At 59.0% G+C, this 115,343-nt stretch carries 88 protein-coding genes, 1 tRNA gene and 1 pseudogene (2 of these 90 only partly in view); 30 read left to right on the top strand and 60 right to left on the bottom strand.

Going from position 1 to position 115,343, the window contains the following annotated elements; translation table 11 throughout:
* From AXF13_RS05230 to AXF13_RS05185, 10 genes are all read left to right on the top strand, one after another.
* Positions 1 to 3,075, top strand: partial view of a non-ribosomal peptide synthetase gene (locus AXF13_RS05230; RefSeq protein ID WP_062251923.1) — the 3' portion only. The gene continues 2,637 nt to the left of window position 1, outside the view; only the last 3,075 of its 5,712 coding nucleotides appear in the window; its start codon lies beyond the left edge, outside the window; the stop codon is at positions 3,073 to 3,075.
* A gap of 165 nt (positions 3,076 to 3,240) precedes the next feature.
* Complete coding sequence (locus AXF13_RS05225; RefSeq protein ID WP_062251922.1) at positions 3,241 to 5,388, top strand: TonB-dependent receptor; 2,148 nt, start codon at positions 3,241 to 3,243, stop codon at positions 5,386 to 5,388.
* Between the two features lie 79 nt (positions 5,389 to 5,467).
* Positions 5,468 to 8,941: a non-ribosomal peptide synthetase gene (locus AXF13_RS05220; protein ID WP_062251921.1), complete on the top strand. Its 3,474-nt coding sequence runs from the start codon at positions 5,468 to 5,470 to the stop codon at positions 8,939 to 8,941.
* Positions 8,941 to 11,988: a type I polyketide synthase gene (locus AXF13_RS05215; RefSeq protein WP_062251920.1), complete on the top strand. Its 3,048-nt coding sequence runs from the start codon at positions 8,941 to 8,943 to the stop codon at positions 11,986 to 11,988. Before AXF13_RS05220 ends, AXF13_RS05215 begins: the two co-directional genes overlap by 1 nt.
* A 76-nt stretch (positions 11,989 to 12,064) precedes the next feature.
* A complete protein-coding gene (locus AXF13_RS05210; protein ID WP_062251919.1) occupies positions 12,065 to 13,408 on the top strand; it encodes a branched-chain amino acid transport system II carrier protein in 1,344 nt (447 codons plus the stop codon).
* Between the two features lie 11 nt (positions 13,409 to 13,419).
* Entirely contained in the window at positions 13,420 to 14,688 is a 1,269-nt protein-coding gene (locus AXF13_RS05205; RefSeq protein WP_223299980.1) for an aromatic amino acid transport family protein, read from the top strand.
* A gap of 135 nt (positions 14,689 to 14,823) precedes the next feature.
* Complete coding sequence (locus tag AXF13_RS05200; protein WP_062254729.1) at positions 14,824 to 16,197, top strand: MATE family efflux transporter; 1,374 nt, start codon at positions 14,824 to 14,826, stop codon at positions 16,195 to 16,197.
* Positions 16,198 to 16,369: 172 nt separating this feature from the next.
* A complete protein-coding gene (locus tag AXF13_RS05195) occupies positions 16,370 to 17,059 on the top strand; it encodes a MotA/TolQ/ExbB proton channel family protein (protein ID WP_062251918.1) in 690 nt (229 codons plus the stop codon).
* A 2-nt stretch (positions 17,060 to 17,061) separates the two neighbouring features.
* On the top strand, positions 17,062 to 17,523 hold the full coding sequence (gene tolR / locus AXF13_RS05190) for a protein TolR (RefSeq protein ID WP_062251917.1): 462 nt from the start codon (positions 17,062 to 17,064) through the stop codon (positions 17,521 to 17,523).
* Between the two features lie 2 nt (positions 17,524 to 17,525).
* Positions 17,526 to 18,224 (top strand): energy transducer TonB, encoded by a 699-nt coding sequence (locus tag AXF13_RS05185; RefSeq protein ID WP_062251916.1) that lies wholly within the window; start codon positions 17,526 to 17,528, stop codon positions 18,222 to 18,224.
* Positions 18,225 to 18,636: 412 nt separating this feature from the next.
* Here AXF13_RS05185 and AXF13_RS05180 read toward each other — a convergent pair.
* The 23 genes from AXF13_RS05180 to AXF13_RS05070 form a co-directional block, all read right to left on the bottom strand.
* Positions 18,637 to 18,712, bottom strand: a tRNA-Val gene (locus AXF13_RS05180).
* A 45-nt stretch (positions 18,713 to 18,757) separates the two neighbouring features.
* The gene (locus AXF13_RS05175) at positions 18,758 to 21,391 is read right to left on the bottom strand and encodes a PEP/pyruvate-binding domain-containing protein (RefSeq protein WP_062251915.1); all 2,634 of its coding nucleotides are present in this window, start codon (positions 21,389 to 21,391) and stop codon (positions 18,758 to 18,760) included.
* Position 21,392: 1 nt separating this feature from the next.
* The gene (locus tag AXF13_RS05170) at positions 21,393 to 21,773 is read right to left on the bottom strand and encodes a response regulator (RefSeq protein ID WP_062251914.1); all 381 of its coding nucleotides are present in this window, start codon (positions 21,771 to 21,773) and stop codon (positions 21,393 to 21,395) included.
* Positions 21,774 to 21,992: 219 nt separating this feature from the next.
* On the bottom strand, positions 21,993 to 23,708 hold the full coding sequence (locus AXF13_RS05165; protein ID WP_062251913.1) for a sensor histidine kinase: 1,716 nt from the start codon (positions 23,706 to 23,708) through the stop codon (positions 21,993 to 21,995).
* Positions 23,699 to 26,341, bottom strand: a complete 2,643-nt coding sequence (locus AXF13_RS05160) for a PEP/pyruvate-binding domain-containing protein (protein ID WP_062251912.1) — start codon at positions 26,339 to 26,341, stop codon at positions 23,699 to 23,701. The genes AXF13_RS05165 and AXF13_RS05160 overlap by 10 nt, the downstream gene beginning before the upstream one ends.
* Positions 26,342 to 26,714: 373 nt before the next feature.
* Positions 26,715 to 28,211, bottom strand: a complete 1,497-nt coding sequence (locus AXF13_RS05155) for a FliI/YscN family ATPase (protein ID WP_062251911.1) — start codon at positions 28,209 to 28,211, stop codon at positions 26,715 to 26,717.
* Positions 28,212 to 28,641: 430 nt separating this feature from the next.
* Positions 28,642 to 30,237: a FliH/SctL family protein gene (locus AXF13_RS05150; protein WP_062251910.1), complete on the bottom strand. Its 1,596-nt coding sequence runs from the start codon at positions 30,235 to 30,237 to the stop codon at positions 28,642 to 28,644.
* A 136-nt stretch (positions 30,238 to 30,373) separates the two neighbouring features.
* Positions 30,374 to 31,369, bottom strand: coding sequence for a flagellar motor switch protein FliG (gene fliG / locus AXF13_RS05145; RefSeq protein WP_008683673.1), 996 nt, complete (start codon positions 31,367 to 31,369; stop codon positions 30,374 to 30,376).
* Positions 31,370 to 31,554: 185 nt separating this feature from the next.
* Positions 31,555 to 31,773, bottom strand: a complete 219-nt coding sequence (locus AXF13_RS05140) for a flagellar M-ring protein FliF (protein WP_223299978.1) — start codon at positions 31,771 to 31,773, stop codon at positions 31,555 to 31,557.
* Positions 31,754 to 33,400 (bottom strand): flagellar basal-body MS-ring/collar protein FliF, encoded by a 1,647-nt coding sequence (fliF, locus tag AXF13_RS05135; protein WP_008683669.1) that lies wholly within the window; start codon positions 33,398 to 33,400, stop codon positions 31,754 to 31,756. The genes AXF13_RS05140 and fliF overlap by 20 nt, the downstream gene beginning before the upstream one ends.
* 400 nt (positions 33,401 to 33,800) lie before the next feature.
* Positions 33,801 to 34,247, bottom strand: a complete 447-nt coding sequence (fliE, locus tag AXF13_RS17405; RefSeq protein WP_008683665.1) for a flagellar hook-basal body complex protein FliE — start codon at positions 34,245 to 34,247, stop codon at positions 33,801 to 33,803.
* A 26-nt stretch (positions 34,248 to 34,273) separates the two neighbouring features.
* The gene (gene flgC / locus AXF13_RS05125; RefSeq protein ID WP_008683663.1) at positions 34,274 to 34,714 is read right to left on the bottom strand and encodes a flagellar basal body rod protein FlgC; all 441 of its coding nucleotides are present in this window, start codon (positions 34,712 to 34,714) and stop codon (positions 34,274 to 34,276) included.
* Positions 34,715 to 34,727: 13 nt separating this feature from the next.
* On the bottom strand, positions 34,728 to 35,141 hold the full coding sequence (flgB, locus tag AXF13_RS05120) for a flagellar basal body rod protein FlgB (RefSeq protein ID WP_008683661.1): 414 nt from the start codon (positions 35,139 to 35,141) through the stop codon (positions 34,728 to 34,730).
* Between the two features lie 214 nt (positions 35,142 to 35,355).
* Positions 35,356 to 35,883 carry a 3'-5' exonuclease gene (locus AXF13_RS05115; RefSeq protein ID WP_062251909.1) on the bottom strand — a complete coding sequence of 176 codons (528 nt, stop codon included), beginning with the start codon at positions 35,881 to 35,883 and terminating at the stop codon, positions 35,356 to 35,358.
* Positions 35,880 to 36,305 (bottom strand): hypothetical protein, encoded by a 426-nt coding sequence (locus tag AXF13_RS05110; protein WP_008683657.1) that lies wholly within the window; start codon positions 36,303 to 36,305, stop codon positions 35,880 to 35,882. The genes AXF13_RS05115 and AXF13_RS05110 overlap by 4 nt, the downstream gene beginning before the upstream one ends.
* 239 nt (positions 36,306 to 36,544) lie before the next feature.
* Entirely contained in the window at positions 36,545 to 37,033 is a 489-nt protein-coding gene (locus tag AXF13_RS05105; protein WP_062251908.1) for a thermonuclease family protein, read from the bottom strand.
* 209 nt (positions 37,034 to 37,242) lie between these two features.
* Positions 37,243 to 39,474, bottom strand: a complete 2,232-nt coding sequence (gene feoB / locus AXF13_RS05100; RefSeq protein WP_150116082.1) for a ferrous iron transport protein B — start codon at positions 39,472 to 39,474, stop codon at positions 37,243 to 37,245.
* 148 nt (positions 39,475 to 39,622) lie between these two features.
* Positions 39,623 to 39,898 carry a DUF2325 domain-containing protein gene (locus AXF13_RS05095; protein ID WP_008683651.1) on the bottom strand — a complete coding sequence of 92 codons (276 nt, stop codon included), beginning with the start codon at positions 39,896 to 39,898 and terminating at the stop codon, positions 39,623 to 39,625.
* Between the two features lie 167 nt (positions 39,899 to 40,065).
* Positions 40,066 to 41,355, bottom strand: a complete 1,290-nt coding sequence (locus AXF13_RS05090) for a sensor histidine kinase (RefSeq protein ID WP_062251906.1) — start codon at positions 41,353 to 41,355, stop codon at positions 40,066 to 40,068.
* Complete coding sequence (locus AXF13_RS05085; RefSeq protein ID WP_062251905.1) at positions 41,355 to 42,041, bottom strand: response regulator transcription factor; 687 nt, start codon at positions 42,039 to 42,041, stop codon at positions 41,355 to 41,357. Before AXF13_RS05085 ends, AXF13_RS05090 begins: the two co-directional genes overlap by 1 nt.
* A 150-nt stretch (positions 42,042 to 42,191) precedes the next feature.
* A complete protein-coding gene (locus tag AXF13_RS05080; protein ID WP_062254727.1) occupies positions 42,192 to 43,619 on the bottom strand; it encodes a TolC family protein in 1,428 nt (475 codons plus the stop codon).
* Positions 43,619 to 45,556, bottom strand: a complete 1,938-nt coding sequence (locus AXF13_RS05075) for a MacB family efflux pump subunit (protein WP_062251904.1) — start codon at positions 45,554 to 45,556, stop codon at positions 43,619 to 43,621. The genes AXF13_RS05080 and AXF13_RS05075 overlap by 1 nt, the downstream gene beginning before the upstream one ends.
* On the bottom strand, positions 45,556 to 46,788 hold the full coding sequence (locus tag AXF13_RS05070; RefSeq protein ID WP_062254725.1) for an efflux RND transporter periplasmic adaptor subunit: 1,233 nt from the start codon (positions 46,786 to 46,788) through the stop codon (positions 45,556 to 45,558). The genes AXF13_RS05075 and AXF13_RS05070 overlap by 1 nt, the downstream gene beginning before the upstream one ends.
* A gap of 600 nt (positions 46,789 to 47,388) precedes the next feature.
* Here AXF13_RS05070 and AXF13_RS05065 point away from each other — a divergent pair.
* The 5 genes from AXF13_RS05065 (at position 47,389) to AXF13_RS05050 (ending at position 55,210) form a co-directional block, all read left to right on the top strand.
* Entirely contained in the window at positions 47,389 to 53,043 is a 5,655-nt protein-coding gene (locus tag AXF13_RS05065) for a hemagglutinin repeat-containing protein (RefSeq protein ID WP_062251903.1), read from the top strand.
* A 2-nt stretch (positions 53,044 to 53,045) separates the two neighbouring features.
* Positions 53,046 to 53,438: a hypothetical protein gene (locus AXF13_RS16510; RefSeq protein WP_150116081.1), complete on the top strand. Its 393-nt coding sequence runs from the start codon at positions 53,046 to 53,048 to the stop codon at positions 53,436 to 53,438.
* A gap of 114 nt (positions 53,439 to 53,552) precedes the next feature.
* Positions 53,553 to 53,888 carry a hypothetical protein gene (locus tag AXF13_RS05060; RefSeq protein WP_190276381.1) on the top strand — a complete coding sequence of 112 codons (336 nt, stop codon included), beginning with the start codon at positions 53,553 to 53,555 and terminating at the stop codon, positions 53,886 to 53,888.
* 138 nt (positions 53,889 to 54,026) lie between these two features.
* Positions 54,027 to 54,365 carry a hypothetical protein gene (locus AXF13_RS05055; RefSeq protein ID WP_062251901.1) on the top strand — a complete coding sequence of 113 codons (339 nt, stop codon included), beginning with the start codon at positions 54,027 to 54,029 and terminating at the stop codon, positions 54,363 to 54,365.
* Between the two features lie 509 nt (positions 54,366 to 54,874).
* Positions 54,875 to 55,210 (top strand): hypothetical protein, encoded by a 336-nt coding sequence (locus AXF13_RS05050; RefSeq protein ID WP_190276381.1) that lies wholly within the window; start codon positions 54,875 to 54,877, stop codon positions 55,208 to 55,210.
* A 332-nt stretch (positions 55,211 to 55,542) separates the two neighbouring features.
* Here the strand turns inward: AXF13_RS05050 and trpA are convergent, their stop codons facing one another.
* The 6 genes from trpA to AXF13_RS05020 are packed head-to-tail and all read right to left on the bottom strand — an operon-like array spanning position 55,543 to position 62,019.
* Positions 55,543 to 56,310 carry a tryptophan synthase subunit alpha gene (gene trpA, locus AXF13_RS05045; protein WP_008684803.1) on the bottom strand — a complete coding sequence of 256 codons (768 nt, stop codon included), beginning with the start codon at positions 56,308 to 56,310 and terminating at the stop codon, positions 55,543 to 55,545.
* 2 nt (positions 56,311 to 56,312) lie between these two features.
* On the bottom strand, positions 56,313 to 57,491 hold the full coding sequence (gene trpB / locus AXF13_RS05040; RefSeq protein WP_008684804.1) for a tryptophan synthase subunit beta: 1,179 nt from the start codon (positions 57,489 to 57,491) through the stop codon (positions 56,313 to 56,315).
* A 1-nt stretch (position 57,492) separates the two neighbouring features.
* The gene (locus AXF13_RS05035; protein ID WP_008684805.1) at positions 57,493 to 58,122 is read right to left on the bottom strand and encodes a phosphoribosylanthranilate isomerase; all 630 of its coding nucleotides are present in this window, start codon (positions 58,120 to 58,122) and stop codon (positions 57,493 to 57,495) included.
* Positions 58,112 to 59,002, bottom strand: coding sequence for an indole-3-glycerol phosphate synthase TrpC (locus AXF13_RS05030; protein WP_062251899.1), 891 nt, complete (start codon positions 59,000 to 59,002; stop codon positions 58,112 to 58,114). Before AXF13_RS05030 ends, AXF13_RS05035 begins: the two co-directional genes overlap by 11 nt.
* The gene (gene trpD / locus AXF13_RS05025) at positions 58,992 to 60,584 is read right to left on the bottom strand and encodes an anthranilate phosphoribosyltransferase (RefSeq protein ID WP_062251898.1); all 1,593 of its coding nucleotides are present in this window, start codon (positions 60,582 to 60,584) and stop codon (positions 58,992 to 58,994) included. Before trpD ends, AXF13_RS05030 begins: the two co-directional genes overlap by 11 nt.
* Positions 60,565 to 62,019, bottom strand: a complete 1,455-nt coding sequence (locus AXF13_RS05020; protein WP_062251897.1) for an anthranilate synthase component I family protein — start codon at positions 62,017 to 62,019, stop codon at positions 60,565 to 60,567. Before AXF13_RS05020 ends, trpD begins: the two co-directional genes overlap by 20 nt.
* 511 nt (positions 62,020 to 62,530) lie before the next feature.
* Between AXF13_RS05020 and AXF13_RS05015 the strand changes: the two genes are divergently transcribed.
* The gene (locus AXF13_RS05015; RefSeq protein WP_223299977.1) at positions 62,531 to 62,893 is read left to right on the top strand and encodes a hypothetical protein; all 363 of its coding nucleotides are present in this window, start codon (positions 62,531 to 62,533) and stop codon (positions 62,891 to 62,893) included.
* 189 nt (positions 62,894 to 63,082) lie between these two features.
* On the opposite strand, the gene AXF13_RS05010 is transcribed toward AXF13_RS05015, so the two are convergent.
* Positions 63,083 to 65,275: a glutamine synthetase III family protein gene (locus tag AXF13_RS05010; protein WP_062251896.1), complete on the bottom strand. Its 2,193-nt coding sequence runs from the start codon at positions 65,273 to 65,275 to the stop codon at positions 63,083 to 63,085.
* A 32-nt stretch (positions 65,276 to 65,307) separates the two neighbouring features.
* Positions 65,308 to 65,730: an FKBP-type peptidyl-prolyl cis-trans isomerase gene (locus tag AXF13_RS05005; protein WP_062251895.1), complete on the bottom strand. Its 423-nt coding sequence runs from the start codon at positions 65,728 to 65,730 to the stop codon at positions 65,308 to 65,310.
* Positions 65,731 to 66,174: 444 nt separating this feature from the next.
* Between AXF13_RS05005 and lysA the strand changes: the two genes are divergently transcribed.
* The 3 genes from lysA to AXF13_RS04990 are packed head-to-tail and all read left to right on the top strand — an operon-like array spanning position 66,175 to position 69,832.
* Positions 66,175 to 67,455, top strand: a complete 1,281-nt coding sequence (gene lysA, locus AXF13_RS05000) for a diaminopimelate decarboxylase (protein ID WP_062251894.1) — start codon at positions 66,175 to 66,177, stop codon at positions 67,453 to 67,455.
* Positions 67,456 to 67,493: 38 nt separating this feature from the next.
* A complete protein-coding gene (locus AXF13_RS04995) occupies positions 67,494 to 68,882 on the top strand; it encodes an MATE family efflux transporter (RefSeq protein WP_062251893.1) in 1,389 nt (462 codons plus the stop codon).
* A 56-nt stretch (positions 68,883 to 68,938) separates the two neighbouring features.
* Complete coding sequence (locus AXF13_RS04990) at positions 68,939 to 69,832, top strand: DUF2156 domain-containing protein (RefSeq protein WP_062251892.1); 894 nt, start codon at positions 68,939 to 68,941, stop codon at positions 69,830 to 69,832.
* A 62-nt stretch (positions 69,833 to 69,894) separates the two neighbouring features.
* Here the strand turns inward: AXF13_RS04990 and AXF13_RS17030 are convergent, their stop codons facing one another.
* The 5 genes from AXF13_RS17030 to AXF13_RS04965 form a co-directional block, all read right to left on the bottom strand.
* Positions 69,895 to 70,272 carry a hypothetical protein gene (locus AXF13_RS17030; protein ID WP_190276380.1) on the bottom strand — a complete coding sequence of 126 codons (378 nt, stop codon included), beginning with the start codon at positions 70,270 to 70,272 and terminating at the stop codon, positions 69,895 to 69,897.
* Positions 70,273 to 70,359: 87 nt separating this feature from the next.
* Positions 70,360 to 71,037: a hypothetical protein gene (locus AXF13_RS04980; RefSeq protein ID WP_062251890.1), complete on the bottom strand. Its 678-nt coding sequence runs from the start codon at positions 71,035 to 71,037 to the stop codon at positions 70,360 to 70,362.
* Positions 71,034 to 71,630, bottom strand: a complete 597-nt coding sequence (locus AXF13_RS04975; protein ID WP_062251889.1) for a DUF134 domain-containing protein — start codon at positions 71,628 to 71,630, stop codon at positions 71,034 to 71,036. The genes AXF13_RS04980 and AXF13_RS04975 overlap by 4 nt, the downstream gene beginning before the upstream one ends.
* Positions 71,631 to 73,973: 2,343 nt before the next feature.
* A complete protein-coding gene (locus AXF13_RS16505) occupies positions 73,974 to 74,516 on the bottom strand; it encodes a hypothetical protein (protein ID WP_150116080.1) in 543 nt (180 codons plus the stop codon).
* Positions 74,517 to 74,884: 368 nt separating this feature from the next.
* A complete protein-coding gene (locus tag AXF13_RS04965; RefSeq protein WP_062251887.1) occupies positions 74,885 to 75,106 on the bottom strand; it encodes a hypothetical protein in 222 nt (73 codons plus the stop codon).
* Between the two features lie 601 nt (positions 75,107 to 75,707).
* Between AXF13_RS04965 and AXF13_RS16500 the strand changes: the two genes are divergently transcribed.
* Positions 75,708 to 76,286, top strand: a complete 579-nt coding sequence (locus AXF13_RS16500; RefSeq protein ID WP_150116079.1) for a hypothetical protein — start codon at positions 75,708 to 75,710, stop codon at positions 76,284 to 76,286.
* A 594-nt stretch (positions 76,287 to 76,880) separates the two neighbouring features.
* Here the strand turns inward: AXF13_RS16500 and AXF13_RS15810 are convergent.
* Positions 76,881 to 77,135, bottom strand: coding sequence for a hypothetical protein (locus tag AXF13_RS15810; RefSeq protein WP_083521962.1), 255 nt, complete (start codon positions 77,133 to 77,135; stop codon positions 76,881 to 76,883).
* Positions 77,136 to 77,985: 850 nt separating this feature from the next.
* Here AXF13_RS15810 and AXF13_RS04955 point away from each other — a divergent pair.
* The 5 genes and pseudogenes from AXF13_RS04955 to AXF13_RS17440 form a co-directional block, all read left to right on the top strand.
* Positions 77,986 to 78,580, top strand: a pseudogene (locus AXF13_RS04955) (integrase core domain-containing protein); the annotation flags it as partial.
* 76 nt (positions 78,581 to 78,656) lie between these two features.
* Positions 78,657 to 79,565: an alpha/beta hydrolase gene (locus AXF13_RS04950; RefSeq protein WP_062251885.1), complete on the top strand. Its 909-nt coding sequence runs from the start codon at positions 78,657 to 78,659 to the stop codon at positions 79,563 to 79,565.
* Between the two features lie 117 nt (positions 79,566 to 79,682).
* Positions 79,683 to 80,591 (top strand): alpha/beta hydrolase, encoded by a 909-nt coding sequence (locus tag AXF13_RS04945; protein ID WP_062251884.1) that lies wholly within the window; start codon positions 79,683 to 79,685, stop codon positions 80,589 to 80,591.
* A gap of 158 nt (positions 80,592 to 80,749) precedes the next feature.
* Complete coding sequence (locus AXF13_RS16495; RefSeq protein ID WP_150116078.1) at positions 80,750 to 81,031, top strand: NADPH-dependent FMN reductase family protein; 282 nt, start codon at positions 80,750 to 80,752, stop codon at positions 81,029 to 81,031.
* 447 nt (positions 81,032 to 81,478) lie between these two features.
* Positions 81,479 to 81,649 (top strand): hypothetical protein, encoded by a 171-nt coding sequence (locus AXF13_RS17440; protein ID WP_417926384.1) that lies wholly within the window; start codon positions 81,479 to 81,481, stop codon positions 81,647 to 81,649.
* Between the two features lie 215 nt (positions 81,650 to 81,864).
* On the opposite strand, the gene AXF13_RS17225 is transcribed toward AXF13_RS17440, so the two are convergent.
* Positions 81,865 to 83,973, bottom strand: a complete 2,109-nt coding sequence (locus AXF13_RS17225) for an SMI1/KNR4 family protein (RefSeq protein WP_223299976.1) — start codon at positions 83,971 to 83,973, stop codon at positions 81,865 to 81,867.
* Positions 83,974 to 84,702: 729 nt separating this feature from the next.
* Here AXF13_RS17225 and AXF13_RS16490 point away from each other — a divergent pair.
* Positions 84,703 to 85,005 (top strand): hypothetical protein, encoded by a 303-nt coding sequence (locus tag AXF13_RS16490; RefSeq protein ID WP_150116077.1) that lies wholly within the window; start codon positions 84,703 to 84,705, stop codon positions 85,003 to 85,005.
* 1,041 nt (positions 85,006 to 86,046) lie between these two features.
* Here AXF13_RS16490 and AXF13_RS04930 read toward each other — a convergent pair.
* From AXF13_RS04930 to AXF13_RS04910, 5 genes are all read right to left on the bottom strand, one after another.
* The gene (locus tag AXF13_RS04930; RefSeq protein WP_062251882.1) at positions 86,047 to 86,805 is read right to left on the bottom strand and encodes a sulfite exporter TauE/SafE family protein; all 759 of its coding nucleotides are present in this window, start codon (positions 86,803 to 86,805) and stop codon (positions 86,047 to 86,049) included.
* An 83-nt stretch (positions 86,806 to 86,888) separates the two neighbouring features.
* Entirely contained in the window at positions 86,889 to 87,863 is a 975-nt protein-coding gene (locus tag AXF13_RS04925) for a tripartite tricarboxylate transporter substrate binding protein (protein WP_062251881.1), read from the bottom strand.
* Positions 87,864 to 87,924: 61 nt separating this feature from the next.
* A complete protein-coding gene (locus AXF13_RS04920; RefSeq protein WP_062251880.1) occupies positions 87,925 to 88,380 on the bottom strand; it encodes a tripartite tricarboxylate transporter TctB family protein in 456 nt (151 codons plus the stop codon).
* Positions 88,373 to 89,908 carry a tripartite tricarboxylate transporter permease gene (locus AXF13_RS04915; RefSeq protein WP_062251879.1) on the bottom strand — a complete coding sequence of 512 codons (1,536 nt, stop codon included), beginning with the start codon at positions 89,906 to 89,908 and terminating at the stop codon, positions 88,373 to 88,375. Before AXF13_RS04915 ends, AXF13_RS04920 begins: the two co-directional genes overlap by 8 nt.
* A 39-nt stretch (positions 89,909 to 89,947) precedes the next feature.
* On the bottom strand, positions 89,948 to 91,582 hold the full coding sequence (locus AXF13_RS04910; RefSeq protein WP_083521961.1) for a rhodanese-like domain-containing protein: 1,635 nt from the start codon (positions 91,580 to 91,582) through the stop codon (positions 89,948 to 89,950).
* Between the two features lie 384 nt (positions 91,583 to 91,966).
* Between AXF13_RS04910 and AXF13_RS04905 the strand changes: the two genes are divergently transcribed.
* On the top strand, positions 91,967 to 93,931 hold the full coding sequence (locus AXF13_RS04905; RefSeq protein ID WP_062251877.1) for a sigma 54-interacting transcriptional regulator: 1,965 nt from the start codon (positions 91,967 to 91,969) through the stop codon (positions 93,929 to 93,931).
* Positions 93,932 to 94,275: 344 nt separating this feature from the next.
* A complete protein-coding gene (locus AXF13_RS17435) occupies positions 94,276 to 94,461 on the top strand; it encodes a (2Fe-2S)-binding protein (protein ID WP_083521960.1) in 186 nt (61 codons plus the stop codon).
* A 714-nt stretch (positions 94,462 to 95,175) separates the two neighbouring features.
* On the opposite strand, the gene AXF13_RS04900 is transcribed toward AXF13_RS17435, so the two are convergent.
* The 10 genes from AXF13_RS04900 to AXF13_RS04845 all read right to left on the bottom strand — a co-directional run bounded on the left by AXF13_RS04900 (position 95,176) and on the right by AXF13_RS04845 (position 110,825).
* Entirely contained in the window at positions 95,176 to 95,631 is a 456-nt protein-coding gene (locus tag AXF13_RS04900) for a DUF4822 domain-containing protein (RefSeq protein ID WP_062251876.1), read from the bottom strand.
* 710 nt (positions 95,632 to 96,341) lie between these two features.
* A complete protein-coding gene (locus AXF13_RS04895) occupies positions 96,342 to 97,400 on the bottom strand; it encodes a tyrosine-type recombinase/integrase (RefSeq protein ID WP_062251875.1) in 1,059 nt (352 codons plus the stop codon).
* 80 nt (positions 97,401 to 97,480) lie between these two features.
* On the bottom strand, positions 97,481 to 98,080 hold the full coding sequence (locus tag AXF13_RS04890) for a phage tail protein (RefSeq protein WP_223299975.1): 600 nt from the start codon (positions 98,078 to 98,080) through the stop codon (positions 97,481 to 97,483).
* Positions 98,081 to 100,377: 2,297 nt separating this feature from the next.
* Entirely contained in the window at positions 100,378 to 101,586 is a 1,209-nt protein-coding gene (locus AXF13_RS17025; protein WP_062251871.1) for a hypothetical protein, read from the bottom strand.
* Position 101,587: 1 nt separating this feature from the next.
* The gene (locus tag AXF13_RS04870) at positions 101,588 to 102,106 is read right to left on the bottom strand and encodes a hypothetical protein (protein WP_062251870.1); all 519 of its coding nucleotides are present in this window, start codon (positions 102,104 to 102,106) and stop codon (positions 101,588 to 101,590) included.
* Positions 102,087 to 102,629, bottom strand: coding sequence for a hypothetical protein (locus AXF13_RS04865; RefSeq protein WP_062251869.1), 543 nt, complete (start codon positions 102,627 to 102,629; stop codon positions 102,087 to 102,089). The genes AXF13_RS04870 and AXF13_RS04865 overlap by 20 nt, the downstream gene beginning before the upstream one ends.
* Positions 102,619 to 105,885 carry a host specificity factor TipJ family phage tail protein gene (locus tag AXF13_RS04860; RefSeq protein WP_062251868.1) on the bottom strand — a complete coding sequence of 1,089 codons (3,267 nt, stop codon included), beginning with the start codon at positions 105,883 to 105,885 and terminating at the stop codon, positions 102,619 to 102,621. The genes AXF13_RS04865 and AXF13_RS04860 overlap by 11 nt, the downstream gene beginning before the upstream one ends.
* Positions 105,878 to 106,351: a hypothetical protein gene (locus AXF13_RS04855; RefSeq protein WP_062251867.1), complete on the bottom strand. Its 474-nt coding sequence runs from the start codon at positions 106,349 to 106,351 to the stop codon at positions 105,878 to 105,880. The genes AXF13_RS04860 and AXF13_RS04855 overlap by 8 nt, the downstream gene beginning before the upstream one ends.
* Positions 106,348 to 106,974: a DUF1833 family protein gene (locus tag AXF13_RS04850; protein ID WP_062251866.1), complete on the bottom strand. Its 627-nt coding sequence runs from the start codon at positions 106,972 to 106,974 to the stop codon at positions 106,348 to 106,350. Before AXF13_RS04850 ends, AXF13_RS04855 begins: the two co-directional genes overlap by 4 nt.
* Positions 106,971 to 110,825, bottom strand: coding sequence for a phage tail tape measure protein (locus AXF13_RS04845; protein WP_062251865.1), 3,855 nt, complete (start codon positions 110,823 to 110,825; stop codon positions 106,971 to 106,973). Before AXF13_RS04845 ends, AXF13_RS04850 begins: the two co-directional genes overlap by 4 nt.
* A gap of 176 nt (positions 110,826 to 111,001) precedes the next feature.
* On the opposite strand from AXF13_RS04845, the gene AXF13_RS15800 reads away from it, so the two are divergent.
* Positions 111,002 to 111,256 carry a type II toxin-antitoxin system HicA family toxin gene (locus tag AXF13_RS15800; protein WP_083521959.1) on the top strand — a complete coding sequence of 85 codons (255 nt, stop codon included), beginning with the start codon at positions 111,002 to 111,004 and terminating at the stop codon, positions 111,254 to 111,256.
* Positions 111,253 to 111,591, top strand: coding sequence for a type II toxin-antitoxin system HicB family antitoxin (locus AXF13_RS04840; RefSeq protein ID WP_062251864.1), 339 nt, complete (start codon positions 111,253 to 111,255; stop codon positions 111,589 to 111,591). The genes AXF13_RS15800 and AXF13_RS04840 overlap by 4 nt, the downstream gene beginning before the upstream one ends.
* A 94-nt stretch (positions 111,592 to 111,685) precedes the next feature.
* Here AXF13_RS04840 and AXF13_RS04835 read toward each other — a convergent pair whose 3' ends face one another.
* The 7 genes in view from AXF13_RS04835 to AXF13_RS04805 are tightly spaced (at most 20 nt apart) and all read right to left on the bottom strand, a layout consistent with a single transcriptional unit that may run on beyond the window.
* Entirely contained in the window at positions 111,686 to 112,033 is a 348-nt protein-coding gene (locus AXF13_RS04835; protein WP_150116075.1) for a phage tail assembly chaperone, read from the bottom strand.
* A 20-nt stretch (positions 112,034 to 112,053) separates the two neighbouring features.
* Complete coding sequence (locus AXF13_RS04830; protein ID WP_062251862.1) at positions 112,054 to 112,446, bottom strand: hypothetical protein; 393 nt, start codon at positions 112,444 to 112,446, stop codon at positions 112,054 to 112,056.
* A 19-nt stretch (positions 112,447 to 112,465) separates the two neighbouring features.
* Entirely contained in the window at positions 112,466 to 113,728 is a 1,263-nt protein-coding gene (locus AXF13_RS04825; protein WP_083521958.1) for a phage tail tube protein, read from the bottom strand.
* Positions 113,729 to 113,730: 2 nt separating this feature from the next.
* Positions 113,731 to 114,153, bottom strand: coding sequence for a phage tail terminator-like protein (locus AXF13_RS04820; protein ID WP_062251860.1), 423 nt, complete (start codon positions 114,151 to 114,153; stop codon positions 113,731 to 113,733).
* Positions 114,150 to 114,575 (bottom strand): hypothetical protein, encoded by a 426-nt coding sequence (locus AXF13_RS04815; protein ID WP_062251859.1) that lies wholly within the window; start codon positions 114,573 to 114,575, stop codon positions 114,150 to 114,152. The genes AXF13_RS04820 and AXF13_RS04815 overlap by 4 nt, the downstream gene beginning before the upstream one ends.
* Positions 114,572 to 114,946 carry a hypothetical protein gene (locus AXF13_RS04810; protein ID WP_062251858.1) on the bottom strand — a complete coding sequence of 125 codons (375 nt, stop codon included), beginning with the start codon at positions 114,944 to 114,946 and terminating at the stop codon, positions 114,572 to 114,574. The genes AXF13_RS04815 and AXF13_RS04810 overlap by 4 nt, the downstream gene beginning before the upstream one ends.
* Positions 114,947 to 114,948: 2 nt before the next feature.
* Positions 114,949 to 115,343: the 3' portion of a DnaT-like ssDNA-binding protein gene (locus tag AXF13_RS04805; protein ID WP_062251857.1), read on the bottom strand. It continues 184 nt past the right edge of the window; only the last 395 of its 579 coding nucleotides appear in the window; the start codon falls outside the window, past its right edge; it ends in the stop codon at positions 114,949 to 114,951.

The raw sequence follows: 115,343 nt of genomic DNA, 5'->3' as shown, positions 1-115,343 counted from the left end.
TACAAGGGCCGCAAAGACAGGCAGGTCAAGATACGTGGCGTACGCGTGGAGCCTGATGAAGTACGCCACATCCTTGAAAAGCACCCCGCCGTTTCAGAGGCCGTTGTCTACGGCGTTCTTGACAGGACGGAACAAAAACGGCTTGTGGCCTATATCGCTCCTGACAGCCGCCGTAATGATCATGTCAATGCCGGTATAAGCCATCTTGAGCAGTGGAAGCATCTTTACAACGCGACCTATGAAAAGATCGCGCAAAAAGGCAACTTCACCGCAGACTACCATATATGGGTCAGCAGCTATACCGGCCTGCCGCTCACGCGGGAGGAAATGGACGAGTGCATGGCTGAAACCGTGCGTTCCATCACGGCATTGAATCCGGAGCGCATTCTTGAGATCGGTTGCGGGCAAGGTTTTCTGCTCTTCCCCCTGAAGGCCGTCTGCCGCCAGTACACAGGCACGGACAATGCGCCGGAAGCCTTGCTGCGCCTGTCCCAGGCCCTGGAAACCCCGTGGCGGGACGGGCAGGCATCCACAAAGGGCGTTTGCCTGTACGAAGGGCATGCGCACGATCTTTCCATGATCAGGGACGAGCCCTATGACACTGCGGTATACAATTCCGTTGTTCAGTATTTTCCCGACAGGAAATACCTGCTCACGGCCCTGAAACAGGCCATAGGAAAGCTGGGCCACGGCGGAAGGATATATCTTGGAGATCTGCGCAATTATGATGCGGAAGATATTTTTCTCTACAGTCTATTGATACATAGCCACAAGGACCAGCGCGGCACGGAAAACGAGTTCCTGGTTACGGACGTGCTGAGCCGTACGGCCAGGATGAAGAGCGGCGAAAAAGAACTGCTGGTGTCTCCGCGCTTTTTCCATCAACTGCCCGGCATCCTGCCTCGCGTCCGCGCGGTGGAAACCATGCCCAAGCGCGGACATGCCGACAACGAACTGACACGGTTCCGCTATGAGGCTTTTCTTTACCTGGATACCGTCCCTCTGCGCGAATTTTGCGGCAGCTCCGTCCAATGGGACGCAGCAAGGCACGGGCGGCGGGAACTTTCCCGGATGGTCCGCCAAGCCACGCAAAAGGGGATGGATTTATGCGTCCGGCGCATGGCCAACGCGCGCCTGACCCCTTGGCTGCGTTTCAAAATGGCGCTTGAAGATGCCGTGGCTTCAGGCGAAATGTTCTCCTCCATGTCCATGCTGTTACAAAAAAGCGAAGCTCATGAAGAAAGTGCGGGATTTACCCGCGAAGCCCTGCATGATCTTGCCCAGGAAACGGAATGCGAGGTGGATGTCCATTTTGCTTCTGACGGACTTTCCATCGACGCGCTTTTCCGCCCCAAGGGCAGCGGCAAAGCCGCACTTCCCCTTTCCGGCGCTGATGACCGCACGGAAGGCCCGCTATCCAACTCTCCCGTTGAGAACCGCGTACAGATCAACGTGCGTACAGAGCTTGAAAAATATCTTGAGGAGCAGTTGAGCGCTCCCATGAGACCGGAAATATTGCTGTTTTCCAAATCCATACCCAAAACTCTCACCGGGAAAATTGACGTCAAGCAACTGCCCAATCCCTTCCGCCAGGAACAGGATGCAGAGGGCAGCCTGCCGCAAACAAGCGAAGAGAAAAGGCTGGCCGAGATATGGCGCGGCCTGCTCGCAGTGCGGCATGTTTTCAGGGAAGACGACTTTTTCAGGCTGGGCGGGAACTCCATCTCCATTACGCAACTGGCTTTTATATTGCGAGGAGAATTCGGCAATCATGTGAACTTCAGGGATCTTTACCAGGTTCCCACCCTTCGCGACATGGCCGCCTATCTTGCCGGAACCGTGAAGCCCGGGTGCGTCGGGGGCCTGTCCGACGCCCATCTCAATATCCCCGAGGGTCTGCCCGAGGAGGACATTCACATGGCTGACGCCGCTGTGCCGGCCTCCATGGCGGCTCATCCTCTGCTCCCCGGCCAGCGCATCCTTGTGACAGGCGCTCCCGGAGCCATCGGGCTTTGGGTGTTGTCTCATCTGCTGGAGCGGCGCGATTGCACCATCCTTTGCCTGGAAGAGCCGGAAGGCTCCACCGGCAATGCCGGTCCGCTGGAATGCCTGCAACAGCGCATGCGCGAATCCCATTGCTGGCACAGCGACTACGCGCGCCATCTGCGCATGGTTCCCGGGCGGCTGGGCGAGGAGCGTTTCGGACTGGGCGAGGCGGAGTGGGCGCGCCTGGCCGACAACGTCGATCTTGTTGTGCACAGCGGCCTCAAGGTGAATCTGGCGCAAAGCTATCGCAACCTGCGCCGGATCAACGCGGCGGGCACAAAAGAGGTCATTGCGTTCTGCTGCGCGGGCCGTTGCAAGCCTCTGCATTTTATCAGCAGCCTGTCCATTGCCGACCACAGTGCGCGTGAAGAGAACAGCATCATCCGGGAAGACGATGATTTCACATCCAACAAGGGACTTTCAAGCGGCTATATCCTCAGCAGATGGGTTATGGATGCCATGGTGCGCAGGGCCGGGAACCGGGGGCTGCCGGTAGCCATTTACAGGTTCAACACCGTCGGCGGCGACACTGTCAGCCATCATTGCGATACGACGGAAATTTACTGGCGGCTCCTGCGGGTCTGCTGCCAGATGGGTCTTGTGCCTGAAAGCCGTCGCCTTGTGGACATTGTTCCCGTTAATGTGGCGGCCTCTGTCGTTCCAAGCATAGCGACCCGCGCGGGAAGCTACGGCCGCGCCTTTCATATCTGCAATCCGAGACCGGAACCGTGGGGCTGCTGGACAGACTACCTGAACCGCCTGGGCTACAACGTTTCACTTGTGCCCTCCTCGGACTGGGTACGGCATCTCAATCGGGAGGCGGAAGGCAGCAATGACGACAATCTGCGAATACTGCTTTCCATGGTCAGGCAGGACGGCGGCGACAGCATAAAGCCCCTGCGCATCGACATGAGCAACACCCTCGGCATGGCCGCACCGAAAATTCCTCCGTTTTCCTTTGAACTTTTTAAAAAATACCACAGCGTTATGCTCAAGGAGGGATGGCTTCCCAATCCCGAAGCGCAATAGGATAATTTTTTTACATTTCCGGGGGTGCTTTTTTGTATTGCTATCCATATCCTTGAACAAGTTGACGTGTGTTTGGGCAGTTCCGCGCCCAAACACACGTATTGGGGGTGGACGCACGTCGTCCAATTGAAAAAGAAATTCATTTTTATTTCCAAGGAGGAACCCATGTCGCCAGCCAAGAGCAAACTTGGCAACTACTGCCTGTACCTTATGATCACCGCATGCCTGTGCGCTGCGCCAGTCGTCGCCATGGCGGAGGAAGACGACGCCAAAGAACCCCGGCAAAGCTCGGGCACGGATGAGGCAAAAACCAATAATGCCACGCCGTACGGACTGCCGCCGGTTATCGTGACGGTGGATAAAAGAAAAACCGAGGTACAGAAGACGCCCATGACCTTGACCGTGCTGGATTCACAACAGCTTGACGACAAGGGCGTCACCAAGATTGACGACGTGTTGCGGCGCGTACCCAACCTCTCCGTCAACCGGGGCATGGGCGGCATGAACTATATGTCCTTTCGCGGCGCGCCCACGGTCATCCCCACGGAAACCAACCCACTGGTGATCTATGTGGACGGCGTTCCCGCGGACACTTTTATGAACATGGACGCCTCTCTTCTGGACATCGAACGGGTCGAAGTGCTGCGAGGCCCGCAGAGCGTCATGTACGGCAAAAATTCCTTCGGCGGTATTATCAACGTCATCTCCAAAAAACCGGACAATACTATCAGGGGGAAGGTCTTTACCCGCGCCGAATCGTATGAGGGCTACGCCCTCGGCGGAACCGTGAGCGGCCCTCTGAAAGAAGACCTGTTCTATATCTCCCTGTCCGCCATGCATGATCAGTCGGAAGGCTACATGGACGTCTCGGGCCGCGACAGAAGCAATACCAGTCAGAAAGACAGGTTCAAGGGAACGCTTCGCCTCACGCCTACAAAGCAGGTTGATATTTCCCTGCACGGCGACTACACCCGCTCGCGCGAACGACCCGCCTACATCAAGGGAGACGAACCGACTCTGGACTCCTTTTCCACCAACAAGGACTACTCCGACAGCGACACCCTGAATCTGGCCCTGACCGCCTCGGTGGACATGGATTTCATGACCTTCAACTCCGTAACGACCTATCGCACTGAAACCATAGACTTCCAGGCATATCTCAACCCGGTGATGCCCATGGCGGACACCTCCGGCCGCAACATCGTGCGCAAAGAAGTCACGCAGGAATTCCGGCTCAATTCCCCCGAAGACAGTAAGGTGCAGTGGCTGCTCGGACTGTACGGAAGTTATACCGACCTGGACATCAAAAACATCTACGCCAATTACATGCCCATGTATGGTTTCGACAACATATCACTGAATCAGCCCTTCAAGCAGACCACCCAGGAAATAGCGCCCTTCGGTCAGATTGACATTCCGCTTACGGAATCGATCCATGCCATCGCCGGACTGCGCTGGTATAACGCCTACAAGTCCGCCACCATCAAATATGAACCCAACAGCGACATGCAGGCGCTTTTCGGTTCCAAACCCATGGAGACCAGCCCGGACAAGAGCTGGAGCGAGCTGCTGCCCCGTTTTGCGCTCACCTGGCAGATAAACCCCAGCGACATGATCTACGCGGGCGTGAGCCGCAGTGCCGTGCCCGGCGGCTTCAACTACGGTGCTTCCACGCCGACCGAGCTCACCTACGATTCCCAGACCGCCTGGAACTATGAAATCGGCGCCAAAACCGGCTGGTTTGACAACAAATTCCTGGCAAATCTGAGCTTGTTTTACTCGACCTTCGAAAATCTCCAGATCATGGAATACAACCCCACCCTTGCCGCGTATGTGGCGAGAAACGCCGGCAGGGCTTCCAGCTACGGCGCAGAACTGGACCTTACCTGGAGGATACTCGAAGGCCTCGAATTCGATCTGAGCGGCGGCTATACCTATGCGCAGTATGACGACTACAGCACCATGGATACCACGACCGGCAAGGACGTCTCCTATGACGGCAAGCGCATTCCCTACACGCCGACCTTTTCCGGCACCGCCGGGTTGCAGTACAGGCATTCCTCAGGAGTCTTCGCCCGCATGGAAGCCATCTATGCCGACAAGCTCTACTGGGATGACGCCAATGACTATTACCGTGATCCCGTAACCGTCTTCAACGCGCGTCTCGGATATGAAGGGGACAACTTCGACATCTATCTGTACGGAAAAAATATTTTCGGTACGCGTTACCTTCAGTCCTATGCATCCACAACGTCCATAGGCGTCATGGCGCCTCCGCAGACCTTCGGCGTGGAACTGGCCTACCGCTTCTAACCGTATTGGAGACCCGCCGGACTTCCCGTCCGGCGGGTTCCTGTCAACGACGCTTTCCTTCCCGCCATGGAGGTTCAACGTGGCCATATCCGGGAAAAATCTGCGGGCTCTGTCCCTTGAGGAACTGGCTGCCCTCGCGGCTTCCATCTACCCTCAAAAGCAGGCCGCCGCTGAAAAAGGTCCGGCCGAATCGCATGATGCGCCGCCGTGGGAAATGATCCCGGAGAATGAAGGCGCAAACGGGCTTTCCCTTGCTCAGGAGCGCCTCTGGTTCATGGATCGTCTCTCCCCGGAAAATCCTTTCTACAATATCCCATTCGGCCTTGAAATTACAGGAAGCTTGAATCATAGGGCTTTCCGGCAGGCATGGCTTGCGGTCATTGCCAGGCATGAATGCCTCACAAGTGTCTTCCCCGCCACGCCGGACGGCACGCCGGAACTGAAGCATATTGATGCGGAACAATGCGCCCTGCGCATGGTCGACATGCGTGCCTCCGACCGCGCACAGCGGCAAAAAACGCTTCGGGAAGCCATGAAAAAAGAAGCTGCGACCGGTTTTTCCCTGGCTTCCGGCCCCCTGGCGCGCGGCACGCTCTATCAACTTGAGGATACCAGCAATACACTGCTTTATACGTTTCATCATATTATTTTTGACGGCTGGTCGCTGGCTGTCTTTCTTGATGAACTTTTCGCTGTCTACGAAGGCATATGCACGGGAAACGTCCCGGACCTGCCGAAACCGCCAAGCTATGCGCGCTTCGCCCAATGGCAGCGGGCCGGCATGGACGGGCCGCATGCCCGGCAGGAAAGAGATTGGTGGAAAAAGCACCTGGACGATCTGCCCAGCCTGGAAGTGCGCCCAGATTTCCCCCGGCCCGACGTGCAGAGCTTCAAGGGGCATACCCTTTCCTTTTCCGTACCGCACAAAGTCAGTTCCGCCATCGACGCACTGGCCCACCGGCATGGAGCCACCCCCTTCATGGCCTGGCTGGCAATATACGCCCTTATCTTGGGCCGCATGTCCGGACAGTCCTCCTTTGCCGTCGGCAGTTCCATATCCGGCAGGGAACATCCGCTGACAGAGCGGATGGTAGGATTTTTTCTGAACAATCTTGTGGTCAGGACGGATATTAACTCCGACGCGAACTTTATCTCCCACCTCCGGAACATCCGGCAAAGCGTGCTGCTCTCCCTTGAGCACGCCGGGTTGCCCTTCCAGTTTATCGCCGATGGCCTGGGACAGAACCTCGACATAAGCCGCAACCCTGTATACCAGGCGGCCCTCACCTACCAGAACGCGCCTATGCCGCGCAATCTGCCCGCAGGTCTTGAACTGCGCTCCATCTTTGTTCCCTCAAACTCGACCCACCTGGATATGGAGCTGCTTGTCGAGCCCGGGACGAAAGGACATACCCTCTACCTGACCTATGCCACGGATATTTTTTCCTTTCAGACCGCAAAGGCCGCCTGCCGGGCCTTGTCCGTCATGGCGGAAAAGCTGGCATCCGATCCCGCTCCCCCCTTGCGCGTGCTGCTGCGTGACCCCGAAATTTTTTCTTTTCCCTTCAGCGGTCATGAATCCGTCATTTCCGGACCTGAAAAGCTCCATGCATTTCGGGATGTCTGGAGCAGATTTATGGGCTGCGTCCACACCCGCTTCGAATCCGTGGCCCTGAAAATCCGTCCACCCAGGCATGCGGATGCGCCGAAACAGGATATCACCTATGCCCGGCTTGCGGCCATGGTTGACGGCGCGGCACGCCTTCTGAGAGGACAGGACCTTGGTCCCGGAAAAATCGTGGCCCTGATGCCAGCCTCGTCCCTGGATCTGATTGTCGTCATGCTCGCCGTATGGCGCACGGGAGCGGCCTGGGTTCCTCTCGACCCCGACCATCCGCCCGCCCGCAACAGAGATATTCTTTTATCTTCCGGCGCATCCATTCTTGTTGCCGCCCCCGAGCATCTGGAAGTCCTGTGCCGGAGCGGATTGCCCGATGGGGCCGTCCGCCTGCTGCCCGCTCCCCTCCGGTTGGATTACGCCGCCCAACTCCCTCCGCCTCCGCCCGCGTGCACGACCTCCGCCGAAGACCTGGCATGCATTCTCCACACCTCCGGCAGTACGGGCGTTCCCAAGGGGATAGAACTTACGCACGGAGCCATGGCCCATCGGTGGGAATGGATGTGGCGTCGCCTGCCCTGGCAGGACGGCGACCTGGCCTACCTCAAGACGTCTCCGCTTTTTGTGGATTTTTTGTGGGAAGTTTTCGGCGCGCTGCTGGCCGGAACGCCGCTTCTGATCACAGACCGCGCCCCGGCCCGGAATGTGCCCGCCATGGTGGAGGAAATGGAACGCCACGGGGTAACGCAGATCGTCCTTGTCCCCTCCCTGCTCTCAGCCATGACGCGGGTCCCGGGAGGAATCGCGGGCAAGCTGCCCGGTCTGAAAACCATTCTGAGCAGCGGCGAACCCCTTGCCCCGGAGCTGGCGGTTTCTGTCGTCAGGGCCATCCCCGGCATTCTCATCGTAAATCTCTACGGCTCCACCGAAGTCATGGACGCCACGTATTTCTGCATATCCGGGGACAATGCGGAAGATGTCGCCGCCATGAAGGACGTGCCGCTCGGCGTCCCCATTGACGGGACCAGCGTGGCTCTTATGGACGATTTCTCCCTGCCGGTCGCGGCCGGAAGCACGGGCGTCATTCATATCGCCGGGCCGAGCCTGGCGCGGGGTTACAGGACGCCTGACCATAACAGAGCCTTCCTGCGCCTTGACGGCGAGGACGGCCAACGCCGCTGGTTCCGCATCGGTGATCTGGGCCGGATAGATGAGAACGGTAACCTCCACTATCTGGGACGCAGGGATCAGCAGATAAAAATACGCGGCGTTCGCATCGAGGCCGATGCGGTCAGGGATGCTATGCAGGCATACGTGGGCGTGCAGGAGGCCGTTGTCGGGATTTGGAGTGACAGATTCGGGCATCAGCGTCTGGCCGGTTTCATTACCATGGAGAATCATGTTCCGGAAGAACAACAGGACCGCTATGCGCAGGAGTTACGCGGTTTTTTGCTCGAAAGGCTTCCAACCGTAATGGTGCCGGACAATATAAGGGTGGTCGCCCAGTGGCCCCGGACGCCCTCGGGAAAAATCGACAGGCAAACTCTTCTGAAATCTCTGGAGACGGAAAATACGGAACGTCCGTCCGGTATGCCGACAATCGGGGACAGCGTCAAAAGGACTCTTGAAAGGTTGTGGCGGGAAGCCATCGGCCTTCAGAACATCTGCACGGAAAAAAACTTTTTTGAAGCCGGCGGCAATTCTCTTTTACTCGTCCAGCTTCACGAAAGCATCCAGAAAGAATTCCACACGGAGTTCCCCCTCACCGAGTTGTTCCGACACCCCACGATTGAAAGTCAGGCGGCCCTGTTGCGCGGGCGTGAGGTAGGCGGAAGGCCTCAGGCATGCGCGCCCGCGCAGGAGCAGCCGCCTTCCGGCATGCGGGCGCGCAGAATCGCCGCGAGAGCGGCTTCTTTCCGGCGGGAGCATTACTGATGGACTGCAACAAAACACAAAATGATTTTCTGGCCGTGGTGGGCATGGCCTGCCGTTTTCCGGGCGCGGCCTCGCTTGAGGAATTCTGGGAAAATCTTCTGGCCGGTCGGCAGGCCATGAGCCCTGTCAGTGAACAGGCGCTCAACGCGGGTCCGCATAAAAACGTCTGGCGGCTTCCCGGATATGTACGCATGTGCTGCCGCCTTGAGGATGTGGAGTTCTTTGACCCGGACTTTTTCGGCCTTTCCACGGCTGAAGCCGAAATTATGGACCCGCAGCACCGCCTGCTGCTGGAGACGGCCTGGCGCGCGCTGGAAAATTCCGGCGACACGCGGCCCGACGCCGAAAAAACGCGAACCGGCGTCTATGCCAGCGTCAACATAAGCTCATACATGCTGGGCAACCTGTACAGCCACATGCTGACGGGAACGCTCGATCCCTTTGAGGTGCTGCTCGGAAACGACAAGGACTATCTCGCCACCCGCATAGCCTACAGACTGGGGCTGCGCGGCCCAGCCGTCAGCGTCCAGACCGCCTGCTCATCGTCGATGGCCGCCCTGCATATGGCTTGCCAGGCGCTTGTTTCCGGCGAGTGCGACAGAGCCCTCGCCGGCGCGGCGACAATTCCCCTGCCCGCCGAACTTGGCTATATGTACATACCCGGCGGCATGCGCTCGCCGGACGGCCGCTGCCGACCTTATGACGCAAACGCCGCCGGAACGATCTTCGGCAGCGGCGTCGCGGCGGTTGTGCTGAAGAGGCTGGAAGACGCCGTGGAAGCCGGAGACGGAATCTGGGCCGTCATACGCGGCAGCGCCATCAATAACGACGGGCGGGAAAAAGTCAGCTTCACGGCTCCCAACCCGGCCGCCCAGGCCGCCGTCATACAGGAGGCCATGCTCATGGCCGGGGTATGCCCGTCCGACATGGCTTTTGTGGAGGGGCACGGCACAGCCACACCTCTGGGGGATCCGATAGAAGTGGCGGCCCTGCGCGCGGCCTATGCCGGTCATGAGAAAAAGAGCGCTGTATATCTGGGTTCTGTCAAGGGCAACGTGGGGCACCTTGACGCCACTTCCGGCCTGGCCGGATTCATCAAGGCCGCGCTCAGTCTGCACCACGGCGTATTTCCCGGCACCGCCAACTTCACCCGCATCAATCCCCGCTTCGGCGACGGCATCGCCCCGTTCGAGGTCAACGCGGAGCCGCGTCCTCTTGACGACGACCCGCAAAACCGTATCGGCGGAGTCAGCTCATTCGGATTCGGCGGCACCAATGTGCACATGATCCTGCAGGGCGCACGGCAAAAAACGTCCACCCCGGTATCCTCCCCGCCCGAGCCCCAGCCTCTCTTCCTGTCGGCGGACACGGAGCGGGAAATGGAGAGGCTTGAGCAGGCCCTTTCCACCTGCCTTCAGCGTGAAGAGCCAAGCCCTCCCCCACTGCGGGACCTCGCCTTTACCCTCGCCACCGGGCGTCGGCACGGGCGTTTACGGCGCATTGTCACAGGCCAGACCCCACAGGACGTTCTCGCCGCGCTCGGCAATCATGATCGCTTTCCCGTAAAAAGTGCGGACGGCAAAAAAGAAATCTGCTTCCTTTTCCCGGGCCAGGGTTCGCAGTCGCCCCACATGCTGCGGAGTCTTTACCGGCAAAACCCGCGCTTTCGTGAACTGCTGGCCGAAAACCGCAGGCATATTCTTGCGGCGGGGGGTCCGGACATTCTCAATCTGCTGCGCGAGAGCTGGGATGACGAGCCGGGTTCTTTTGAGCGCATCACGCGGACCGACATGATGCAGCCGGTTCTTTTCGCCCTTGAGCTTTCCCTGGCCACCCTGCTCGAGGAAGCGGGAGTCCGGCCTGCATGCCTGCTGGGACACAGTTTGGGCGAAATTGCCGCCGCCTGCTTCGCCGGAGTGTTCACGCCGGTGGACGCGGCCCGGCTGGTTACAAAACGCGGAGCCCTGATGCAGCAGGCCCCCGAAGGAAGAATGCTCGCGGCCCTGCTGCCGCGCGAAAAGTTGAGCCTGGCCCTTGGCCCCCTTCTGGACCGAATGGAAACAGTCGTCGTCAACAGCCGGTCCAATTGCGTGCTTTCCGGGCCGGAGAATATTCTGGAGCAGGCGCGGGAGGCGCTGGAATGCGCAGGCGGGGCCGGTATTTTCCTGCGCACGTCCCATGCCTTCCATTCCTCCGCCATGGACGGCATTCTCGAAGTTTTTGAGACTGTTGCCGCTTCCATCCCCCTGAACGCCCCGTCCATTCCGGTCATCAGCAACGTCACCGGCCGCTGGGCGGGAGATGAAATGGCGTCGCCCCAGTATTGGGTGCGCCACATCCGTTCCTGCGTGCAATTCGACGCATGCCTCGAGACGGCCTTCGCCACCCCGCGCATGGCGCTGGAAGTCGGTCCGGGCAGTGTGCTGTCTTCCCTTTTGCGGCAGCATGTCGGCCCGGACATTATCGCCTTCTCTCCCTTTGCCGAAGACGGCGGGCATCAGGTCCCGGCATCGATAGCGGAAGAATTGTGGCTCAATGGGGCGGACATAGATTGGCGGGGCATCCGCGCTGACGCGCGCCGCTGCCCCCTGCCGCGGCTTCCCATGCGGAAAAGGCGCATCTGGATCTCCCCGGAAGAAACGCCCGCTGTCCACCCCCCGGCCGAACCCGTCGAACATGCCGGAATATCCCAGCCGCAGGGCGGGGAAAGCCGCGCCGGGGCGCGCCGGATGGAAGATGTCATTGCCTCCATCTGGGAAAAAATATTGCGCATGCACCCGATGGATCGCGACACGTCCTTTATCGAACTTGGCGGCAACTCTGTGCATGTGCTGCATATGATACGCCTGGCACAGGAAGAGGGCATCACCTTCAGCATGAAGGACGTGTTTGAGACAAAGACCGTCAACGCCCTGTGCCGACGCATTGATGAAACGGGGAAAATCCCATCCGCCCCGTCTTCGCCCGGCACGCACGCTTCCACCGACGACATCGACAGCCGCGACATGGCCGTGCTGCGACGCGTGTTCGACGCCGGGCAGGCCTGATCTTTTTCACAACAAGGCGATATTTCAAATAACACCAGCAGCAACATTCACTCCCTGCCCGTATGGCGGAGGTAGCATGGGCAAAATACCACGCGCCAAATTGTCTTTCCGCGCTCTCCTTCTGGTCTCGGCGACCATCTTTTCCCTGCATTTTGGAGCGGCTTCCATGCTCTGGCCCACAACCTGGGGGCGGGATTCCGGCCTGAGCTACCCCGTGGCCTTCATGGGCTTTTTCCTTTCGGGCATTTTTCTGCCATGGCTGGGATATCTGGCCGTCAGCAAGGGCAAGGCCACGTTTTACGGCCTGACGCGAAACGTCGGCCGCAAATTCTGCCTGATCTACGGCGGCATCACTGTATTGGCTCTCGGGCCGCTCTTTGCCGTGCCCCGCATGAGCGCGGCATCCTGGGACGCCGTCAGCAGGCTTTTTCCCATAGAGGCCGGGGGTCGCGCCTTTCTGCTGTCCATATTGTTCATGCTTGCCTTTTACCTTGTGACGCTGTGGTTCTTCTATCAGAAGGGCGCCATTGTTAACCGGGTCGGGAAAATACTTGTTCCCGTCTTTCTGCTTATGGAAATCATTATCATAGCGGTCTCCATATACATGCCTGTCGGCGAGGCCGCCGGGAAAAACTATGCGCTTCACCCGCTGGGCTACGGATTCATCAACGGTTACCAGACCATGGACCTTATCTGCGCCATCATGTTTTCGGGCTTTATCATCTATGACCTGCAAATGCGTCTGGGCAACGATACGCGGTCCGTCAACCGCGCTCTGGCCGTGGCGGGTCTGCTGGGCTTTCTGATCATGGCCTGCGCGCAATTCGGCGAGATGTACAGAGGCAGCACGGCCAGCAGCGTCTTTCCCGATCTGAGCTATGCCAAACTCTCAGCCACCCTCGCTTTGGTGCAACTCGGTGTGGCGGGAGGCATAGTCTTCAATTTTTGCCTTTTCATGGCCTGCCTGAGCACAGCCATAGGACTGCTTGCCGGAACGGCTTCCTTTATCGAAGAGGCTTCAGGCGGGAAAATATCCTACAAAACTGCCTCCCTGCTCTGCTTTCTGACGGCATTCATCGTCAGTTGCGCCGGATTTGAAGCCATATTCACCTGGGCTACGCCAATACTGCAATTCATCTATCCGCCGTGCATAGCTCTGGCCCTGTGCCACGCCTTTCTCAACAGATTTACAGGAGGCCTCAGAGCCGCCTGCTACGCGGCGGCCCTCTGGGGGCTCGCGGACGCCGCGGCTGAATACCTCAAACTCTTCGGCGTCCAAGATCCGGGCCTGCTTCTGGCGCTGGTTCCCGGATATGAATACGGGCTGGCCTTCATATGGCTGACGGTCGCCGGATGGCTGTGCGGGCAAACGCTCGAATATCTGCATGCCCGCGCGCATGAAAACGTGCCCGCAATATAGGAGGCTTTCCCTTGGAAACCCACGTGCGGCCATATGTAGGTTCTGCTTTGGACAGCAAAAACATCCCTGTCCGTGACTCCGGCCTCTCCCTGCACAAACTCACTCTTGCGGAAAGCATAGGAATCATCGTCGGCACCAATATCGGCGCAGGCATACTGGGACTGGCCTATGCCTCGCGCAAGGCCGGTTACTTGCCCCTGCTGCTCTGGCTTGCCGTCGCCGGTATTTTTACATGCATTTCCATGCTGTATGTCGCGGAAATATGCCTGCGCACCAAGGGCAACCACCAGCTCAGCGGACTTGCGGAGCACCATCTGGGCAGGGCGGGCGCATGGCTGCTTTTCGCGGGCGTGGCGGCCAACAGCTACGGCGCGCTGACGGCCTACATAGCAGGCAGTGGAGAAATCATGAACAGTTTCTTCGGCTCAATGGGCGTCACCAGGCCCATCGGCAGCCTGCTGTTCTTCATCCCCGCCGTCATCATACTGTACACGGGCCTGAAGGCTGTGGGCAAAGGCATAACATTGATTAGCGGCTCCATGGTGCTGCTCATCGCCACTCTCATTGCGGCGACCATCACCCATGAAAAATCCACCCTGCAAAACCTGTGGCAGGCGCAATGGCCGAATATGCTGCCGGTTTTCAACATTGCGGTTTTCTGTTTTTCAGCCCAGTACATGGTTCCTGAAATCGCCCGCGGCAACAAGGACACGCCCCGCAGGCTCGCTCCCGCCATCATCGCGGGAATCGCGGGCAGCTTCATCCTGCTGGCCGCGGTACCCGCCGCCGTCATCAGCCTGGACGGCATGGAAAATCTGAGCCAGGTGGCGACCATCACCTGGGGAACCACGCTTGGCGTATGGGCGTACTACACGGCCAATGTTTTCGCGCTGCTGGCCATGCTGACCTCATACTGGGGCCTGAGCGGCAGCCTTGTAAGCAATATTTTTGACCACTTTATGATCGGAAGGGACACCATCCCGGCAAAGCGTCTTTTTGTGCTCACCCTGGTCTGCATTCCTCCTTTCTTCATAGCCTATTCCAATGCCGCGAACTTTGTGGACGCGCTTTACTTTGCCGGAACCTTCGGGGGCGTGTTTATAGCCACCTTGCCCATATTCATGCTGAACCGCGCGCGCAAGGCCAACCCCGAGCGCCTGCCGTGGCAGTGCGGCTGGTATGCCTGCCGCCCGGTACAGACCATTATTCTTCTGCTGTTTCTGGGCAGCGCCGTATACGCCGTGGCGGCCGCCGCAGGCTATATCCCACCGGCATGGTAGCCGGACGGCCGGGAACCCGTGACGCTTTTGTACATATTTTCTGCCGAATGGAGCAGTTTTAAGAAGCCGGGACGGATAGACTTGTTCAGATTGGCTGAGAATGACAGCATTCAACCCGTTTTTTTGGAGAACATGATGCCCTATTTCAGAGCCCTGCGTCAGGAAGCTCCGCATATTTTCAAAATATTCGGACCGTTGCTGATCTCCCAGTACGCCCAGATCGCCAACGGCATCATTGATACGGCCATGGCCGCGCGCTTGGGAACAGTCGAGCTTGGCGGCGTGGCTGTCGGCGTGGCCATCTGGATGCCCGTCTATATGTTCGTGATCGGCATACTCATCAGCGTGTTGATCCTCGTGGCGCAAAGTCACGGCGCGGGAGACCGGGACGGCGCGGTGGTTCTGGGCCACCAGGGACTCTGGATGGGCGGCGTTCTGGGGCTCGCGGCCTCGTGCATCATCATCCCGCTTTCGCAGTACGCCGCTTGGTTCGGCGCGGACGCCCAACTCATGCAGACCTCCCGCGCGTACATATGGTCCGTGGCCTGGGGGCTTCCGCTGGGCGGCATGGCCGTCAGCCTGCGCTTTTTCTGTGAAGGACAGAATGTCGTCTTTCCCGTCACGGTCATGGCCGTCATCATTGTGGGCTGCAAAACCATTCTCAATTACGCCCTCATGTTCGGCAACCTTGGAGCACCGGCCCTGGGAGTTCAGGGCTGCGGCCTCTCTTCGGCCATATCCATGGGCCTTCTGTTGCTTATGCTCGCCTTTTATATCAGCTTTTCAAAGCACTTCGCCGCAAGACGATTTATGCGCCACATCCAGTGGCCGCGCTTTCAGACCATAAAACAATTTTTCAAGCTGGGGCTGCCCGTTGCTTTCGGTATAACATCCGAATATCTCGTTGCCTCCGTCATCACCATTTTTATCAGCACAACAACAGTTACAGCCGTTGCGGCCCACCAGGTGGCCTTCAGCTGCATGATGCTGTTTTTCGCCACCCCCGCAGCACTTTCCATGGCCGCCTCAATACGGGTGGGCAATTTGTGGGGAGAAAAGCACGTCGCGGAATCACGCGACGCCATCAAGGGCATCATGGCCCTGAGCGTCATCATCGGACTGGTTTTTACTGTTCTTATGCTGGCAGGCGCCCCCAGTCTCGCATACATGTTCTCAAAAGACACGGCGGTAGCCCTTCTGGCGGCTTCGGCCCTGCGCTTCGGCGCCTTCTTCCAACTGGCCGACTCCATGCAGGTCTGCCTCAACGGCGTATTGCGCGGAGTGGGCGATACCACAGCTCCCTTTGTAATCACAGCAATCGTCTACTGGCTTTTCTGCATACCGGTCGGCTATGTGCTGTCAGGCATGCCACTCCCCTGGGGTCTTGGACTCTCTCCCGATCTGCTGGGCATACGGGGCTGGTGGCTGTCTCTGACCATAAGTCTTTTTATCGTGAGTTTTCTTCTCGCGCGAAGGGTCAGGCACACTTTCTGGCTGGCCGCGAAATGAAACTCCGTGCAGACAAACCGCTCTCGCCGGATTTTACGGCCGTTGCGGGCAGACCGGCATAGCACCTTCGCAGACGCCATGCCGGTCATGAGGCTGCGTGTCGGGTGAAACGGCTTGTCCTTTTATGAAAAGAGATTTAAATTTCAATTTCATATAGAGGGGGAATGACAGAATGGATTCCTTGATTCACGCAGTACTGCAAGCGACTCTTATTTCCAAATTCGTCTTGGTACTGCTGCTGGTCATGTCCATCGCCAGCTGGACATACATGTGCGGCAAATGGCTGACGCTGCGCGCCGCGCAGCGTCGTGCGCATGAAGGCCTGTCAGCCTTCGACAAGGCCGGCGAGCTGAAACGGGCGCTGCCCATAGTCGCAGCCGACGAGCGCTCTCCTCTCTACGGCATTACCCGGCGCGCGGTGCGCGAATACAATCGCATCACCCGCACCGGAGACACGGAACGCCTGCTCAACGACAACGTTCGCCGCGCCCTGCATTTCGGCATTGCCGAGGAAATTGCGAAACTCAAGTCGTCCCTGGCCCTGCTGGCCACTGCGGCCAACACCGCTCCTTTTATCGGTCTCTTCGGCACGGTATGGGGCATTATGCATTCTTTTACCGCCATTGCCAAAATGAAGAGCGTATCACTGGCAACGGTCGCTCCGGGCATCGCGGAAGCCCTCATCGCCACGGCGGTCGGCCTGTTCGTGGCCATTCCCGCGGTATGCGGCTATAATATGTTCCGGGCCAAGCTGACCGGCATTGAGGGCGTATGCATCAACTACGCCGGGCAATTGCTCAACCGCCTGCAGCACGAAGCCGCCGAACACGGCGACGGCATCAGCTTCGCAGGAAAGGACTAGGCATGGGCGCCTCTTCTGACGACGATTTCGTGGCCGACATCAACGTGACTCCCTTTGTGGACGTCATGTTGGTTCTGCTCATCATCTTCATGGTCACGGCTCCCATGATGACCGAAGGCCTGGACGTGGCGCTGCCCAAGGTGGAGTCCTCCGAGGTACTGCCCACCGAAGACGATCACCTCATTCTGACGATCAAAGCCGACGGAGCGCTGTTCCTGGACGAATACGAAACGGGCCTGGCCGATCTGCCCGATGTGCTGGCCGTCCAGGTCAAGGGACAGGACCGGCAGCTTTTCGTGCGCGCTGACAAGGACGTACCCTACGGCATGGTGATGCAGGTCATGGACCGCATCCGCGGAGCGGGCATCGCCGATGTGGGACTGATCACCACATCAACGCCGGTCGAAGAGCCCCCGGCGACTCCCGCAATGCCGGTTACGCCGACAGCCAGGGGAGGGAATTAGCCATGCGGACCGCAACCCGCGGCACAGCCCTGGCCTTCTCGCTGGGCATGCACGCCCTGCTGCTGGGCGGCTTTTTGCTGCTGGCGCGGGATGTTACCACCAGTACGGAAAGAGTCTATCGCGTGGCTCTGGCTGAACTGGCCCCAACCCCCAGCCAACCGGCACCCGCGCAGGCAGCTCCCGAACCGCCCGCACCGCCTCCGCAGCCCCCGGAAGAGCCGCAACCGCAACCCAAAGAAGCGGTACAGGAAGTCCCAAAGCCGCTTCCCAAACCGGACGTGAAAAAAATCAGCCCCAAAAAGCGTGAAAAAGCAGCGCCCAAGGCGAAACCCGCCCCCACGCCGCCGCCCAGGCCCGCAGTCTCCTCCGCGCCTGCCGGACCCGTCCCCCGCAATGTGGGAGGACTCAGCGCATATGACAACGACGCGCTGGACCAGCGGCCCAGCATCACCCGCCGGGTGGCGCCAGAATATCCCACCAAGGCTCGCCGCATGAACGTGCAGGGCACTGTAACCGTGCAACTGGTCGTGGATACCGCGGGCAAGCCCCGCAACTGCGTTGTGGTCAAGGCGACCCCCGGCGGCTACTTTGAGGAAGCCGCCCTCGACGCCGCGCGCAGCATGCGCTTCGTCCCGGGCAAACTCAAGGGGCAGCCTGTGAATACGCTGGTCCAGCTGCCTTTTGCCTTCCGGCTACGCTGAACCTCCGGCAGACCTGTCAGGCGAGAGACATACAGACAATGCCTATGGTCAGCAGGATTATGCCAATACGTTTACGGCGGGAGATTTTCTGGTGGAAGGCCAGGAAGCCAATGACAAGCGCCCCGAAAATGCCGAACACGCACCATTAGGCATAGGCTACGCCGAACGGGATATCCGGCTTTGAGCTGCGCCCGATAGGCGAAAACCTCGCCCGCCCGCTCAATCTGCTCGATACGGTCTGCTCCCAACTGGCGGATTTTAACCTAGTACAGAAAACAAGCGTACCAGCATAAGCGTCAGCCAAAGATATAGAAAAGCCCCTGGCAATCATGATTGCCAGGGGCTTGTGCCGTCTCATCACCCTAAAACAACAGGAGCTTGTGGTTTTACTCCCAAGCTCCTGATTTATTTATGGTAGGCAGTACAGGACTTGAACCTGTGGCCCCCGCCTTGTAAGGGCGGTGCTCCACCAGCTGAGCTAACTGCCCGTGATGCGTCAACGGTCATAGTAATATGGCAGGGGCCGGGCGCTGTCAATGCGTCCGTTTTTTCCCGGCGTTCAGGGGCGTTTCGGCCAGGGCGGCCATATCCCCGGCCAGCTTTTCCCTGAGTGCCTCGGCCCTGGCGCTTTCCAGCATGATCATGTCCACCTGGCGGCTGTGAATCAGCAGATAGCCCAACAGACGTGTTTTCTTCAGAGTCTCCGTAGCGCCGAAGCCTTCGGCCACGGCAAAAAGCGAATCATCCTTGACGTCCGCGCGGAAGCCGTGCCCTTCCAGCAGCCCCGCCAGCATCCGGGCGCGCAGGCGGCGGCGCTCGCGGTCCGCCGCGCCGCCCTTGAACTGGAAGTTTACGAAATTTTCATGGCTGTCTTCTCCGGCCAGGCATTCCACGGTGCAGAAATGATAGCCGTAGCGCGCCTGCAGAATCATGTAATGCTCGCCGATGATAAAGAAGTTGCGTTCCGCCATGGTGGTGGGCGCGGTGCTTTCCAGTTCCGGATTCATGGCGCTTTCAAAAACCACGCTCATAAAGCCCGCGGCCCCGCTGACGGGCGGCCCGGCCCAAGGCACGGCCACCATGCCTTCCCAAAGGGCCAGCATGGGCCCACTGGCGATTTCGGACAAATCCACCACCGGGCCGCTGACCTGCCGGGTGAAACCGCCGCCCATGTCCACCACCCAGTACTGCAATTTGATACCGGCCTTGAGCTGCTTGCCCATGCGCCGGCCGACGCCCGCATCGTCGTCGAACATCAGCCGCACCGCCTTTTCATGGCAGAACCGGGTGATATCGTGCAGGCTCCGGCAATGTTGCGGCGCGAATTCCGGCGCGTCCGGGTCCAGCAGATGCAAGGGAGTCATGAGCCGGGCCAGCGCCTCCAGGCGCAGATACACGGGGCTGCCCGCCATGAGGTTGGGCGGCGCGCTCACGGACGGGATCAACTGGGCCTGACGTCCGGCCAGAACCACATTGCGGTCCGCATCCAGGGTCACGTCACCGGCTTTTTCCAGGAGGCCGCAGGCGTCCGGCAGGCTGAAAATGGCGGGCAGACGGTATTCACGGGCCACGGAGGCCAAATGCCCGGCCATGCCGCCGGTTTCGCTGACCAAACCGGAGGCCCGCGCCAACAGCGTGGCCCAGCGGGGATAGGCCCGCTCCACCACCAATACGCCGCCTTCGGGAAACGAGAGCATGTCCGCTTCCTTGCGGGCCACAAAGGCCGGTCCCATGCCCACGCCGGGGCTCACCGGCACGCCGCCGCCCGCCAGCACGGTCAGTCCCGGCGGCAGTTCCGCCGCCTGAGCTCCCGGATTCCACCCCCTCTCGGCCTCGCGCTCACCGTAGGCTTCGTGCCCCCTGTAGGCTTCGTGCCCCCTGTAGGCTTCGTGCAAAGGCCGGCTCTGCAAAACCACAATGCGTCCATCCCCGGCTTCCAGGGCCCATTCCACATCCTGAGGTTCATTGTAATATTCTTCCAGGGCCAAGGCCACGCGGGCCAGTTTGGCGGCCTGGGCGTCGGTGAGGCTGGGGGCGACTTCCGCATCCGCCGGATGCTTTTCCAGCAGATGCGGCGGATTTTCACGGCTGAATGCAAAAACATCAGGCGTGACCGCCCCGTCCACCACGGCCTGGGGCAGACCGGACACGGCGTTGAGCACGACCCTCTCCTGCCCCTGGGAGGCGGCCACCGGATCACGGCTGTAGGCCACGCCGCCCGCCGCGGCCCGAACCATGGCCAGCACGCCCACGGACATGGGAGCCGCGTCATCCGGAATGCCGCGCTGATAGCGGTAACTCATGGCCGTGACCGCGTATTTGCTGGCCACGATTTCCTTCCAGACTTCGCAGGCCTCTTCGGGCGGCACGTTGAGTTCCGAACGATACTGCCCGGCAAAGGTCACGCCCAAGGCATCCTCGCCTACGGCGCTGCTGCGCAGCGCCAGAAGCAGGTCGTCCCCGGCCCGCGCTTTCATGGCCGCCACGGCTTCGGTAATGGCCGCTTCCAGGTCCGGAGGCAGAGGCGCCGCCAGCACGCATTGCTGCAGGGCCGCGGACAGGCTGAACACTTCGTCCAGGCTGCGCATGTCCGTGGCCTGGATACGGCGCTCCAGCTCGCTCTGCAGGCCATTGTGCGCCATGAAACGATAGTAGGCTGCCACCGTCACCGCAAAGCCGTCGGGCACAGCCAGGCCCACATTGGCGGCCAGCTCGCCCAGATTGGCCATTTTACCGCCCACCCTGGGCAGATCGGCCAGCCGCACCTCGGCCAGGGGCAGGATCAGCGGCCCTTGCGCGAGATGCTCCGGCTGGGCCAGCAGGCGTTCCATGTTCCCTCGGATACGGTCAAAAGCCTCCTGCAGGGGGGCGTAGCCGTTGTCGGACAGAGCGTTCAGCTCGCGCACCATTTGGAACACGGCGGTCACCGCGCGGGTGCTCACGGCGCGCACATAGTCCATGCCGAAGGCTTTGACGCCGCCGAGGCGCTCTTCCACATCGCTCATGGCTTCCAGGGCGCTTTTGTTGGCTGAAAGCAAACGCCGGAAACGCGCGCAACGCTCACGCAGGCGGGCTTTGAATTCCTCCTCGCGAGCCAGTGCGGCCGAATCAGGCGCGGGCGGTTCCCCGCGGCCCAGCCAGCGGCGCAGGTGCTTCAACATGGTCATATCAGGCAGCGGAACGGGCCGCTTCCTCCATTTTGATGATCAATTCGCTGATGGACACGGGCTTGAGCATATAGTCGTACGCGCCCAGATCCATGCCCTGCACGGCCACGCCCATACAGGCGTGTCCGGTGAGCAGGATCACCGGCAGTTCGGGGGCCTTGGCCTTCATATGCCGCAGGGTTTCCAGGCCGTCCATACCGGGCATGCGCACATCCATGACCACCACTTTGAACATTTCCCCGCCTTCCGCCAGGACGGCATCCAGCATATCCAGGGCGCTCTGCCCGTCCGGGGCGGTGCTCACTTCCATGCCGCGCCGGGAAAGGCGCTTTTCCATCAATTGCAGGAATTCTACTTCATCGTCCACGAACAATACACGCATAGGCGCTCCTGGCTCAAAACGTTCATCTGACTTCCGACTCTGCCGTCCGCTACCGCAACGGAAATTTCAAGCCATGAGATGGATTTTCGTGTTATATCAAGGAGAAAGAGCCTTTTATAAAGGAAGTGTACTCTTCTGGTACTCGACCGGAATAAAAGGCGAATTCAACGTGGAAATAACCGAAAGGGCACTCATGACGACAACCTCTGATGTTGGCTGCTACTCCTCAACATCCTCTTCCTGTGGGCTTTCAGCCGGTTCAAGCGGCAACGTAATGCAAAATGTGGTGCCCTGGCCCGGTTGGCTTTGAACCTCAATCCTGCCGCCCAGCTTTTCCAGAATAGTAAAGCAGATGGCCAGCCCCAGGCCCGTACCCTCTCCCACCTTCTTGGTGGTGAAGAAGGGGTCGAAAATGCGTTTCAGGGTTTCCTCGTCCATGCCGGGCCCGCTGTCCGTAAAAAGAATGCGCGCGCCCTGCTCGCAGGCTTCGGTGCGGATGCGCAGGCTGCCGTCCTTGCCGATGGCGTCAATGGCGTTGTCGATGATATTGATGAAGACCTGCTCCAACTGGGCCGGGTCCGACAGAATCACGGGCAGTTGCGGATCGAATTCCTTTTTGATGACGATATTACGGCTGGCGGCCTCTGTTTTGAGCATTTCCACGGCCTGGTCAGCCAGAGAATTGAGCAGTATTTCCGTCCGGCTGGGGTTCATGCGGCGACCGAAGCCCAGCATGCGCTGGGTAATGCCCTTGGCGCGCTTGACGTGCTGCTCGATCTTTTCCGTGCTTTCCAGGACCTCCTGATAGTTTTTCATGCTCTCCGGTTTTTCGTCTTCCAGCAGATCCCGGATCCAGCCCGCGTTCTCCTGAATCAACATCAGGGGATTGTTGACCTCATGGGCCACACCGGCGGCCATCTTGCCCAGGGCCGCCATCTTGCTGGATTGCAGCATTCGGGCGTCAATATGGGCCTGCTTCTGGTCCGAAGCGGCCAGAGAGGCCACCAGATGCCGGGTGCAGACCACCGCGCCCACACTGACCACCGCGCTGCCCAGCAGCACGAAGAGCAGGATCAGCACCTGAAGCTGGCGCAGGGGTTGCAGGCTCTCGCCCACATCGTCCACCACCACCAGCACCCAGGGCATGGAATCCAGACGCATCATGGCCGCCAGCAGGTTCTGGCCGCCCTCCTTGCCCGCGGGCGCGTCCAGGGGCATGGTCAGCATGCCGTTGTGCGCGGCCTTGAGCGAAGGCAGCTTGAACTTGCCCATGATCTTGCCGTGATACAGGGAATCCGTCTGGAGCACGCCCTGCTCGCTGACCAGAAAGGCGTCGCTGTGCTGGCCGGAATAGACCCGGCGCAACAGGGCGTCGATGGCTTCCATGTCGATGGTGGCGCGCATGATGTAGCTGCGTCCGCCTTCGTGCCGGAGCACCGCGATGATGAAATGCGGCACGTGCCGGTAGCCCATGAACACGTCGCTGACATAGACACCTTTGCGCAGCACCTCGTGAAACCAGGGTGTCTCGGCGTAATTGGCGTCGTTCAGATCATAGGGGCCCACATAGGCCACATGGCGGCCATCCATGCCGATAATGCCCAGATCCACAAAGGAGCGGCTGTTGTTCTGCATGACGCTGAAAATCTCGCTCAGCCGGGCGGGATCGCTCAATTCGGCATAGGGGTGAGTGAAGGCCAGGGTTTTGATCTGGGCCACCCGCTCCACAATGAAGGTGTCCAGGGCGCGGTGCTTGCTGCTGGTCACGGCCTCCAGGCCCGCGCTGATTTTCTCGTCGTAGATATTGTTGATGCGGTCCAGGCAGAACACACCCAAAGCCGCCAGCGGCGTAAGCGCCAGCAGGAGCAGGGTCAGCAGCAGGCGGCGGTAGATGGCTCTGTAGCCCCGCAGAGGGGCGGGCGACGTCAACGGCATGGGGGCGCCTCCTGAGCGTCGGTTGCGGGCAGCGTCCGGCCCGTGAACAAATCCCGGCAATGGGCGAGCATTTCCTCGCGCCGGGCCGCCACCTGGGCCGTATCCTGCATGATCATGTCCAACTGGCGGGTATGAATGGTCATATACCCGGCCACAGCCAGCAGATGTTCGCCTTCGTCAGGGTCCATGCCTTCCAGGCGGGCGCTGACGGCGTCGTTGCGCAGCACGGGCGCGAAGCCGAATTCCCAGAGCAGATCAGCCACGAAACGCACCCGCAGGATGCGCCGTTCAATGTTCGCCGCCCCGCCGCGCAACTGGAACAGCAGATAATTTTCCTTGCTGCGCTCGCCCAGGCGCGCTTCCACCGAGACGAAATGAAAGCCGAAGCGCGAATGCAGGCTGCAATAATCACGCGAAATCATGAAATAGTTCTTTTCAGAAAAATACGCGGTCTGGGCCGCCGGGTCCAGATGCGGATTGGCCGTGGCCTCGAACAGCACGGACAAAAAGCCCTTGCCGTCCACGGGCGGCGGCCCCTGCCAGGGATAGGCGTTCATGCCGCGCCAGAGGGAGAGCATGGGCCGCGAGGCGATCCGCTCCACATCAATGACCGGCCCGGCAGGGGTGGCGGCAAAGCCGTCGCTAAGATTGACCACCCAGAATTGCTTGAGCACCGTATCCCGCAGCTGCTTGACCCGCTGGGGCGCGTACTTTTTTTCCGCGCCCAAGGCGAACATGGCGCTGACCGCCTTTTCATGGCAGTAGCGGGCGATGTCGTGGTAGGTGGCGCAGTTGGCGGCTTTGAAGTCCACGCTGTCCACATCGATGGTCAGGGGCAGAATATGGGCGGCCGCGTGCTGGAGAATGCGAAACACCGGGCTGCCCGGCATGAAGTCGCGCGGTTTCGCGGCTCCGGCCAGCAGTTCGTCCCGCCGGCCGTCGTACACACGGCCCAGATCCGCGCAGAGAGTGACTTTCCGCCCCTTGGGCAGGATTTCCAGAGCCCCGTTCAATCCGAAAAGGGCCGGTTTGCCGAATTCGCGGGCCAGAGAGCCCAGGCGGGAGCCCAGCAGGCCGCGCTCGGCTACCAGACCGGCGGCCCGGTCGATGAGCGAAGCCCAGAGATATCTGTCGTCGGGCAGCACCAGAATGCCGCCTTGCGGGAAGCGGCGCGCGTCCTCCCAGGTCCGGACCGGCACCACGGGCCCGCAGACCCGGCCGGGGTTGGCCGTCATGCCGCCCGCCAGCAGGGGCGACGGCAACGCGGCCTCGTCCGGAACGGGCAGGACCGACGTATCCGCCTGCGACGCCAACATCATGGGCCGTACCAGCAAAAGCCGCACCGGGGCACCGGGGGCGCAGACCCAGGTCAACGAAAGCGGGCGGCCTTCGACGTCCTCCAGAGCCAGGGCCAGTTCCGTGACCCGCAGGGCCGTGGCGTCATCCAGAACCGGATGCTCCGGGTCGTGCGGTTCGCGGCCGCGCACCTCGTGCGGCGCGCTGCGGCTCACGCGCAGCAGGTCCACGGGCAGGGCGGAATATTCCATGTCCTGCGGCAGGCCGTCGCAGGCATAGACATGCACATTGACGCCATGCGGCTGCAGGGGATTGCCCGTGTGGGCCAGCCCGCCCCAGGCGCCCTCCTCCACGGCCAGGCAGGTCACGCAGACGCCCGCCCCGGCCTCGGTAAGGCCGCGCGCCCGCCGGTAGATCAGGGCCTGCGCCCGCTGCTTGCGGGCCAGGGTGACGTGCAGGGCATTCAGAATTTCCTTGTCCGGCGCGTCCAGCGGCACGGAGGGCCCCCAGAGCAACAGGCCGGGATCCGTGACGTTTTCCGCCGCGCCCGGATCGTCGCTCTCGTTTTCACCTTCAGGAACCGGGCGCGGCCAGAGGCGGCCCCGCAGCAAAAGACGCATGGGCCGTTGACATCGGTCGCGTAGAGCGCGCACCTCGGCCAGTACGGCTTCGGCCAGATCTTCAGGCAACAATGTGTTTTCCACCAGACTGCCCAAACTTTCGGACAGCTTGGACAGATGCTCCGGACCAAAACCGCCCGCCGCCTGAATCCGGCGATTGATCTCGCTTTGCAGGTCGCCGCTCTGGAAAAAATGCTGACAGCCCGCCGCCGTGACCACAAAGCCGAGGGGCACGGCTTGCGGAAAACGCCCGCGCAGGCTCTCCAGACGGGCCGTGGCCGGGTCCACCAAGGCTTCCTCTCCGGCGTCGTCCAGATTCCCGTGGCCCAGCGGCAGCACCAGCGGCCCCAGCAGACAGGATTCCGGCTCATAGACTTCGGCGGCCACGGTCTTTTGCAGCTCCGCGAAACGTGCATAGAGCGCCGGGCCAGGGGTGGGATCCAGGCGTTCCAATTGCTGGATGCACTGAAAGACCTGGGTGGCGACCCTGGTGCAGAGCGCGCGGACGCGGTACAGACCGAAGGGGTGATCGCAACAAAGCGTATACTCCACTTCGGTCATGGTTTCCTGAAACTTATTCCAGGCGGTGAGAAAGAGCTTGAAGGAGTGATGGCGCAGGGCGAAAAAACGCTCGGCTTCGCCGACGTCGGACGCAACCCCGCCGGAGGCTTTTTTTGTGGAGCGCGTGAGAAAACCCAACAGACGGGAAAGGGACATGGCGACTCCGTCGGCGGTTCTGCCGCCCCGTGAGGGTGGATGCGCATGCCGCGCGCCAAGCCGCGCCGCGTTGCTCCGCCGGATTGCGGGGATTGTTTTTTCTAGCACAATCTCCGGACCGCTTCAAGAGAGGTCCCAACGAAGAGAGAGGGCACACCTGTGCGAAGGCCGTCAGGGCTTGCCGCACGGACGCGGCATGCCCCCAAGGCGGGCCGCCGGGGCTGCTCAGGGGGTGTCGTCATGAGATGGATTTTCGTGTTATATCAAGGAGAAAGAGCCTTTTATGAGGAGAGTGTACTCTTCTGGTACTTGACCGGAATAAAAGGCGAATTCAATGCAGAGATAATCGAAAAGACACTCATGGCGACATCCCCTAGCCCTGCGGCAGGGGCGCCACCCGGGCGCCTCCGGGCAACGGCGCGGGTGCCTCGGGCCGACCCACCTCGGCCAGGGCCCGCATCTGCGCCATGCACTGCTCCAGAAACTGCGGGTCGCCCACATCCTGGCAGAGAAAGGCGTTGATGTCCGGCATGGCGGCAATGGCTTCGTCTATTTCCGCATTGCTGCCCCTGGCATAGGCCCCGATATTGACCATGTCCTCCACCCGGCGGAAGGTGCTCATGCGCCGGGTGATCACCCGCCCGGCCAGCACATCTTCCCTCTGGCAGATGTCCGAACGCAGACGGCTGATGGAGCGCAGCACGTCGATGGCCGGAAAATGCCCCTGGTCCGCCAGATCACGGGTGAGCACGATATGCCCGTCCAGAATGGAACGCACCGAGTCGGCAATGGGTTCGTTGAAGTCGTCGCCGTCCACCAGGACGGTGTAAATGCCGGTGATGGTACCTTTGGCCGAGCGCCCGGCGCGTTCCAGCAGTTTGGGCAGCTGGGCGAAGACCGAGGGGGTGTAGCCCTTGGTGGTGGGCGGCTCGCCCACGGCCAGGCCCACTTCGCGCGCGGCCATGGCAAAACGGGTCACGGAATCCATCATCAAGAGCACGTCCATGCCCTTGTCGCGGAAATATTCGGCCACGGCCGTGGCCGCGTAGGCCGCGCGCATACGCACCAGTGGGGACTGGTCCGAGGTGGCGATGACCAGCACCGAGCGGGCCATGCCCTCGGGGCCCAGGTCCCGTTCCATGAATTCCACCACTTCGCGGCCGCGCTCGCCGATCAGGGCGATGACGTTGACGTCGGCCCTGGTATAGCGGGCCATCATGCCCATGAGCGTGGATTTGCCCACGCCGGAACCGGCCATAATGCCCACGCGCTGTCCCTTGCCCAGGGTCAGCAGGCTGTTGATGGAGCGCACGCCCACGTCCAGGATGTCCGTAATGCGCGGACGCTGCAACGGGCTGGGCGGGTCGGCGTAAATGGGGGTCAGCTCGGGATGCCACTGGGCTCTGGCCTTTATGGCCCATTCCGGCGTGAAAGGGGCCTGGATTTCCAGCTGGCGCTGAAAGTCGGCCTGGCCCCGATCCCCGGCGGGCAGGGGCGAGGTGTAGATTTCCGCGCTCACGGGCGGCCCGGCGTCCAGGGGCGTGCCGAAGGCGTCAAAAGCCCGGCCCAGCAGCTCCGGCCCCACGGGAAAAACCGGCGGCAAGCTGGTATTGCGGATGAGGCTGCCCGGCCGGATGCCGCGCATGTCCCCGTAGGGCATGAACAACAGATTGCCGTCACGGAAGCCCACCACTTCGGCGGCGATGCCCTCGCTTTCCCCGTCGGGGAGCATATGGCAGACCGCGCCCAAGGGGGCGCGCAGTCCGCCGCCCTCGGCCACCAGGCCAACCACCTTGTTGACCTTGCCGAACAGCCGGATAGGATTGCTGGCGCGCAACAGCTGGGAACAGGCGCGCGGGTCCAGTTTCATGACGTTCTCACTCCCGATCCGCCGCTAGAGCGTTTTGATATTAAAAATATCTCAACGCGCTGTGTGGATTTTCCGTAAAAATCCGCACAGCAAAATTATTGCAAGGCGAATTTACTTCGCCGTTAATCGATAATTCCAAGCGCAAAATGCTCTAACGCCGAACACAGTGAGGCGCGCCGCGAAGACCGACCCGACGGGCGGCCCGTAGGGCCGTGCCTGTAGCCCAAAGGGCGTACAGGCATCAAGAGCAATGCGGCGTGGATTCCGGAAAAGCGACCGAAGGCAGCCCTAAGGGCTGTCCCCGTTGGCGACAACGGAGCCATACGGGGATCGACAGCAGCGACAACAGCGCTTTTTGCCGGAATGATCCCTTTGAAACGTGTAGCGTTTCAAAGGCAATCCGCTCTAGGAACAGTCCAAGTATTAAATTCTACTTGCCATCCGCGCCCGGCAAAAAACCGCCATTGGAAAGCACCTCGCGCTCGTCCCCGTTCTCCACGGGAAAGAGCTCTTCCTCCAGCTCCGCAAGGCTGGGGTTTTCCTTGGCCGAAGCGTCGGGCGTATCTGGGGCCGCGTCAAATACGGCCGCAGCCGCCGTACCTTCGTAGCCGTCCGTATCAGCTTCGGGCCGGGCGGCGGCAGAGGGAGCGGCTTTGATACGGGGCCCTTCCTCGCCCAAAGGGGGCAGCCAGGCTTCGGGTAAATCTTCGGGCAAATCCTCGGCTAAAACATTGGGCTGTACGCCCGCATCCATGGGCGGCGCGGGTTCGGGCCGTACTTCCTGTACCGGGGGGGCAGGGGAAATTTCGTCTTCCGGCTCCGGTGCGACCGAGGTCGGCGGCGTTGCCGCACGGCCAGGTTCGGACTCTTCCGCAGAAATGGAGGCCGCGCCAGGCTCAGGCGCTGACGGGGCCGCAGGGACGGGCGTTGGAGGCTGTATCGCCCCGGGAACGGCAGCTTCCTGGGGCAGGTCCGGTTCGAAGTCGGATTCAGAGGCCGTATCAACAGTGGGCACAGCTTCCGGCTCAGGGATAATCTCGGAAGCAGCATCAGAGGCGGCCTCAGGCGAATGGTCCGGCTCGGGCGCGAGCGTCGCGATTCTGCGTACTTCGCGCTCCACCAGCTCATGCACGGCGGGCGCGTCCTTTTCCTCGTCCTCGCGCACGGGCAAAGCCAGATGGCTCAGAATGCCGTCCACCAGATCCCGGAAATGCTCGCGCCGACTGTCCACGCTGCCGCTGACGCTTTCAGCCACCAGGCCGCCGCGTTCAACGGCCGTGTCGCCGTTGACGATCCATTGCTTGAGTTCCGGCGCGCGCTCGCGCGCGGCCATGAACATGTCGCTGACCGTGGCCTCATCCTCGGGATTGACGCGTACGGTCACGGTAGCCCGGTCTTCCAGCAGGTTCAGGGCCTCCAGAACCAGAGAGCGCAAAATGGCCACATGCTCTTTGTCCAGCAACCAGCCCGTGCCCGCGCCGACGGCCGTCCGCACCAGCTCCACCAGTTCCTCGCGCCAGGAATCGCCGATGGCCTGCCGCTGGGCGTCAATGGCGCGCAGCACCACGGCCAGGGACTGCCCCAGATCCGCGCGGAATTCCCTGAGTTCATCCCCGGCCTGATCCATACCGGCCTGAAAGCCCTCGTCATGGGCCGCCTCGCGGATGCGTTCGGCCTCTTCACGCGCGGCCCTGGCCGCGGCCAGTTCCGCGGCGGCCTGCTCCTGGGCTGTTTTGCCCGCCGCCTTGAGGGCTTCGCCTTCGCGGACCAGTTTTTGGCGCTCGGCTTCGGCCTCGGCCCTGGTCTCTTCCAACACTTTCTGGCGTTCGGCATAGGCAGCGCCGAGAATTTCGCGCGCCCGGTCCGCCGCCCTGGCGCGCACCCGCTCCAGATAATCTTCCTGCTGCTCCCGCTTGAGCCGCTCGCGGCGCATGGGCTCCTGCATGGCGTCCAGTTGCTCCACGGTGGCTTCGCGCTCCCCCATGAAGATGGTGCCCCATTTTTTGCGCAATTCGTCTGACGCCATGGCCGCTTCCCGCAGTTACAGATTGAGCCGCCGCCGGGGCCGCACGAAGGTTGGAGCATTTCAACGTTGAAAATGTTGAAATGCTCTGGTGGCGGCGTCAGCTTTGAAATGCAGTGCATTTCAAAGCTGATCCGCTCTAGACGAAGACCTCGCCCGCGCCCCGGCTGACCACCACCTTGTTTTCGGCTTCCAGGCGGCGCACGATCTTGACGATGTTCTGCTGGGCGGTTTCCACGTCCGAAAGTTTGGTGGGCCCCATGAATTCCAGCTCCTCGCGGATCATGTTGCCCGCGCGCTCGGACATGTTCTTGAAAAACTTGTCCTTGAGGTCGTCGCTGGCGCCGCGCAGGGCCAGGGTAAGATCCTCGTTGGAAATCTCCTTGAGCAGTTCGCGCACGCCCCGGTCGTCGATATTCTTGCAGTCCTCGAAGACGAACATGAGGTTGCGGATGTCCTCGGCCATCTGGGCGGAGTCTTCCTCGATTTCCGACAGCACTTCCTCTTCCGTGGCACGGTCCACGGCGTTGAGGATTTCGGCCACGGACTGCACGCCGCCCACTTTTTTGCCTTCCTTGCCGCCCATGGCGATAAGCTGGCTGGTGAGCACCTTGTCCACTTCCATGAGCATGTCTTCGGGCACGGATTCCAGTTTGGCCAGACGCGTGAGCACTTCGGAGCGCACGCCGGCGGGCAGGCTTGTCAACAAATTGGCGGCCTGGTCCGGATTGAGGTGGCCCATGATCAGGGCCAGGGTCTGGGGATGCTCATTGCGCAGGATCTGCGAGAGCAGACGCGGGCTGACCTGTTCCAGTTCCCGGAAAGGCGCGGGGCCGGTATCCAGACTCAGGGAGTCCATGACATACTTGGCGGTTTCCGGATCCAGATTCTTGACCAGCAGACGCTTCACGGTATCGCTGCCGCCGGAGATCATATCCACGCCGTCCACCAGGGATTCATGGAACTCGCGCAGCACTTCCTCCACGGTTTCCCTGGGCACGGGCTCCAGTTCCACAATGGCTTTGGAGACGTCGGCTATTTCCTGCCGCTCCATGCGCTTGAAGACGTCAGCCGTAAATTTGTCGCCCATGGCGAGCAACAGCACGGCAATACGCTGATGGCCGGTCAACTCCATCCCCTACTCCTTAAAAGTAATTACACTTGAGATTTCCGCTTGACGGCGGGCAAAGCCCGCCTACGGAAATCTCGCGAGCCTTGCTCCACTTCGTCTCGCAAGGCCGAGCATTTTAACAGTAAAGAGAATTTCATGGTGAAAATGCTCTAAAGCTCGGGTACGCGCGCACTGGAGGGCGTCCGTTGTTATTTTTCCCTGTCCTCAAGCCAGCGCCGGATCAGCCGGACAGCCTGGTCCATGTGCTGTTCCGTGAAGTGGAAGAGGCGCAATTTCAACTCCTCCACCCGCTGGTTGGTTTCCTTCTGGGCATGCCGCAAAGCCTTGAGCTCGGCCAGGGAAGGCAGGCGGGACGTTCCCCCGCCCCCGGACGGCAGCGATTTAAGATCAGGCCTTTGCTGTTTCATCATTCCTCATCCATCCGCGCACCAAGGTCACCACCTGTTCCATGTGATTGTCGGAAAGGGTAAAGATGTGCGCTTTCAGGGCTTCAATATCCTTGAACACCAACTCGCCGTCATCCTCTTCCTGTTCGGGACCTTCCTCGTCGGCCTTGGCCGCTTCTTCCAGGGCTTCGTACAGGGCAAGCTGTTCCTCGGCCGCGGGCAGGCCTTCCAGGCCTTCCACCATTTCCCCGGCTTCCACCTTGGGCCGGATCAGTGCCAGCACCACTGGCCGCACGATCAGCATCAGGAAGAGGAAGGCCAGCAGGGCGTTAAGCAACGGTTTGCCCAGACGCTCGGCGTAATCGGCCAGCAAGTCGGCGAAATTGGGGTCCTTGGGCGGTTCCGAATCGGTAAAGGGAGCGGAACTCACCTCCAGCAAGTCGCCGCGCCCCTTGTCCAGGCCCACGGCGTTGGAAACCAGCTGCCGCACGCGATCCAGCTCTTCCGCCTTGCGGGGCACAAAGGACCATTTGCCGTCAGCCTTTTCATACGTCCCATCAATGATAACCGCAACGGTCAGGCGGCGCAAATCCCCCACATTGGCGACGATCTGCTGCTCTTCCTTGTTGATTTCGTAGTTGGTGGTGCGGGTTTCGCGGGTGCCGTTCTGGTCTGAAACGGAGCCGGTGATGCCGTCGCCGCGAAAATTGGTGTCCGGCGCGCCCGCTTCAAGATTGGCCCGGCCCTGCTGGCTTTCCTCACTGCGCTGTTCGCTGCGCACGGCGGTTTTTTCAGGGTCGAAAAATTCCCGGCGAATGGTTTTCTGGCTGAAATCCATGTCCGCGTTGACCTTGGCGATGACCCGGCCCGGCCCGAACAGGGGTTGCAGCATTTCCTCAATGCGCCGTTCCAGATTGCGCTGCACCTGAAGGCGATGCTCCATCTGGGTGCTGCTGGCACCGGCCAGGCTGTCTTCTTCCGGCTGATAGAGCACCTTGCCGCCGTTATCCGTGATGGACACGTGGCCCTTGTCCAGGCCTTCCACGGCCATGAGCATCATGTTCAGGATGGCGCTGATTTCTTTCTGATCGGGCTTGCTGTTGGGATTGGTCAGTTTGAGCACCACCGAGGCCGAGGGGGACTGGCGCTCCTCCACAAAAAGACTGCGCTGGGGGATGACCAGATGCACGCGGGCGCTTTCCACGCTGGGGAATTCACTGATGGTGCGCGAAAGTTCGCCCTGGAGCGCGCGGGTGTAGTTGATTTTCTGCACAAAGTCGGTCTGGCCCACCTTGACCTTGTCAAAAATTTCAAAGCCGATGCCCTGCCCCACCAGACCGCCTTCTCCGGCGATCTTGATGCGCTGGTCGTAGACCACTTCCTTGGGCACCATGATGGTGGCCCCGTTGTCGGCCAGCTGATAGGGAATTTTGTCGGTCTGCAGGGCCTTGACCACATGGCTGGCGTCTTCCGCCCCCAGATTGGAATAGAGCACACGGTATTCGGGTCGGCCCACCCAGACCGAGAGTCCGATGACAGCCGCGAGCAGCGCCACCGCGCCGCCTGCCACGGCCACGCGCTGAATGACGCTCATCTTGCTCCAGATTCCCTTCAGAGTGTCCACGAAATTCGCAATGAAAGCGGGCATGGCGTTTCCCCCGGTCCTTTCTCAGTCTTTCCGGCAGCAAGCCGGGCATTGCCCAGGAATAGCAATTGCCATGCCAATTTTTAACACATTGAAAAACAACAATATTTAATAAAATACAAGGCGAGTCGTCCTGATTGTTCAAATTTGTGACGCAAGACCAGAAAACAGTCAGCCCCGCGCCGGACACGGACGCGGGGCTGACTGTTGTGCGGAAAGAAATTTTTTTATCGTGCGGGAAATGCGGACCTGTCGCAGGAAAGTGTCGTCACGAGATAGATTTTCGTGTTATATCAAGGAAAACAAGCCCGTTTTGAAGGAGTGTACTCTTATGGTACTCGGCTGAAAAAGCGGGCGAAGTTTGACGCAGAGATAACCGAAAAGATATTCGTGACGACGCTTTCTAGAATTGCATCTTGGAAATTTCCTTATACGCCTCCAACACCTTGCCGCGCACGGCGCTGGTCAGCTTCATGGCCAGGCTGGATTTCTGCATGGTGATCATCAGCTCATGCACGTTCTGGCTGCGGCCCGAGGCGAAGTCGTCAATGGCCTGGGCCTTGGCGCTCTGCAGCTCATTGACCTTGTTCAGCGAGCCTTTGATCGTGTCGCCGAAGCTGTTGGACGGCGTGACGGGCGTGTGCTGCTGGTCGGGGTAGCGGATGAAATCGGCCTGCGCGCCGAAAGTCTCCCCTTTGTCCACGCTGTCGCGCAGCAGGCTCTGGTCCAGGGTGTGGGAAAACAAGGTCTGTTTGCCCACGGGCATGCCCTGCTTGAGAGAGCCGTCCACCTTGTTGAAGTGCTGCAACGCATCGCTGTAGGCCCGCAAGCCCAGTGCCTGAACGCTCATGACATACTCCTATCGACTTGCACGGCCTATGACTTGCCGATTTCCAGGGCCTTGTTGTACATGCCCTTGATGGCTTCCACGGTGGTGACATTGGCTTCGTAATTGCGCTGGGCGCTCATCAGGTTGGCCATTTCCTCCACCACATTGATGTCCGGATACGAAACATAGCCCTCGGCGTTGGCGTCGGGATGCCCAGGCTCATAGACCTGCTTGAGCGGGCGCTTGTCCATGGTCACGGCCATGACGCGCACGCCCTTGAGCTCGCGGTCCAGGGCCGAGCGCATGTGCACGGAAAAAGGATCGTCCACGTCCGTTGCCGCCTGCACCACGGTGCGCCGCCGGTAGGGGCCGCCCTGGGGCGTGCGCGTGGTTTTGGCGTTGGCCAGGTTCATGGAGATGGTGTTGATACGGGTGCGGTCTGCCGTCAGTCCGGAAGCGCCGATATCGAGTGCGGTCAGAAAATCCATAACGATCTCCCAGCTAAGCCTGCTTGCCGTCCTGGATTATGGTGGACATGCCTTCGAAGGTTTTGCTCATAATCTGGGTAAGCGCGGTGTATTGCAGCTGATTCTTAGCGTGCTTGGCCATTTCCTTGTCCAGGCTGACGCGGTCCTCGCCGTGGATCTGGCGCGGCTTGAACTGCTTGGACCATTCAGGGCCGAAATTGTCCGGATTAAAGGCCGCCGGCATATGCCCTTCGCTGGTGGCGCTCATGCGCCCCTTCATGTCCAGGCCCAGCGCGCTTTGCAGTTCTTTTTCAAAAGCCAGCTCGCGCGGCTTGTAGTTGGGCGTTTCCACATTGGCCAGGTTGCTGGTGATCACGTTCTGCCGCTGCAGCTGCATATCCATGACCCGGCTGACAAGACCGATCTGGCTGTTGAACATACTTTTCATAAAGCCTCCCGCATTCCCGACAGGAATGCCTGCCCCGGAGAAGCAAAGTTTGTTCCACAGTCTGTTTTATGTACGAATTCAGATAATTGCAGATAAAAGATAAAAGCCGCGCCAAGGTTTTGGCGCGGCCGAAGTCCCTTCAGAGCGGGGACAGGATGCGGCGAAAGTCAGGATTCCGGCAAGGGCGTTTTTCCGAACAGGGCCATGACGCCGCTCAGAGGCGCATCTGGGCGTCCGTGACGCCGAGGCCGCGCAGCCGCAGATAGACTTCGGCGCAGGCCTGCGCGTCGGAGGCGGCATTGTGGTGGTTGAGCGCGATGCCGAAATACTCGCAGACCAGATTGAGTTTTTTGGACGGCAGGGGCAGGCTGCGCCGCGAACCTTTCAGGGTGCAGAGAAAAGGCGCCTCCGGCGCGGGCAGACCGGCGGCACGGCAACAGGCAAGGAGCACGCGCCGGTCAAAGGAGGCGTTGTGCGCCAGCAGAAAATGCGCTCCGCACAATATCGCGCCCGCTTCCGGCCAAGCCTGGGCGAAGGTGGGCGCGTCCCTGAGCATGGGCCAGGTCAGGCCGTGGATTTCCGTAAACAGCACGCGCGCGGACGGCGGCCGCAACAGACGGTAAAAGCAATCCGTAACGCGGCCGTCCTCAATGCGCGCAAGGCCCACAGCGCAGGCGCTGTGGGCCGCATAGCCGGACGTTTCAAAATCAATGGCCACACAGGGGCCGCTCAGTACGCTCATGCCCCGGCGGCAGCGGCACGGGCGGCTTCGGCCAGACGGGCGGCGATATACGCGCGCATGGCCGCGTCGTCCTCATCCAGGTTGAAGCAGCAGGCATCCTCGCCCATCAGGCCCTCGGGCACGTAATCGCCCTTTTCGTCCGGATCCGTAATCATGTCGGCGTAAAAGCAGACGGACAGCCAGCGGCTTTCCGGTTCGTCGTCCACCACGTCCACCAGCACGAAAAGCTCGCGCTTCCGCTGCGCCTCATGCCGGGCGCGCAGGGAATAACTGATGCCCGGCCGGGCCTTGAAATCCAGGCTCACGCCGGACAGGCCCACGAGAAAGTCCTTGTAGACCACGAAAGCCTCTTTGGCCTTCAACGGATCAGCCTGCCAGTTGTCCAGAAAATCCCGCACGTCCTGCGGGCACACAGCGCTCATATCCACTCCTTGCATTTTAGAACAATTTCATTTTGAAATTGCCCTGCTGACGCGAAAGCGGCAGCCGCCACAACGCGGCGTGGATTCTGGCGAAGCGACCGAAGGCAGCCCGAAGGGCTGTCCCCGTTGCGACAACGGAGCCATACGGGGAGCGACAGCAACGATAACCACGTTTTTCGCCAGAATGCCGACTTTGAAATTTATAAAATTTCAAAGTTCCTCTGCTCCAGGCCCGCCGCTCACCGGCTCCACTGCCAGGGCGGCGTGCTCATATTCAGGCCCCAGAGACCACGCCGGTCCACAACGGCCTGATGCTCCTGAATGTACCAGCGGCGGCAGAACATGGCCTTGCACGTCGAACGGTTCACCCACGCCAGGCCCTCGACCAAAAGCTGGTAATTGACGGATGTTCCGGCAACCTGGACCAGGGCGCTCACCGCGCCCTTGTCGTCCTCGCCCACGCTGTCCACGCCCACCTTGGTGCCCTTGGGCATCAGTCGGAGCAGAAAGTCCCGCGCATCGGGGCCGAAGGGCTGGCTCAGAGAGGGCGCGTCAATGCCGTAAAAACGGAGAATGGCGGTAGGCTCGTCCCTGTCCGCCTTTTCGCTGACCGAGACGGTGTTGCCGTCCTCCACCCGCACCACATAAGCATCCCAGGCGCGTGCGTCAGGGCAGAGCCAAAGGAAAAGAAAAATGACCAGCAAACAGGCTCCGGCCCGCATACCCATGCGCTCTCCTCTGCCGCCGGAATAGCGGCGGCGACGTCGCGCGATTCCGTCCGCGACGCGGATCGGCGGCGGGCGGAACGCAATGCCGGAAATAATGCCCGCGCCGCAACGCCTTTGTCAAGGCATGCGGCGCGGGGCATCAACTGTGCCGCGTGGGCGGCGAAAGCCGCCGCCCGCGCGGCCAGATCTTTGCAAACAGGGAATTGTCGTTAGCCCCAGACGGTCCGGCCAATCTGGTAGGCCCCCACAGCTATGGCATAAGCCAGCGCCGTGTTGAACAGGATGCTGAAAGCCACCCAGCCCCAGCTTCCGGCCTCCTGCCGGATGACCACCAGGGCCACGAAGCAGGGCGAATAGAGCAGCACGAAGAGCATCAGGGACAGGGCCGTGGCCTTGGACCAGGAGGGATCGCTCTTGAGGCGTTCGGCCAGAGGCGCGGCGTCTTCGGGGTCCTGCTCGCCCAGCGCATATGCGGTGCCCATGGTGGCGACCACGGCTTCTTTGGCGGCGATGCCGGCCAGCAGGGCGATGTCCGTACGCCAGTCAAAACCGGCGGGTTTGGTCACGGGCTCCACGAACCTGCCGAGACGCCCGGCCACGGAGTAGGCCAGCTCCTCTTCGCCGAGTTGGTCTCGCGCATCGGCCAGTTCCCCTTCCAGGGCCTCGCGTCCCTCGGCGCCTTCAGGCAGCGCGTTGACCTGCGTTTCGAGCTGTTCGATCTTCTGCTCAAAAGGAGCGGCGGCTTCTTCAGGCAGGGACGGGAAGGTCATGGCGGCCCAGATCACCACGGAAATGGCCAGAAGCACGGTACCGGCCTTTTTCAAATACATCCAGGCGCGTTCCCAGCAGTGCAGCAACACGCTGAACAATGTGGGCATGCGGTACGGCGGCAGTTCCATGACAAAAGGCGTGGCTTCGCCCTTGACGATGGACGAACGCAGCAGGCGGGCCACCACCAGAGCCGCCACCCAGCCGGTAATCATGATCAGGAACATGACCGTGGCCGCGTTTTCCGGGAAAAAGGCCCCGGCCAGCAGCAGGAAGACCGGCAGTTTGGCCCCGCAGGTCATGTACGGCAAAGTCAGCAGGGTCGCCAGCTTTTCCTTGGGGCTGCGCAGGGTGCGGGTGGCCATGGCCCCGGGAATGGCGCAGCCGCCCGCGATGCCGCCGGAAATGACATAGGGCATCACCGAGGCGCCGTGCAGGCCGAAGAAGCGGAAAATCCGGTCCATCATATAGGCCATGCGGGCCATGTAGCCGCTGTCTTCCAGAAAGGAGATCAGGGCGAACATGATCATGATCAGGGGCACGAAACTGACCACGCCGCCCACACCGGCGATGATGCCGTCCACGACCAGGGACTGGGCCAAGCCCTCGGGCAGCACGCTGGTGCAGAAGTCGCCCAGCCAGGCAAAACCGTCTTCCACCCAGCCCTGGGGATACGCGCCGACCTCAAAGGTGATCTGATAGATCATGTAGAGCACGCCAAGCATGATCAGCGGGCCGAAAAAGGCATTGGTCAGCACTTTGTCCAGCTTGTCGGAAAGAGCCAGACGGCTTTTGCCCGGATCCTGACTCACAATGCCGTCACGCAGGATGCTGCGGATGTAGCCGTAACGGTGGTCCGTGATCACGGATTCCATATTGGTGTTGAGCGTGTCGCGGACATGCGCCACCGCCTTTTTGCAGATGGCTTCCAGTTCGGCCGTGGTTTTGGCGTCGGCGGCGCGGGCTTCCTTGAGCATGTCCCCATCGCCCTCAAGCAGCTTGAGCGCCACCCAGCGGGACTGGTACCGCGCGGCCAGCAGGCCGGAACTCTCAATGCCTTTTTCCAGCTCCAGAAGCGCGGTATCCAGGTCCGCGCCGTAGGAAAGACGCAAGGGGTCCCGTTTGCCCGCCCGGGCCAGGCCAACGGCCAGCTCCATGGCTTTTTTGAGTCCCTCGCCGGTACGGGCCACCATGGGCACCACCGGAATGCCCAGCATCCGGCTCAGCCGGTCCATATCAATATGGATGCCCGCGGCGCGGGCCTCGTCCATCATATTGCAGGCCAGCACAACGGGCATGCCCATTTCCAGCATCTGCACGGTCAGCAGCAGATTGCGTTCCAGAGCGGAGGAATCCACCACATCGATGACGGCCTGCACATTGTTGGCCGCCAGTTCGCGCCGGGCCACCAGTTCTTCCTGGGAATAGGCGGTCAGGCTGTAGGTTCCGGGCAGGTCCACAAGTGTCACCGGCTCGCCGTTGAAGACGAACTGGCCCTCCTTTCTGTCCACTGTCACGCCGGGGTAATTGCCCACATGCTGGCGGGCCCCGGTGTACCCATTGAACACCGTGGTTTTGCCGCAGTTGGGATTGCCCGCCAGCGCAATGCGCACCATTGCGGACGATCCGCTGTGCATTTCCTCCACCGATTTGAACTGCCTCACCGCACTCATGCCGGAACCTCCCCCATGGCATAACCGGCGGCAGGGACCACCTGCCGCCCACAATCCGTGACCCGAATATCTCTCATTGCCGGGACTCCATAAAAATGAAATTCATTTCCGAAATGAACTAGCTACTTGTCCTCCGGATGTCAAGCATTCATGAAGAGCGCAGGCATTCCCGCAATGAGGAGACGCCGCACGAATGCACCATATGGATGGGAATATTGCGCGACCTTGCCAACTGCATGGCTTTGCGCTTGGCCTCGTGGGAAATTTTGTTGGTGAACACGATCACCCTGTCCGGATTGCCGATCTTGTCCATGAAATTCCGTTCATTGCGGCTGATGCACTTAAGACTGTGGCCGCCTTCCTTAGCCGCCGCGATATACTCGGGCTTCAGCCTGTCCATGCCGCCGATCAAGGTAACGCACATAGCTTTTCTCCTGGCTATGGCCTTCCCGCTGACCCCCGTGGCGAAAAGAACCGTTTGTATCCGCTTTACGTGACCTCTTTATAATTGAAAATGAATTTCAAAGTCAAGATAATTTTCATAACCCCTGCCGATTTGCTGAAAAAATCCGCCGCAACGGCTGCCCTGCGTCAACAGGGCAAAGCCACCGTTTCCGACAGGCGCACAGTCACCACGTTCCGGCCGGGAAAAGCCTGGCTTGTGTAAAGCCAGTCGAGCCGGGCCGTCAGCCGCCGCGTCAATTCCAGTCCAAGCCCGAAACCGATGTCTCCCGCGAGATCGCTTTCTCTGGCCATGTAATTGACCACTTCGACCACGCCGCCGTGCTGGCTGATGTGAATGATACCGCGCAAGGTATGCTGGAATGCGTTCCGCACAACATTGCCCAGGACTATACGTGCCGCGGCCTCCGGCAAAAGCATCCGGCAGGGGGCCGTTTCCAGAACGAACTTCAGATCTTTTTCAATATATAATTTATTTGTATCATGGACTATCTCCTTCAGCAGCGCATCGATATCCACCATGCCGGGCGCGGGCATTTCCGCCACATCCCGTCCAAGCCATAACAGCGTTTCCACCAGATGGGTCATGGTATGCCCGGCACGGTCAATGCGCTGGACAATGGACTTTTCCATTTCCCGGTCCGTGCCACGGCGGCTCATAATCTTTCGCAGCAGTTCCGTGGCTGCGAGCACAACGCTGATGGGCGTACGCAATTCGTGGCTGCTGTACTGCAAAAACAGCCGTTCACGCTCCAGGCTTCGATGCTCGGCCACAAGGCTTTTCCGGATCAATGCGGCCAGCTTGTTCAATTCCGGATAGCAGAAGTCCGGCGGCGTCTCTTTCAGGCGTTGCTCGTCCAGTTCGGCGGCCCAGTCCGCCAGGGCCCTGGCCGGACGGGAGACTTTCCTGATCAACAGGCGGGTGAACAGAAACAGCGCGGCTATCGTCACGGCGCTGACGCCCAGGAGAATCCGTACGGTTTCGGCCATCTGGCGTCCTACCAGAGGGGACGCGTTTTCCTGTCTGACGCCCTGGCGCACGTAGTAGTCCTGCCCGTCCGCGCGCACGCGCATGACAAAGTTGAGCTGTTGCGGCGGATCGGGCCATGAGCCCAGATCATACTTGTAGAGAATCCCTTCCCGCAGCGGCGGCGTAAGATTGTCGCGCACCTCGGCGGGCATATCCTCCCAGCGGGGGGCTATCTCCAGGCCGTTGACGTTTTGCAGGCCCCGCCTGTCCGCGGTCGGGGTGCCAGCCGCGTATAGCTGCACGGCCTGTGCCAGGTTGGCCGAGATGATGCTGTCCAGTCCCTTGCCGAAAAAACTCAGACTCAGAAAGGCATAGCCGACTACCGGCAACAGGGCGATGCCCAGAAAAGAAAGACTCAAAAACCATGAAAGGCTGATTTTCCTGTCCATCAGGAAGTTCCCTCGCGCAGGGCCACGCCGTGGCCGGGCATGGTGTGCAGCAGATTCGTGTCAAAAGGGGCGTCAATGCTCTTGCGCAGATGAAAAAGATGCACCTTGAGACTGTCGCTGTCCGGCGGGTCGTCCCCCCAGACTTCGAAAAGCAGCTTCTGCCTGCTGACCGCCTCGGGCGATTGGCGCAGCAGCACGTGCAGGATGCGCCAGCCGATGGGCGAAAGTTGTATCAGTCTGCCCTGCCGCTCTACTCTGTGCTCCCTGACATCCATGAGCAGATCGCCGCAACGCAATATTCTGGCCTGGCCGCTGCGCCGCTGAGACAAGGCCTGCAGCCGCGCCACCAGTTCGCGCATTTCAAAGGGCTTGATCAGATAATCGTCGGTTCCTGCCGCGAAACCGGCGAGCTTGTCGTCAATATGTCCGCGTGCCGTAAGCATCAGAACGGGGGTGTCGTCGCCCTCCTGCCGCAGCCGGGCGCAGAGCGAAAGCCCGTCGAGAAGCGGCAGATTAAGGTCGAGCACAATGGCGTCGTAGGCCGTGCCGCATGCCGGAGCGCCTGCCAGTTGCAGGCCGTGCGCGCCGGTCCGGGCATAGTCGCAGTGCATGTTTTCCAGTGCGAGATATTCCACAATGGTTGTGGCCAGGTCCACATCATCTTCCACAAGCAGGATGTGCAGCATGGAGCGCCCCTCCCTTATCCGGAAGCGCCGGGCAATGAAGATTTTTATTCTCTGCCCCCAAAAACGAACTCCGCACGGAATGAACCAGATCAAGACATGGATGCGTTTCGCACAGGCTGAGCCTGACGCAGGCGGAGGGCAAAAAGACCATCAATCAGCGCTTCCTTGTTGTTTGGGCTCATAACGACCGCCCATGGCCTTGTATATTCCATTCTCCCAGGTGAGCAGCGTATACCGCGCCGAAAGCACGGACAATGCGGAATTGTCGGCTGTCGCCAGGGCCTCCAGATAATCCTTGAGCGACTCCCGGCCCTGGGCATGGCGCGTGCCGTAGTAGGCGGCAATGCGCCGGTCGCGTTCATGGACCTGCTGCGTCTGCTCCAGGGTCTGCCGTGCCAGAACGTAGGACGCGCAGGCGGTGTCCACCTCGTTGAGCGCCGTGGTCAGGCTTTGCACGAGGCTCAGCCGTGCGCTTTCAAAATCCGCTTCCGAAATTTTGACGTTCCAGCGCAGGGTATTCCAGTCCAGAAAGGGCAGGCTCAGGCTCGCCAGCCCCGTGAGCAGGGGCACATTGAAGAAGCGTCCGGCCGTGTCCGAACTGAGGTTGAGCGTGGAGCCCACGGTCAGGCGCGGGAACCAGGCGGCCCTGTCCGCCTCCAGGTTTTTGAAAGCCCCCTCCAGCCGCGCCTGGGCCGCATGGATGTCCGGCCTGGCGGCCAAGGCGGCAATGGGCACGTTGAGGTCCACGGGCACGGCGGCCACGGTCATGATGTCAGCGCCGTCGGGAGGGGGAGGCGTTTCGCCGGGCCGCATATTGCACAGATTGCGCAGCGTTTCCAGAGTTTCGGCCCGTTGCGTGCGCAGCTCCGTCAATATGTTCCCGGCATTGAGCAGGGACTGCTCGGCCTGAAGCGGCTCCACCACCGTGGCCTTGCCTTCCCGGTATCTCGCCCGGGCGATTTCAAGGATGCGCCGGTATGTCTCGGTATTGCGTTCCACCAGGGTGATGGATTGTTCGGTATACATCAGCCTGAACCAGGCGCTCACCACACTGTTGACAAGAGCCAGGCGCGCACCGGCCAGATCTTCCACGCTGGCGCGGTATTCCCAGGCCTTGGCGTCATAGGCGTCGCGCAGGCGCCGCCAGAGGTCCAGCTCATAACTCATGGCGGCCTCGCCCTGCCAGCTCTCCCGCCAGGTTTTTCCGTCCTCCAGATGGTGGCCCGGCTTGAGATTGCGGGAGACGGAAGCCGAGCCCCCGGCGGAAAAGCCCGGCAGCAGGTCCGACGTTATGAGCCGCGCTTCATACTGCGCCCGGTTGACGGCAACGGCGCTGGCCGCCAGGTCCGTGTTCCGCTCCAGGGCCAGTTCCACTGTCCGGTCCAGGGCCGCCAGACCATAGCCGCGCCACCATTCCGTATTCAGATTATAGCGGGCGGCCGTCTGCCGTTCAGAGACGACCGCGCTCATGATCTCCGCCCCGGAACGCTCTTTCGCGGCGCAGGCCGAAAGCAGTCCGGCCGGGACCAGGGCCAGCAGCAGGACCGGAACGCAACGGAACATGCAACGCTTTGCCATCATTCCCTCGAGAGCGCCTCAATGGGGTTGAGCCGCGACGCGTTGCGCGCCGGAACAAAGCCGAAGCAGGTGCCGATAAAGGACGAACAGGCCACGGCCAGCAGGATGGAATCCATGGAAAATCGCAGTGAAAATCCCAGGGAGAGCATACTCGCGGCCACGCTGATCAGACCGGCCAAAGCTATGCCCGCCACGCTGCCCACCAGGCAGATCAGCACGGCTTCCAGCAGAAACTGTTCCATGATATTGACGCGCCGCGCGCCCACGGCCATACGCAGGCCGATTTCGCGCGTGCGTTCGGTGACGGAAACCAGCATGATGTTCATGACGCCGATGCCGCCCACCACCAGTGCGATAAGGGCTATGCCCGTTATAAGCAGAGTCATGGTGCCGGTGGCGCTTTCGATGGTCTGCCGGATGCTGTCGGTGTTGAAGGTGGAAAAATCCTTGCTGCCGTGGCGTGCGGTGAGCAGCCGCGTGATGTTCCGCTCCGCCATGAGCGGCATGACGCCGTCCGCGACCTTGACCGTAATGGAGGCGATGCTGTGGGACCCCGTAATCCTGTACATGACCGTGGTGTACGGAGCCCAGATATTCAGCGTGTCCGAAGGGCCGAAGCCCATATCCTTCTTTTTGACCACGCCCACGACCCGCAGGGGGCGGCTGTTGAAGAGCAGAATCCGCCCTTCCGCCTGCCCGAGGGGAAACAGGCGCCGGCGCGTGTTCTCGTCGATGACCACCACGGACTCGTTGCGGCGCACGGCGTTCTCATCGAAAAAACCGCCCGAGGCCGGTTCCAGGCCCTTCACGTCAAAGTAACCGGCCCCCACGCCGTTGAGCTGCGCCGTAACCGAGATATTGCGGTACAGCAGCGTGCCGCTGGATGAAGCATTAGGGGTGCTGCTGGCGATATAGGGCTGCTGCGCCAGAATATCCGCATCGGCCACGGTCAGGGTGGTTATCTGGGCGGCCCGCTGGTCGCCGAAGCCCCTGCCGGGAAAGATGTCGATGGTGTTGGTGCCCATGGCGCTGATGTCGGCGATGATTTTTTCCTGCGAGCCCCGTCCCAAAGCCACCACGGAAACCACCGAGGCAATGCCGATGATAATGCCGAGCATGGTCAGGCAGGAACGCAGCTTGTGCGCCCAGATGGCTTGCAGGGACATTTTGACCGCCTCGCGCAACTGGTCGAGACGTCCCGTCATCCTGAGCACGGGACGGACCGTCGCGCCGTGGAGCGCGGCCGGGGCATGGGGCCGGGTGCGCTCGTCGGAAACGATGCGCCCGTCGCTGATACGGATGACCCGCGCCGCATGCGCCGCCACCTTGAGATCGTGCGTCACCACAATGACCGTATGGCCGCGCGCGTGCAGCTCTTTCAGAATCTTCATGACATTGTCGCCGCTGGCGGAATCCAGCGCGCCCGTGGGTTCGTCCGCCAGGATGATGCGCCCGCCGTTCATCAGGGCGCGCGCGATGCTCACGCGCTGCTGCTGGCCGCCCGAAAGCTCGGCGGGCAGATTGCGCAGCTTGTCGTTCAGATCCAGGTCCGCAAGCAGGGCGCGCGCCCTTTGCAGGCGTTCCGCCTTGCCTTCTCCGGCATAGACGGCGGGCAGGGCCACATTTTCCAGGGCCGACAGCCGGGACAGCAGATTGTAGCGCTGAAAAACAAAGCCCAGATGCGCGCAACGCAGGACAGACAGGGCGTCCGGATCCAGATCGGCCGTATCCTGGCCGTTGATGCGGCATATGCCGCTGCCGGCCTTGTCCAGGCAGCCCAATATATTCATGAGCGTGGACTTTCCCGAGCCGGACGGCCCCACGATGGCCACGAACTCCCCGTCCTCAATGGAAAAGCTCAGTTCGTGCAAGACCTGAACGCGGTTTTCGCCACTGCCGAAAAATTTGCTGACCGCGCTGACTTCAATGATCGGCATCAGTGCGGTCCTCCGGGGCCCGGTCCCTTGAGTTCGGTCCGGGCGTCCATTTCCTCCCTGGTGACGCGTCCGGCCACGACCTTTTCCCCTTCGCGCAGGCCGTCCACAATTTCCATGCGCACGCCGTCCGAAAGACCCGTGACCACCCTGCGCGCTTCCGTCCCCCCGTTATCCGCCAGTACCTGGACTATTTTGCCTTCAGGGCCGTCTTCGACCGCCAGCAGCGGCACGGTCAGTGCGTCCGCCTTTTCCGCCGTGACGATGACGGCCTGCACGGTCATGCCGATGCGCAGGCGGGCGTCGCCATTGTCCACCAGGGCCTTGCCGTAATAATACACGGCCGTGCCGGATGAGGAGGACGAGGAAGATGCGGACCCGGTCGAGGAAGACGAGGAACTCTCGTAGGTGCCGTCCGACAGGGTGGTCAGACCCGGATCAATGGACGTAAGAACGGCATGAGCCGACACGTCCGGCTCGCCCAGGATGGTGTAGGACACGGCCATGCCGGGCCGCACCGCCGGAATGTCGCCCTCGGAAATCTCAAGGCAGATCTCCATCCTGCCGAGATCGGCGATCTGGGCAATGGTAGGGGTGGACTGCGCGGCGTTGACCGTCTGTCCTTCCTCCACGGGAACCGACACCACCGTACCGGCCAGAGGCGCGGTGATTCTGGTATAACCCAGATTTTCCATGTCCGTGTTCACGGCCAGTTCCGTCTGGCGTACCAGGGCTTCCAGTTCCGCCACTTCGGCCCTGGCAAGGGCCCAGGCGGTTTCCGCGCTTTCCAGATCTTCCTGCGAGGCGGCCTCGCGGGCGCGCAGGGCCTTTTCGCGCCGGTACTGCCGCTCGGCGATGCGGCGGCTGATCTTTTTGGATTCCAGGCGCTCCTGATAGGATTGCAGCAGGGCCTTGTCCGTCTCCAGCTGGTTCTGTTGCGTGGTGGCGTTGATTTCGGCGATCAGTTCGCCTTTGTTCACCATCTGTCCCACCTGGACATGGATTTTGACGATCTGCCCGGAAACCTGTGCGCCCACCGTGACCAGCTGGGCCGCCTTGACCTCTCCCGTGGCGTTGACGACGTGACGCACGGCGCTTCTGCGGGCCGCATCACTCAGATAGATTATATCCGGACGCGAGGTGCCGCTTGTCCATAAGCCCAGGCCCACGGCCAGAACCGCGACTGCCAGAGCCATGCCCAGAAGCCGTTTTCCACCCGCTGTTTTGAGCTTCACGCCCGTCCGCCTGTTTTTCTTGTTGCTTTCATTGCGGTTCAAGCTAGGACGGCATGGGTTAACGCAAGGTTAAGAGTCGCATCTGGTTGCAACTATTTTTACAAACCTTTCCCGCCCAGGCGGAAAGGCTTTCCCCGGCCCTGTTTGGGACTAAAAAAATTACTAATTAATTTGACCCGCTGCCGGGCGGAATCAATACCTTATAATTAAAATAAATTTATTTATATTTACTTTTATTTTACATCTTCCTATATATACTCATGAATAAAATTCTGCTTGCCGCAGCTGTTTTGGCAGTTCTGGCGTCGCAGCTTTTTCCGGCATCAGCTATCCAGGCCGCCGGGCCCGTTGCGCCGTTTGATCTGCCCGCCCGCGCTGTCCAGGCGTATGAGCAGCGCCTGCGTGAACAGGAGACCCCGCCCGCCGTCTATGCGGAGAAGGCAGGACGGAACGCCTGCAAAAGACGCGCGCCCTGCTTGCGGACCTGAATCTGGACGACTTGACACACAGTCTTCCGCCGCGTCGGCCCCCGATTCCGGCGCGCGGTGCGTAAGCGCTCAGGGCAAGGAGCGCGTTTTGCCGGGCTCAAGGGAGGGAATCATGAAGAGGAAAGGGGAAGCGCGCAATGTCCTGCTGTGCGCCGTGCTTACGGCGCAGTTGATCCTTTTGCCCGTACTGGGAGCCAACGTCCGGGCCGCCGGTGTGACGCCGGACCCCAATGCGGCGGCCAACAAGCGCCCGAGCATGGAGACCGCGCCCAACGGCGTGCCGGTGGTCAACATCACGGCGGCCAACGGCTCGGGGCTGTCGCACAACCAGTACCATGATTTCAACGTCCACCAGCAGGGCCTGATCCTGAACAACAGCAGCGGGGCCGCCAATTCGCAGCTCGGCGGCATTGTGGCGGGCAATCCCAACTTCCACGGCAACCGTGGGGCCGAGGCGCGCACCATCCTCAATGAGGTGACCAGCGCCAACCGCTCGCGTATTGAAGGCTATATCGAAGTCAACGGCCGGGCGGCGGACGTGATTCTGGCCAACCCCAACGGCGTGACGGTCAACGGCGGCGGCTTCATCAACGTGCCGCGCGCCACCATCACCACGGGCAAGCCGGAGGTGGACCCCGGCGGCGCGCTGCGCGGCTATGAGGTGCGCCAGGGCGACATCCGCATTGAAGGCGCGGGCATCAACGCCGACAACACGGACGCCTTTACCCTGCTGGCGCGCACGGCCCATGTGGAGGCCCAGGTGCGCGCCAGCAGCCTGGCCGTGGTCACGGGCAAAAACAGCGTGGCCGCCGACGGCACGGTGACGCCCCTGGCCGATCCCTCCCCTGCCCCAGCTGATCCCGGCAATCCCGCCGCCGAGGAAAAACCGGAAGTGGGCATTGACTCCTCGGCCCTGGGCGGCATGTACGCCAACCGCATCACCCTTATCGCCACGGAAAAGGGCGTGGGCGTGAACCTGGAAGGCACGGTGCAGAGCGCGGACCAGATGGTGATCACCGCCGACGGCAAGCTGCGCCTGCGCGAGGCCGTCTCGGGCGGCGACGCGGTGCTGGCCGGCAAGGGGGATATCGAACTGACCGGAGCCGCCGTCACGGCGGCGCGCGACCTGACGGTGACGGCTGACAACCTGCGTCTGGAAAAGGGCGTGTTTGAACCGCAATATGAAGCCCGCAAGGCCAAAAAACAGGCCGGAAGCGTAACCGCCGGTGCGGCTTCCGCACCGGCGTCGGGTCCGACGGACCCGACGCCCGAGCCGGAACTGGAAAAATCCTCCCTGCTCTATGCAGGAGGCGACATGCTGCTGACCACCGCGCGCGAACTGCTCAACGAGCAGAGCGAAATCCGCGCCGAAGGCAGTCTGCGCATCGCCGACGCGGACGGCCAGGGCAACAACAGCGTGCGCAATTCCTCGGGCACCATGGCGGCGGGCAAGGATTTGTCCATCAGTGCCAAGACGCTGGAAAACACGCGCTCCATCCTGAACATCCGTCGAGATGCCAGCAGTTGGCACGTGCGCTCCTGGGACGACAACTTCCGTTGGGGCGACCGCAAGGAAAAATGGTGGGACTATCACGAGCTGAACGCTGCCCAGGACAGCCTGATTGAAGCCACTATGGCCTCAGTCATCAGCGCGGACGGCAATATCAGCATTGCTGTTGACAGTTTTCTGAATTCCGCCAGCCATATGGCGGCGGGCAAGAACCTGGATATCTTCGCCGCCACAAGTCTGCGCAATCAAAGCTACGCCCTGTACAAAAGCGAGTATGAACACGTCAGCTACTGCCACGACGATGAGGACGGCGACCTCGACCACTACCACGATCCCCAGACCTTTGTCAGGCGTGAGGTGCTGACGCCCTACTCCGCCTCGCTCACCGCCGAGGACACCCTGACCATCACAGGCGCGGCCCTGCAAAATCTCGCCGACGTCAGTTATGCCGCGCCCCTGACCAACAAGGACCCGGCCTCGCTGGAGGAAGCCGTCACCGTCTTGAGCGACAGCGCATTGTTCCATACGGTGAGCGGCCCCGGCCATCATTACCTCATCGAAACCAACCCCATGCTCACGAATATGGGCCTCTTTTACGGTTCGGATTATTTTCTGAGCCGCATCGGCCTGGACCAGGACCGTCAGCAGGTGGTTCTGCTGGGCGACGCCTTTTATGAAACGCGGCTTGTGCAGCAACAGATCATGGACGCTACGGGCCAGCGCTTCCTCAACGGCTACAGCTCGGACGCGGACCAGATGCGCGGCCTCATGGACAATGCCGTGGCCCAGGCCAGCGAACTCAAACTGGCGGCGGGCGTTGCCCTCACGTCCACCCAGGTGGCCGCGCTCACCGACGACATCGTCTGGCTGGTGGAGCAGGAGGTCAACGGCCAGAAGGTCATGGTGCCCCAGGTTTACCTGGCGTCCAATTCCAAAAACGCGGTCATCACGGGCGGCTCGCTGGTGGCCGCCAACAATGTCAGCATCACCGCAGGCGCCGCGACCAACAGCGGTTCCACCATCCGTGGCAACAATCTTTCCATGCTCGCCGACAATATCAATAATGCGGGCGGCGGCGTCCTGACGGGCGGCGCGGTACAACTGGCCGCTGCCCAGGACATTCGCAACAGCGGTTCCACCATCAGCGGCAACAACGTGACTCTGGCCGCTGGGCGCGACATCGTGAGTGAGGCGCGCATCGTGGGCGGGAACGGCGTCACCCGCCTGGGCGAGACCGGCGGCATTGCCGCCGCCGACGGCCTGCAGATGCTCGCCGGGCGCGACGTGACCCTGGCCGGTTCCCAACTGGCCGCCGGAGGCGACGCCCGGGTCAGCGCGGGCCGCGACGTGAACGTGACCACCGTGACCACTGGCTCTTCCTTCCACGGCTATCACCTGGATGAAGACATCACCACCCACCACGGCTCCAGCGTGGTCGTGGGCGGCAATCTGCAAATGACCGCCGGAAACGACCTCACCGTGGCGGGCTCCGGCGTGGCCGCCGGGGGCGACGCCACCCTGGCCGCCGGGCGCAACCTCTCGGTCACGGCGGTGCAGGACGTTTTCAAGCAGGAAATCCGGGGTTCCAGCTCCAACGGCCTGCTGGGCTCATCCTCCTCGCGCCGCAATGAGGAACGCGTTACCAGCAAAGCCGCCACGGTCACGGCGGGCGGCAACCTGAATCTCCTGGCCGGGGCTTCCATTTCCGGCGCGCCCGCGCAGACCGGCCATGCCTCGGTGGTGGGCTCCAACCTGGCCAGCGTCAAGGACCTTACCGTGGCCGCCAGCGGCAACGTCAACGTGGCCTCGGCCCAGGACACCTACTTTTACAGTTATTCCAAATCCTCCACCGGCGCGCTGGGACTGAGTTCCTCGTCCAAAAAGGAAGGTAAGGCCACTGTGACTCAGGTGGAATCCAACCTCATCGGCCGGAATGTCACCCTGGACGCGGGCAAGAGCGTCAGCGTCACGGCCTCCAACCTGGCCGCCGTGGACAATATCAACCTCACGGCCCGCGACGGCGACGTGGCCGTTGTGGACGGCAAAAACCAGTCCACGTCCTGGTATTACAAAAAGCAGACCGGCTTCGGCCTGGGCGGGGGCGGCTCCTTTACGAGCTTCTACGGCACCGAGGGCAAAAAGGAGCAAAGCGCGGGCAGCACCAGCAAGGGCTCGGCACTGGCCGCCGGACAGGACATCACGCTCACGGCCTCGCGCGACGCGGCCATTGTGGGTTCCAGCCTCAGCGCGGGCAATAACGTGACCATCAATGCCGGACGGGATGCCAACATTCTCGGCGGCGCCAACACCTCCTCCCACAGCAAGGAGAAATTTGCCTCCGGCTTCGGCGTGGAAGGCATCCTGGGCCTGGACAAGACCAGCTTCTTCATGGGTTATCAGGAAACGGCCAAGGGCAACGCCAAGGCCAACACGCAAAACGCGGCCAGCCAGGTTACGGCCAATAACAACATCACGGTCAATGCCGGGCAAAACGTCAATATGTCCGGTTCCCGGCTGGCCGCGGCCCAGGATTTGAACATGGCCGCGGGCAAGGATATCAACCTCCTCCAAGCCACGGACACGGCCAGCGCCAGCGCCTATGAAAAAACACTGCGCGCGGGCCTGAGCCTGACCCTGGAACAGAATCTGACCAGCAACGCACAGCAGGTCTACCAGAATGCCAAGACCGCCGTAGAGGCTAACGGCCTTTTGGATTCGGCGCAGAGCGGCTTCAAGGCCGTCAACGGGGTGGGCCAGACTCTGACCAACTCCAGCACTTCCGCCAGTCTGACGCTGGGTGTGAATGCCAGCCAGAGCAGCAGCGAAAGCCATGCCACTACAGCAGTGCCGACAGAACTTGCCGCCGGACAGGATATGAACCTCACCGCCGGGCAGGACCTGACCATGCAGGGTACCCAGGCCCAGGCGGGCAAGGACATGACCTTGGTCGCCGGGCGAGATCTGAATATCCACGCCGCCGTCTCCACGGCGGACAGTGACTCCCAGAACAGCTCCTGGGGCGCGAGCGTGGGGCTGAAAGCCACCGTCAGTAAAAACGGCCCGGCTTTTGGTCTCAGTGCCGACGGCCAGTTGGGCATGGGCTGGAGCGACAATGAGGGAACGTTCTATCACAACGCCAAGGTGACCGCCGGGGAAAAGCTGACGACGGTCTCCGGTCAGGACACCACTGTGGCCGGGGGCAATCTTACGGGCAAGGACGTGGACATGACCGTGGGCCGCAATCTCACAGTGGCCAGTAAGCAGGACACCGGCGAAGGCTCGTCCGGCCAGTTTACTGTCAGCGCCGGGGCTACTGTTGGCTATGGGGCCGATCTGGAGCTGCCCGGCCTTTCCAATGCCGCCGATGCGGCCAAATCCATCACCCCCAAAGCCGGACTCACTGTCGGCAACGGCAGCGCCGAAAAGCGTTGGGTCACGGAGCAGTCCTCCATTCTGGGCACGGACAGCGTAACTATCCGCACGGAAAAAAATACCCATGTGGCGGGCGCCATCATTGCCGCGCTTAATGACAACCTCAAGTTGGATACCGGTACCCTGAGTTATGAGAACCTCCACGGTGTGGATAATTCGTCCAACACCTCGTGGGGGGTCAATTGGGTGAACCAGTTCAAGTGGAATGAAAAGAATGGACAATCTGAAGATGTAGGAAAGGAAGATGGATCTGCAACTTTGAATCCGCAAAAAAATTCAGAAAGTAATGATGGTAAGATAGAAATTCCGCATTTTGCATGGGTAGATGGAATATTAAATGGTCAAGATGCGTTGCAAAGTGGCTGGAAAAAGGTAAAAGAAAAACTCATGTTCTCGCCTGGTGCATACAGCCACCAGAGCACGGAGAAAACTCAGATCGCCTATGCCACCATCGGCAAGGGTGAAATCATTGTGCGTGACAATCCCGGCCAATCTCTGGGTGGACTGAACCGCGATCAGAACAAGACCACCAGTGAAAGCCAGAGCGTGACCAATATTAATTACAAAGCAGCCTTCACCTATGTAGATGATGTTATTGCCATGCAAGGCATTCCCTATGCCCTGAAGGATGCCAATGAAATGTGGGAGGATCCCAAGAATTTTTTGGGGAACCAGTGGGTGAACGTCCAGAATGCCTTTACTGGCCTAAAAACTTCTTTCAGCCAGCTTTGGGATAAACTGAGTGGAAAAAAGGAACAGTTGGAGCCTTCCCAACCAACGCCGCCTATTGGCAATAATCCGCAACAGCAGGGCAAGGGAGGCTAGACATGCGCATGTTTTTGACACCATTTTGCTTTGCTTTGCTTTGCGGTTGCCGCAGCATAGGAAGCGTTACCCAACAAGACTTTACAAAAATTTGGTTTCCTCCAGAAACAAGAGGTATGTATGGTGAAAGAGATATACGGGCACTCACAGAATGGAAACGTTGTCGGGATGGATATTATATCGGATTTTCAATTCATAATATGGATGGAAGAAAACTACAAACTTGTAAATCAATAGAAGATGGAAAAACAATGTGTGCATATTATTATGAATATGAATTAGACGATGGAGGTGGAAATAATATTCCATGGATTGCAGTCTTTAATATAAAATATAATTCACAGGGTGTTGTATACGGATGTAAGGCACAGAGGACAATGGGGTATGCGTATTGAAGTTGTAGTTTGAAAGAAACTATATGTTTAAGATAGATGATCCAGGGAAAAAAGATGAAAATTTTTTTCAGCATAGCACTTTGCTGTCTCCTTGCTGCATGTGGCGGAAAGACTGTGGACAATAAATTGTTTGCTGTGGCTTGGGCTCCACAGGATGCGCCGCAGAGTGAGATAAGCCCGGAACAGGCGGCCACGGAGATTTCACGTTGCCTGGGGCAAAAAGATGTCGGCACGGCCATAACCGATCCGGCATTTGATAAAGAGAGAGCTTTCGTTGTCAAACAGTTGCAAGATGGAGATATGCGTTATGCCCAGATTTATTACTACTATGGCGACACGTTCATGTTGATTACGGAACGCTTTGCCATTGCGCTGAATTTTACCACGGACAGCAAGGGGAAGATCAGGGAATGCCTTGTAGAAAAGATCAGCGAGTTGGTCCACAAATAGTGCGCAAATGAGCAAGGCCTCCCTTCGCCGGGAGGCCTTGCCCGTTTTATAGGGGAGAGATAATTTTCAAGAAAGAAAAAACAGATAATTTATATTATTGTCACTGCCTATGTCACTATCGGTAAGGGTGAAATTATTGTGAGAAACAATCCCAGCCAGTCCTTGGACGGTCTGAACCGCGATCAGACTAAGACCACCAGTGAAAGCCAGAGCGTGACCAATATTAATTACAAAGCAGCCTTCACCTATGTAGATGATGTTATTGCCATGCAAGGCATTCCCTATGCCCTGAAGGATGCCAATGAAATGTGGGAAAGCCCCAAGGATTTTTGGGGCAATCAGTGGACAGACGTCCAAGATGCCTTTGCTGGTCTGAAGAATTCTTTCAGCCAGCTTTGGGGCACTCTGAGCGGCAAGAAAAAGCAGCCAGAACAGCCTAACCCGACGCCCCCTGTTGGCAATAATCCGCAACAGTAGAGATGGGAGGCTAACTATGCGCTTTTTTAATATTATCGTGCTTTGCTTTGTGGTTGCCGCAGCATAGGGCGGGTTACTCAGGAAAATTTTCCCAGAGTATGGTTTCCGCCGGAGACAGAAGGTATGTATGGTGAAAGAGATATACGTGCCCTTAAAGAATGGGATCGCTGTGGGAGTGGCTATTATATCGGGTTCTCAATTTACAATATGGATGGAAGAAAATTGCAAACATGCAAATAAATAGGTAATGGAAATACAATGTGCGCGTATTATTACAACTATGAACTTGATGATGGTGGTGGAAATAATATTCCATGGATTGCTGTCTTCAATATAAAATATAATGCGCAAAAAGTTGTCTGGGGATGTGATGCAGAGAGGATGATGGGATACGCATATTGAGATCGCAGCTAATAAACTACGCAGCTGTATTATATATAAAAAAAAAGATGAAATTTTTATTCAGCATGGCACTTTGCTGCCTCCTTGCTGCATGTGGCGGAAAGACTGTGGACAATAAATTGTTTGCTGTGGCTTGGGCTCCACAGGATGCGCCGCAGAGTGAGATAAGCCCGGAACAGGCGGCCACGGAGATTTCACGTTGCCTGGGGCAAAAAGATGTCGGCACGGCCATAACCGATCCGGCATTTGATAAAGAGAGAGCTTTCGTTGTCAAACAGTTGCAAGATGGAGATATGCGTTATGCCCAGATTTATTACTACTATGGCGACACGTTCATGTTGATTACGGAACGCTTTGCCATTGCGCTGAATTTTACCACGGACAGCAAGGGGAAGATCAGGGAATGCCTTGTAGAAAAGATCAGCGAGTTGGTCCACAAATAGTGCGCAAATGAGCAAGGCCTCCCTTCGCCGGGAGGCCTTGCTCATTTTGTAGCGGGCGGTAATTTTTCAGGAAGCGGTCAGAAAATAAGTTTATCTTTATATAATAACATATTTTATATAAAATACCTTTTTCCGCGGTGCAGCAAAGGAAGAAATTACTGTGCGTGATAATCCCGACCAGTGGACAGCCTGAATCGCAACCCTTCAAGAGCAAGCAGGCCGACAATCACTTTTTACCCGCCTCATTGTCCTCCACCAGCATCAGGCCGCTGTTCGGACCCGGCCGCCATAATGGCTGGCCGGGTCCGTCAACGCCTCACAAAAGCCCTCCCCTATTTCCAGCGGGCCAGGAAATCCGCCGCGCTTTCACCGGCATCCACGTGTTTCAGCAAAGCGCTGCCGAAGACCACGGCGTCGGGCCAGGCCTCGGTGGGCAGTTCCGAAAGCTGCGAGGGCTCGCGCAGGCCGAAGCCCAAGGCCAGCGGCAGGGAAAAAACCTTGCGCGCCCGTTTCATGGTGGCCGCCACCTGTGGAGCCAGGCCGCCGCGTTCGCCCGTTATGCCCATGACCGAAACCACATAGACATAGCCCTGGCCTTCGGCGGCATAGAGAGCCATGCGCTCCTCGCTGGTATTGGGCCCCACCAGAGGAATCAGGGCGATGCCGTATTTGCCCAGCGCGGCCCGCATGGGCGCGGACTCCTCATGCGGCAGGTCCGGCACGATCAGGCCGTGCACCCCGGCTTTTTCCGCGTCGCGGCCCAGTTCTTCCAGACCATACTGCAAAAAGGGATTGAGATAGCCCATAAGCACCACGCCCGCCTTGATCAGACCCTTGCGCCGGGCCATCTCCTTCAGAAGGTCGCGCAGGTTGACGCCGTCGCTCAAGGCGCGGCGCGAGGCCTCCTCCACCACCGGGCCGTCGGCCACGGGATCGGAAAAGGGCACTCCGATTTCAATGACGTCCGCGCCGTTTTCATCCAGTTCCATCAGCGTGGGCCAGAAGCGGGCGCTGTCGGGAAAGCCCGCGGTCAGAAAGGGGACCAGCGCCGGACGTCCGGCGGCCGTGGCCTTGCGGATTTTTTCTTCAAGCACATGCATGACTATACCTCTTTTTCGGCAAGCGCCGCGCGAATGATGTCCATGTCCTTGTCGCCCCGGCCCGAGAGATTGACCACCACGTGGCTGCCGGGCGTGAATTCCTGCGGATGGTCCAGCACCCAGGCCAGCGCGTGCGAGGATTCCAGGGCGGGCAGTATGCCCTCGCTCCGGCAGAGCCGCAAAAAGGCGGCCAGAGCGTTGGCGTCCTTGACCATGCCGTAATGCACCCGGCCGCTCTTGTGCAGAAAGGCGTGTTCCGGCCCCACGCCGGGATAGTCCAGCCCGGCGGAAATGGAGTGCGAAGGCTCGATCTGGCCGTCATTGTTCTGCAACAGCATGCTGTAATTGCCGTGCAGCACGCCGGGCGTGCCCAGGTTCAGCGGCGCGGAATTGAAGCAGCCCGTCTCGCCGGTGCCCGCTGCCTCCACGCCGACAAGCCGCACGTCGGCATCCTCCAGGAAAGGATGAAACATGCCGATGGCATTGGAGCCGCCGCCCACGCAGGCCACCACGGCATCCGGCAGCCTGCCGGTCTTTTCCAGCATCTGGGCGCGGGTTTCCCGGCCGATGACGCTTTGCAGCCTGCGTACCAGGGTAGGGAAAGGATGCGGCCCGGCGGCCGTGCCGAAACAGTAATGGGTTGTCTGCTGGCTGGCGATCCAGGCCCGCAGGGCCTCGTTGATGGCGTCCTTGAGCGTGCGGGTGCCGCTCTGCACGGCGTGCACCTCGGCGCCCAGCAGTTTCATGCGCCGGACATTGGCGGACTGGCGCTCCACATCCTCGCCGCCCATGTAGATGACGCAATCCATGCCCAGACGCGCGGCGGCCGCCGCCGTGGCCACGCCGTGCTGTCCCGCGCCGGTTTCCGCCACCAGGGCCGTCTTGCCCATGTATTTCGCCAGCAGGGCCTGGCCCAGGGTATTGTTGACCTTGTGCGCGCCGGTATGCAGCAAATCCTCGCGCTTGAGCCAGAGGTTGAAACCCAGTTCCTCCGAAAGCGTGGGGCAAAGGGTCAGAGGCGTGGCCCGACCGGCGTAATTGCGCAAAAGGTCGTCCAGCTCCGCCTGAAATTCGGGCGTGGGCATGATCTCGCGCATGGCCGCTTCCACTTCCAGCAGCGGCGGCATGAGCAGCTCGGGCACAAAGCAGCCCCCGAATTCACCGAAATAACTGTCTTTCATTTCACTTACCCGTTGCCTTTGGTTGTGCCGCGGCTCTCACGGCCGCCGCCATTTTCCGCAAATTTTTCCGGCCCGGCGCATCCTCGATGCCGGAATTGAAATCCACGCCGTCAGGCGCGCACTGCTTCAACGCCCGTTCCACATTGTCCGCGTTAAGCCCTCCGGCCAGCAGCCAGGGATGCGGAGCTCTGAGCCCGTACAGGTCCTGCCATTCCAGACGCCTGCCGCTGCCGCCCCCGGCCAGGCCCGCGTCCAGCAGATACCAGGCGCAGGTTTCGGCATACTTTTGCAGCTCATTGTGCAGCAGGGCCCGATGCATGTAGCGGTCCGGCCAGAGCACCCGGATGACCCGCTCCGCGCCCACGTCCCGCGCGCAGGCCACGCTCTGTCCGCCGTGCAGCTGGGCCAGATCCAGCCGGGCTTCGCGCATGATGCGCGCGATCTCACCGGCGTTCTGCTCCACAAACACGCCCACCCGCTGCATGGAGCCGCTTTGCAGGCGCGCGGCCTGTTCCGGAGCGATGGAGCGCGGACTTTTGGGGTGAAAAATAAAACCGCAGAAACGCGCGCCCAGACGCGCGGCTTCATCCACATCCTCCTGACGGGTCAGGCCGCAGATTTTACTCAGCATGACTATTCTCTCCCCTATGTTCGTCGCTGTCCACTGCCTCCGACACAGAACAATGGCCCAGTTTGTCGCCGGACAGGGGACGGTCCGACAGGGCCGCCAGGGCCGCGCCGGGCTTCCCCTGCTCCATCAGAGCCGTACCCACCAGGGCGGCCTGGTAGCCCGCTTCGGCGGCCTGGACCAGATGTTCCGCGTGGCTGATGCCGCTGGCCGCCACCCAGATTTCGCCGTTTTCCGGCGGGCAGGATCGGGCCAGAGACAGGCAGGCCGCGCGGTCCACGGCAAAGGTCTGCAGATCCCTGGCATTGACCTGGATGATGCGCGCCCCGCTCTCGCGGGCCAGGCGCAGATCCGCCGCGTCAAAGATTTCCACCACGGCGTGCAAACCGAAGCCTTCGGCCTCTTCCCGCAATTGCCGCAGCAGGCGGGCCTCTGGCGTGAGCCGCACGATAAGCAGCAGGGCTGAAGCCGGGGTGGCCGCCGTGGCCCGGACCTGCAGGGAATCAAAGATAAAGTCCTTGCGCAGCAGCGGCAGAGGCGCGGCCGGATACAGGCCGGGCGCGGCCGCCCGCGTCAGAAAATCCAGCCTGCCGTGAAACCAGGTTTCTTCCGTGAGGATGGACAGGGCGTCGGCCCCGGCCGCCGCGTACTGGCGGACCACCTCTTCCACGTCCAGATCCTCGCGGATGACCCCGCGCGAGGGCGAGGCCCGCTTGTACTCGGCCACCACAGCCAGGGGAGCTCCCGAGGCGGGCAGGCTCAGAGCCGCTGCAAAATCCGGCCGGGGGGACGTCAGCGGTTCGGGCAGGGTCCCCCGCTCCGCCGCCAGCCGCAGGGCCGCCACTTCGGCCTGCTTGGCCTGATGAAAACGTTCAAGCCGCATGCAGCACCTTCCTGCCCAGACCGGCGCTGACCGCTTCGCGGGCGCGGGCCATACACAGGGCCATATCCATGTTTTCCTCCAGCAGGTAGACGGCCAGGCCCACGTTCAGCGCCACCATGTCCAGCATGGCGCGGGAGCCGTTGCCCTCCAGCAGTTCCTTGAGCACGTCCACGGCTTCCTCCTTGCTGTGCACGGCCAGATCCTCGGGCGTGCAGGAGCGGATGCCGAAATCCGCCGGGTCCAGGGCCAGAGGCTTGATTGTGCCGTTGTGCAGCAGGGAGATTTCAGCCGGGCCCATGGGCGTCAGCTCATCGTAGCCGCCCGCGCCGCAGACCACGGCGGCCCGGTAGAGCGGCGACTGAAGCAGGGTTTCCGCCACCAGGGGCACCAGTTCGGGACGGGCCACGCCCATCAGCAGATGGCTGGGCCGGGCCGGGTTGATCATGGGGCCCAGGATGTTGAAGAGCGTGCGAACGCCCAGTTCCTTGCGCAACGGGCCGATGTTCCTGAAAGCCGGATGGAAATGCGGGGCAAAGAGAAAAGCGAAATTGCGCCGCCGCACCATTTCGGCCACGGAAGCCGGATTTTCGTCCAGGGCGATGCCCAGGGCTTCCAGCGCGTCGGCGCTGCCGCACTTGGAGGACACGGCCCGGTTGCCGTGCTTGACCACCTTGTAGCCCATGCCCGCCAGCACCAGGGAGGTGGCTGTGGAGCAATTAAAGGAATTGCGCCCGTCGCCGCCCGTGCCCACCACGTCGATACTCGTGCCGGAAATGCCGTCCACCCGCACGGCGCGGGCCAGGGCCGCGCGGGTGGCGTGGGCCAGCTCCAGGGCGCTTTCGCCCTTCATGCGCAGGCCCATGAGAAAGCTGCCCGCCTGGGCCGGACTCATCTTGCCGTCCATGAGCGAAGAAAAACCCGTGGCGGCCATTTCAGCGGTGAGATCCTCCTTGCGGGCCAGACACTCCAGTATGGCGGTGAGGCTGGCGGCCTCGTTATCCTTGCTCAAGACGGACTGCGGGAAATTGCCCAGCAGACGCAGTCCCTCGGGCGTGAGCACGGATTCGGGATGAAACTGCACGCCGACCCAGGGCCGGTCATTGTAGCGCAGGGCCATGACCTCGCCTTCCGGGGCCCGCGCGGTGACCGTGAAGCGAGGATTGGCAGCGTCCTCGTCGGCGCGGACCACCAGAGAGTGATAGCGCCCCACCTTCATGGGATTGGGCAGGCCGCTGAACAGGCCCGTGCCGTCGTGCACGACTTCCGACTGTTTGCCGTGCATGATGCAGGGACCCACTTCCACTCCGGCCCCGGCGTGCAGACCCAGAAGCTGATGCCCCAGGCAGACGCCGAGCACCGGCACGCGCGGATCGACGCGCTTGAGGAATTCCGGACAGAGGCCCGCGTCGGCGGGATGTCCCGGCCCCGGCGAGATGCAGACCATGCTCAGCTCCGGGTCCGAGGCCGCCTCCAGCACGGCGGGGTCGTCGTTGCGCAGCACGCGCGGCGTATGCCCCAGGGCGTAAAAAGCCTGCACCAGATTGTAGGTGAAGGAATCATAATTATCGATGAGCAGAAACATATTCTTCGTCCTCCGCCCGCAAGACCAGGCGCATGATGGCTGATTTGTTGCACACTTCCTTCCATTCCAGTTCCGGGTCGGAATCATGGACAATGCCGCCGCCCGCCTGCCAGAAGAGCTTGCCGTCGCGCACCCACATGCTGCGGATGGTGATGCCCGTGTCCAGGTTGACGCTCCCCCGGTCCAGGCCCAGCCAGCCGATGCAGCCCGCGTAGGGCCCGCGCGCCCGGCCTTCCAGTGTGCGGATGATTTCCATGGCCCGCACCTTGGGCGCGCCGGAAACCGTGCCCGCCGGAAAGGAAGCGGCCAGCACGTCCAGAGCGTCTAGTCCGTCGGCCAGACGCGCCGTGACCCGGCTGGTCAGGTGCATGACGTGGGAATAGCGTTCCACTTCCATGTAGCGTTCCAGATTGACGCTGCCCGGCCGGGCCACGCGGCCCAGGTCGTTGCGGCCCAGATCCACCAGCATGACATGCTCGGCCCGCTCCTTGGGGTCGTCGCGCAATTCGGCGGCCAGCCGGGCGTCTTCCAGATCGTCCCTGCCCCGCCGCCGCGTACCCGCGATGGGTGAGAGCTGCAAACGCCCTTCCGTGCAGCGGACCATGACCTCCGGCGAGGAGCCGAACAGGGTCAGATCCGGGAAGCGCATGTAAAACATGTAGGGAGAGGCATTGAAGCGGCGCATGCGCCGGTAAAGCTCAAAGGGATTGCCCGCGAAAGGCGTGGAAAACCGCACCGACGGCACGACCTGTATGGCTTCGCCCCGGCGCAGCATCTCCCTGATCCGCTCCACATAGGCCTTGTAGCCCGCCTCGCCGGGTTCCGCGCTGATTGCGTCCGGATCAAGCCCCGTGCCGCTGTTTCCGTTGGCGGCGGACTCGACCGCCTCATGGGCGCTACGCAGGGGACGATGCTCGCCCAGGCTGATCTGGCAGAGGCGATTGTAGAGATGGTCGAAAACCAGCACCGTGCCGGGCAGGGCCAGCAGGCAGTCCGCCTCTTCCGGGGGCATGACGGAGGCCAGCTTGGCGTTGAACAGCCCGGCCATGCCGAAGCCCAGATAGCCGTACAGGGCACGGGTGATAGGCGGCAGACCGGCGATGTTTTCCGGCGGCGTGATCTCCAGGCGACGCATGAGCGCGCGCAGGCCTTCCACAAAGGGCTGCCCCTCCAGGTCGCCGAGCGGCGCGAAGCGCTGGTCCTCCACGCGCAGGGCCAGTCTGCCCTCCCGGCAGGAGATGAACAGGGCCATGTCGCAGGCCAGAATGCTGTACCGGCCCCAGCGTCCGTCCACTTCGGCGCTTTCCAGCAAGATGCCGTTGCCCGCGCCCACCATGCCCATAAACAGGCTGATGGGCGTGTCCATATCCGCCGGCAGCCAGCGTGCGGATTGCCGCACTTTCAGCGGCGGCCGCGCATTCCCTGTGTCTTTCATCTTCCTTGTCCTTGTGTGTGGTGGAAACAAAAAAAAGCGCCGTCTCACGGGGAGACGGCGCTCACAATAGCTGACCTGAACGAACGGAACTCTTATGCCCGCACGTCTCCCCCCCGCATGTTGATGCGCCACCACCAGCCCATAAAGCTGTCAGCAAAGAAGGTGGTCGGGAAAGCGTGCATCGCAAAATCCTTGGCTGTTTTCAAAATCCGTTGTGTTTTCAGGTTCTACACAAAGTGCCGGAGCTTGTCAAGACCGGGCGATGTTTATCAGGGGCATTCCGGCAAACGCTTCCTCGGTAATTATTTTAGTGGGCTTGTCGCATGGATGAGGTTTTGTGTGCCCTTCGGGCAAGTAGACTTTACGCCTTCCGGCGTCTGGGCCGCCTATCGTTGCTGTCTTTATCCGTACGGCTCGCAAGCTCGCCTACGGCTAAAGCTCGCGGCGCGCGGCAGGGGGCCGGGGGCGAAGCTGCCCCCAGACCCCCTACAACTAAATACATGGAGTTTTTATGTCAGGTCCAACCCCAAAGGATTCAGCAAAAACGGAAGACGGCGCGGAACTCACCGGGCACGGCCATAAGCCGGGAGAATACTGTCAGTACCACTTGCCGCCGTATGCCCTCACGGAAGAAGGCGAGCTTCTTGACCGGTATAAGGCCGAGAATATCGCCGCCGCTCTGGGCGCCATTTACAACGACCTTTTCGCCACGGTCTTTCTTATGAAGGGCTATGACGCCGATACCAGGATAACCAACTTCACTCTTTACCAGATTGGAGAGCTGTTGTCGCGTTCGCTGGGGATGTTGAGCAAAACCTGTTCCGTCCTGGCCGATTATAACTTGATGCATGTGCGGCGGATTCCGACCGCGTAAGATAAAGGCGGTCCCGGAAAATCTCCGGGACCGCCTTCTAGAGCAGTTTGCGCTTGAAATTATCGCTTAACGGCGAAGTAATTTCGCGTTGAGATATTTTCAATATCAAAACGCTCTATTCTTTATTCCACAGCTGATGCAGTGACGCATTTCATGCGTGAACCGCTCTACTCAGGGCATGGACGCCCGCTATTTGCCGAACAGAATTTCCTGGTAGTTGGGCAAAGCCCACAAATCGTCGGCCACGCGGGTTTCCAGCAGGTCCGCATAGTGACGCACCTCTTTCATGAGAGGCAGCACCTCTTCACAATAGCGCTGGGCGGCGTCCAGGCTTTCGCCCAGTTGGCCCACGTCGGCCAGCACGTCCTCCAGCCGGGCCGTGGCCGTCTGCAGGCCGCGCAGATGCGCGGTGACTTCGTCCAGGGTCATGGTTTTGTAATCCTTGCCGATGGCCCGCAGCTGCGCGGCCGTGCCCGCCAGTTCGCCCTGGTAGCGCATGCCCGCCGGGAAAATGATGGTGCGGGCCATGCGGATGGACAGATTGGCCTCGGTGCGCACGGTCTTGCAGTACTGCTCCAGATAGATGTCCTGGCGGGCCTTGAGCTCGGCCCGGTTCAGCACGCCCTGCCCTTCGTACAGGGCAATGACCTCGGGCCGGGTGAGTTCCGGCAGGGCCTCGGGCGTGTTGCGCAGATCGGGCAGACCGCGCCGCCGGGCCTCGTTGTGCCAGACTTCCGAATAGCCGTCGCCGTTGAAAATCACGGCGCTGTGTTCCTCAATGACGTGGCTGATGAAGGATTCCACGGCGGCATTGAAAGCCGTGCCGGACGTGATTTTCCGTTCCAGCCAGTCGGCGGCGAAGCCCAGGGAATCGGCCATCATGGCGTTGAGCGCGGTGATGGAACCGGCGGCGGACTGGCTGGAGCCCACGGCCCGGAATTCAAAGCGGTTGCCGGTAAAGGCCACGGGGCTGGTGCGGTTGCGGTCGCCGGGGTCCGTGGGCAGGGGCGGCAGGGTATCCACCCCCACATTCATGACCCGCCCGCTTTTGCCGTTGGCCGCGTCCCCGATGCGTCCGGCCCGGAAAGCCTCAAAGACCTCGGTGAGCTGATCGCCCAAAAAGATGGACATGATGGCCGGAGGGGCCTCATGCGCGCCCAAACGGTGATCGTTGCCGGCGCTGGCCACAGTGGCCCGCAACAGGCCGCCGAACTTGTGCACGGCACGGATCATGGCCGCGCAGAAGACCAGGAACTTGGCATTGGCGTGCGGGGTTTCGCCGGGATCAAAAAGCGTGCCCAGCTCCGCGTTGCCGATGGAATAATTGACGTGCTTGCCCGAGCCGTTGATGCCGCTGAAAGGTTTTTCGTGCAGCAGGCATTTCAGGCCGTAGCGCTTGGCCACGTTGCGCAGGGTGGCCATGATGATGTGGTTGTGGTCCACGGCCAGGTTGCTGGGCTCGTAGAGCGGCGCGATCTCGTACTGGCTGGGGGCCGCCTCGTTGTGGCGGGTGCGCACGGGCACGCCCAGTTTGTAGAGTTCGCGCTCCACTTCCATCATGCAGGACAGGACGCGCTGCGGAATGACCCCGAAATACTGGTCGCTGAATTCCTGCCCCTTGGCCGGGCGCGCGCCGAACAGCGAACGCCCGGCGATTTGCAGATCGGGGCGGGCGAAGTTGAAGTTGTGGTCGATGAGAAAATATTCCTGCTCCAGACCGGCATAGGAAATCACCGGCAGATCCGTATGGATGTTGAAGAGGGCCAGCACCCGCTGGGCCTCACGGTTCAGGGCCTGGCCGGAGCGCAGCAGCGGCGTCTTTTTGTCCAGGGCCACGCCCGTCCAGGACAGGAACATGGTCGGGATGCACAGAAAGGTGCCGTTGGGATTTTCCATGATGTAGGCCGGGCTGGTCACATCCCAGGCCGTGTAGCCGCGTGCCTCAAAGGTGGAGCGCAGCCCCCCGGAGGGAAAGGAGGAGGCGTCGGGTTCGCCCCGGATCAGCATGGAGCCGGAAAACTCGGCAATCACGCCGCCCGTGCCGTCGGGCATCAGGAAGCTGTCGTGCTTTTCGGCGGTCTGGCCGGTAAGCGGATAAAAGACGTGCGTGAAATGAGTGGCCCCTTTTTCAATGGCCCAGTCTTTCATCACCGCTGCCACGGTGTCGGCAATGGAGGGGTCCATGCGTTCGCCGAAGGCAATGGTCTTATGCAGCGACTTGTACACGTCTTTGGGCAGGCGCTCGCGCATGACGCGGTCATTGAAGACATTGCTGCCGAAAATGTCCGTGGGTCTGGTGTCCGCGAAATTGAGCGGAGCCGCGTCCGGCTTGTAGGTGGTAATGGCCTGGATGGCGCTGTGACGGGCGGTATTGCTGCTCATGCGTGCTCCTCGCAAGTCAAGGCGAAAACGGCTTACTTTGCCTCGACGATCTCAATCTCGAAGGTCAATTCCTTGCCCGCCAGGGGGTGGTTGGCGTCAAGCGTGATTTCATCCGCGCCCACTTCGGTGATGGTCACGTCCATCTGGCCCTGCTCGTTGGAAAGCTGCAAGGGCACGCCCGCTTCCAGGGGAATGTGCGACGGAACCTGGGCGCGGGCCACGGTGAAGACCAGTTCAGGATCGGCGTCGCCGTAGGCCTGATCCGGAGGAATGGTCACGGTGACGGTTTCCCCGGCTTCATGGCCTTCCACAGCGGCCTCGAAGCCCGGGATCAGCATGCCCTTGCCCAGAGTGAATTCCAGGGGGTCGCGCTCCCTGGAGGAATCGAAAACCGTGCCGTCAGCCAGTGTACCGGTGTAGTGCACACGCACCGTGTCGCCTTTTTTAATGGGCATGGGAACTCCCTGAAACCCGCGTGGCGGGCTGTTTATTTTTAGAAAGGATATGTCTGCAAATCCTTGCCGCAAAATGCGGGGGCGGGCTTTGCCCGCCGTAAACGAGCATTTCAAGTCTAAATGCTCTGGTAGTGAGGTCGGGGTGTTCCGGCCTGGCGTCGAATGAGGTCAGGAGGGAAAAACCGCCAGTCGCATAAAGAGAAAACAAAACACGGCGCGGGGCTGATGTCAATGCACCTCCGGCGGACGCGGCCCTGCTCCGGAGCGTGTCCGGCTTGACAGCAACGGCTTTGGCAAGGATAATTAAAAACTGTTCCTAACGCCACTGGGCGTCATGACACGGATTAAACACGCCGCCGCCCGGTGCCAGCCGGAACGACGTTTTACACGCACACATCGGCCTTTGCAGAGCGAAGGCCGCAGTAATCTTATTTCGAGGTACACATGTCCGACATCCGCTCCGCTTACACCGACAGCCTCCATTTCTACGGCAGGCACACTCCCCGCGAGTTGGCCGAGACCTACGGCACGCCGCTCTATGTCTACAATGAAAATGTCCTGCGCCAGCGCTGCCGCGACCTGATGGCCCTTTCCGGCCAGCCCGGCTTCGGGGTCAACTATTCGATCAAGGCCAACGCCAACCCCGTGCTGCTGCGGATGATCCGCGAAGAAGGCCTGGTGGTGGACGCCATGAGCCCGGGCGAGCTGTTCATGAACGATCTGGCCGGTTTTACGCCCGCCGAGATCCTGTACATCTCCAACAACAATTCCGACACGGAACTGCAGAACGCCCTGGTGCACGGCCTGCTGGTCAGCGTGGACTCCCTTTCCCAGCTGGATACCCTGGGCCGCCTCAATCGCGGCGGCAAAGTCATGGTGCGCTTCAACCCCGGCATCGGGGCCGGGCATCACGCCAAGGTGGTCACCGCGGGCAAGGAAACCAAGTTCGGCGTCACGCCGGACAAAATAGATGAAGTCTTCGCCCTGCTCGCCAGGCATGAGCTGACCCTGGCCGGCATCAATCAGCATATCGGCTCGCTGTTCATGGAGCCCGACGGTTATCTGAACGCGGCCCGGGTGCTGCTGGATCTGGCCGAAACCCTGCCCGACGGCGCGCTGGACAGGCTGGAAATCATCGACTTCGGCGGCGGCTTCGGCATTCCCTACCACAAGTATGAGGGCGAAGCGCGTCTGGACATGGCCGATCTGGGCCGTCGCCTGCACGCCATGATCAGCGGCTGGGCCGCCAGCGCCGGTTACACGGGGCGCTTTCTGGTGGAGCCGGGCCGCTATGTGGCCGCCGAATGCGGCGTGCTGCTGGGCCGGGTCCATGCCGTGAAAAACAACGGCGACAAGCGCTATGTGGGCACGGACCTGGGCTTCAACGTGCTGGTGCGCCCAGCCATGTACGATTCCTTCCATGATGTGGAGATCTACCGTGGCGAGAAGGGCTCGGCGGATGCCGAGCCCATGCGCCAGACCATTGTGGGCAATATCTGCGAAAGCGGCGATATTCTCGCCAAAGACCGCCTGCTGCCGGTCATGCGCGAAGGGGACGTGCTGGGCATTCTTGATGCCGGAGCCTACGGCTTCACCATGGCTTCCAATTACAATCAGCGCCGCCGCCCCGCCGAAGTGCTGATCCAGAGTGACGGCACGGCCCGCCTGATCCGCCGCCGCGAAACCCTGGAAGATCTGGCCCGTTGCCTTGACGGCCTGCTGTAGCCCGGCGGGCGTCGCGGCGGAACGCAGGGGCGGTTCGCATGCCCACGCCTGATCTGAGCACTTCTCCGCGCGCCATCTGGCGGCTGACCTGGCCCCAGATGCTCATGATGTACCTTGTGTTCTTCATGGGCTTCAACACGGTCTGGGTGGCCGGGCAGATCAGCGCCGACGTGCAGGCCGCCCTGGGCATGGTGACCCAGTGCGCCATTTTCCTGATGGTGGTGATCATGGCCGTGTCCAGCGGGGCCACGGCCGCGGTCAGCCAGTCCCTGGGCGCGCGCAAAATGCGCCGCGCCCAGCGTTATGTGGGCACCACCGTGCTTGGCAGCCTGGGTCTGGGCCTGCTGGTGGCCGTGGGCGGCTGGTTTTTCGGCGACGGCATATTGCGCCTGCTCATGGTGCCGGAAAGAATTCTGCCCATCGCCCGCGAACTCTGGCAGGTCACCATGTTGGCCCTGCCCGCCCAGTACATCTATTCCGCCACCGGGGTCATGTTTCGCGCCACGCGCCAGGTATTGCCGCCGCTCTGGGTGGCCGCCCTGGTCTGCGTGGTCAACCTGCTGGCCTGCCTGGGCTTCGGTCTGGGCTGGTTCGGCCTGCCCGCCTTCGGCTACATGGGCCTGGTCTGGGCCAACCTGGGCGCGCAATGCCTGGGGGCCCTCTGCAACTGCCTGCTGCTGGGCAACTCCGGCTATCTGCAACGCCGGGCCCTGCCCACGTTGCGCTGGCTCAAGTCCGGTCTGCCCTATCTGTTGCGGGTGGCCCTGCCCGCGGGCGCGGCCCAGATCGTCTGGCAATCCGGCTATCTCACCCTGTTCGTGCTGGTGGCCTCGCTGCCCACGGACAGCGTCAACGCCCTGGCCGGGCTGACCGCCGGACTCAGGGTGGAAGCCCTGCTTTTTCTGCCGGGCATGGCCTTCAACATGACCGTGGCCGTGCTGGTGGGCAACAGCCTGGGCGCGGGCAAACCGGAGGAAGCCAAACGCCTGGCCCTGAATCTGGTGGGCCTGGCCGCCCTGGCCATGAGTCTGGTGGCGGCCCTGCTCTGGCCCTTCCGCCTGGAGCTGGCGGAACTGCTTTCCCAAGAACCCGGCACCCAGGCCCAGATCATCAGTTATCTGACCTACAACCTGATCTCCACGCCCTTTTCCATCGCCAGCACAGTCATGGGCGGCATCATGGTGGGCGCCGGGGCCACCCAGTACAATCTGATGGTTTACGGCGGCACCTTCTGGCTGGTGCGCCTGCCCCTGGGCTGGCTGCTGGGGCATCTGCTCTGGGGCACGGCCTCGGGGGTTTTCGCGGCCATGCTGTTTTCACAATGTCTGCAAACCTGCATCATGCTCTATGTGGTGCTTTACCGCGACTGGGCGCGTTTCGCCATGAGGCGCTGGCGGGAGCACCACACAGAACGCAAGCCCGCCTGACGGGCCGGACGCCGTCGCCCGCTTACGCGGCGGGGCCTGAAAAGGAGAACATATTCATGAACAAGAATTTCACGCCGGTAAGCCTGGACGGCAGCCGGGATTTTTACAGTCTCTGGCAGCGCACGCCGCGCCGCTCCCTGGACTACACCCTGCCCAATCTCTGGGGCTGGCAGGAATATTACGGCCTGGAATGGTGCTTTGACGACGCGCTCTGCTGGATTCGCCAGACCCGTCCCCGGCTGGTCTGTTGGGCTCCGATGGGCGACTGGAGCGCCGTGGACTGGAGCCGCGTCCTGCCCGCCGTGTTCAGCGAGGCGGCGCATGATTTCGTGCGCGTGCCCGAGGAACTGCTGCGCATCTGGCAAGAGGCCTTGCCCGGCTTGGTGGACCCCGAGGAAGATCGCGGCCAGTGGGAATATCTCTACAAGCAGGAGGAACTGGCCGATCTGCCCGGCAACCGTTTCCACAAGAAAAGGAATCACATCAACAGCTATATCAAGGCCTACGGCAAACCGGACTACCGCCCGCTGGACGACGCCATGGTGGAGGATGTGCTGGCCGTGCAGGACGACTGGTGCCAATGGCACGAGTGCGAGGATTCTCCGTCGCTGCAGGCGGAAAATGACGCCATCAACCGCGTGCTCTCGCACTGGGACAGGTTCAGCGGGCTCCACGGCGGTTCCCTCTATGTGGATGGCCGGATGATAGCCTTCAGCGTGGGTGAAAAGCTGGACGAACTGAGCCTGGGCGTACACTACGAGAAAGGCCTCAACGGCTTCCGGGGCGTATACCAGACCATCAACTGCGAATTCGCCCGGCATGCGGGCGCGGGCTTCACCTATATCAACCGGGCCCAGGATCTGGATGAGGAAGGGCTGCGCCAAGCCAAGATGACCTACATGCCCACGGATTTTCTGCGTAAATACAAGGTGCGCGTACGCAAGGCCTGACAGGCCGGAACGCTATACGTCCGTAAGGCAAAGCCCCGCGTCGTATGGCGCGGGGCTTTGCCTTACCCCTGCCTGCGGGCCGGTCCGCGACAGTGGCAGTGGCCCCGCATCCCGCCTCTGTGGGCCGGGCTCATGCCTGCCGTACGAGGCCGCGCCCATTGATCCGGAAGATCGCGGCCAGGGCCGCCGTTGCAGGCGTGGCCGCCCTGATGACCGTGGGCATTGCCGTCGCCCGGGGCATTCTTCTGCCCATGCCCGGCCGCGTGTCCGCAACCGCTTTCCCGCTTGTCATCCGGGCCGTGTTGCCGCTCATGCACGCGCCCGCATTTCCGGACGTCGGTCCGGCCATGTCGCTTGCCGTGCCGCTGATGTCCCGTCAGTTCATCCGCAGCCTGTCCACAGCCATTCCCATTCAGCTTGGTTTCCATGTGTTCTTCCACGAGATTGCTCCTTTTTGGAATATATTTCATATTATTGTTCAAGAAAAGCCGGGATGGGCATACTGCCTCCCGGCAGGGCTCACAGCTTCAGCACGTCGCCAGGAAAAACCCCAGCGGCATGGCCGCTTCCAAAAAATCGGCGCGGCTCAGACGTCCGGCGTCATAGCGCAAAAGCACCGACCCGGTGGCCGCCTTGAATTCCACCGCAGTAAACTGCCCCGTTTGCTCCAGGGCCTGGCGCAAGGCCGCATGAATGGCCTGTTCCTTGAAGGCTTCGTGCCGCAGGCGCACGCGCCCGTCCGTAAAGCTGGCGATATGCCGCATGAGCGCCTCCAGTGCCGCTTCACGTCGGGCGTCAAGCGGGCCTTCTCCGGCAACGGGAGCTTCCTCGGCGCGCACGTCGATGATTTGATCAGCACTGGGGGTGAACGGCGCAAGCTCCGGGCGGGAGGCGGTTTCCAGCCGCGTTCCGGTTGCAGCCCGGCCTTTGTCCAGCAAGGCGGCAAAAGCCTCTTCCAGGGGGGCTGCGTTCTGGTTGCGGCCGCGTCCCTTGCCGCCCTGACCGCCACGGCCTCCGCCGCATCCCTGACCGCCGCCGGACTTACCGCCCAGCAGGGAAAGCACGGAAGAGCCGCCGCCTCCCTTGCCGGCACCGCCCGCACACCCTTTGCCCACGGCCGACAGCACCGACCCGGCCGCTCCGCCGCCGCTCAACAGGCTCTTGCCCACAAAACCCAACAGCCCCAACCCCATTTTGCCCATCATTGTATGTCCTCCATGGCGTCACGGCGGCTCCGCACTCCCTGTCCCGAACCGGTTCCCGCACGTCCCGCGCCGTGCCCCCGGTCACTGTCGTGCCCGCGCCGCCGTCCAGTATGCTCGGGGCGTCCGCAGGAGTCGGCCCCGTCCCGGCCGTCCGTGATCCTCATCTCCGTCGCGCAGGGGTCCGGCATGCTATCGTGTTCCACGGCAAGAGCCGCATCCCGGCCCATCACTGCGACGGAACCCGGTCCACCCTGCCCGCGCCCATGGCGTCCGTGACCGTGTGGCCCACCGGACCAGGGTTGCCCGCAGGGGCGCACCGTCACATTGCCGCCGTCACAGCGCAGAGCCCAGCCGTCGCGCAGAGCCATGGCTATACGCCGCCTGGCCTCGCCCAGCAGACGACAGAGGGTCGGCGTGGAAATCCCCATACTGCGCGCCGCCGCGTCCTGCGGCAGCCCCTCGGCGTCCACCAGGCGCATGGCCTCGAACATATCAAGACTCACCACTATTTCCGCCGCGTTCGGGCGGCCTTCGGGCAGATAACGCCGCCATCCGGGAACGGCGTCAATAATACGGATTTTCTGTGGTCTCATCTTTATTCCATGCGGCAATGCGGTTTCGTTTTGAAATATATTTCATATATAGGCAGCACCCCTTTCCCTGTCAAGGGATCGGCCGAAAACGCTTCATCTGGACGGATTAGGCTGTTTTCCGCCGCTTAGTACGGAGATTCAGAGTGCTGGACCTTGATTGCATCCGGCCCTTGGCAAGGACCGAATACGGAGGATTCATGGCCAGCCTCGCTTTTCCGCTTTCTCCGATTACTGACGCATGGATATCTGAAACGCCCCTCCCATCGCGGTCTACTTTCTACCGTGCGGGCATATACTTTGCTCGCCAGCCGCACTCTGTATGAAATAGAGTTGCCTGTGCAAATTTTATACAAGCCTGGAGTAGGTATGTATAAAAAATAGGCACTGCCATTCAAGGCTCCACTCCGCGAGAAGAATAAAATTCTCTTGAATTATAATATATTACCTATTTTATCCAGCTTTGGCACGAGCATTGCTATATTCAAATCAACGGTACACGAAATATCGGGCACTGGTTAAAAAGAAAATATCTGCCGACTGGCGGTTAAATATATACGAAAAGATAAAACAGATTTTCCGTGCCGATCCCAGCCCCCATCAGGGATGGCGCGGAACCCCCGAAAAACCTCCTCCACTGAATAGAACAATTCTAACCATCAGAACATCCTCCCTCTTTGCGGTCGCCGGTCCCCCGGCGGCCGCCCCTCTTTTTAGATGCAACACGCAATCACGCGAAGTTATATGTTCGCTCTTGAAATGCATAAGCCCCTAACTTAGAGACTCGTCCTGCAAACCGTGCTGTGCGATATCTCATCCGGCCTTGCCGTAGGCTCCTTCGCGCCCGGCCCCGCGCATATCTGGAACTCGGGGAAAATGGCGGAGCTGAAACGCCTCATATGATCAGAACCTCCGGACACGCTGCCCCGTCTGGGCAGGAACCGCAACAACCGCGCTACGTCCTGCGGACTACGCTTCTGGATGTGGACGAACGCACGCGCCAGGAGGGAAGCGGGCCATCCCGCTTTTCACGCACTCACTGGCCCATGCAGCCCCTGAAACACCCACTCGCGGCGGTCTGCTTTTCGCCGCACGGGCACAGGCTTTCCACGCCAACCGCACCTGTGTGGAATATGACCACCTATGCAAATTTTATACAGGCCTGGAGCATGCCTGTATAAAAAATATACGCCTCTATTTCGGATTTCATCGTTGCGAAAATAAAATCCTATTGAATTATAAAGCATTAGCTGTTCTATCCAACTTTGGCACGGGCGTTGCTATAGCTAAAGGCAACAGCGCACGGAATACCATGCACCGGAAACGACAGAACTACGACCCCAGAGAAATGCTATTAATCCTAATGGTAAGGTTGTTAGGGTATGGCATGGGCCAAGACTAAAACAGAATTTTCAACCAGCTTCATCATCAACTTGTTTATCCGCCGACGGGCGGTCAATATATACGAAAAAGAATAAAACAGATTTCCGCGCCGTCCCCAGCCCCCATCAGGGACGGCGCGGAGCCCCCCTCGAAAAACCTCCTCCTTTGAACAAAATTCTCTAACCATCGGAACATCCTCCCTCTCTACGGCCGCCGGTTGCCCCCGGCGGCCGCCTCTCTTTTTTAAGCAGACTGCGCTTGAAATTTCCGCTTTACGGCGGACAAAGCTCCACCGGCATCGTGCCTACCCGGAACTGTTCGCTATTGTCGGCGGCCAGACGCCGGATCTGCGGGGCCTGTTCCTCCGTGGACACGGAGGAAACAGCGCTGAATTAGGCGCACCCCAAGGGCACGCCATGCGCGACATATCTTCGGTTGGCAGCATCAGCGTAGGGTTCGGAGGGTATCTGACAGGAAGCGGAATTTTTAAGCCTGTTGGTAGTCATGGCGTGGTTGTCATTAGGGGCTCATGGGACGGTAACTGGGGGAGTACTGCTTATGGATTGGATCTCTCTGCCGCTGGTGTACCCGTGGCCAATGAGGTTCGGCCGGACAACCAGGCGGTTTTCTTCAGCGGTCGGAACGACACGAGAGAGGTCGAAGCCGACGCCATTACCGGACCACGTACCGTATGAGCTGCGAATATCTTCAGCACAGCCTCCTGTCCTATAGAAAACGCCTCCAGCAGAAGCCGAACTGTGCTGGCCAAAGCTGCCGGTTATATTCCGTATAGCATCGTTCTGCTGGACTCCCAGGGCTGCGCTGTTTCCTCCGTGTCCACGGAGGAAAAGACCCCGCAGATCGGGCACCTGGCCGCCGACAACCGCAAACAGTTCCGGGTACGAGCGCGAGGGCGCGGAAAGCGGTCAGGGCCGGGCGCGCACGAAATACAGGACGGCCTATTCACCGGGCGGTTTCCGTTGGCCGTGGGGACGATCCGGCTGGTGTCAAAGTTGATGGCGGGGCATCAGTCAAATCTTTTATTTCTTTCAAAGTAAACTTAGGATCATAAATTTGTACAATCCCATCTACAAATTCCTTGCAATGGTTGATTAGCGTTATCGCACTTCTTTTATCACAAAATTCTCCGCGATGAACAATCATATTCCGTTTATTATTGATCTTTTTCGCAAGGTTGTATAATTTTTTAACAGTATTATACTTCTCAGTACGTTCAAGCAACGGCAAAAGCAATTTGTCAACCTTGCCAGTGAGGCCGTTCGCCCACCTAAGAAGTCCATCAATGAACGACGTATCAAGTTCACTCTTTTGGGTAAATTCGTATCGAATAGCGAACGTGACAGCCAACTCAGTTGCGGTTGCAGCTCGTACCACAGCGGCTGACCAATCACTCCGACTAAGCAGCCCACTTAACTTTTTCCATTGGGACCGAATTTTCTCAAGGTCAGTTCTTTCATCGTAAGGCTTGGGCTTTTTATCTGCCATTGTTCCCCACCTCTACCAATATATTTTTCTATATTTAATAATCAAAAATACTGGTGATGCAAGGGCAGTTGTGACATAGGTCGTCAAATTTGGCGCTAACCTATGCGGCCTTACCCAAGAGTTCCTCTTAAGTTTTTTGAGCAAAGGCAGCCAGTGGATGGTGGTAACGTCGCTCATAGGCTGGCCTCCTGGAAGATTGTTGGTACTTCTTCACTATGCCTTTTTATATGGGTGGGGCCATTCCATCAGATACGCGCCTCTGGCCTCGGGGGGGATCAGGGCCGTGCGCGGATCAGGTAGCGCACGGACGTATTCACAGGGCGATTTTCTTCAGCAGTGGGGACAACACGGGAAGCGTCAAAGGTTGATTACCCAATATTCGTCCAGCCACCCGAGTAGTGGCCAAATCCTGGATTGAAGGAGCGGCTGATATAAAATGCACCGCCTGCTCCACCATCCTGCAATCCGATAATCACACCTTGAATATTCCTGATAGCATCGTCCTGCTGAACTCCCAGGGCCGCCGAGTTCCCCCCATGTCCGCGCAAAAACAAACCCCTCAGATCCGGCACCTGGGAGCCGATGAGCACGGACAGTTCCGGGTACGCGCGTGCTGCTTGGCAAAGCGTTGCCGGACGCCGTAAATATGGATATTAAGGAGCGGGCACGGCTGCCCTCTGGCCTGAGCGTCGGCACGGCGCAAACGGAGAAGGGCCTGCCATACGGAAACACGTTTCCGCTCTGCCTAGCAGTTTGACAAGTGGTGAGTATGGCCGTCAACGACAACTCCATGATTAACATATATTAATTAGAGGATTTGTATGACTAATGAGCATGATGTATCAATGGAATTTATATTTAATATATATGATATAATAATAAAAAAATGAATATGATATATATAAAAAGAATGAAAATGATATAGGAATATGCAGCCAAAAAATTATTGGGGAAAATTGGGATGACCAAGTAGACTACAGATCGGCTCAGTATATAAATGCATTACATGAGGCTATTGGTGATTTATATCTTTCCTTAACACCTAATAATATAAATTATAATATAAATTATTTACTTAAAGCAAAGTTTAAAAAATGTTCTTGTGAAATTGCTATCGACATAGAAAAAGTAATACATGAAATTATATATGCAGTTCCTGAAAAATATAGATATGATTTTATTGTACACTCAATGATGATGGGGGCAGGCTTATATCTGGCAAAAAATATATTTAAGACAATTAATATTTATATTAAATCAAGATATAAATATAATTATGAAATGCATAATGAGATACGTGAAGAAATAAATAGAGAAATAGAAAGAATTCATAAAAATAAAAAAATATTAAATATAATTACATATCCATATAGAGTTCTTGCAAGGAATATTTCTGAAGATGATATATTGGTGCTACCAGCTTGTAAAACAGACAAGGAGAGTATTAATAACATAATTTTAAGGGATCTCTCAGGAATTAAAACTGTATATTGTGATGGTGATTTTTATTTTCACTGGATAGATGTTGGAGGGAAGCGGATTGCAACTATATCCAATGATCATGTAGCGTTGCATACAAAGGTTAGAGTTGACTATAATGACTATAATTATCTTTTGAAAATGGACGAAAAAAATATAAAATGCCCATTAAATATCAATTTAAGACATATTGATAATATGTATATTGACTCCATTGTAGTTGGTGTTGATAAACCACGAAGACATAAAGAGCTATTTTGTATTTCCAACTTTATCAATCAAATTGATTAATAACAAATGAGAAATCAGGATCATACTTACCGCCCCCTAGCCCGCCGTGCGCTGTGCTGCTCGCCGCGCCGCATCTCTTCCCTGTGTGCTTCCCGCTCCCTGTCAAAAAACGACCCGGGAACCTTCCTTTCGGCTGCGCACCGTGCCAACCGGACGCAAAGCCGGGCGGGCCGCTCACAAACAGCCTTGATCCGAAACGCTCACGCGCCAAGCGCAGACTCTTTTCCAGCCCGTCGTCGCCTACCTGCGGGTCCACCAGAATACGCCGCTTGCGCTCCCTGCCTTCGGCATAGAGGAAGGTTCCATGCTGCCTCGCTTTTTGCGGCATGGACCGGGCCTCGGACGGGCCGAAGATTTCCCCTTGGATAATCCTGCTGCTCTTCCGGGCCTCCTGACAGGCCAGTGCCCCGTCATTACCCTTTCCGGCTTCAGCCCGGAACCATGCGTCCCAAGGAGATATGCATCTACTGAAGCGCGAACCAGCACTGGAAAGCAGTCAGGGCAGGGTACGCGCGGAGTTGGCCGGGAGACAGCTATGGGCGGGCGCGGATCAGGTAGGGTACAACGGCACTTGCACAATAGCCCATCAAGTTGTTACGCAGTAACATCCATGTATTCATTCCACTCTTCAAGGCTCATATCCAATCGATTTAAGATTTGTTCATCTACTTCAACGATAAGCCTTTCGAGCATCTGCCGCCGCGAAACACCATTTCGTTTCGCCAATCGCCGAAGCGCCAGCAAAGCCCCGGTTGAAACCCACATATTGATACGCCGCTCTCCATTTTCGCCACGGTCACGGCAGGCTTTACGATATTTTGCTTGCCTTTCTGCCGAAGTTGTTGCCATTAGGGAATCTCCTGTTACTGTGTAACAAAACAATATATTGTTACTGCGTAACAAACAAGGAAGATTTTTAGCCTCATAGTTGAAAGAGTTTTGTAATCTTCTCTCAGAAGGCATTGAACGAGGGAACTCCCTTGTCTGCGGCCTTCTGCGCTATGGACGGGCTCGGACCAGAAAGCGAACTGCGGTATTCACTGGCCGATTCTCATTGGCTGTGGGCACAGCGCGTGAGATATCTATGTGATGAAAAGCCGTTGCATAATGGGCTGCTGATGGAAGCATATAACCAGACTGCCCATTCCGATATACAATTCCTGATGAGCCCGCATCAATAGACGGGCCAATTGTTCCAGTAACATTTCTCGTAGCATCGCCTTGTACTTGCCCCAGCGCCCCGGAGCTGTGCGCGGTGGTCGTAATGCCCACGGTGGAACCGTTGTTCTGGGTGTGGGCCTGCGAACCGTGCCCCCTCAAAAAAAGTCCCCTCAAATCCGGCACCTGGCCGCCGAGAATCGCGAACAGTTCCGGGTAGGCACGATGCCGGCGGAGCTTTGTCCGCCGTAAAGCGGAAATTTCAAGCGCAGTCTGCTTAAAAAAGAGAGGCGGCCGCCGGGGGCAACCGGCGGCCGTAGAGAGGGAGGATGTTCCGATGGTTAGAGAATTTTGTTCAAAGGAGGAGGTTTTTCGAGGGGGGCTCCACGCCGTCCCTGATGGGGGCTGGGGACGGCGCGGAAATCTGTTTTATTCTTTTTCGTATATATTGACCGCTTGTCGGCGGATATTTTTTACTTGGTGCCCGGTCTTTCGGACGCCGTTGTTTCTACAATATAGCAATGCTCGTGCCAAAGTTTGAAAACACGATGACGAAGCCTGCGGCGAGATAGCCACCATCCAAGGTACCTTGGCAGCCAGGCCTCCTTTTACGTCGGCACCATCAAGGGCGTAGGCCGCATCTATCAGCAAACCTTTGTGGATACCTACTCGAAGTGGGCGGCAGCCAAGCTCTACACCACTAAAACGCCCATCACCGGAGCCGACCTGCTCAATGACCGGGTTTTACCTTTCTTCACCTCAATGAAAATGGGCAGTATCCGCATACTGACGGACAGAGGCACAGAGTACTGCGGCAGGCTGGAAACACATGATTACCAGTTTTATCTGGGCATAAATGGTATCGAGCACACCAAAACCAAGGCGCGGCATCCGCAGACAAACGGCATCTGCGAACGCTTCCACAAAACCATCTTGCACGAGTTTTATCAGGTTGCCTTCCGACGGAAGCTGTATAACTCTCTAGAAGAGCTACAAGCCGATCTGGACGTCTGGATGGAGCACTACAATACCGCGAAAGGACGCATCAAGGCAAAAAATGCTGCGGCTGAACGCCCATGCAAACACTCCTTGATGGGAAACTGCTCTGGAGGGAAAAGGTCGGACAACTCAACTAATCGGACAACCGGAGCCATCAAAACGGAACTGACTGTCAGATCAAGTCTGAACTACTACAGATAAACAGGAGATTTTATGAAAACTGTATTTTATTCAAACGTGAATGGTTTAAAAATTGCGGCGAATGTATTTTTCCCTGCAGATTTTGACGAAAGCAAACAATATCCTGCGATTTTAGTGGGCCACCCGGCAGGTGGTGTGAAAGAGCAAACTGCAGGATTATATGCAGAGCGTTTAGCACAATTAGGTTATGTAACCTTGGCGTTTGACGCGAGTTATCAAGGTGAAAGCGAAGGCTTTCCACGCCATTTGGAAGAGCCGGCAAACCGCGTAGAAGATTTCCGCACCACCATAGATTATTTAACCACGTTACCTTATGTGGATAATGCACGCATTGGTGCACTCGGCATTTGTGCGAGCGGCGGTTACGGTTTCGCGGCGTTTGCCACCGATCATCGTATCAAAGCCTACGCAACCATCAGTGGTGCGGACATTGGAATGACCTTCCGCTATGGTTGGCGCGGTACGCAAGCTGTTTCAGCGGTATTCCCATTGTTGGATATGATTGGCAACGAACGTACCGCAGAAGCAGCAGGCGGCGAAGTAGCACAAGCTACTTGGGTACCGTTCGATCCGCAAGACAAAACCGTTGATCCGGAGCTTTTGGAAGGATACGATTACTACCGCACTCCGCGCGCAGAACACGAGCGTTCGCCAAGCAAATTCCCATTAGTGAATTTTGGTCGTTTGTTAGCCTTCACCGCATTCAATTTGGTCGATATGATTAACCGCCCGATTCTTTTCATTGCAGGAAGCAAAGCGGGAACCCGTTGGATGAGCGACCAAACTTTCGCCAACATTAAACACGCTGAAAAAGAGCTATTCCACGTTGAAGGTGCAAGCCACTTTGATATGTATGACAAAGAACCCTATGCGTCAGAAGCCGTGGAAAAAATGGGCGAGTTTTTCGGGAAAAACCTGTAAGGCTATCTGAGAAAGGTTATCTGAAAGGCAAGGTGGGCTTTTGCCCACCTCTGATATTGATTTTGAACAGTGGGGTAAAACCCACTACACATAAACACAAAATATTATGAGTTTTATATGCAACAACCTATCCAAATTCCACGCAACGGCATTGAGTTGGCAGGCGTACTCTACGCCCCTGAAAACTTTGATGAAACCAAGCAATATCCCGCCATCGTCGTCGTTCACCCGGGCGGTGGTGTGAAAGAGCAAACCGCAGGGCTTTACGCAGGCAAACTTGCCGAAGCGGGTTTTGTAACAATTGCTTACGATGCCAGCCATCAAGGGGAAAGCGGGGGCGAACCGCGCTATTTGGAAAGCCCGTCGGCACGCGTAGCGGACATCAGCTATGTGATTGATTATTTTAACAATCTTCATTATGTCGATAACAACCGTATCAGCGCACTCGGTATTTGTGCGGGCGGTGGTTATGTAGATAATGCGGCGCAAATCGACAAACGCATTAAAGCGGTGGCGAACGTATCTGGTATCGACATCGGCTGGCTGTTCCGCGATGCCTTCGGCGAAGACCCATTCCCGACCATTCTTGCCACCCTCGAACAAGTGGCGCAAGGCAGAACCGCCGAAGCGCAAGGTGCAGAACTGATCGTCGCAAACTATGTGCCGAACACCGCCGAAGAAGCCGCCGCCGCACCGCTTGCCTACGCCCGTGAAGCGTACGACTACTACCGCACCCCGCGCGCTATGTGTCCGACTGCCCCAAATAAATTGCTGGTTCGCAGCTTCCCCGAAGTGCTGTCTTACGATGCCTTGCGTTTTGTGGATAAATTACTAACCCAGCCGCTGCTGCTCATCGTCGGCGAACAATCCGACACCGCATATCAGGCGGAATCTATCTTTGAACGCGCCGCTTCCAGCAAAAAAGAACTGGTACGCATTGCAGGCGCAACCCACGTTTCTTTATATGATAAAGACGCAGACAATGCAGCGGAAAAACTAGTGGTTTTCTTTAAAGAAAATCTGTAATTTTAGTGAAAAGTAGGGTGGGCATTCTTGCCCACCTTTTACAAATCATTGGGCATTTGGTGGACAAGAATGTCCACCCCGCCGGATAAAAAAGTGCGGTCGTTTCCTCCCGCGTTTTTCAGACGACCTCAACCAACCTCAAACGTAAGAGAGCAATCATGAAAAAAATCACCCTCATCAGCGGACATCCTGATTTGGCGATTTCCGTTGGTAATAAAATTATTTTAGATGAGCTCAAGGCTCATTTCGACGATAACATTAACATTCGCAAACTGGATAGCCTTTATCCAGACTATCGCTTTGATGTGGCGGCAGAACAAGCCGCCGATTCACGAGTTCCGTGTATGTCCTGTGCATATACCATTGCTGAAAATAGAAAGAGCGCAGTGACGAGAAATATTGTGACATACCCAATTTTTTCCATTATTAATATCCTCTAGTTTTATCTTTCAAAATCTGTTTTTGTTTTTCCGCTATTTTTTACATTACTTTTGGATTGATAATTTTTTTCAACTGTCCTTTCAAAAAATTTCATCATATCAGTTGCGAAACAAAAGGAAGAGCGGGAAGAACTGGAACGGCGGCAGAAAGAGCGCCGGGGAAAAACCTCAGCCCGTCTCGCTTCACATGGGCTTTCCCTGCTGAAGATTGTCCGGCATTTTCTGAAAGAACAGGAGCAGGAGGAAAAAGCAGCGTTGCGGGACAGGCGGGCTCAATCAGAAAAACCGGAGCGGCTCTCGCGCTTCAAATACTGGCTGGGCAAGCGCGCTCCGTATCTTGCCAATCTTTGGCGCTTCCGCAAACGAATCACTCCCGGCGTGGAGGTCAGGAAACGCGAGTTTCCCAAGGTCGGCACACAAACTTCCCCGTATGCCGCCTACCGTAACATGATAAAAAAGCGTTTTCCTGAAAAGATGGATGAATCACGGCTGGATGCGGCCATTGCCCTGTATATGCGCTGTGCCGGATATACCGTACAGGAAGTTGTCAATGAAATGTATAGACACCCCCCCGCCCGCTCCCACGGGCAGAACCGCGATGAACGGATAAGACTATAGCCGCAGGGTTGGCTGGTATGCCTCCGGAACGGCGGGAGATATTGATATTGCTAATATCAACCCTACACAAGAGCAGATTCGGAACTTCGTCAACGAGGTAGAATCAGGTGCAAAAGAGAGTCTACAGACAAAATACCGTCAAGCTCTGCGTATGAAATAGATGATAAATTTTATGTCAGATACGGATATGTTACTCTTCACTTCGCATAACGATGTTACGAAATCACCTCTGCCCGCATTCGTTCGTAATCAGACATAACAAAATCATATTTCTTATCTATCAGCATTTGCAAGTATTCATTAAAACTGTCCGCAATGACTGTGAGTGTATCAGGGTCATGCAGAAAACGGATAATTTGACCCTTTTTGCCTTTTCCTGATGGGGAAAAATCAATAAACAACTGTGATCCTCCGCCGTTATTCATGCAGTCGGCAAAATGAAGCCAGCAGATATTATCCGCCTTATCGGCAATTTTTTCATCAACATTGTCATACGGATTATCTTTTGCAATGTATTCTTTCAGCCATCCAGCGGCATCCTTGTCCTTAACGATTTGAGCCGCCGAAAGCAGATAATACGGGTATTTTTTTACATCTGAACCAAGGAAATAAAACGTAACCTTTTCGCCGGAATAGTCTCGATAATATGTGCCGTCCACATGCTCTAAAAGTTGTATTAGGCTCGCAGGCACATCGGGATACAATGCTTTTAATGCGTTTATATCCTCCTTGCTCGTCCCAGCATAAACAGTTTCAAAGTCGTGCCATTCTTTACCTTGTCTGCTTTTATAATAGGCAAGTTGTAGACCCTTGAGATATTTCTTTGCAAGATTGTTTTCGTTTTCAAAATTGGCGGCAAGTTGTGCAGTTTTTGCCATATTGAACTTTCTTTCAATGAGTGCAATCGGTACAGAATAGGTGTCGTTCTCATCCTGTTCTTTGGCTTTTCCGAGCCATACGGCTGCTTGCCGGAAATCGTTTTCGACCAGATACAATGCGGCTATCCTGACGCATCGTTCGCTGTTCGCTCCCTCTCGTTCCGCCGTGTCAATTAAACTCTGCGCCGCCTGTTTTGTGGGCAGAATTTTTTCGGGCAGGGGCAAATCGTTTAACACGTTGAGCGGGCAGAGGTTGATGACTGCCTGATAGTATCCTGCGGTGAAATTGGCAAGAGAAGTGGAAGAAGTTTTTTCCTCCGCCTCTTCAAACAACAGATTGAACGCCGTTTGAAGGGTTTTAAGCCCCTCACCCCACTTGTCCAAAAAGAAATGGCACTGGGCAAGCATTGTATATAAGGGCGTGGTTGTCGCTGGCGTTTTGGCGCAGGTTTCCAGAAGCTCCGTAAGCGCCTTTTCCACCTTGGGGACGGCAAAGCCCGACGAAGAAAGGTCCATCAGCTCCACCTGGGCCACAGTGAGTTCGCTGAACGGATAGCGATCCATTTTTCCACTTGCTACGATTTCCGTGCAGTGTGAAAGCGTGATCGTGGAGCGGAAGATAGTCGCAGACGGCTCGGGCAGCCGCGCGGCAAAGCGGTCGGCTTTTTTATACTGCTTTTGCAGCCAGTATAAAGCCGCCTTTTTTTGTATAGTCTGCTCGTCAAGCTCTATTCCGTCGTCACTGTCACGCCATCTTATATATGGCTCAGCGTAACCTTTCAAATACGGTATTTCGTAATCGTCCGCCGTACTTTCCAAATCTTCCAGTTCATCGGTTAAGCCAAGCTCGTCTGCCAGTGCAAATGCTTTGGGAATTCCGGACATATCTCGTAAAGTTGTAAACTCTGCCCGGTTGACTCTTATGCAATTCTCAAGATACATCAATGTCGGCAGCGTTGCGTACCAATACGCCAAAACTGCTTTTGCGTTATTCCCCTCTGTTCCAACAATTTTTGCTTTCTCCGCAGCGATGGGAATGATCAGCTTTGCCAATTTGAAGGTTTTCAGCTCTTTCGGCTTTGCTTTGGACGAGGGGATGATGCCGCTATCTGCAAGCGTATGCCACATCTCGCTTGCGTAGGAGACATATATCCTACAGTCTTTGTCTATATATGCATTCTTCAGAAAGCGGCTGTCCTTTAAGCTTTCGGCGGCGGCGCGCTCTTCCGCTGGCAAATCCTCCACGCTGAAAATCTTCAGATACCCCAACGCCTTCAGCTCATCCTTTACCCGCAAAACGGTATAGTCACAATCAAATTTATCCTGTAATTTGTATAAATTCCGGCAAATATCGCAGACGCTGATACCATCTATCCTGCCGTGGCCGTTGTAGTACAGCAGGCGGACGGTTGATTCCATCATATCCTCTATCATATGCATCGACATAATTCCATCTCTTTGTATTTCCTGTTATGGTATTATACTGTATTTCTAATTAGTTGAATACTCGCATAGAGGAATACGAGTCTTCGATGAATTTAGTTGTAGTGCATCAACCCATCCGTCAGAAGGTGGAGTAATTCTCACATAACGAATACCTTCATCACAAACGCGTGCAACAGGCTTTCCAGACATTACACTCCTCCAATTATGCTTTTAAACTATTCTATTTCAAAAATTATTGCCAATATATATCATTCTGAATTTATTTAATAATTTTAAGTAATTAACAAAACAAAATCGTTTGGCCTGCCCTCTTTTATCTGCGTCCGCTAACCATGCCCACCATACTCCATCCAAAGTCGTGCGCTACCGTCCGATAATATCTTCTTTATTTTGGGGTAATTGCCGGGGTATTTTTTTGTAAATTTATTTTTTCATCAAATATATCAGTGTGCTACATGTCAAAATTTATTGACATGTACCAGCATGTCCAAGATACCCAGAAACGCGCGGCCGTTGAGGCCGCGCCGACATCCTGGGCCTGGCCGGAAGTACCCGCGCGAAGCGCCTGCCGGGGATTTAAGAAAACGCTTCCGGGTGCGCCCGCAGGCGCATCTTTCGCGCCAGGACTGGCCAGCGGCGGCTGTTTCTTTGTGCAGCTCCGTGCGTTTGCGTACTCACTTCCGCAGTCACAGCCGCCGCTGGCTGGCGTTCCGTCACGGAAGCAGACCCATGGCGTTTTTTATCTTCTCATTGGGCTACGCCCATCATCGAGTAGGGGGAAGGGCTCGCTTTCAGCAAAACCCTTTCCCCCAGCTCGAAAAGGCTGGGCTACTCCAAACTGGACTGACGCTCACAACGACTATCATGGGGTTGCCCACAGAAGAAGGTGAAGAAATTCCAGTGAAGCCTGGCAATAAATCGTTGCATGTGAAGTATTCTTGCATGAAGTGCAAGATAAATATCTGGGGAAAGCCTGGACTTAATGTAGTTTGTGGCGAATGTGACGCTCGATTTCAGGCCATGCAAAGCTAGCCACTAAGTGCTGCCTGCCCACGCCAAGCCCTGAGCCCCGTTTCGGGGCCCAGGGCGCGTACCCGGAACTGTTCGCTATTGTCGGCGGCCAGACGCCCGATCTGCGGGGTTTGTTTCTCAGGGGGCACGGGGGGAACAGCGCCGCCCTGGGCGCCCAGCAAGGCGATGCCATACGAAATGTGACAGGTACTTTCGATGCAAGAGTCGCGGGAATGTGGCGAGAAGGAACAGGCCCGTTCAGGGTCGGGGGCGGTGGAGGGCAAAAGGTCGCTGTAGACGGATACGGCTATCCTTATGACGTTAGTTTTGACTTGTCGCGATGTGTGCCCACCGCATCTGAAAATCGCCCCGTGAACACCGCTGTTCGTTACCTGATCCGCGCCAGGCCCTGAGCCCTTTTCCAGGGTCCTGAGCGCGTACCCGGAACTGTTTGCGCTTCTCGGCGGGCAGACGCCGGATCTGCGCGGGCTTTTTTTGCGCGGATATGGGGCTCAGACCTCAAGCCATTATGGTAGCGTGGTTCACCAAAGTGGTGAACTCGGTATGATCCAGGGCGATGCGATCCGAAACATAACAGGGAGCAGTGGAGATTCGCCTAGGTCAGGGGTGTATTATTATGGCGCTCTTGCCGGTGGCGCTGGGGGAGCACGAAAGTTTGCAGGCGAGGGATTACGCGGACGATCTGCTCTCAATTTTGACGCCAGCAGGGTCGTTCCTACGGCCTCCGAAAATCGCCCCGTGAACCAAGGTGCGCTATCTGATCCGCGCCCGGCCCTGATGCTTGCCAAGCAGGCATGGAGGCGTTCTTTAAAAAAAGAACTCTGGCCCCTGCGTCAACAGGAATCGGGGCTGGCACAGCGCGTGAGCGCCTTTAGCACGGCAGCCATGACTACTCGTGATGGTTCGGGGTCAACTGTTATCTGGTTGAGGAAGCCAGAATCAGGATCAGTACCAGCGCGATGATCGCGGCCAAAACGGCAAAGCGCATGGCGATACCCTCCTTTCCTGTCGGGCATGCTGCGTATGAGGACCGTGACCGCGTCAGAACGCTGCTGAAAGCGTTTTAGTGCACATGACCAGGATCAGGAGAAAGACCAGATTACGAAACAAGGACGGTGGGCAACGGGCTACGATCCTGCTGCCCAGCCAGCTGAAGACGGCGATGATGGGGCTCAGCTTCAGGGCGGTAATAATCAACTCGGGCGGCAGGATGCCATTCAGGGAAAAGCCGACGGCTCTGACGAAATTGCTGATCAGGATCAACACGCAGCAGGTGGCGACGAAAACCCGGCTCTCCAGTTTGAGATGCACCATGCTGAAGGCGTAGAACACGCTGCCTGCATTGACGACGTTGAACAGCCCCCCCAGAAAGGAAGACAGATATGCGGGTATGGCTGTTGCCGCGAATGAGGCTGGCAGATGGGATGTCAGATACTGTAGCCCCCTGAAGGGCAAGAGGTTACTCAGGGCATAGATCACACCGATGAGGCCGATCAATATTTTCAGGACGTTGGTGGGCAGATGCGGCACAGCCAAGCTGCCACACAGCACGCCGATGACGGAAAGCCCCGTCATGACTGTCAGGGCAGGGGGGCCGACCCACCGCTTCCAGTGGCAACCGACAGCCATGATGTCCATGATGAGCAAGAGTGGCGCAGTGGCAGCCAAGGCTTTGAAAGGGTCGAAGATCAGGCTCAGGGCCGGGAGTAGAAAAAGCCCGGTGCCGATGCCCGCCCCGCTTTTCAGGAAGGCGGCGAAAGCTGTACTGACAAGTAAAATTGTCAATTCTGCGGTTGTCATACATCCCTCAGGAGTGGTGCGGCCCCGACAAAAAAAGCCCGATGGAGCATTGCCTTCTCCATCGGGCCGCAGGACGGGCTGATTTACTTTTCAACGAACGCCTGGAGTAAATCTTTGAGGATCGCTTCGCGCTTTTCGAATATCTTGAGCATGGCTTGGCGGTCCAGTATGCGGTATGGGACGCCGGTCTTCTTCATGTTCTCGATTACGATGGGATCATTGAACATTTCATAGGCCTTTTGGGCGGCCTTCTCCACGATAGCCTTGTCCACGCCCGCAGGCAGGGCGTAGCCGCGGAAGTTGGTCGTGGCATCATCCAGAGACTTGTAACCCTGCTCAATAAAGGTAGGCACCTCTGGCATGAATTCATGACGTTGCAGATCAGCGATCCCCAGGACCTTAATCTTGTCCGGGGCGCGCATGGCGATGGACAGGTTGTTGAAGCTGCCCATGACCTTGCCCGCCAAGACAGATTGTAGGGAATCAGATCCGCCCTTTTCAGGGATATAGGTCAGATTGATCCCGGCTTCTTTCTGTAAAAGCAAAAGAGCGATGTGATGCCCCACAAAAAGACCCGAACCGTTCAGGGTGACCTTGCCGGGATTTGCCTTGGCGTAGGCCACCACGTCGGCCACACTGTTGAAGGGGGAATCCTTAGGCACGAAGAGCACCACCGGGTCCGCAGCAAAATTAGCCAGAGGTTCAAGCGTGCGGATGCTGTACTTGGCGTTCTTTTTAACGATGGACTGTGCGATGAAGTTGGGCAGATTGTAAACAGTCATGGTCAGACCATCGCGGCTGCCCCGGTCCATGAACCAGTTCCATCCGGTCAGGCCTCCCGCGCCGGCCTTGTTCAGTATGACGATAGGCTGGCCAAAGTATTTTTCAGCGGGCATGGCACCAATGCGGGCCTGCACGTCTGTCTGGGAGCCGACGGAATAGGTGCACACAGCCGTAATGGGCCCGGAGGGGTAGTCATCGGCCGGGTCGGCAGCCTTGAGCGTCGCTGGCAACAGCAGGAGCGCAGCGCAAAGCACGAAGCGAAAAACGCGGTTCATACCATATCTCCTTTGTTAGAGTGTGAAAAACACGAGGTTCCCAGCGGAAACCGGACAACCGTTAAAACGGCATAAAGCCTTTGGGAATTTGGACGGTCAAACCCACGGTGAAGAGCAGATACAGAAAACTGATACAGGCAAAGGCGACAGCCGATCGTTTGAGCGCGCCCGCAGGAGTGACCGCCATGGGCTGGGCGATCAGCGACACGGTTATCAGATAGATGAAGGAAGCCAGATAAAATCCCATCCATTCCAAAACGGCGATATACAGCACTGTGAGGGCGCACAGAATGCCTACCCGTTTTAGCGGATAGCCCCTGAGCGTCAGCACGCTGTCGATCTTCTGTCTGTTGCGGAGAAAGGCCAGAATATACTGCCCCGCATTAAAAAAAACCATCAGACACAGAAGAAACTGGGGAACCAGCAGGGATTGCTCGTCTTGCGGGCCATCCAGATAAAAAGCAAAAAAGACGATGATGAGAGTCATAGTCAACGCTGCGGCGAATTCCTTAGGCATGGGTGGTCTCCTTTTTCCGGACGGCGAGCCGGGCCTTGGCCCTGCGGGCAAACCTAATCTCGCTGCAGACGGCATAAATCAGCGACAGCAGGCAAAGGCTGATGAGCGTCTGATTCAGCACGCCGCTAAAGAAATATTGCCACATCCCCACGTCGGTATTGGCGATCAGTCTGCCGCGCAGGAAATTTTCTTCCGCCAGAGGGCCGAGGATGATGCCCAGCACGATGGGAGCACTGGGGATGCCCAGTTTTTTGAACAACAGCATCAGCGCGCCCAGACAAAACATGATAAGGACATCCGCAAAGCTGTTCTGTACGCAATAAGAGCCAAAGACGCAGAGGATCATCACAATGCCGAACATCATGTAGTTGGGCACATTGCTCACGACATGCGTATAGCGCGAGGCGAGGATACCGAAACCAAACATAAAAAACTGGGCGATGAACATGCCGATGATGAATGGATATGTGATGTCGGCGTTTTTGGTGAACAGTTCAGGCCCGGGGAGCAGTCCCTGAATCAGCAGGCCGCCCAAAAGAACGGCGGCCGTCGGGCTGCCGGGGATGGACAGGGTCAAAAGCGGAATACAGGCCGGAGCCACGGTGGCGTTGTTAGCGCATTCGCTGGCGCAGACGCCCTCAGGATCGCCCGTACCGAAGCGCTCCGGATTTTTGTCCATCTTCTTCACTTGGTCATAGGCCATCAGGCCTGCCACCTGTGCGCCCGCCCCAGGGATAACGCCGATGATGGTGCCGAGAATGCTGCCGAGGGTCAGGGTGCGCAGATACTTGACATGATTTTTGATAACTTTGCGTAAAAGCCCGCCTTTGATCTGCACCTTCAATTTTTCAAAAACGACATGTGAATCCTCCATCATCTCGACGACCTGTGGAACAGCGAATAGACCAATAAGGGCTGGCACGATGGCTATGCCCGCAGTCAGCATCTCATGAAAGATAAAGCGGCCCTCGCCTGTGACGTTGCTTTCGCCGATGCAGCCCAGCAAGAGGCCCAGTGCGCCGCCGAAAAGTCCCTTGAGCATGGCCCCCGAAGAAAGCCCGGCAATGACGGTGATGCCGAAAACGGTTGTCCAGAAGAGTTCGGACGGGCCGAACCGCATAGCGAATTCGGACATGGGGGGCGTGAGGAAGATCAGGGCGAGAGCTCCAACAACGCCGCCAATCAGGGAGGAAAAGAATGTGGTGTACAGCGCTTCCTGCGCCCGGCCCTGCTTGGCCATGGGATAGCCGTCAAGCAATGTGGCAATGGAGGCAGGTGCCCCGGGTATACTCAGCAAAATAGCCGAAATGGAGCCGCCCGCCACGGCGGAAGTATAGACCGCGCCCAGCAGGAGCAGGGAAGGCACCGGCGGCATGTAGAAGGTAAAGGGCACCAGCAGGGCCACGGCCATGGTGGGGCTCAGGCCCGGCATGGCGCCGAAGAAAAGCCCGCCGACGGAACCGCAGACAAGCACCAGAAAATTGGACCAGGTCAGGACGCTGGGTAAATACTCAAGCAGTTGTTCCATGGTCAATACTCCTCAAAACAACTTTACGATGAGCCCGGTTCACCGGCTTTTGACGCTAAAGTTGACGCATCCGTCGGCCCTGATCTTGTCCACCAGCCCGGACTCCCAGTCAAAATAGCCTTGCATGGCCTCTTTTGAGGCATTGAGATCGGTATAGGGGCGATACCAGATGTCGTCTTCGGCGCACAGGGCGCAGGGCATGCCCGCTTCAAGGGGCAGGCACGCCTTTTCCCAGGCGGGAGTGCCACCCCGGATAAAGCTGACGGCGGCGTCCGGCCAGAGGCTGTGGGCGTCCTGCGCCGCCAGCGCCGCATGGGCGCTTTGCTCGGCGGTCAGGATGATGCGCTCGGCCTGAGGGTAAAATGCGCGTACCCGCGGCAGATACGCCCGGGCGACCCATTTCGCACCGGGAATATGGCGGGCGCGGTGCAGATTGCTGTCCCCCACGTTGATGCACAATGCACCGATCCCGCTTTCCAGCCACAATGCGGCTTCAGAGACGCTGACGCCGCCTGTGGGAGCATGGCCTGCGGTACGGCCCTCCCCTTCGGTCAAACCTTGGGGGGCCAGTACGGAGGCCGCGCGGAAAATGCCGCCTTTCAGCACAAAAACCTGGGGCAAGCCCATCTGCTGCAGCCAGTGGGCCGTCATGATGGCGCGCAGCTCATCGTCGTCCATAAGAACATAGCGCCCGTTGCGCACAGCCGCATATTCATCCGTGGCCTGGACCAGCTGGCCGCCCTGGGCAGAGATCGAGCCTGGGATATGTCCAGATGCGTATTCCTGGGGTTGGCGCACGTCAAAAAGATAGAGCGTTTTGTGGGCCGCCTCCGTCTGCCAGACGGCGACCTCCTGTGGCTCAACGAAGCGGACATGGTACGCTTCGGCAACCTTGCGAATACGCTGTTCGGCGATCTGCCAGCCTTCCACCGTAATGGGGGGCATCGGCCGAGTAGAACCGTACTCCAGGTCGAAACCCGCAAGCTGCCAGTTCATGGTGCCTCCCTTGAGGGCTACGACCTGATTGGGGATAGCGGCATTGACCAGGGTCTGCGTACCAATAATGCTTCTTGTCCGCCCGGCACAGTTGATGACGATGGTCGTCTCGGAATCTTTGACCACTTCGGCCAGGCGATAGGTCACTTCACAACCGGGCAGATTTATGCTGCCCGGTATGTTCATATTGCGGTATTCGACGGCGGGTCTGACATCAATGACGATGCTCCGGACTTGGGCGTCGTCGAGCAGGGCCTTGATCTCCTCGGGGGGCAGACGCGGCGTGCCTTGCACCACTTCAACATATTCGCCAAAGCCCTTGCTCAGAGCGCCGACCCCGTTAAAGGTGACGAAACCAGCATCGCTCCATGCCTTCACCCCCCCCTCAACGACATTGACGGCACGGTAACCCATAGCCAGCAGGACGTCAGCGGCGCGTCCACTCCGCCCGAGGTCCTCCGATAGGCCATCATCCATCACAAAAACAGACGCTTCCTTGCAGGGGACAAGCGGCTCGACGATCAACTCCAATCTGCTTAAGGGAGTACAGCACGCCAATAAAAGATGTGATCTGGAAAATTCTTCTTGCTCGCGCACATCAAGCAGGGCAAATTCCGTCTTTCCGCGCAATATTTCATGCAAGTCATGCACAGAAATGCAGGATGCTACAGCAGTCATACATGGCTCCTTCTGAACAATGTAGTATTCTATTATCAAATAAAAGCATCTACATAGTGATGCTGTATGCTGTAGCTTTACTTAAGCAGGAATTATGCCAATGTTAGCGTTGTCTCGCTTTTTTTATAACTAACTTGATTTATTTATTTTTTAGAAAGAACACTTAAAACTTGATGTTCTCTTTAATGAGAATATATGCATATTTTAAGATTTTTCTTGTTTTTGAGAAAATATTTCTGTAACATCCTTTTATCCGAATAAGACTCTTATTGGCAGTTAAAATATTTTATGCTCAAAAGTCTAGTATATACAAAAATTATAATTTTATTAATATGCTGTAAAATAAACTGATATAATATTTACTTTATCAAGAGGTACATAAATATGAAGCAAGAAAAATACCGCTTTGCCCTTCTTGTGCATTCATATGAGATCATTGAAGAATGCAAAAATGCCATGCTTAATTCACCTGACGAGATTCACTATGAACTTGTCAATTTCGAAACAGGGCCAAAAATGGCGCGCGAATGCCTTGATAACGGCTTTGAAGTGATTTTATGCCACGGCGGTACAGGCGACACCATTTTCCGTTCCGTGCCGCACTCTGTTGTCAAAATTGAACGTTCCGACATGGACGTGCTCAGAGCGCTGCGCGTGGCAAAACAGTATTCTGACAAGATTATTCTGGCATCATACCAAGACGAATTTCACGATACCATAGCCGTTGAAATGGAGCGCCTGTTAAATATAAAGGTGCAAAGCGCCATCTATGACTCGCCGGAAATGATGCGGCAAGCCATACAACAATGTGTGCTGCAGGGTTTCAAGGTGCTCATCGGCGGCGGCGTGAGCAAGGCATGTATGGAAGAATACGGCGGCCGGGGATTCATCATCAAACCTACTCACCGAAGCATCCAGCTGGCGTTCAAGCGCGGCCGCCACCTTGCCCACTCGCAGCGTGAGGCCAAGCGCCGCAACGGCAACATGATGATGATCATGGAACATCTGCAAGAGGGCGTACTCTGTATTGATTCGGAACAGCACGTCCTCATTGCCAATAAAGCGGCCTACCAGTTGCTCAAGGTGTCACCGCAGGCGGACGAAACGTTTTTCAGCTCTTTCTTCCAACCTCTTGGGCTTCTCGACACCTTGCGGGATCTGACGCCTCGGGAAAATAGGCTGGTCGACCTACGGGGCGAGGCGTTCATCGCCACGACGTATCCGCTTATCTTATATTCCGATACTCCATGCGCGGTCAGCCTTTTTCGAGACACGCCGTCACTGCAAAGCATCAGCAACAAGATCAATAAGGAATTGTACTCCCGCGGCTTGTCCGCCCGCACGACCATCGAAGACATCAAAGGGCAAAGCCAGCCGGTGCGGCAAATGAAAGAAAAGCTGCGCCAGTATGCGCCGTCGGACGTGAACATATTCATCCAAGGGGAGACCGGCTCAGGCAAGGAGCTGGCCGCGCATGCCCTGCACGCGGCCAGCCTTCGAAAAAACAAGCCCTTTGTGCCCGTCAACATTTCCGCGGTTCCCGCTCAATTGATCGAGAGTGAACTCTTTGGATATGAAGAAGGAGCTTTTACCGGAGCAAAGCGCGGCGGGAAAGCCGGTTATTTTGAAATGGCCCATAAGGGGACACTTTTTCTGGATGAAATCGGCGATATCAGCGAAGAAACGCAGCTACGCCTTTTACGTGTTCTTGAAACACGGGAAGTACTCCGGGTTGGCGGCAATCGCATGTACCCGGTGGATGTGCGCGTTATCTGCGCCTCCAACAAGCCTCTTCTCCAGTTGGTGCAAGCGGGCTTGTTCCGCATGGATCTCTATTATCGTTTGTCCACATTCAAGTTGAGCGTGCCGCCATTGCGTCGCCGTCTTGAGGATATCCCCATCCTGCTGGATAATCTGCTAAAAAAATATCATTGCAGCATAAAAGATCTGTCCGCGCCTATCCTGGAATGTCTGCGCCGCTACGAGTGGCCGGGCAATGTGCGGGAATTGCTGGCTATTATGGAGAACTATCTGCTTCTCCTGGGGGATAATCCGCCCGATCCGGCGTTGTTGGCCAGCATCATGAACGAACACAGCACGGATGGTGTGGAGGTTCTTTCTCCGTCAGCCGCGGCGCTCCCTAGGCAGCGCCGCAGCCCCTTGTCCTCTCTTCCGCAAGAAATGGATCAGCTTACGAATCCGCGCTGGACACTCAAGCAAAGTCTGGACATTGCCCGTGACGCCATTCTGAAAAAAACTATGGATTTCTACGGCGGTGACAAGAAACAGGCCGCGCAACACCTTGGTATCGGATATTCCTCCTTGTGCCGCCTGCTCAAAAAGTGCTGAGAAGTAACTATGTAGCCAAGACGCTTAGTCCCGAGGGTAGCCGTACCCGCTCCTTATTTACGGCGCCCGGCAACACTTCGCTGGTGAGAGCCGAACGTTCCCGGAACAGTTTGCCCTTGTGGGGCCAACTGTTCCGGATTACCGGATGTTGTTTTTGCGCGGCGTCGGGGGGAGCAGCGCGGCGTCGGGCATTGTTCAGAATAATATGGTTGGGGCACATGGCCATATCGTATCCAGCCGAGCCAGTGAGCAAGGAGGGAGCGGTACACCATCCCCACACGGCCGCGCAAGCAGCTATTGCATGGGTATGGGCATGAGGTATCATCTATCTAAGGGGATAATCTATGAAATTTACAAGTGACATCCGATTCGCGCCAGACGATGAATATGTATGCTGGTGTTCCTGCATCAGCAAAGGAGAAGTGTTGCGCGCCATTCAACAGGGAGCCAAGACGATTGACGATATTCGCGCTGTCACAGGGGCATGTACTCAAGAGCGATGTGCTGAAAAAAATCCACGCGGCAGATGATGTTCACAGGAAATCCGTATCCTTCTCGGCGAGAAGAGCAGCACTTCCTGACCAGAGCAGAGTAACTTTGAGAATTGACATTCTCGCATTGCCCGCAGGCTGTGGCCGCGGGCGTCAACTCATGCTACCGCCGGAGCATTTTCACATTGAAAATTTGTAAATGCTCTGACACAAGACAATTTTTGCTCAGTAAACATAATTTCTGAATGCAGAACGCCGCGATTATATAAATTTTTATATAGCCTCGGCGCTCTCTATCCTCTTTATTGTGTGAAAGTATCAATAAAAAACCGTTTTCTTTGCCGTGCTCCCTTCTCTTCCTCGCTTTCCGGCGCTGTTTGCTTTTTTCGGCTGTAACAAGTTCAAATTAAAGTACTTGTTCTTGATAGGACACGGCGGCAAGAGTGCCGTCGTGAGTACCCGGAAAAGGACGCTCTGAAAAGCCAGCGCCAACGCTCAACAATCCATGGCAGTCGCAATGACGATTGTGAAAGATGACGGAAATGGAAGCTGAACACCATACCGTAGATGGCGGGGCTGAAACAGGATCCGTAATCATGCCGTCCGTAACCGTGTCCGCGCCCGCCTGGAGATTTTTTGCATGCAAAAAAAAACGCTCCATGTTCACGGTCGAAACCGGGCATGAAGCGGCTGTGGCCGGGCCAGAAAAGCACTTTGCGGCGTTTTCCGACCCGGCCCCTTAACGCAGCGGCATTATCGCGGCTTATGTATGATATCGATGTGTTCGGCTTTATTCTCGCTGTTCGGGTAAATACGGTAGGTGTATTCGCCGTCGGTCACTTTTACGTTTTCCACTTCCCGGGTGAAACGGGTCTTGCCCGTGTCATCCCGCACCGTGAGGTTCCTGGTTTTCCCGTCCGCCGTCATGTTCCAAAGTCCGTGCATCTTCGGTTTGCCGTCCAGAGTGACCATCTTGAAGGCGTGGTCGGGAAAATATTCCGCTTTACCGAAGAATGCCGCCACCTTTTCATCCTCGGCGGGTACGCTGGCACCCTTCTGATCCACGGCGTCCGTTGTAATCCACACCTTTCCGACCATTATTTGTTCATAAGGATTCAGAGCGACAGGTGCACTTGGGGCTTTTTCGGCCGCATAGGCGTTTGCGGCGAGTATAAAAAATGCCAGCAACAGGCAAAATATATGCTTCATTGTAAGTCTCTTGTTCAGATGGTCTGTATAAAACAGAGGGTTACAGGTTTATCCGGATATAAAGTCTAATACATAGCGTTTTTGATTACAAGTCACGCCATAGTTGTCGATCCCGCTCCCTGCTCCAGAGTGGAGGAGAACGTTTACGCATGGACCCGGACGAGGCCAAACGCTTTCCGACCAACCTGATCATAAACCCGGCTCGAAATTGAGACGCCCGCGGCAGGGAAGGCGTCCGCCGCGCCCTGTATGTCCGCGCCAAGGAAGGCCGGTGGAACAACAGGCCGGCGAAAGCCGGACACAATCAAGCCATCCTCGCGCGTCAGGCGGAAAGGGTTCCATATACACACAAAAAAGAGGCTCAAAGGAATGCCCTTCGAGCCTCTAAAAGGTGTAATTGTCGCATGCCGCCAATTACAATCTTCGGAAAATGGCGTCACCAACGGGATTTGAACCCGTCTTAGCGGCTTGAGAGGCCGCGCCCCCATGCGCGTATTTTTTAGATATCAGGTAGTTAGCTTTTTATCGTATGCACGCCTATGCTCATGTTTTGTATCTGTTTTGCACATGATTTAACACATAGTAAATTATCCCCTCTCCCCCCTTTCCCTCTGCCCGTCCAGGCAATCTCTCCCCATTTTTCTTTAGATCAAAATTGAACGGATGCTAAATTCCCTACGTCTCCATCTATGCCCCCGCCTCTGCCGAAACTATTCCAGCTCCAGCGACGGGGCCGCATTTACCGCCTTGCGGCGCTGTCTGGCGCTGGTATGGCGGTAAAATCTCACGATCATTTTTTCGTTGGCGTGGCCCATGACCTCAGCCACGCACTTCAGGTCCGCCGCATTGTCCAGCGCCCGACTCGCAAAAGCGTGGCGCAGGTCATAGGGCCGGATGCGTCGCTCAATACCCGCCCGGCGCAGTGTATTGCGCCAGGCCCGGCTGATGCTGCGCACGGGCCGCCCTCTGTAGTGGATGACCCAGGGACAGCCCAGGGCCGCGTCTTCCGCTTCCCAGCGCCGCAGCAGGCGCAGAACATCCTGCCGCAAGGGCACCTCACGGGCCTCGGCCCGTGCGCCCTTGGCCGCATTAGGCATACGTAGCACGGCTCCGCGCGTATCAATATCCGTCCAGCGTAGACGAAAAAGCTCTGACGGACCTATGCGCGCGCCGGTGGCCATGCCCAGGGCGATCACCCGCCGCACATGCGGCGCGGCGGTCGCATAGAGCATCCGAGCTTCACGGGCCGTGGGCGGGTCCGGTGTCTGCGGCGCGGGGCTGGCCAGTTGCAGGCCCGCCAGTGGATTGGTGGGCAGCAAGCCCCAGCGGGCCGCCCAGTGATAGGCGGCCCGGACGATGCCCATGCGGCGGCAGGCTGTGCTTTTGCTCACGCCGCGCTGCTGCTGCAACGTGAGAAACGCCCCCACGTCCTCCAAAGTCAGACAGTGGGCCTTGCGCTGGCCGTAGATGTCCGCAAACAGCCGCAGATGGTATGCGCTGGCGGCTCTGGTGGACGGATTGCCCAGGCTGTCCAGATAACGATCAAGCACTTCGGCTATTGTGAGACTTGCCGGGCGACCCTGGGCTCTCCGCCGTCGCACGGCCTTGATGATGGCCCGCTCCCGCTCATAGAGCGATGCCTGGGCATCCTCAAAGGCGCGGGCCTCGGCCTCGGCCGCAAAAGCCCGCTGGCGAGGCCTGCCGCTCCACGGCTCGCGGTATTTGACCACCCAGGGTTTGCGTTTGTACTTCAGGCACACAACAGGCATAACAACCTCCTTTTGTGTGCCTTATCGGTCGATTCTCTATGTAATTGTCAAAGAGCGGCCCGGCCGGGCCTGGTTACGGACTACACCGCATAGCTGACCTCAACGTCGGCCAGGGCGGCGGTGGAATCGGCTGCGGCCACGGCGGCCAGCAGTTCGTCGCGCCGGGCCGTGTGCAGAGCCAGCAGCGTATCCGGTCCGTCCGGGTCGATACTGGCCAGCGAGGCGGCGGCCACGGCGACCTCGGCGGAGGACGGCGCGGACGTGGGCATGGTCAGGCTGGCCACAATGGCCGCGTCGCAAGCCGCCGTGATCTCGCGCTCCTTTTCGGCCTTGAGGACGGACAGCGGTTTTTTCGGGCGTTCCGTCACGGCCCCCTCGGGCAGCGGGCCGAGTTCCTCAGTGTAACGCGGAGGACTTTGCCAGTCGTCGCCTTCTGCGGGCTGCCAATAGGGCGTGCCGCCGATTTTGGTGCCTTTGGAATCCATGTGCTGGCGGTGATCCTCCACTACCTCCCAAGCGCTGCCCGTCCAGCGGGCCGCGTGTCCGGTCGGGATATCGGTAGGCGGGGCCACGGGTGTGGCGTTGGCGCAAACGGTAAGCTCTTTGCCGCCCACAACCTGGGCAGGGCGAGAGTTGATAAACGCGCCGGTGCGCAGGTCGAATGTGTGGATAGTGCTCATGAGCATCTCCTTTTATGGTTGAGGGTTATTGTTTTGCACTTCGCCTTTCCGAAATTGGGCGCTCGGGGCCGATGGGATGGCGGGGAGTCACAACAAACCAGGGCTGCCCAACATTACGGGACAAGCGACGGCTGTCGGCAACGAGGACGGATTTATCTCCCCTGGAGGTAGTGTCGCCGCTGGCCTTGTAAACGGTGCTATCATCAAGGGGTCGCAGTGCACACATGGCAGCGCAATGTCATCCTCCAACTATGGCAAAGGCTATGCACTCGGTATCGACGCATCCAAAAGTAACGATGTCTATGGAGCATCATCCACGGTCATGCCGCCCAGCGTTGATATCCCGGTGATCCTCTACTTGGGCAGAGCGGCCCAGATATAGGATGATAGGCTGCCAGATGTGTGGAGGGGTAAATTCCGTTCCTGTATGCTCGCTGCCCCACGCAAGAGAAGCGGCCATTGTATACAAAACGTAACTGTGGTTGTTGCCAGCACCAATATTGCGGACATCGTTTGAGGAGGTAAAGGCTCCAGATGGCGTCGGAGAAAAACCACCAAAAGTACCAGAAACCTCTCGCCCCGTATCAGTCTGCCAAGCTCCGGCCTCCCGCCCCTGTCCCAGCGTCCAAGCTCGGAAACGCGCACGGCTCTTTGAAAACTCCATAGGGTTAAACGGTTTCTTCGCTGGCCTCCGGCCTTTCCGAAATTGGGCGCTCGGGGCCGATGGGATGGCGGGAGGCTACAACGCGCCGGGGTTGCCAAACATTACTGGCAAAATCGGTACGCGTAGTTCTGGCATGACGCATGTTGGCGCGTTTTTTCTTAGCCTGAACACCGAGGGCATGAAGTGTGGCACTTTTGTAAACGGCGTTACCGACAAAGATATCTATATTCCTACGCTGGATGCCTCCCACTCCAACTCCATCTACGGCGCATCATCCACCGTCATGCCGCCTAGTGTTAATGTCCCCATGATCCTCTACTTGGGCCGCCCGAGGTAAAGGATAATGGGCTGCCAAATGTGGGGAGGTACGTTCTGCGGGCCGGTGGACACAACATTAGAGGCTGAGAAACCGATATCAGATATCGACGCGGTGACGCCCCCGACCCCCACCGCCACGACGCGGTCGTTGATCAATGAAAAAGGGCCAACTGCCTCACCATCAATCAATCTCATGATATTGATTGATCCATAGATGTTCCGAATCTCATCCCGGCCCCAGCTCCCGGCCACCCGCTCCGCCCCGAGCACCCAATTTCGGAAAGGCCGGAGGCCAGCGGAGAAACCGTTTAACCCTATGGAGTTTTCAAAGAGCCGTGCGCGTTTCCGAAATTGGGCGCTCGGGGCCGATGGGATGGCCGGAGGCTACAACGCGCCGGGGCTGCCGGAGATCAAAGGCGAAGCTGCCTTTGGGCAAGCTCAGACAGAAATTGGTGCGCTGGGGTCCGCTTCGGGGGCATTGAGTATAGGAGGCCAGTTCAATGTCCGCTATTGGTCTCCGTTTCCAAACGGTGCGATGCACAGCAAGCTATTCTTTACTGCCTCACAGGCTAATCCACTTTACGGCGCATCCACCACGATCATGCCGCCCAGCGTTGATATCCCCGTGATCCTTTACCTCGGGCGGCCTAAATAGAGGATAATGGGCTGCCAGATGTGCTGGGGGACGTTCTGCGGGCCGGTGGAGACAGAACGCGATACATCCATATCGCAAATCGCGCCTTGCCCAGGATTGTACCCCGTATCTGGGCCATAACTAACGGTGGTGGCTGTGAAAGGCGCGGTACTAAGAGAGGTTGGGGCATTTGGATTAAGATCAATGAGCCCAACCTTGCCGACGATGTTGCGAATCTCGTCCCGGCCCCATGCGCCCGCGCCTTCGCTTTGTCCCAGCGCCCAAGCTCGGAAAGGCGCACGGCTCTTTGAAAACTCCATAGGGTTAAACGGTTTCTCCGCTGGCCTCCGGCCTTTCCGAGCTTGGGTGCTGGGACAAAGCGCGGATGCGGGCGCGTGGGGCCGGGATGAGATTAGGAATATCACCGGGGCAATCGGGAAGGAAATACGTGATGACACAACCAATCTCGGAGTTTTTTCTAAATCCAAAGCCAGTAGCATAACGGGGATGACTCTGGTCACATCTGGGAGTGGTACCGCCGCAGTCCTATCTCACTCCGTCTCAACATTTGCCACATCCAACATGGTCCCCACCGGCCCGTGAACGTGCCCCAGCACATCTGGCAGCCCGTAGTCATTTACCTCGGACGGCCTAAGTAGGTGATAATCGGCTGAGAAACATTCATGGGCCGTGTTTCTGCGGCGGTGCGGACCACGCGGGATGGATCGAATAAAAAACCCATGTGGTGCTGATTACCCCTCCAGGTCCGGCATTTCCGACTTCATGGGATACAGATGAAAAAACGCCAGATAGCTCTACCTCATCACCACCATACCAAAGTCTTGAGGCCTTAACGCTACCGGTCATTTGCTGCAAAGCATCAAGCTGTGAACTCCCGGCCTCCCGCTCCGCCCCCAGCACCCAATTTCGGAAAAACTGGCCGCCATGCAAGGGGAGGTATAATCCCGTGGGGTTAGCGGCATCCGGACGGAACTTGCCAAGGTTGGCCGCCTGGGTAGCGGCGTCGGCATCCCAAGGCATCAGCATGCCCGCAAAACCGCCCGCGTCGTACACAGCCTTGAACTCCGGCCAGTCGTCGAAGAGGATCAGCGAGCCGTCCGGATATGCGTGATTTGCGGGGAGCGTGGTGGAGCGCCAGAACTTCGGGCAGCCGATGGACAGTTTGCGAAGAAGCTCCTGTTCCTCGATAATACTCCGTACTTCCTCAAGGGCCTCCGCAGCCAGGCTTTTCCAGAAATTTTCACTGCCGGAAACGCCCGGCTCTTTGACCCCGGCATCGGTGCCAAGGCCGTTTACCGCCAGCCACTTATATGCGGCGCCGTTGTGCAATACGAGGATGGGCGTCCGGTAACACTGCCTATTGCTCCATGTGAGGTCCTGATCCAGATAGCCATCGGGGTCCACGCTCAGCCCCGCGCGCGGCATGACTCCGCCCAGAGACGAGGGAGTGGATGGAACGGAGGTGCCCGTCAGGCCGGGTTCGCCCCGCAGATCCACGGGATCTCCCCAGGTGCCGTCCGGATTTTTGAGTTTGAGGCTGGTGCCGGTCCACATGTAGTCCACGGAAGGCCCCTGCAGGTTGACCCAGCCTGTCCACGTTCCGTCCGTGTTTTTGACGCGCAGGCGTGGGCCGTCCCACTCGACAGCCGGAGACGGCCCCGCCGGGCCGGAGCTGTACGGCAGTTCGCTCCACGGCGTGCCCACATCACCCTCGGTCTTGATGCCGAACTTGATGAGCACCAGCCCGTCCGGGGTGTATTCCACCCCCATTTCCCGGTACTTGAGCCTGTCGTCCGACGCGGCCCACTGCGCCGTGGTGCCGCCGAACGCCTTGTAACCATTCGCCACGGGGACGCTTGCCTGACTCATATCACTCTCCTCCTTCCGGGGCGGAAGGCTCCCCGGCGTCGATGTATTGTATGACTGCGCGTCCCGGTTCCCCCGCATCCAGGTAGCCGATGAGAGCGCTCCCAGCCGGTCCGGCCTCGCCTGTGCCTCCGGTGTTCCCCCTGGGCAGCCCCAGCGTGATCCGGCCCGTGGCCGGATCGTAACCGGCGCTGGCCTCGGCACCCGGCGCGAGGGTGGTGGCCGTGACGGTGACGCTTTTCACCTGATCCAGCAGGGCGGCGGCTTCGTCCACTTTGGCCTGCATACGTTCGGCCAGGACCGTGAAACGCGCGCCGGCCTGCTCCACCACCTGTTCCGCGATGCGGCTGTGGCGCTCGTCAATGGTGGCGACCAGTTTACGCAGGGTCGGCACGGACACGCCGCCCAGGATCACATCCTCGACTTCCGTGCCGTTCAGCCATTTGTCTATGGTATCGCGGTACACGACGAGGGCGTGCGCCGCCTCAAGCAGCTTGGCGATATCACCGCAGCCCGTACTCATACTCCAGCCTCCTGTGCAGACAGCCGTAAATCCAGAAATCGGGAACTCGCAACGCCGGAAGCGCGCCCACAAAAGCCTTCACGGTATCCACCGCCTCTATCAAGTCCTCAGGCGCGACGCAGACCAGCAATTCAGCCAGCTCGTCGCCCATGGCCAGCTCGCGCTTTTCGAGGTCGAGCTGAAGCGTGTAGGTGGTATAGAGCGCGTTGACGCCCGCGACCTTGGGCCGGGACGCGAAGCGCACCGTATGCCATTCAATGCAGCCGCCGGTCTGGATGGGCATCTCAAGCCACTGCGCGCCCTGGTGCAGGGCCCCGCGCTCAAAGGCTTCCAGCCAGGCCGCCTGAAATTGCGTCAGAATCAGCGCGCAGTTCAGCGTGGTTTCATCCGTATCGAAATTGACGCGGAGCACGCTGCCCACTTCCATGTCCGTGCGGGTGCGCCTGTCCGCGGGCTCGTAGCCGTAGCCGGACTGCTGGGCCAGAGGCATCCAGTCAGGCCATTTGAACAGATCACTGGCCATCGCCGCCTCCGGATATTTCCACCGCCAGCACCGGGCTCCAGTTCAGGCTCAGCGGATTGCGGGCGAGGTCGAAAAAGGCGTCCTTTACGGCAACGCGAAAGTAGTATGTTCCGGCCGCGAGACCGTCCCAGACATAGGGCAACGCCGCCGTCTGCCGCAATTCTGCCGCCTGGGCCGCTGTGAAGTCCGTCGCATCGCCGCGCACGATGACGTAGCCGGTTTTGTCCGGGGCCTCGTCCGGCGTCACCGATTGCAGCGTCACTCCGGATGTCCCGATAACAACTTCCGCATCCACCGGCGCGACCGGGGCCGGGTCGGAAAGCGCGACCGTCGCTTCCGGCGAAGACCCTGCCGCGCCCACGGCGCTGACCATGCATTCAAGCTCCCGGAAGGGGCCGCCCTCCTGTATTTCCGGTGTCACCTCAAACGGGCCGGACGCCACGCGGCTGGTATATAGAGTTTGGCCGCCGCTTTTGAGAGCCACGGCATAGCCTTCGGCGTGTTCCACCGGCTCCCAGGAGATTGTGGCGCTCGCGCCCGCATACTCGCCATCAAGGACAGGTGCCGGGGCGTCCGGCGTCGGGATGCTTGTATCCCCCTCCCACATGGCCCAGCCGCTTTGCAGGGTGTCGGAGGCCGCACGCACGCGGGCGTAAATGACGCCGGGCGCAACCGTGACGGTCATCTGCGTGACGTTGGAGCGGCCGAGGTTGACCCAGCTCTCTCCCGTGGCGGAGGTTTCCACCTCGTACCAGGACGCTCCCGGAACCGACATCCAGACCAGTGTTACCGTTTCAGGGGCCTTGATGACGCCCCGAAGATTTTCGGGAGCATCAAGGGTTTCAATCACGGGAATCTGGCCGCGCCCCTGCCAGGGTGGCGTTTCCATATCGCCATACTGGTAGATGCGATCATCGTAATTGAGCAGCTTGAGGGAGTAGTGCAAAAAATCCTGCGTGGTGACGGAATCCACCACCATGAGCCGCTGGTAGACCCGCGACGTGTACAGCGTCCAGGTGGTGGGCAGGCGGTCCATGCCGGAGGTAAGCCATTCAAAGGGGTTGCCCTGGCCCTGGAGCAGCAGAGTCGCATAATCGGCGCTGTCCAGGATGGCCGTGGAGTCTTCCAGCGCCGCCAGTTTGCACGGCCCCCAGATGGAGCCGTCCTGCCTGGTCAGGGCGATATATCCATCGCCTTCATCCGTATCCGCGCCGGTCCGGCCCATGTCCCGTTTAAGGCTGATTTCCAGCCCGCCTTCATCCCAGGCCGCCACGGCTCCGGCCGCCGTATTCCTGAAGCGCGGGTGGGCCACTGTGCAGACGTCGCCCCGGTTGATAACGCGGCCCAAGGCCTCCACCTGGCACTCCACAATCACGCGCTGCCAGCGGTTATGCGCGGCATAGGCCACGGCCACCTTGTGGGCGTGCTCGCGGCTGGTGATGCCCAGGATGTTCAGGCCGGACGGCTCACGGCTCTCGGATTCCGGCAAGGTGGCGGTCACGTCCCGCTGCTGGTAGCCGTAATCCGCGTCCAGATACTCCACGGTTACATCGTCCGGCGTCTCGTCGCTCCATGTCGCGTAGGTCACGGAAAAAGAATTGCGGACGATGTTGCGTGGCGTGAGCGCGAAAACCGGCGGCCTGTCGGCGGCGTCCATGACAAAGGAGAGCACCGGGCCGACGAAACGGGGGATGACGCACTGGCTCTGGCACATCTCCACAAGGAGCGGCCAGACCAGATAGGCCCCGTCGATATAGGAATCGTACTGCCAGCCCCTGGCCTGGAGCTTTTCGTCGATGGCCCAGAGGGCGTCCAGGTCGATATTGGCGTCGGAAACCCGCCCGCCCCACTCGCATTTGCAGACATGAGCCACAGCGGCGGCCCAGGAGCGGGTGGGCGTTTCGTCGCTCCACGTTTTTGTGGCCCGGTCATAGAGCGGCAGCTTGCGCGTGGCGATGACGGAAAACCGCGTGCTGGCGTTTTGCGTCAGGGCGTTGGAGGCCTTAATGGAGAAGGCAATGCAGGAAATGGGATAGGCGTATGTGCCGGGCAGTATGGCCCGCATGGCTCCCCAGACAAGGGTATCCAGGGTCCGGCCGTCGCCCGTGGTGTTGGAGGTACGGACCACGCGGGCCTGATAGCGGCCCTCGGCCACATCGTAAGTCTTTGTCAGGCGCTGGGGCGTGAGCGTGGCGGCGGTCATGGACGGCGTATCGAGCACGGCCCACTCGGACCCCGGGTTGCCGAAATCATCCACGGCCCGGTATTCGATTTTCCAGGAGACCGAGTAGTTTTCGAGGTCGCCCTGATCATTGTAATGGCCCAGGCCCGTTTGCAGGACAAAATCAAACAGCAGCTTGTTGGTTTTTGTGCCCGGCGAATTTGTCGTGTACGGCCCGATGACCCCGTCGTATTCCGCATCGTTGGGCGCAAACAGCTCCTGGCCGTTCACTTCGTCCGAGGCGATCACGTTGTCCGGAAAAATGGTCACGGCCTGGCCCGGCTCCACAAACTGGATATCCTGGATCTCGTAGGGGGAACCTTCCACCAGCTCGCCGTCACGCCAGAAAACGCTTTCCCCGAATTGCAGGCTTTCCGCCTCGTAGCGGCCGCGTCCGATGCCGTAAACAAAATAGCCGATCTGGTCATTGCCCACATACTGCGTCCAGGTGTTGGCCACAAAGTCGGGCACGATCTTCATGCGCCCGAAACCTTCGGGCTCCGGCTGATACAGGCGCGCCTGATTGCCCGAGGCGTTGATGGAATAGGTGGGGCTGGCGGCGGCCGCGGCATTGGCGCTGAGTTGTCCCTGCGGCAAGCTCTGGGGGAAGAGCTGCCCCATGAGCATGGTGCCGAGAATCATGACGCCCGCGCCGGCCAGACTCGCGACAAAAGAATTCAATCCAAGCCCCGCGATGCCGAATGCTCCAGGCCCCAAAAAAACAGATGTGGCCACGGCCAGAGCGATGATGGCGATCTGCAAGACCATTTGCAACGGATTGGAGCCGCCCCCGCCTCCGCCGCCCAGGGCGAGCTGACGGAACTGGACGAGCGCGCCGTCGCCTAATGGATACTCCCAGTCTCCCAGCTCGCGCACGGCGGGCTTGCTGCCCACAATGGCGATGACCGGGGCCGGGAACTTGCCCCCGCTGTCCGGACAGATGGTGCGGGCCGCCTGCTCCAGGGTCATGCCGTCAGCCATCTCAAAGGATTCTTTGACGGTTCCGTCGGGCAGCACATGAGCGACGCTAATCATGCGCCCACCCCCTGGACCTCAATACCTCGTCCATATTCCGGTGCCGGAACCAGCGTACAGACGGGAAACCCGCCACGCGCAGTTCCATGAGACTGTCCAGGGCCACGCCGCAGGCCGCTTCCGGGCAATGGAGCACGCGCAGGCCCTCGCCGGTTTCCACGGCCAGGCCGCAATGGGCCAGGTATGTGCGGCGGCCCAGAAAGGCCACGTCCAGGGCGCGCGGGGCGGCTCCGGCGGGCAATGCCTCCAGACCAAACAGCTCGGGCCGCATGGCCCGTACGCATTGCAGGCGGCTGCCCGCGTCGGTCACCGGAATGGCCGGGCTGTCAATGCCGCACAGGTCACGATGCACGGCGCGCACCAGCTCCCCGCAGTTGTAGGACGCGGGCGGGTTCGGATCGGCGGCCCAGGGCTTGCCCAGATAGGTGAGCCACCAGTTGGCGGGCAGATGGATATGCATATTCATTTGCCCAGCGCCGGATATTTGCCCGGCGTGTAGTTGTAGCCGAAGGTGCGGTTCAGCCAGTCAAAGAGACTGCCCGAGGCCGTGGCGTCGCCCGTGGTCGCGTCAATGGCCGGGCTTTTGACGTTGATGCCCGGCCAGACTTCCGCCGGGCCTTCCAGTTCTTCGCCCTTGACGTAGATGCGCAGAATGGCCGTGATCTTGCCGCCGGAAAGCGCCGCCTCCTCCAGATCAGCGTCCAGCTCAAAGCCCACGCCCTGGACCTGAAACTGGAATTGCCCCACATTGTCTTCCGTCTTGTCCGGAAACTTCACCTCAAAGGGCAGGCCGACAAATTCCACCACCTGGCCGGGATCGTAAGGCGCATCGTCTTCCAGCTTGCAGAGAAATTTCTCCGGCGTGGCGCAGGCCGCGCTCCAGCGCGCCACCCTGGCGGGCCGGACAAAGGATTTGTGATTGAATTCCAGAGTGTACAGCAGGATGGTTTCCTGTACCGCGCTGGCGTAGGACTCCAGCACGGCCCGCTGCAGCAGCTCCTGGGTGCTCAGGCCGTGGTCGGGCAGCTCACTGCGGTAGCCGTTAGCAGGCTCCGCCTGCTTATGGATAGCGACAGCATCGATGCTCATGCCCGCCCCCTCCCCCTGGTCAGGACGCTCGCGCGGCTCAGGCCGTAGGCTTTTTCCTGATACTGCATCAGGGATGACCGCCCGGACTTGGCCCGTGCCACCAACCCCTGCTCAACCTGGGTCAACAGGATATCCAGGGTAAAGCCGCCCTGGCCGTCGGGCCGGGCCTGCGTTTCGGCCTCCACCTGGCCGCCGGTCCGGTTGATGACGTTGATGGAAATGTTGGGCGCGGTTGTGCCGGACAGACCGGCCCGCAACTGCGCGGACACCGCGCTCATGTCCACGCGCACGCCGTAGTTGCCGTCGTTCATGCGCGCCGCGGGCATGAAGACTTCCGGCCCGGCTTCCCCGGCCACGGACAGGCCGCCCGAGGCATAGGCCCGACTCATGCCGTCGCTGAAAAAGGTCGGGGAGGTCAGCAGGCCGCCGGAGCGCGGCAGCCCTGACGGCGCGGCCACGCCGCCGGTGGCGAAGCCTGGAATGAAGCCCGTCATGCCCAAGGCCATGCCGCTATAACCTGTGTAACTCGATCCCCCTCCGAACCCGGAAAAAAGGCTGCCCAGCCCCTGTGCAATTGGGCCGGTAATCGACTGCCGGATCGCCAACCGGGCCAGATCGGCCAGCATGGAGTTCACCATATCGGCAAATGACAACTTTCCCGTCTGGGTGAACTGCACCAACGTATCCTCCAGCGAGGAAAAACTGTTGGTGAAAAAGGTCTCGAAATTCTTACCGGCGTTGGCGGCCTCGCTGTAGTAGCTCATCATGCTCCGCGCCGCGCCGTCCCAGCCGGAATTGGACGCCTGCAACCGCTTGAGCGCTTCCCACTGCGCCACAAGATCAGGCGCTATCCCATTGTTCCTGTACTGTTCGGCCTGCAAGGCGATCAATTCGTTCTGGGCCTGCAAGGAGTAGGTCAGGTCGCCGGAAAGTTCCGCCAATTCTTTATAGAACTGCACAGTGGTCTGAATGTCCTTGGTGCGATTGGAGCGTTCGAGGGCATCCTTCATCCGGGCCAACTTGGGCGCGGCCTCTTCGGCGCTTACACCCGCTTCCAGGAGCTTCTTTTTCCACTGCTCCAAGGTTCCGGTCATTTCCAATTCGCGCATGGTCCTGGCGTCACCGGTCAGACTGGCAATCTCCCGGTCGAAATCGCGCAAGGCTTCGGTCATTTTCCGGGCCTGTGAATCGTCAAACGCGGCCTTGTATTCAGCCTGGAGCGCACTGACGGCCGTGGCACTCATGCCCGCCTGCTTGCCTTCCTTGGCAATGTCTCGCAGGGCCTGCGCCAGCTTGGCGGCGCTGGTGGGCTGCACCTCGTTCAGCCGCTCGATTTCCTCCCGAACCCGCTGGATCGCCTCTTTGGCGCTGGCCGCGCTGCCCGCGTGCTTCGTGGCCTCCTGCAAGGAGTACATTTTCTTGTAGTTGGCGTAGATGGCGTTCAGTTCCGCCTTGTTGGACTGGAGCGTGCGGCTGTCCGTGGCGGAAAGATCGCCGGTTTTGCCGGAAAAATACGCCGCAAGCTGCTTCTCGTTCAACTTGCCTTTCATGGCCGTGGCAAAGGTTTTCTGCGCGCCGGTCAATCCGGCCGTGTACGCCGTGAAATTAGAATCCTGGAGCACATCAGCGAGACCGGCCAGCTTGCCCATAGCACCGGCCGCCGCATCTCCGGCCGCATTGATGCCCGAAGCCGCCGCATTGCCCGCGTCGCCAGTCTCATTCAGCCGCTGGTTCAGGGTGGCGACGCTCTCCTCTTCCTTGACCGCCTTGCGAGTCGCGTTCGCCAGCTCGTCAATGCGCGTGGACGCCTCGACAATGGCCTCTGTCCGGCCAAATTGTGCTTGCAATTCCAGGAGTTGCTTTTGGGCCTGATATGCGTCAGTCAGTCCCTTGCTGTAGCTGTCCAGCACCTTCGCCGCTTCCCAGGTGCCGGGATTCGCGCCGAAAAACTTTTCGGAGGCCGACGAGAGAATCCTGTACGAGCCGGACCATTCCCCATAGCCCAGATCCATTCCCTTCAATTCTTCCTTAAGCCTGTCGATATCCTGCTTGGTCCGCTCCAATTCGGCCTTTGCCTGATTCAACTTCGACGTGAGCGTGGATTGCGCCGCTCGCGTCAACTTCCCGCTCATTTCATCCGCAGCTGTGCCGATATCATCCAGAGACTGCCGATACTTCTCGTGCAATGCGGTCCGTTCGGCCATGGCCGAGGTCAATCCGGCCACGCCCATAACCGCCACGGTAAAAGCCGCGCCCCACGGTCCCCCGAACACGCCCAGCAACGAGCTTCCGGCCGATTTCAGCCCTTTCATGGCTGTGCCAGCCGTGACGGACGTTCTGCCCAACGTCTTGAGCGACGCTTCATAGGCCACGGTCTTGGCCGTAAGGTCCGTCTGAAGATCGCGCAAACCCTGTTCGTATGCCATGCGCGCCATGGTGCTCCGGTTGAGGATGGCCTGATTGACAGCGCGGCTGGCCGAGGACTTGTATTCCGCCATTTCATCCTGGACCCGGACCATGGCGAGTTTGGCTTCCGCCGCCTGCTGCTCCCTGGTCGCAGCCACGTTCTCATACTGCGCGGCGATGTATGCCCGCAGCCCGGTCACACGCTGCCCGTCATCGCCCACGGCAAACGTTGTGTTCGAGGCTTTCCGGGCCACGGCAAGAGCCGCCATCCCCGCGCCGACAGTGGTCAGCACCGGCACAAAGGTCGTGAAGTTGGCGTTGATCTCGCTCAGAACCGAATTGAAGGAAGTCAGAGCTTGGGTGGCCGTCCCGCCGAAGGTTGTGCCGATGTTGGTCGCCAGGTTGCTCATGTTGTTGGACATCTCGTCAATCTGGCCATTGATGCTGGCCGTGTACTTCCCGAATGCGGACGAGGTGGCACCGGCCCGGCGCTCAATGCCCGCCAGGGATTCCTCAAAGCTCTTCGAGGACGAGATGAGATTTTCCGCCGCGACCTTGGCTTCGCGGTCGGTGAATAGGGCTCCGATGGTCTTACCGGTTTTCCTGGCCTCCGTATCCAGCTTCTTCAGTGCGTCCAGCAGCCGGTTGGAGGAGAAAAACTCGGTCGAGTTGGTCCCCATTCCAGCCAGTGTCTTTTGCATCGTCTCCGAGGGATTGGCGATGTTCATGAACAGGCTGCGCGCCTGCGTGGCGGCGACCGGCGTGCTTCCTGCGGTCTGCGTGATCACCGAGAACGCGGCCCCCATGTCGGCGGCCGCAATTTTGGCGATGCGCGCCGTGGATGCCAGATCGCCCACCACCGGCACCAGTTCCTGGACCGACGTTTTGCCGTAGCGCTCCACGGAAAAAAGAAAATCCGAAGCGTCGGCGGCGTCCTTGAGTTGGCCGGTAAAGCCTGTCATCAGAGAGGTAAGCGCCCGGATGGTGTCGGCCTGCGTGACTTGGGCCGCCTTGGCGGCCATGGACGACGCGGTGAGCATGTCCATGGAGGCCGTGGCGTCCGTCACCCCGGCAGAAAGGATCTGGTAATAACCCTGGGCAAGCTGGGCATATGAGCCGAGCGAGGAACTGACGCTCTTGAGTTGCGTCTGCATTTCCGCCAAAGGCCGGTCACTGACCTTGCCAAGGTTGTTGATACTGGTCTGGAAATCCGCCGCGCTTTTCAGAGCGCCGCCGAAGGACAGACCAAGGCCCACCGTCGCCAGAGCGCTTTTCAGCCGTCCGAGGGATTGTTCCAGCCCTCCGGATGCCGTGGAGAGCCGTTTGACCGAATGCTCGGCCCCATCGGCGGATGACGCGAACGCATCCAGACGGGTAATGCCGGTTGCGACATCACTCGTCCTGATTTGCACGTCGAGCTTGGCAAGATCCACCGAAACGGCCACAACGGTTCTCCATTTTTTGAGAAAACCGTAGCACGCGCACCGCCGTCGCCCGCCCTATCCGGCAAAACAGCGGGGAGTGGCGGGGAAATGAGGGCTTGACAGCGCCAAAAGACAAATTCAAATCACAGACCACAGATAGGCATTGACATAATATCAAAAAATAATATCATAAATACATGAAACGCAAACATGCCGCCATACTTGCGCAAATCTTCGCCCGCCCTGTGCCCGGAAGCGTTCGCTGGACAGATATTGAGAGTCTTTTTACCGAGTTAGGCGCGGAGATTGCAGAACGTGAAGGTTCTCGCGTGAGTGTGTTTTTGTTCGGCGAAGTGCGGGTATTTCATCGCCCGCACCCCACCCCGGACACGGATAAAGGGGCGGTAAACAGCATCAGAAAATGGCTGGAACAGCACGGAGTGAAGCCATGAAAAATATTATGGATTTTGACGGCGGCTACAAAGCTGTCATTGCATACGACCCGGAAATCGAAATGTTTCGGGGTGAATTTATAGGCCTGAACGGTGGCGCTGACTTCTACGCCAAAGACCTTGAAGGACTGCGGCGTGAAGGGGCAGAGTCGTTGCGAGCGTTTTTGGAAGAGTGCGAACGCCACGGCATCAGCCCACACAAGAGCCACAAAGGGAATTTTGCGTTGCGGCTGGACCCGGAAATATACCAGCAAGCCAGCATCGCGGCGGCAGCGGAAGGTAAGTCATTGAATACCTTCATTACAGATGTCGTGCGTCAAGCGGTGGCAGGGTAATCTACGTCGATAAAAAAAGCAGTCATACGCAACTAAAAGTTGAAATGCTCTAATGAAAAAGGCCAGGGCGTTTGCTCCGGCCTTTTCCAAATCGTTATGTTTTTCCCCCGCCGCCTGCCCTCTTTTTCGGCTGCGCGGCCAGGAACGCCGCATCCATCGCCAGCAGCGTATCCACATGCCACGGTTCCAGTCGGTTGCCCGTCACGCGCTGCCAGGCGTCCATTTCCCCGAACGACAGCGGAGCCGGGCCAAAGCCGGCGGATGGATTGGCCGTGCGGAGCTGCCAGAACCAGGCCCACAAATGTTCCAAAGCCGGAGGGATGTCCGGCGGCTCCGGGATATCCTCGGGCCAGCTCCCGGTCTGCTCCTGGATGCTGGCCCCGAACTCGGCCAGGGTCGAACCGTCCGGCTGCGGCGCGTACAACGCGGTCTGCGCCCGCACGGCTTCGACCAATTCGCGGGCTATGCCGTAAAAAAATTCTTGCGCTCACTCTGAAAAAAGATCACCTGGTCCAGAATCCACGGGAAGGTCTGATAGACCCCCCGCACCTCGTCCGGCGCGCTGCCCACGGGCTTGCCGTCGATGTCGGCGCCCTCAATTTTGACCGTCGCTGCTACATAGCGCTCCAGCACGGAGGCTTCCGCCTCCTCGGGCGTGATTTCGCGCCGCAGCTTGCGCCGCCGCGCCTCCCGCTCCTGGAGCCTGTTCACACGCCGCTTGTACTCCGCGCTGTCCGGAGACAGCAGCGTCACCTTCATGGGCGTGTCTTGGCCGGTTTTGGGGTTGATGATGGTCAGGGCCGACTCATCCAAAGTGCTCGCCTGCATGGCGGATAGATCAAAAGCCTGGCTCATGTCATGCCTCTCTGGCGGATTACGCCGCCGTGGTGAAACTCAGGGTGGTGGTGTCAACAATGCCCGTGAAGGCGTTGCCTGCGGCGTCCGTGAGCGCGCCGTCACCGATGTTCACGTAATAGGTGGTGGACGCCTGGAGCGGCGCGTCCAAGGAAATCGTGACCTGGCTGCCGTAAACCGACACTTGGCCGTCCGTCACCGGTATGATTACGCTGTTGCCGCTGCCGTCCGTGATGGTGATATTCCCGGAACCCTTGACCACAGGCTCGGAAAAGTTGAGCACAATATTGCCGTCAACCGGCACGTCCACCGCGCCGTTGCTTGGGCTGGTGGTGGCCAGAGTGGGCGGGACGGCGTCCACCACCGCGCCGGGAATCCGCGTAATGACGATATTGCTTCCGGTCACGCTATCCATCAGAGCCTGGAACGGCAGAGAAAGTTGGATCGCGCTCTCGTCGTTGACCGGATTGCTTCCGGCCGTGTATTTGAGGCGGGGAACTTCCACGCTGTAACTGTTCTCAACGCCGTTGCCCAGCATGAATTTCAAACTGGACTCTTCCTCATTCAAAAAACGCTTGAGCAGATCCTGATTAGCGAAGTAAGCGGAAACTGTACCGGAGATATTGATGCGCCCGGCCTGAATTCCGGCCGTGGCCCGATCTCCGATGACATAGAGTGGGTTCAAACTGTTGTTGATCTGGAGTTCGATGGAGGTAACGGTGGCGATTTTCGTTCCCCCTTCGAACAGGGCGCCGGAAAAACCGTCAAAAGGGGCGTAAGAGCCGGGAGAGATCGGACTCAGGGAGAGCGGCGCGTCGGCAAATCCCCCGTCTTTGCCCACAAAATTGATGCTCCCCGTGACCATGGCGTTGGTTGCCACCGTAAGGGAAAGCGTGTTCACCTCACAGCCGGTGAATGTCTCATACTGCCCGATGTCCCGGAACAGACGCTGGATCGTGAACGAGCGCATGGTGACGCCCGCCTTGAGCACGTCCCCGGCCCAAGCTCCGCGTACAGCGGCGGCCAGGAACTCATCGAAGGCGCCGTAGGAAAATTCAAATCCCACGTCACCGCCCGCCTGCTTGTTTCCCAGGCGGTGATCGGAAATTTGCGCGTCATCGCGCAGCTCGGCGGATTGCAGGCTGTCCTTTTTCGCCTCAAGGCCACAGGTCGTATGGCGGAAGCGATACACATCAACGCCTGTCGGCGTTACTCCGAACTCCGTTTCAGGAATAAACGTGAGTCCGTGGAAGCCGCCGGATGCGAAAGCAAGCTGGCTCATGGTCAACCTCTCTGAAATGTTGCGTAGGCCGTGAACCGGATGTCCACGGGCAAAATATACTCGGCGGCCCGGGCGTACCCGGAAGGCGCGGTCCTGACCCCGGACACGATGATCGTCACCCCGTCTCCCTCAATGCGCCTCCGTCCGAAGTGCATGTTCAGGGCGTCTTTGATCCGGTCGGCTTCGCCGGGGCCTTTCCCGGCCTCCGTCACGACATCCACCTGCATGAATCCGTCGATTTTGGATGCCGCATTTTCCCCCAACGCGGCCGCTCCCTCGTCGGAAACAATGATGGAGGTTTCCAGGTAAGGGTGGTGCCCATTGGGGTGAAACGTCCTGTTCTCTCCCGCGACAGGGAGCGCCCTGGGCGTGGAAAACGCCCGCAGTTCGGATTCCAGCGCGGCGCGCAGCGCTTCCCGGCTCACAGGCCGCCTCCGGTTCCGTTGCGCTCAATCCAGTTCAAAAGGCGTTGCCACGATACTCGATACACTCCGGCCGGAGCCTGACTGCTCCATAATTTGCCATCTTTGCGCCGCCTGAATTCCAGGGCAAAGGCATATTCCACATTGTTGCAGATGTAGATGGTCTGCCCCAGCCGAAAACGCGCAATGACCTCGGCTCCTCTGGAAATCGTCGCGCTGCCGTCTTTGTCGAACGCAAGGATTTCCTCGCCGGTCAGTCCCTGGAGCATGACCTGATGGTTGGCTCTGTAGCGGCCGGTATCCACCGGGGAGGCCGTGACCACCATGGTCAGAAATTCCAGAGCCAGCTTGCGCACGAACTGCGAGGCCTGGCGCTTGGTTTTGAGGTTGAATTGCCGTACCTGGCCCCCGAAACCGTCCGTCACGCCCTCGCCACGACTTCAAACAGAATATCCACGTTGCCGGGATTGGTCGGCGTCACCCGCTCGATTTTATATGCCGCGTCCCCGACGATGAAGGCGTCGCCCACCTGCGGCGCGGTGCCCAGATCCAGCGCGGGAATGAGCACGCCAATATCTGTGGAGACGATCAGTGTGCCGTCCGCCGCCTTGGCCCCTGCCTGCACGGCCCTTTCGACAATCTTGTGGTCATTGAGCGCGTCGCACGGCCATTCACCGCCGCTTCCCGTCACATCCGCATTAAAGTCGTACTCTCCGCCCCGACGCAGCAGGGCTTTGTACCCATTCTCCCGGATCATCCGCAGGGCCATATCCTGAAATCCGCTGTAATCGGCCACGTCTAGCCCCTCCCCACAGCCATGCAGCCCCCGGCGCTCTTGCCCGGAATCACGTCCAGGTACGGCGCCAGCAGACCGGCCACGGCCGGATAGTATGTTTCCGGCGGCGCGTCGGCCGCATAGTTCAGACTATGGCTGGCGCTCTCGGTGAGCGGCCCCACGGTTTTACTCGAGCTTCGGCTTTCGGACTGGATCACGCCCCCATGCTCCAGCGGGGCCAGAGGATTGCTTCCGCCGTGGATCACGGCGGCCAGTTCCATATTGGCAAGCCTGACTGCGGCGGGCACAATGCCCGGCGCAGCCTTGCGCGGAAAGGCCATCACCCGGCCCTCTTGCACGGGCTCACTCTTCCAACGGCCGCCCGGCAACGCATTGAGCCAGTCGGCACCGCGCAGCA

Origin of the sequence: Desulfovibrio fairfieldensis (assembly GCF_001553605.1) — a bacterium.
Classification (GTDB): Bacteria; Desulfobacterota; Desulfovibrionia; order Desulfovibrionales; family Desulfovibrionaceae; genus Desulfovibrio; species Desulfovibrio fairfieldensis.
This window is presented reverse-complemented; position numbering and strand designations above follow the sequence as displayed.

Excerpts from the sequence above, each read along its gene's own strand:
- AXF13_RS04895 (WP_062251875.1), bottom strand. The coding sequence starts at position 97,400 with ATGCCTGTTGTGTGCCTGAAGTACAAACGCAAACCCTGGGTGGTCAAA.
- AXF13_RS05210 (WP_062251919.1), top strand. The coding sequence starts at position 12,065 with ATGGGCAAAATACCACGCGCCAAATTGTCTTTCCGCGCTCTCCTTCTG.
- AXF13_RS05200 (WP_062254729.1), top strand. The coding sequence starts at position 14,824 with ATGCCCTATTTCAGAGCCCTGCGTCAGGAAGCTCCGCATATTTTCAAA.
- AXF13_RS16500 (WP_150116079.1), top strand. The coding sequence starts at position 75,708 with ATGATGATGGGGGCAGGCTTATATCTGGCAAAAAATATATTTAAGACA.
- trpD (WP_062251898.1), bottom strand. The coding sequence starts at position 60,584 with ATGTTTCTGCTCATCGATAATTATGATTCCTTCACCTACAATCTGGTG.
- AXF13_RS05085 (WP_062251905.1), bottom strand. The coding sequence starts at position 42,041 with ATGCTGCACATCCTGCTTGTGGAAGATGATGTGGACCTGGCCACAACC.
- AXF13_RS05005 (WP_062251895.1), bottom strand. The coding sequence starts at position 65,730 with ATGCCCATTAAAAAAGGCGACACGGTGCGTGTGCACTACACCGGTACA.
- AXF13_RS04945 (WP_062251884.1), top strand. The coding sequence starts at position 79,683 with ATGCAACAACCTATCCAAATTCCACGCAACGGCATTGAGTTGGCAGGC.
- flgB (WP_008683661.1), bottom strand. The coding sequence starts at position 35,141 with ATGAAAAGTATGTTCAACAGCCAGATCGGTCTTGTCAGCCGGGTCATG.
- AXF13_RS16505 (WP_150116080.1), bottom strand. The coding sequence starts at position 74,516 with ATGGCAGATAAAAAGCCCAAGCCTTACGATGAAAGAACTGACCTTGAG.
- AXF13_RS16510 (WP_150116081.1), top strand. The coding sequence starts at position 53,046 with ATGCGCATGTTTTTGACACCATTTTGCTTTGCTTTGCTTTGCGGTTGC.
- AXF13_RS04995 (WP_062251893.1), top strand. The coding sequence starts at position 67,494 with ATGCCCACGCCTGATCTGAGCACTTCTCCGCGCGCCATCTGGCGGCTG.
- AXF13_RS17440 (WP_417926384.1), top strand. The coding sequence starts at position 81,479 with ATGATAAAAAAGCGTTTTCCTGAAAAGATGGATGAATCACGGCTGGAT.
- AXF13_RS05065 (WP_062251903.1), top strand. The coding sequence starts at position 47,389 with ATGAAGAGGAAAGGGGAAGCGCGCAATGTCCTGCTGTGCGCCGTGCTT.
- AXF13_RS04980 (WP_062251890.1), bottom strand. The coding sequence starts at position 71,037 with ATGATGGGCAAAATGGGGTTGGGGCTGTTGGGTTTTGTGGGCAAGAGC.
- AXF13_RS04865 (WP_062251869.1), bottom strand. The coding sequence starts at position 102,629 with ATGGCCAGTGATCTGTTCAAATGGCCTGACTGGATGCCTCTGGCCCAG.
- AXF13_RS04920 (WP_062251880.1), bottom strand. The coding sequence starts at position 88,380 with ATGCCTAAGGAATTCGCCGCAGCGTTGACTATGACTCTCATCATCGTC.
- AXF13_RS16495 (WP_150116078.1), top strand. The coding sequence starts at position 80,750 with ATGAAAAAAATCACCCTCATCAGCGGACATCCTGATTTGGCGATTTCC.
- AXF13_RS04840 (WP_062251864.1), top strand. The coding sequence starts at position 111,253 with ATGAAAAATATTATGGATTTTGACGGCGGCTACAAAGCTGTCATTGCA.
- AXF13_RS04925 (WP_062251881.1), bottom strand. The coding sequence starts at position 87,863 with ATGAACCGCGTTTTTCGCTTCGTGCTTTGCGCTGCGCTCCTGCTGTTG.
- AXF13_RS05170 (WP_062251914.1), bottom strand. The coding sequence starts at position 21,773 with ATGCGTGTATTGTTCGTGGACGATGAAGTAGAATTCCTGCAATTGATG.
- AXF13_RS05185 (WP_062251916.1), top strand. The coding sequence starts at position 17,526 with ATGCGGACCGCAACCCGCGGCACAGCCCTGGCCTTCTCGCTGGGCATG.
- AXF13_RS05195 (WP_062251918.1), top strand. The coding sequence starts at position 16,370 with ATGGATTCCTTGATTCACGCAGTACTGCAAGCGACTCTTATTTCCAAA.
- AXF13_RS04915 (WP_062251879.1), bottom strand. The coding sequence starts at position 89,908 with ATGGAACAACTGCTTGAGTATTTACCCAGCGTCCTGACCTGGTCCAAT.
- AXF13_RS05080 (WP_062254727.1), bottom strand. The coding sequence starts at position 43,619 with ATGGCAAAGCGTTGCATGTTCCGTTGCGTTCCGGTCCTGCTGCTGGCC.
- AXF13_RS05155 (WP_062251911.1), bottom strand. The coding sequence starts at position 28,211 with ATGAAACTGGACCCGCGCGCCTGTTCCCAGCTGTTGCGCGCCAGCAAT.
- AXF13_RS05105 (WP_062251908.1), bottom strand. The coding sequence starts at position 37,033 with ATGGGTATGCGGGCCGGAGCCTGTTTGCTGGTCATTTTTCTTTTCCTT.
- AXF13_RS05110 (WP_008683657.1), bottom strand. The coding sequence starts at position 36,305 with ATGAGCGCTGTGTGCCCGCAGGACGTGCGGGATTTTCTGGACAACTGG.
- AXF13_RS04990 (WP_062251892.1), top strand. The coding sequence starts at position 68,939 with ATGAACAAGAATTTCACGCCGGTAAGCCTGGACGGCAGCCGGGATTTT.
- AXF13_RS04890 (WP_223299975.1), bottom strand. The coding sequence starts at position 98,080 with ATGAGCACTATCCACACATTCGACCTGCGCACCGGCGCGTTTATCAAC.
- AXF13_RS05095 (WP_008683651.1), bottom strand. The coding sequence starts at position 39,898 with ATGTGCGTTACCTTGATCGGCGGCATGGACAGGCTGAAGCCCGAGTAT.
- AXF13_RS04855 (WP_062251867.1), bottom strand. The coding sequence starts at position 106,351 with ATGAATATGCATATCCATCTGCCCGCCAACTGGTGGCTCACCTATCTG.
- tolR (WP_062251917.1), top strand. The coding sequence starts at position 17,062 with ATGGGCGCCTCTTCTGACGACGATTTCGTGGCCGACATCAACGTGACT.
- trpA (WP_008684803.1), bottom strand. The coding sequence starts at position 56,310 with ATGCATGTGCTTGAAGAAAAAATCCGCAAGGCCACGGCCGCCGGACGT.
- lysA (WP_062251894.1), top strand. The coding sequence starts at position 66,175 with ATGTCCGACATCCGCTCCGCTTACACCGACAGCCTCCATTTCTACGGC.
- AXF13_RS04930 (WP_062251882.1), bottom strand. The coding sequence starts at position 86,805 with ATGACAACCGCAGAATTGACAATTTTACTTGTCAGTACAGCTTTCGCC.
- AXF13_RS16490 (WP_150116077.1), top strand. The coding sequence starts at position 84,703 with ATGGCGTTTTTTATCTTCTCATTGGGCTACGCCCATCATCGAGTAGGG.
- AXF13_RS05140 (WP_223299978.1), bottom strand. The coding sequence starts at position 31,773 with ATGAAACAGCAAAGGCCTGATCTTAAATCGCTGCCGTCCGGGGGCGGG.
- fliG (WP_008683673.1), bottom strand. The coding sequence starts at position 31,369 with ATGGAGTTGACCGGCCATCAGCGTATTGCCGTGCTGTTGCTCGCCATG.
- AXF13_RS05225 (WP_062251922.1), top strand. The coding sequence starts at position 3,241 with ATGTCGCCAGCCAAGAGCAAACTTGGCAACTACTGCCTGTACCTTATG.
- AXF13_RS05015 (WP_223299977.1), top strand. The coding sequence starts at position 62,531 with ATGTCAGGTCCAACCCCAAAGGATTCAGCAAAAACGGAAGACGGCGCG.
- AXF13_RS17025 (WP_062251871.1), bottom strand. The coding sequence starts at position 101,586 with ATGAGTCAGGCAAGCGTCCCCGTGGCGAATGGTTACAAGGCGTTCGGC.
- AXF13_RS04905 (WP_062251877.1), top strand. The coding sequence starts at position 91,967 with ATGAAGCAAGAAAAATACCGCTTTGCCCTTCTTGTGCATTCATATGAG.
- AXF13_RS05030 (WP_062251899.1), bottom strand. The coding sequence starts at position 59,002 with ATGCGGCTTGAACGTTTTCATCAGGCCAAGCAGGCCGAAGTGGCGGCC.
- fliE (WP_008683665.1), bottom strand. The coding sequence starts at position 34,247 with ATGAGCGTTCAGGCACTGGGCTTGCGGGCCTACAGCGATGCGTTGCAG.
- AXF13_RS04830 (WP_062251862.1), bottom strand. The coding sequence starts at position 112,446 with ATGAGCCAGGCTTTTGATCTATCCGCCATGCAGGCGAGCACTTTGGAT.
- AXF13_RS04900 (WP_062251876.1), bottom strand. The coding sequence starts at position 95,631 with ATGAAGCATATATTTTGCCTGTTGCTGGCATTTTTTATACTCGCCGCA.
- AXF13_RS05035 (WP_008684805.1), bottom strand. The coding sequence starts at position 58,122 with ATGCTGAGTAAAATCTGCGGCCTGACCCGTCAGGAGGATGTGGATGAA.
- AXF13_RS17435 (WP_083521960.1), top strand. The coding sequence starts at position 94,276 with ATGAAATTTACAAGTGACATCCGATTCGCGCCAGACGATGAATATGTA.
- AXF13_RS05020 (WP_062251897.1), bottom strand. The coding sequence starts at position 62,019 with ATGAAAGACACAGGGAATGCGCGGCCGCCGCTGAAAGTGCGGCAATCC.
- fliF (WP_008683669.1), bottom strand. The coding sequence starts at position 33,400 with ATGCCCGCTTTCATTGCGAATTTCGTGGACACTCTGAAGGGAATCTGG.
- AXF13_RS04975 (WP_062251889.1), bottom strand. The coding sequence starts at position 71,630 with ATGAGACCACAGAAAATCCGTATTATTGACGCCGTTCCCGGATGGCGG.
- AXF13_RS05215 (WP_062251920.1), top strand. The coding sequence starts at position 8,941 with ATGGACTGCAACAAAACACAAAATGATTTTCTGGCCGTGGTGGGCATG.
- AXF13_RS04870 (WP_062251870.1), bottom strand. The coding sequence starts at position 102,106 with ATGAGTACGGGCTGCGGTGATATCGCCAAGCTGCTTGAGGCGGCGCAC.
- AXF13_RS17225 (WP_223299976.1), bottom strand. The coding sequence starts at position 83,973 with ATGTCGATGCATATGATAGAGGATATGATGGAATCAACCGTCCGCCTG.
- AXF13_RS04850 (WP_062251866.1), bottom strand. The coding sequence starts at position 106,974 with ATGAGCATCGATGCTGTCGCTATCCATAAGCAGGCGGAGCCTGCTAAC.
- AXF13_RS04950 (WP_062251885.1), top strand. The coding sequence starts at position 78,657 with ATGAAAACTGTATTTTATTCAAACGTGAATGGTTTAAAAATTGCGGCG.
- AXF13_RS04860 (WP_062251868.1), bottom strand. The coding sequence starts at position 105,885 with ATGATTAGCGTCGCTCATGTGCTGCCCGACGGAACCGTCAAAGAATCC.
- flgC (WP_008683663.1), bottom strand. The coding sequence starts at position 34,714 with ATGGATTTTCTGACCGCACTCGATATCGGCGCTTCCGGACTGACGGCA.
- AXF13_RS05075 (WP_062251904.1), bottom strand. The coding sequence starts at position 45,556 with ATGCCGATCATTGAAGTCAGCGCGGTCAGCAAATTTTTCGGCAGTGGC.
- feoB (WP_150116082.1), bottom strand. The coding sequence starts at position 39,474 with ATGAGTGCGGTGAGGCAGTTCAAATCGGTGGAGGAAATGCACAGCGGA.
- AXF13_RS04910 (WP_083521961.1), bottom strand. The coding sequence starts at position 91,582 with ATGACTGCTGTAGCATCCTGCATTTCTGTGCATGACTTGCATGAAATA.
- AXF13_RS05090 (WP_062251906.1), bottom strand. The coding sequence starts at position 41,355 with ATGGACAGGAAAATCAGCCTTTCATGGTTTTTGAGTCTTTCTTTTCTG.
- AXF13_RS05165 (WP_062251913.1), bottom strand. The coding sequence starts at position 23,708 with ATGCCGTTGACGTCGCCCGCCCCTCTGCGGGGCTACAGAGCCATCTAC.
- AXF13_RS05150 (WP_062251910.1), bottom strand. The coding sequence starts at position 30,237 with ATGGCGTCAGACGAATTGCGCAAAAAATGGGGCACCATCTTCATGGGG.
- AXF13_RS05175 (WP_062251915.1), bottom strand. The coding sequence starts at position 21,391 with ATGACCATGTTGAAGCACCTGCGCCGCTGGCTGGGCCGCGGGGAACCG.
- AXF13_RS15800 (WP_083521959.1), top strand. The coding sequence starts at position 111,002 with ATGAAACGCAAACATGCCGCCATACTTGCGCAAATCTTCGCCCGCCCT.
- AXF13_RS05010 (WP_062251896.1), bottom strand. The coding sequence starts at position 65,275 with ATGAGCAGCAATACCGCCCGTCACAGCGCCATCCAGGCCATTACCACC.
- AXF13_RS05115 (WP_062251909.1), bottom strand. The coding sequence starts at position 35,883 with ATGAGCGTACTGAGCGGCCCCTGTGTGGCCATTGATTTTGAAACGTCC.
- AXF13_RS15810 (WP_083521962.1), bottom strand. The coding sequence starts at position 77,135 with ATGGCAACAACTTCGGCAGAAAGGCAAGCAAAATATCGTAAAGCCTGC.
- trpB (WP_008684804.1), bottom strand. The coding sequence starts at position 57,491 with ATGAAAGACAGTTATTTCGGTGAATTCGGGGGCTGCTTTGTGCCCGAG.
- AXF13_RS05160 (WP_062251912.1), bottom strand. The coding sequence starts at position 26,341 with ATGTCCCTTTCCCGTCTGTTGGGTTTTCTCACGCGCTCCACAAAAAAA.
- AXF13_RS04825 (WP_083521958.1), bottom strand. The coding sequence starts at position 113,728 with ATGAGCCAGCTTGCTTTCGCATCCGGCGGCTTCCACGGACTCACGTTT.